Consider the following 114,540-nt stretch of genomic DNA (forward strand, 5'->3'; position numbering starts at 1 on the left):
GCCCTCGGAGTCGGCGGCCTTGCACGCGGCCGAGTAATTGAAATTTACGGTCCTGAGTCTTCAGGAAAAACCACCTTGACATTGCATGCGATTGCCGAAATGCAAAAGATTGGCGGCACCTGTGCATTTATCGACGCGGAGCATGCGCTGGATGTGCAATATGCCTCACGCCTCGGTGTAGATGTGAACAACTTATTAATTTCTCAGCCAGATACCGGCGAGCAGGCACTTGAAATTGCAGACGCCTTAGTGCGTTCGGGCTCGATCGACTTAATCGTCATTGACTCCGTAGCAGCCTTAGTTCCGCGCGCTGAAATTGAAGGCGATATGGGTGATTCCTTGCCTGGCTTGCAAGCACGTTTGATGAGCCAAGCCTTGCGTAAATTAACCGGCACCATCAAGCGCACCAATTCCATGGTGATCTTTATTAACCAGATTCGTATGAAGATTGGTGTGATGTTTGGTTCCCCAGAAACAACCACAGGTGGTAATGCATTGAAGTTCTATGCCACCATGCGTTTAGATATTCGCCGTATTGGCAGCATCAAAAAGGGCGATGAAGTGGTCGGCAATGAAACCCGTGTCAAGGTTGTTAAGAACAAGGTTTCACCGCCATTCCGCGAAGCCATTTTTGACATCATGTACGGCGCAGGAATTTCACGTGAGGGTGAAATAATCGATATGGGTGTTGAAGCCGATATCGTAGAGAAGTCCGGTTCTTGGTATAGCTATAACGGCGACCGCATTGGTCAAGGCAAAGATAACGTACGCGAATTTCTGAAAGAAAATCCTGAAATTGCGAAAGACATCGAAGCCAAGATTCGTGCCAAGCTGGGTGTGAAAGCAGGTCTTGCAATCACAGATGCAGTAGACGATACGGAGATTGAATCGGCTGATGCCTGACTCAGTAAGTCCTAAAAAACAAAGCCCGAGTCTCAAAGCTCGGGCTTTGCGCCTTTTATCGCAGCGCGAGCACAGCCGTGCCGAATTGGCAAAAAAGCTAAGCGATTACCTCAGCCTTCAAGCCAAGGTGGACCGCGCTCGGAATGCGCAGGATCGCGATCAAGAGCTGAGTCAAGCTGATACGCCAGCGCTATCGCATGAAGTGCAAATTACTGCGGTATTGGATGACTTTGAGAAGCGAGGTTGGTTATCCGATGCACGCTATGCAGAAGCCTTGGTGCGACGGCGTAGCGAGCGCTATGGGATGCGCAGAATCAAGGACGAATTGCAGCGGGCCGGGGTTGCAAGCGATTCGTCAGCGGCGCTGCTGGATGGACTCAAAAATACGGAATTTGAGCGAGCAAAAGAGCTGTTTGAGCGCAAATTTGGCGGGATTGCCGAAGATCAGAAAATCCGCGCCAGGCAGTACCGTTTTTTGGTCTCAAAAGGCTTTAACCCCGAAATCGTCGCTAAGGTCATTGGCGGGCGTCAAAAAGGGGCTGAATAGCGCCAAAAATGGCAAATGACGCACTGCAAAATGATAGACTTACACTCGTTTGCCAATAACCTAATTTTTTTAAGTTGACTGCGGTCAAATCAGCGAAATTAGGGTGAAGGGCAAAATAGGTCCTAATTAACCATTGGCTGCACCCACAGACAGATTCCGGAGCAAAGATGAAAATTCACGAGTATCAGGGTAAGGCGCTGCTGCGCCAATTTAACGTGCCAGTTCCGAACGGCATTCCGGCGCATAGCGTGGAAGAAGCAATGGATGCGGCCGCAAAACTGGGTGGTCCAGTGTGGGTGGTCAAGGCGCAAATTCATGCAGGTGGTCGCGGCAAGGGCGGCGGCGTGAAATTAGCCAAGAGCATGGATGAGGTTAAAAAATACGCCAGCGAAATTATGGGCATGCAGCTCAAAACCCATCAAACTGGACCCGAAGGACAAAAAGTCCGCCGGCTCCTGATTGAAGATGGCGCTGACATTAAGAAAGAGTATTACTTCAGTATCGTTACTGATCGTGGATCACAGAAAAACGTCATCATGGCCTCCAGCGAGGGCGGCATGGACATCGAGGAAGTGGCAGAGCACTCCCCTGAAAAAATCATTAAGGTATTTGTGGATCCCTTGGTCGGCTTAACCGACGCACAGTGCGACACTATTTCCAAGGGCATCGGCGTGCCTGAGGGTTCAGTCGCGAAGGCGCGTGATGTGTTCAAGAACTTATACAAAACATATTGGGAAACCGATGCGTCTTTAGTCGAAATCAATCCACTGATTTTGGAAGGCAATGGCAACATCAAGGCTTTGGATGCTAAGTTCAACTTTGATCCCAATGCCCTGTTCCGTCATCCCGAGATCGTGGCGTATCGCGATGAGGATGAAGAAGATCCTGCTGAAATCGAAGCGTCGAAATTTGACTTGGCCTACATCTCACTCGACGGCAATATCGGCTGTCTCGTAAACGGTGCTGGACTTGCCATGGCCACCATGGATACGATTAAGTTGTTTGGCGGACAGCCAGCTAACTTCCTCGACGTCGGTGGCGGCGCTACCGCAGAAAAAGTAACGGAAGCATTTAAGATCATGCTCAAAAATAAGAGCGTGGAAGCCATCTTGGTCAACATCTTCGGCGGCATTATGCGCTGCGATGTGATCGCTACTGGTGTGGTGACTGCCTGTAAGGCAGTGAATTTATCTGTGCCGCTGGTGGTGCGCATGAAGGGTACGAACGAAGATTTAGGCAAAAAGATTTTGGCTGAATCCGGCTTACCGATCATCAGTGCCGACTCCATGGCAGAAGCAGCAACCAAAGTGGTTGCGGCGGCTAAAAAACAGAAATAATCAAGGAAATCACCATGTCAATTTTGATTAATAAAAATACAAAAGTAATTACGCAGGGCATTACCGGTAAGACCGGACAGTTTCATACTGAGAAATGCCAAGAGTACGCAAACGGAAAAAATTGTTTCGTAGCGGGCGTTAATCCTAAAAAAGCAGGCGAGTCCATTTTTAACATTCCTATTTATGGAACAGTAAAAGAAGCTGCCCAGCAAACTGGTGCAACCACATCGGTTATTTATGTGCCTCCTCCTGGTGCTGCAGCTGCAATTTGGGAAGCCGTTGAAGCCGACTTGGATTTTGTGATTTGTATTACCGAAGGCATTCCTGTGCGCGATATGCTGGAAGTGCGCAACAAGATGGCACAAAAAGAAGCCAAGGGCGGCAAGAAAACTTTACTGCTCGGCCCTAATTGCCCTGGCATCATCACTCCTGATGAAATCAAGATCGGCATCATGCCAGGTCACATTCATAAAAAAGGCCGCATTGGTGTGGTCAGCCGTTCCGGCACCTTGACCTACGAAGCTGTTGGTCAATTAACCGCGATTGGTTTGGGCCAGTCAACTGCAGTCGGTATTGGCGGCGATCCAATCAATGGTCTAAAGCACATCGACATCATGCGCATGTTCAACGACGATCCTGAAACCGATGCGGTGATCATGATTGGCGAGATCGGCGGACCAGACGAGGCAGAAGCAGCCCTCTGGTGCAAAGACAATATGAAAAAACCCATCGTCGGCTTTATTGCTGGCGTAACAGCCCCTCCTGGAAAACGCATGGGCCATGCGGGTGCGTTGATTTCCGGCGGTGCGGATACAGCAGATGCCAAATTGGCAGTAATGGAAGAGTGCGGCTTTAAGGTCACGCGCAATCCATCGGAGATGGCTAATCTGTTAAAGGCAATGATTTAGTTTTAGGCAGTTGTTTTACCCGTAGTAGTTGTTCAACACACAATAATTATTAGAGGATGACATGGAATTTCTTGCAATGTTAGATTGGTCTGTCGTATTGCAGATCATTTTGATTGATATTTTGCTGGGCGGCGACAATGCGGTGATCATTGCATTGGCCTGCCGTAACTTACACCCCAACCAACGTCGCGCTGGTATTTTATGGGGCACAGCCGGTGCGATTGGTTTGCGTATTGTCCTAACGATATTTGCAGTGACGCTCTTGCAAATTCCGTATCTGAAGGTGGTGGGCGCTTTACTGCTGCTGTGGATTGGTTACAAGTTATTGGCAGATGCCGGCGGTCACGACGAAAATGACTTAGAGGCACCAGATAAGTTATTTGCAGCGGTAAAAACCATCATCGTTGCTGACTTAGTCATGAGTCTTGATAACGTCTTGGCGATTGCAGGTGCCGCTGGGCAGGTAGACGACCAGGCGCATCAATTTGGCTACATCGTCTTTGGCTTAATCGTTTCGGTACCTATCATTATTGCTGGTAGCCGCCTCGTGTTATTCCTGATCGATCGTTTCCCTATCATTGTGACAGCGGGCGCTGGATTGCTCGGCTGGATTGCCGGTGGAATGCTGTTGACGGACCCAGGCATGATCAAGCACTTCGGCGAGGGTATTCAGGAATACGGCTTAATTTCCGGCATTATTGGCGCGCTGGGCGTCATGATTGTTGGCGAGCTTGCGAAGCGTAGAGGCAAAAAGGCCCATTAAGAAGCAGTAAAGTCGTACACTAAAATCAGAGCAATCTGATTTGGTCAGTCCCCTAGTCAGTGGGCTCTTTGTTAGATCATCGAGTTCCATTCACTAGGGGATTTTTATTGATATGACACTACACAACGAGAACACTATCAGCAATACAGAAAAAAATGGCTTCACCCTGATCGAGGTCATGGTCGTTGTTGCCATCATTGGGATTTTGGTTGCCGTCGCAGTTCCGCAGTACCAAGATTACATTGCGCGTAGTCGAGTGATTGAGGGCATGAATTTGTCTTCCAGCGCTAAGCTCGCCGTAACGGAAGCATTTGCTAGTCGGGGCGTAGCACCGATGAATGAGGCAACCCAAGGGGCTTTTAGTTTTGCGCCAACCCGCAGTGTCAAAGACATTGAGATTTTGCAGTCCGGCGCAATTGCGATTGATTTTCAGGGAACGGTTGCGCAAGAAGGTAGCAATAGCTTGGTTCTGATTCCAACCAATTATCCGGATGCTGTCATGCCGGCACCACTCGATCTATCGAAACCAGAAGGCGCAACGTGGTCAGGGGGTTGGTCATGCCGCTCGGCGATGAGTAATCTACCTCAGCCCTTATTGCCATCCGAATGCCGTACTTCGAAGTAATTTAGTTTGGACTGGCGGCTTATCCCCAAAAAGGATGGGTCGTCACTTACCAATACTCACCATATTCAGAATACTCACAATCCTTAATTACTTGCGGCGCTTCTTCCAGGAATAATCGATTCCGTCGGGGCACTTTCCATCTGTAACCCCAGTAGCTCCAAATACACCCACTACCTCTTTGCCATCAAACTGAATGGTGACAAACTCACCCAATTCTTTGGCAAATGCCATGGCTTCGTCTAATGACTGGAATTCGTGTGTATCGAGATTGTGTTTAACAACAACCAATGCAGACCTTTGTTGAAGTTAGCGACTTTATGAAAAGACTACTTCGCCGCTACCCAAGTGCCGCTCTTGCCGCCACTCTTCTCCAAGAGCTTCACATCACCCATCACCATGCCACGGTCAACTGCTTTGCACATGTCATAGATTGTGAGGAGGGCGACTTGGACAGCGGTGAGGGCTTCCATTTCAACGCCGGTAGGGCCAGTCGTTTCCGCCTGGACTTGGCAGCGAATACTATGACTTGCTCGGTCTAGCTCAAATTGCAGGCTGACGTGGCTGAGGGCCAGTGGATGGCACAAGGGAATCAAGTCGGAGGTCTTCTTGGACGCCTGAATCCCGGCGATCCGGGCGATGCCTAAAACATCCCCCTTTTTGTGGTTACCTGCCTCCACCAAGTCAAAGGTGGCTGGCAACATCGAAATGCTGCCTGTAGCAATGGCTATCCGGTGGGTATTGGGCTTATCGCCAACATTGACCATGTGGGCCTGGCCTGAGGAATCAAAATGAGTCAGTGGGTTCATGAAATAGGTTTTACCATAGAGGGATGGGGATCGTAAAACCAGCTTATATTAAGTGGATGCAAAAACCGGTGCTATTGGGCATTGGGCGGAAATGCTTGGCCCTGCAATTGATTTTTGCCATGGGCTTTGCGGGTGCCCAAACACCCCTACCCAAAGCGCCGGCCTCCGAGGTGGTGGTTGAAGGCAATTCCGCGGCACTGCAAAATCTGGGGCGTGCGGTTCAGTCGCAAGAGGCGCAGTCTCCATTTCTGCCGAATAAAAATGCACTACGTACGCAGCCTAATTTAGTCCTGCCCGATATGGGCGATCCGGGTGGTGATGCTTTAAGTCCGGTAGATGAGCGCCGGATTGGTGAACGCATCATGCGGGAAATTCGTGCTGATCCGGATTACTCCAATGATTTGCCAATCTATGATTTTCTAAATCAAATGGATCGCCGCTTACTGCAGGCAGCAAAGCGCTTGCAGTTGGGCGGGGCTAATGCCTTAGGTAGTGCCCAATATAACTTTGAAGTCTTTGCAGTCAAAGAGCCGAGCATTAATGCGTTTGCTTTGCCTGGTGGCTTTATTGGATTTCATACGGGGCTTTTGGTTGCTGCGGAAACGGAGTCCGAGGTTGCTTCAGTCATGGGCCATGAAATCGGCCACGTATTGCAGCGGCATATTGCACGTTCGATGGACAAGCAGGCCATGAATACCATGATTGCCATCGCGGGCATGGTGTTGGGCGCTTTAGCGGCCTCCAGTAACCCATCCGCAGCGGTGGGTTTAATGCGTGGTGGGCAGGCTCTATCGGTTCAGAATCAATTGGCCTACTCACGCGATGCGGAGCGGGAAGCGGATCGCATTGGCTTTTTGATTTTGGAGGGCAGTGGTTATGACGTCAACGGCATGCCTGCTTTCTTTCAGCGCTTACAAAAAGCCAGCAGCATCATGGATAGTGGCGTGCCGGCTTACGTTCGAACACACCCCCTCACCATTGATCGTATTGCTGACATGCAAGATCGGGTACGCATGGTTAATGCGAAGACCGTTCCCAGTTCATTGGAGTTTTATTTAATCAAAGCGCGTGCTCGCCTCGATCAACAAAAAGGCTCCAGTGGCTTGTTTGATGCCCGCAATATTTTTGAGAGTTTCAGTAAGCAAGCTTCTCCCATCAAACAGATGGAGGGATTCTATGGACTTGCTTTGGTTGCGCAGCGCCAAGGTAAGGTGGATATTGCTGAAGGCTATTTGCAAAAAACCCGGCAGCTGATGCAGGCCGCAGCAGCCCCAGGCTCACCTTTAATGCGCCAAAGTGTATCGCTGGATACCACCGCATCTGAATTGGCTTTAGCTAAAGGTAAGTCGCAAGAGGCACTTCAAATTGCACACGCGACATTGCGCGCCTACCCAGAATCATTTGCCGCAGCAGTAGCCATGATTCAGGCGGAGCTCAAGCTGGGCAAAACGGATGAGGCTATTACCTGGCTGAGAGGCCGGACCAAACAACAGCCCAACGAAACCATTTGGTGGACATTGTTAGCAGATGCATATAACCAGAGTAATAACGTAGCCTTACGGCATTACGCCATGGGGGAAAAATTTGCACTCACCGGTGCTTGGCCTTCTGCAATTGAGCAGCTGCGGATTGCACGGGCGGCTGGCGGCAACAACTATTACCAGGGCTCAACGATTGATGCGCGCCTTCGGGAGTTTCAGAAAATGTATCTAGAAGAGCAGCGCGAGGACGCTAAAAGCAGAGGCGGTTAAGTCCACATCAAGTGCTTATGGCTGAGGGCGAGCTTGAAACTGAAAGCGACTTTCCACTTCAGCAGTGGTAATGGGTTCCAGTGTTAAATCATGGCCATGCCATCGCCAGATTCCCTCCAGTGCGCATGCGGTGTTGCCAAGCGAGGTTAGTCCCGAGAACAGTTCGATGTCATGGTCATGCAACAACGCAATGCTGAGGCGTTCTATTTCATTGAATTTATTTGACACATTCCCAGTACAAATGGTTTGGGTGAGCCTTCCCTCAATCAAAATATGACCCGCCTCATCCAGGAAGGCCGCAGTGGGTGCGAGTAGGCTTTCACATTGCGTCTGAAATTGCCAAGGATGTTCTGTATTGCCGGTGGGCATCATGCGCACTATCCAGGGCGTTGCATCAAGATTAACGTAGACGCGCTGCGGCCCATTCTGAAAAAAATACCGCCCCTGGGCATCGCTGGCGTAATTGCGGGCAATAAAGGCATTGAGTGCTGCATGCTTAATCACGTCACCTGGCAGGCCATGGGCTTGAGCGTAGTCGTCGCGCATGCGCCAAGCGCCGCGCCGATCAAGCGCAAGCCAGCCAAAACAGTGCGGCACACTGGGCCATTTAATTAAAGACTGTGTGACGCCTTCATCCATTGTGTTTAATGCAGGCCGTGCTGGGTGATGGGCGCGCTTGAGCTGACATCGGCGGAATGGCTGGCATGCAAGTGGGCGATACGCCACCCTTGGCTGTCTTGCAACACAACCAAGGTGATATTTAAAAAGAAAGCTGACTCCACTTGATCTGCGCGTAAATGGACTGCTTCCGTCGTGTCATAGATTGCGGTGCCTAAGCTGGAATGCGAGATGCAGGCAATCGGCTCTAGAAATAGGGCTTGATTGGCGAGCAAGCGCTCTAGCCCACCCCGAATCTCTGCATGACCACTCAAGCGTTGGCCTTCAGGCAGTACGCAGGTAATCGAGTCATCGTCTAGCCACAATGCTAGGGCGGCGGTAACGTCGCGCCGCTTGAGCGCCTCTCGCCAGGCATCGACTACTTCATCGGCATTATGAAAGAGTCTGGCAAGGTTTGGCATGACTAAATTCCTTTGCGATTAAGAAGTAAAGCAGTGCGATCGGGCTTACTGAAGTGCAGCAAAGACGCGTTCAGGACTAATCTGATTGAGGCAGTTTAAATGACCAAGCGGGCACTTGCGTTGATGGCAAGGGCTACACGGCAAATGCAATGAGATGACAGTGGCTTTTGCAGAATTGGGTGGGGTATGGTTCGGATCGCTAGAGCCAAATATTGCTACCTGCAGAACATGCAGTGCTGCAGCAATGTGCATCAAACCGGAATCATTACTCACCACCTTACTGCACAGACCAATGATGGCGATGGCCTCATCCAGCGATGTGGTTCCGCACCAGTTGAACATGCGGCCCTGAGAAGCTGCCGAAGTAACAATGGCATCACCGATTGCACGGTCCGATGGGCTACCTAATAAAACGACCGAAGCGTTGGGGTTTGCTTTCAAGATGGATTGCGCCAGCGCTGCAAAATGGGCGGCAGGCCAGCGTTTACTGGGACCGTATTCTGCGCCGGGGCAGAGCACAACGAGTGAATCCGTTTGAATGCCGGCCGCCTGCAGTCGAGTACGCACTGACTCAAGTGCAGATGCCCTTGGCATTAAGTGCGGCACAGGAACGGTTGCATTGCGATTGCTTGATGATTCGCACAAGCTGGCGTAATGCTCCACCATGGGAATGCGCTGCGTTTTGGGCGAATTGGCTTTGGTCTCGGTTAGCAAGAAACGGCGCAGTTCACCTTGATAGCCAACGCGTTCAGGAATGTTAGCCAGCCAAGGAATGAGGGCGGACTTCAGGCTGTTTGGTAGAACATAGCATCTCGCGTAGTTACGCTTTTTAATCTGAGCGGCAAGTGCGCGCCGCATGCCCCACTGCAATTGGCCATGCCGAAGATCGGCTTCAATTAATTCACTGGCTTCGCTGCAGGCTCGGTAAACCGGCGCCACCCAAGGCGTTACTAAGACATCAATTGCTGCATGGGGATAGGAGTTTTTGATTGCCGCTAACAGGGGCTGTGACATTACGGCATCGCCAATCCAGTTTGGAGCGATGACAAGAATGCGATGCATTTGCAGATCCCCGCCTCGGTTGATGGATGCGGGGATGGGGTGATTAATGACCGTGGGGTTCCGTGCCAGGAATCAAGTGGTACTCGGTGCCGCAGTACGGACACTTTGCTTGGCCGGTGTGGGTGATGTCTAGAAAAACACGGGGGTGTAAATTCCAGCTGGGCGTATCGCTTGTTGGGCAATGCAAAGGCAAATCAGCGCCATTCACCATGACGGGTGCTTGCGCTGCAGTGTGTGCTTGACTCATGACGGATCCTTTCGTGCGCTGTCTTACTTGACTGGGGTGAGCCAATCACTGTAACGATCATTCTTACCGTAGACCGTATCAAAAAACACATCTTGAATTTGCTTGGTGATGGGACCTTTTTTGCCATCGCCAATCATGCGGTCATCGAGTTCGCGAATCGGCGTTACTTCCGCTGCAGTGCCCGTGAAGAAGGCTTCATCCGCGGTATAGACTTCGTCGCGGGTTAGGCGCTTTTCACGAACTTCAAATCCCAAGTCTTTGGCAATTTGAATAATCGAGTCACGGGTAATACCATCCAGGCACGATGCTAAATCTGGGGTGTAGACAATACCGTTGCGCACCATGAAGAGATTTTCACCAGAACCTTCGGATACATAGCCTTCGGTATCGAGGAGTAAGGCTTCGTCGTAGCCGTTGGCAGTGACTTCTTGGTTGGCCAGAATCGAATTAATGTAATAGCCTGATGCTTTTGCGCGCACCAAGGATGAGTTAACAAAGTGCCGCGTGAATGACGATGTCTTAACCCGAATGCCTTTGTTCAGGCCATCTTCACCCAAGTAGGCGCCCCAGAGCCAAGCCGCAATCACGGTATGAATCGAGTTGCCTTTGGGGGAGATGCCTAGCTTTTCTGAGCCAATGTAAATTAGGGGGCGGATGTAGCACGACTCCAATTGGTTGGCATTGACAACATCAATGATCGCTTGGCGGATTTGTGCTTCGGTATAGGGCAGCGTGATTTGGAAAATTTTGGTGCCATTGAATAAGCGCTTGACGTGCTCATTCAGACGAAAGATCCCAGTGCCTTTGGGTGTCTTGTACGCCCGAATGCCCTCAAATACACCCATGCCGTAATGCAAGCTATGCGTGAGCACATGGGTTGTTGCTTCGCGCCATGGAATGAGTTTTCCATCGGACCAAATAAAACCATCGCGGTCGGACATCGACATGTTTTCTACCTTTTGCGTTGAATTAATCGGAGCCCTTTGTCCTGCAATCGACTTGCAAAACCAAGCTGCCTAACATGGGCTTTATTGTAGAGCAGGCGGCAGTGCTTCCTATAATGGGGTTCCAATGCCTAAGCACCCGAAAGCCCTTCTTATTCTGAGCCATTTGCCCTATTTTGCTTGGTCGCAGGATGAGCGGCTGGGTTTTCAGGATGGGTTGCGCACCATGTCAAGGTCGATGGTGACCATTTTTACCTGGGCTTTAGTTACCGGTTTGGCCATGGGGAAATCCACTTTAACCCTCTGGCAGGCTGTCAGCATGAGCCTGTTAGTTTTTGCGGGCACGGCGCAATTGGCCGCATTGCCCTTGATTGCGCTGGGTTTGCCGGTATGGACCATCTTAATCACGGCATTTATCGTCAATTTGCGCTTCGTCATCTTTAGTATTGGAATGCAGGCCCATTTTTACTTCCTGCCGCTGTGGCGCCGAGCCACTGTAGGCTACTTCACCGCCGATTTTAGTTATTTGATGTACACCGCGAGATACCCAGAAGCGCATCCCCCCCAGGAAAGCCCGGCTGCTCGCCGATCGCGCACGGCCTTTATGTATGGACTAACCACCGGCAATTGGAGCATTTGGCAAATGGGCTCGCTGCTGGGCATTGTCTTGGCAGGGCAAATTCCGCAAAGCTGGGGGCTGGAGTTTGCCGGTACTTTAGCCTTGATTGCGGTGATTGTGCCTATGCTGGATCGTGCCGCAGCGCGCTGGGCTGCTGGCGCTGCAGCGCTCGTTGCTGTTCTGAGCATGAGCCTGCCCTTTAAGCTCAATATTGTTCTGGCGATTGTTGCGGCAATTGCGGTCGGCATTGTCAGCGATCGCCGCCCCAAAGACCCCCAAGCCAACCGAGTTAGCGCGGGAGATTAGCGTGCCTACCCTCACTTCCCTCGAAATCAGCGCACTTATTGTGGGTATGGGCCTAGTCACTTTAGGGACACGGGGCTTTTTTATGTACTTGGGGGATCGGGTGCGGATGCCCGAACTCATTTTGCGTTCTATTCGGTATGCCCCGCTCGCAGCGATTGTGGCCATTTTGGCCCCGGAAATCCTCATGCCCGAGGGCGCCACAGAAATTAGCCAGTTTAATTGGGCTATTCCGCAGATTTGGGCTGGTTTAGCTGCTTTTGTGGCGTTTACCTGGCTGCGCAGCATGTTGCCAACCCTGATTATTGGCATGCTGGTTTACAGCGCCCTGCGCTACTGGTTTTAGAATGGGGGATTGTTCTTTTACCGAATTTCATTTCCATGTCCGATACCCTTTTTAAAGTAAAACGCCTCCATGACTTAGCGCAGGCTGGACTGTTAAAAGGTAAGCGGGTGCTGATCCGCTCCGATCTGAATGTGCCTCAGGACGAGGCTGGCAATATTACCGAAGACACCCGCATCCGCGCATCCATTCCGGCCATTGAAATTTGCCTACAAGCTGGGGCTGCAGTGATGGTGACCTCCCACTTGGGTAGACCAACCGAAGGTGAATTTAAGCCCGAAGATAGCTTGGCTCCAGTAGCGCATCGCATCGCAGAAATCCTCAATCGCAAAGTGCCTCTGATTAGCAAGTGGGTTGATGGCGGTTTTGATCTTCAGCCCGGCGATCTCGTGCTGCTGGAGAACTGCCGCGTCAATGTGGGCGAAAAGAAAAATAGCGAAGCACTTGCCAAAAAAATTGCCGCGCTCTGCGACGTCTATGTCAATGATGCGTTTGGTACAGCACATCGCGCTGAGGCCACGACGCATGGCGTCGCTCGGTTTGCACCGATTGCCTGTGCGGGACCACTCATGGCTGCTGAGCTCGACGCCTTGAGCCGAGCCCTCGCCAATCCCAAGCGACCCTTGATCGCCATTGTGGCCGGATCCAAAGTATCGAGCAAGCTGACGATTCTGAAAGCCTTGGCTGAAAAAGTCGATGAGCTGATTGTGGGCGGCGGCATTGCTAATACCTTCATGCTGGCTAAGGGTCTGCCCATCGGCAAGTCCTTAGCCGAGCCTGACCTCGTGAATGAGGCTAGAGAAATCATGGATCTGATGGAAAAGCGCGGCGCCCATGTGCCGATTCCAGAAGACGTAGTGGTGGCCAACGAACTCTCGCCATTGGCGCGCGCCAATCGGGTGCCGTCCAATGAGGTTGCCGAGGACGACATGATTTTGGATGTGGGTCCGAAGACCGCCGCACGACTATCTACTATGCTGGCCCATGCGGGCACGATAGTATGGAATGGGCCTTTAGGGGTTTTTGAGATTGATCAATTTGGTGGCGGTACCAAAATGATTGCAGCAGCCATTGCCCATTCCCCAGCGTTTTCGATTGCGGGTGGTGGCGATACCTTGGCAGCAATTGCCAAGTACGGCATCGAAAATCAAGTTGATTACATATCTACCGGTGGCGGCGCTTTCCTCGAGTTTTTGGAAGGCAAAACATTACCGGCGTTTGCAGTATTGGTTGAGCGAGGAAGCGAATAAAAAAGGAGCTTTTCATGTTACGAGCCACAAAGATTATTGCAACACTAGGACCAGCTTCAGAAAAGCCAGCAGTTTTGCGAGACATGATCCACGCCGGATTGGATGTGGTTCGACTGAACTTTTCGCATGGTACTGTTGAAGATCACCGCGCACGCCATGATTTGGTCCGATCGATTTGCGCTGAAGTGGGTCGTGAGCTTGGCATTATGGCGGACCTGCAAGGACCGAAGATTCGGGTGGGCAAGTTCGCAGACGGTAAAGCCATCCTCAAGGAAGGTGCCGCATTTATTCTGGATGTTGCCTGCGATCTAGGCAATGAAGAACGTGTCGGTCTTGACTACAAAAATTTACCGAATGATGTCCGTGCCGGCGATCGTCTACTCCTCAATGACGGCTTGATCGTATTGCGCGTGGAGTCGGTTAAGGGGGGTGAGATTCATACGCGCGTTGAGCTTGGTGGTGTACTTTCGAATAACAAGGGTATCAATCGCGCTGGTGGCGGTTTAACTGCTCCGGCATTGACCGAGAAGGACATTCTTGATTTGGATGCTGCGATTGCAATGGGCGTCGACTTTGTTGCCATCAGCTTTCCAAAAGATGGTGCGGATATGGCCTACGCCCGCAAATTAGCCGATGCAGCGAGTGCCAAGCATGGCGTACCTAAGGTCAAGTTAATTGCCAAAGTCGAGCGTGCCGAGGCGATTGAGCCCGATGCACTTAACAGCATCATTGCAGAGAGCGACGGCATTATGGTTGCACGCGGTGACCTCGCAATCGAGGTGGGCAACCCTGCTGTGCCAGCCCTACAAAAGCGCATGATCAAGTTGGCTCGTGAAGCTGATAAATTTACGATTACGGCCACGCAAATGATGGAGTCGATGATTAGTGCGCCTGTGCCAACGCGTGCCGAGGTCAGTGACGTTGCGAATGCGGTTTTGGATGGGACCGATGCAGTGATGTTGTCAGCAGAATCGGCCACGGGAATGTACCCCGTCAAGACGATTGAACAGATGGCAGAGATTTGCATCGAAGCAGAAAAATCAGAACAGGTTCGGCTTGATACCGACTTTTTAGATCAAACCTTCACTCGCATCGATCAGACGATTGCCTTGGGTGCTTTGTTTACAGCGCACCATTTACATGCCACCGCGATTGCTGCACTGACGCAGTCGGGATCCACCCCCATCTGGATGAGTCGCCATAATATTCATGTGCCTATTTTTGCCTTGACGCCCAATATCTCAACCCAACGTGTATTAAGTACCTATCGTAACGTCACTCCCTTGGGTTTGGCGCTGAGCAGCGATCGTGATACGGCATTGGCGCAGGTCGAGCAGCGCTTGAAGGAGCTCGGCGCTGTGAAAACAGGCGATACGATTGTGTTAACCATTGGCGCGCCGATGGGCTCTCCTGGCGGCACCAATACTTTAAAGATTGTCAACGTAAAATAAGAATCTGATTTTTTATCCTTTTATATAGAAGAGAGTGTTATGCCCCTTGTATCCATGCGCCAACTGTTAGACCATGCTGCTGAACACAGCTACGGATTGCCTGCTTTCAATGTGAATAACTTGGAGCAGGTACAAGCCATCATGATGGCGGCGGATGAGGTTGGTGCGCCTGTCATCATGCAAGCATCGGCAGGGGCACGAAAGTATGCGGGGGAAGCATTTTTGCGCCACTTGATTTCCGCGGCGGTTGAAGAGTATCCCCACATTCCAGTGGTAATGCACCAAGACCACGGTCAAAGTCCAGCAGTATGTATGGCGGCAATTAAAAGTGGCTTTACCAGTGTGATGATGGACGGCTCACTCGAGGCCGATGGTAAGTCGGTTGCGAGCTATGACTACAACGTTGCTGTATCGCAAGAAGTGGTGAAGTTCTCACACTCGATTGGTGTTACGGTAGAGGCAGAGCTCGGTGTTTTGGGCTCTCTCGAAACCATGATGGGCGATAAAGAAGATGGTCATGGCGCCGACGGCACGATGACGCGTGAGCAGTTGTTAACCGACGTCGAGCAAGCGGCTGACTTTGTACGTGCGACGCAATGCGATGCACTGGCGATTGCGATTGGCACCAGCCATGGCGCATATAAATTTACAAAGAAGCCAACCGGCGACATTTTGGCCATCACCCGCATTAAAGAAATTAATCAGCGCATTCCCAATACTCATTTAGTGATGCACGGCTCCTCCAGTGTTCCACAAGAGTTGCTTGCTGAGATTCGGGCTTTTGGTGGCGATATGAAAGAAACCTACGGCGTGCCCGTAGAGGAAATACAAGAAGGCATCAAGCACGGCGTGCGTAAGATTAATATCGACACCGATATTCGCTTGGCGATGACGGCTGCGATCCGCCGCTATCTGTTTGAGAACCCCGGTAAATTTGATCCACGCGACTACCTCAAGCCAGCGCGCGAAGCGGCAAAAGCCATCTGCGTTGCACGTTACACCTCGTTTGGTTGTGCTGGTCAGGCAGCGAAAATTAAACCCGTGTCCCTCGAAAAAATGGCTGAGCGCTATCGCGCCGGTCAGCTTGCCCAGATCGTGAAGTAATGCAATGAAAAAAGCATTGCACGCAACCTCGATTACCTCTTTACCTTTGTTATCCAAAGGCAAGGTGCGCGACGTATATGAGTTAGGCAAGGACCGTTTGCTGATGATCACAACCGATCGCTTATCAGCATTTGATGTGATTTTGCCGCAGCCTATTCCTGAAAAAGGAATCATCCTCAATCAAATGGCGAATTTTTGGTTTGACAAATTAGCCCATGTGATTCCAAACCACCTTACTGGTATTGATCCTGCCAGCGTAGTGACGGCAGACGAGGTGGAGCAGGTGCAAGGGCGTGCGGTGGTAGCGAAGCGGCTTAAGCCCATTTTGGTTGAGGCGGTGGTGCGCGGTTATTTGGCTGGTAGTGGCTGGAAAGACTATCAAGCAACCGGCAGCGTGTGCGGCGTTCCTTTGCCGCCTGGCTTGCAAAATGCCCAAAAGTTAGCCCAACCCATTTTTACGCCTGCTGCTAAATCAGCCATGGGCGAGCACGATGAAAATATCTCATTTGAAGAAGTGGTGCAGCGCATTGGTGCACCCTTAGCCAATCAAATTCGAGATGTCAGCATTCGCCTGTATGAGGAAGCGTCGCGCTATGCCGCTACCCGCGGCATCATCATCGCTGACACCAAGTTTGAGTTTGGTTTAGATGAAGCCAATCAGCTGGTTCTGATGGATGAGATTCTGACCGCAGATTCTTCCCGCTTTTGGCCTGCTGAGACCTACCAGCCTGGTACGAATCCCCCATCGTATGACAAGCAATTTATACGCGACTGGTTGGAGCAAGTTCGGATCGATGGCAAGCCGTGGCCTAAAACCCCTCCGGCCCCGGATCTGCCCAATGATGTGATCGAAAAGACCGCGGAAAAGTACCGCGAGGCCCTCACGCGCCTAAGTCAGGCAGTCTAATTGGCAGTCATTCCGCTGGAGTCCCTGCCAAAAGGCTGGGATAATAGATCCTCTTTTCGTATCCGGCATAAGTGGAGCAGGTCATGAGCACAGGTTCAAACACAACAGCAGTCGTTGGCATTGTGATGGGTTCCAATTCCGATTGGGACGTCATGCAGCATGCCGCCCAAATGCTAGACCAGTTTGGTGTGCCTTATGAGGCCCAGGTTTTATCTGCGCACCGCATGCCTGATGATATGTTTGCGTATGCAGAAGCAGCGCGTGGTCGGGGTCTGCGGGCAATTATTGCCGGCGCAGGTGGTGCCGCCCATTTACCAGGCATGCTTGCCTCTAAAACTCTCGTGCCGGTTTTTGGTGTGCCCGTTCCCAGCAAGTACTTGCGCGGTGAAGACTCCTTGTATTCGATTGTGCAAATGCCCAAGGGTATTCCAGTGGCTACCTTTGCGATTGGTGAGGCGGGTGCTGCCAATGCTGCATTGCACGTCATTGCTATTTTGGCTGCGCACGATGCTGATTTGATGACAGCCCTCGAAAGTTTTCGCAGTAAACAGACCGCGCAAGCCCAAGCCATGGAATTAGCAGCTAAGTAATTGATGAGTATGAACGCAGCTTCTTCTTCGGGCATTTGTAAATCACCGGCGTGGCTCGGTATTTTGGGTGGCGGCCAGCTTGGGCGCATGTTCATCCATGAAGCCCAGTCTTTGGGATTTAAAGTCTGCGTACTCGATCCTGATCCACTCAGTCCAGGGGGGTCAGTTGCTGAAAAACATTTATGTGCCGATTACCTTGATACGGCCGCCCTTTCTGAAATGGCCAGTTTGTGTTCCGCCATTAGTACCGAGTTTGAAAACGTTCCTGCACAAGCGCTCGACTTTTTTAAGGCACGCGGGCTATTTGTTGCTCCGGATAGCAGCTGCGTCTCGATTGCACAAGACCGCATAAAAGAAAAAGCATTTTTAGCGCAGTGCGCCCCCATCTCTGGAGTGTGTCCGGTGCCGTATGGCGTGATTCATAGCGAAGCCGATTTGGCCTTGCTTGCAGATGATCTCTTCCCCGGTATTTTGAAAACAGTGCGCCTCGGTTATGACGGCAAAGGCCAAGTGACGGTTCAGTCGCGCGATCAATTGGCAGCGGCTTGGGCTGATTTAGGTCGGGTTGCGTGTGTATTGGAAAAGCGCATGGCATTGGCTTTTGAGGTATCGGCGATTGTGGCGCGCGGGCATGACGGCGATATCCGGTCTTTTCCTCCGGCAGAAAACATCCATCGCCAAGGCATCTTGCATACCAGTACTGTGCCTTCACCATCCTTGCAGCAGCATCCCGCTTTACTCGAGCGGATTCAAAAAGCAACCAGTGCCATTGCGCAGGAGATGAAGTATGTCGGCGTACTTTGCGTTGAATACTTTGTGCTTACCGACGGCAGCATCGTTGCCAATGAAGTAGCGCCGCGTCCTCATAATTCGGGGCACTACACCATGGATGCCTGTGTTACGAGTCAGTTTCAGCAGCAGGTCAGGGCAATGGCTCGCCTGCCGCTCGGCGATACCCGCTTACTCAGCCCCGTTGCCATGCTCAATATTTTGGGTGATGTGTGGTTTATCAAGGAAGACAAACAGCAAACGACTGCAAGCGAGCCAGCATGGGAGCGCGTCCTCAGTCACCCTGACGCAAAACTGCATTTGTACGGTAAGGCATCCCCTTTGCCCGGTCGCAAAATGGGCCATGTCAATTGCCTTGGCCAATCCCTGGATGAGGCGCGGCAGAATTGCTCTGCTGTTGCCGGCGATTTAGGTATCGCTCCTTAAGTGATGCTGTAGTAGTGAAAGCCGACCCGCAGCCCACCATCAGCACAGCTGAATTGCAGCAAGCAGTAGAGCAAGCAGTACGGCGCTTACAGCAGGGCGGTTTGGTTGCGATTCCGACGGAGACGGTTTATGGACTGGCAGCCGATGCAAGCAATGAACAGGCGGTGCGACGCATCTTCTCTGCCAAAGGTAGGCCGGCAGACCATCCCCTGATTGTGCATCTGGCAGCGCCATCAATAGCAGAGGCATCAGAAATCAATCGATCGGATGCCTGGTTTAAGTTGATTGCGCCTTGGGTACGCGATCTTCCAGAAGAGGCAATGCGTTTGGTAGAGGCCTTCTGGCCAGGCCCCTTAACACTAGTGCTAAAAAAAGATAAACACGTGCTGAGCGCGGTGACTGGTGGTCAAGACACCATTGCATTGCGCTCACCTGATCACCCCGTCGCGCAAGCCCTCTTGCAGGAATTTGGTGGTGGTTTGGCCGCGCCATCGGCGAACCGTTTTGGTAAGGTATCGCCCACCCGGGCTGCGGATGTCAGCGCTGAATTCAGTGACCAAGCAGATTTGCTAATCCTGGATGGTGGCGATTGCACTGTTGGTATTGAGTCGACGATTGTGGATCTGTCATCGGGTGCCCCAGTCTTGCTGCGTCCTGGTGCGATTACGCCAGAGCAGATTGAGCAGAAAACAGGAGTACGTGTATTAGCAGCCGGAGCACGTGCTGATGCGGACACAAGCACGCCACGTGTATCAGGCAGCCTTAAAGCCCATTACGCACCCAACACACCATTGCGTTTGTACGCCGCTGGTGCAGCGCTCGATTGCATTTCGCAATACCCAGATACCAAATCCCATGTAGCCCTGGTAGTGTGGGAGTCGGAGCAAATGCGCGACCCACATGTCTTGGGCGCATCGCACATTCAGCAGGTACCGATTCCGGAGCAGAGTGACTTATTTGCTAGCCGGCTATACCGATTATTGCGTGACTTAGATGACCATACGTGGGATTTAATCGTGATGCCCGAACCACCCATGGGGCAAGAGTGGGACGGGGTGCGAGACCGACTTCAGCGCGCTTGCTTTGGTTCGGGGCCGCCCGTTAGTAACCACGTCAGCAGTTGATCGTGGGCATCTAGGCCACGAAAGGCATTGGGGTGATTGATGAATGAGCTAACGGCATAGGTTTTGCCGGATTGGCTCATGACATAGCCCGAGATTGCCCGTACTTCCGCAAGTGATCCGGTCTTAATGCGTGCCTCCGGTTTGGTCTTGAGGTGTAAGAACTGACGCAATTGCCGTATCAGGCGGTTTTTCATGGTGCCATCGGATCCCGCTAAGGGTAAGGATTGCACAAAAAGATCTCCGGATGGAAGTTGGCGTGCAGTAATCAAGAGATCATTGAGGTGACGTGCGCTAATGGCTTCGTTGCGGGATAAGCCCGAACCATTTTCTAAAACCAATTCCGGAAAGTGCAGGCCACGTTGTTTGAGCCAGGCTTGCATGACCCGATCACTAGCGCCGATAGAGGCTGGCTTTCCTAAACGTTCTAAGCCAAGGGTTAAAAAGACTTGCCGCGCCATGACATTGTTGGAAAACTTATTGATATCGTTCACCGCATGGATTAATTGCCCGCCCTGAAATTCCAGTAATGGCCTTGCAAATAGCGGAACCTCACCGCTTTTCCCTTGCGGCTGCTTAGCCCAGGTGCCGCCGGCCAATTCCCATGCTGCAGAAAATCCCAGAGTTAAAAAAGTATTAGGATCTAGCGCCACTACGTTGTAGGCGATGTTTTTGCATGCGCTTGGAAACTCGCCATTAAAGAGAGCCTCCCACTGATCACTTTTACTTGGGTTTGATCCCAGCTGCTTCACGAGCTCAAACTGGATTTGTTTGCGCCAAGCATCGCACGTTTGATTGCTGGGGCGCAATTGATTGACAACCTTAAATTGCGTCAATGCTGGCGTATAGCTAATTGCAATGCGATCATTTTCGCGCGCTTGACTGACCTGGAAGGACAAGGTTCTGAACGCGTAGAGGAGTGGGTCCGGAGGCACGTTATAGGACCGCATTGACTCGCCATCGATGGTGGCGTGTTCCATCACTTCGGGGCTGTAGGCGCTGCGGTCAAAAATCAAATTCCCATCAATACGCTGAACGCCCAAATCGCGCAGACTTTTCATCATCTGCGCCAGCTCTTCAGGCACCAACTTGGGGTCGCCACTACCGCGCAGGTAAAGATTGCCTTTGAGAAGGCCATTGTTGATTTGGCCGTCCGTATACAGATTGGTATTCCAGCGGAACTGCGGACCTAGCAAATCGAGTGCGGCTAAAGTTGTTAGTAACTTGATTGCGGAGGCGGGATTCATCGATTGGTTTGCGCGCCAATCCAGAACCTCGCGCACGCTAGCTCCAGGAGCGCTGGGCAACTCCAAAACCGAAATACTCACCGCATCGCGCGGAATTTGATTCTTCGCGAGCGACTGCCATACGGCGGTCGGAACTTCGATTGGACCGCTAAGGGCGGATGCCCACAGAGACTGACTGCTCAGTCCGTAGAGCAGTAGCGCTAGCCATTGGAATGCAGGAAGGACTGCGCGATGTGAGGTAGAAAATAGTAGCACCGGCTTATGGTAAGCCAAAACAGCAAAAATACTAAAAAACGAATGACTTGCTCAGTTAAGGCCTGGGATCAATTTAGGTATGCTGAGCGCATTTATTCAAATGAAGCCCGGTTTAGAAAGGCATCAATCACGCCATTTTGTTTTAGGAGTAATTCTTTTAGTAGGGCAGCCCGCTTTGGGGTAGAGTCGGTGCGATTGGCCGCAAGGCTATCGAGGCGATTGGCAAAACGCAGGGCATTCATTAATAAGGCCCCACCCTTTATTTTATGAATCAGGCTACCCAATTCAGATTGGGATAGGGTCCCAGTCGATAGCTCTGCAATTGCCTGGTGGTGAACCTCCATGATTTCATGCAAGATCAGTCTGCCGATTTGATTTTGATCCGAACTGCCTTTACCGAGTTGTGGAAAAGCAATGGTATCCTCTTCTGCATCAAACTCCACTTCTACCATGGTGAAGTAGCGTGCTAATTCATTTTCAAGGGTTGCCAAATTGAGTGGCTTGATCAGAACGGCATTCATACCCGAAGCAAGCAGGCGATGCCGAATGTCTAGAGCATAAATATCGGCGGTAACGCCAATAATAATCAACTCCGTAAATCCATCGTCGCGGATCGATTGCGATAAATCTGCGCCATGCATGCCGGGCATGGAGTGGTCGGTGAGCATGACATGAAACTGATGCTGCTTAAGTAGGCTTAATGCCTGCCCAGCATTTTCACAGACAACCACCTTGGCTCCCAGTGCCTCTAATTGCAGGGATAGGACTTGACGGCTAGCGGGGTGATCCTCAACCACTAAGGCGCAGACTTGCTTGCCTTGGTGCTGCATGCGCTGGGCACTGTGCAAGGTTGCCTCGGTGATTAATCGATTGGAGGCTACTTGGGTTGTTCTGGGGAAGGCGGCAGAAAAATAGACATTGCTCCCCATTCCAGGTTCACTATCAAAATACAGCTGACTGTCCATCGATCGAATCAAATGGCTGCTAATAGTTAAGCCCAGGCCAGTGCCTTGCAGGGCATTGCCCGTCTGCGGTTGATGTTGGGCCCGGACTTGTTCAAATGGCTGAAGGGCAATGGCAATATCTGCGGGATTCATGCCAATACCGGTATCAATCACGCGAAACTCAATCAACTGCCCAGCGTGGTCATCAGCCAAGATGCGTACCGAAAAATGAATCGATCCTGCATTCGTAAACTTAATGGCGTTACTCAAGATGTTATTTAAAACTTGCCGCAGGCGTAAGGAGTCAACCATCAGCACTTCTGCAACGCGCAGGTCGAGATGGGTATGCATACTCAATTGGCGATTCGATGCAAAGATCGAAAAAGCCGCATCGATTTCCTCGACCAGGGTTTTAAGGCAACAGGGCTCTGGCGTTAAGGTGAGCTTGCCTGCCTCTATCTTCGAAAGATCAAGGACCTGATTGAGCATGCCCAAAAGCGACTCTGCTGAGGCATGAGCGCTCTGCAACAAGGGTTTCTCGCTATCTGGTAGGCGTGGGCTTTTGAGTAATAACTCTTGGACTCCCAAAATGGCATTCATCGGTGTTCGGATTTCATGGCTCATTTCAGCCAAAAAGTTGGATTTGGCATTGTTGGCGCGCTCCGCATGCTCCTTTTGTATTAGCAGAGCGGCATTCTGCAGTGCATGCTCTTTGCGATGGCGCTGCAACTGAATAATCCAAGCGAATCCGCCCAAGAGCATGGTACATAAAAAGCCAAACAAAATATGGCGCTTCCATGGCGCGTGATGCTGATGCATAAAGTCCAGATCAGCCCCGCCAGAATTGTCTCTTGGCTCAATACCAAAGCCAGGAATAGAAAAGATGGCACGTGATGCTACTGGATCAAGGGCATGCAGGGTCTTTTCCACAATGCCTTTGAAGGGTTTGGCATGATGGCTAATCAGCCAGCGGTATGCCAGTGGCTCGCGACCATATAGCCCATTCAGTTTTAAATGCCCCTCGTGTTCTGCGCGCATGGCATACCGCGCAAGCCGAATCGGCATCACGACAGCGTCGTACTCGCGCTTGATGAGTGCGGCAAATAGATGGGCCACGGATCGATGCTCCCCGCGTACAGAGTCCGTTCCAAAAAAAGCCGTTTTAGGGGCGATCACGGGATTGCCTACCAAAGTCTCTGTACGCGTGACCACCACCGCATGACCCCAAAATAAGGCGTCTGACCAGATGCCCGTATTTTCTTTTGAGAGGCGAGAGGGTGGATCAATTACAAAATCAATCGATTGCTTACTAAGTAGGTTGGCTAAGTCTGCATCGTTGCTGCGCCAAATCGGTAGGTACTGCTGCTGCGTTTGCTCGCTCAGTGCATCAATGAGGGATTGATAAACCCCAACTTGCCCATTTCCATCCAGAGGCGCAAGGTAGGGCGCATGTTGCTCATGAATACTGAAATACACCACTGGCTTTGCTTTGATCCACGCCTTCTCTGCCAGAGTGAGTTCAATGTGGTGTGCAAAAGCCGTACCGCAGTAAAGCAGTACGGCAGTGCAGGCAAATTGACCGAATGCAGTGACGCGCATCATCCCTCAATAATGTGGTTATTGCGGCAAAACATAATGAGGTCGGCAATATTGTTGATGCCCAACTTTTCAAAGATACGCGTTTTATAGGTTGCTACGGTTTTATTGCTGATGTGCAATAAGTCTGAAATGTGTTGATTGCTATTGCCTTTGCCCAAGTACTTCATGACTTGCAGTTCACGATCGGAGATGAGGGCTAGTTTCTCCTGGTCACTGAGTGAGCTATGGCCATTGCGTGTATGGGAAAAGCAAGCATAGCCTTGGGAGATCGCCACACAGGCCGCCAAGATAACATCAGCCCCGGCAGTTTTATTGATAAAACCATGCGCACCTAAGGAACGTACGCGTCCTCCATATACCTGCTCATCTAGGCTAGATAGAACGAGTAAGCGGATGTCGGGGTAAGTCAAACTAATACGGCGAATCACATCAAACCCGTCCGTCTTGGGCATATCGAGATCGAGAATCACAATATCGGGATTGATTTGCTTCACGCTTTGTAAGCACTCCTCTCCATTGCGGCACTGTCCTACTACTTCAAACAGCAATTGGTCCTGCAACATACTTTTGAGGGCCATCAACATGGCGGGATGATCGTCTACCAACATGACACTTTTCTTCATTGCCTATCTCCGTTCTGGTTTGTACTTCCATGGGGTTTCACTGCAAAAATGGCTTTCGCAATTCGACTGTCGCTGATATGAAGAATTTGGTGCCTACTGACGGGTGACATCATGAGTCCACCGTAGCAAAAATCTACCGGCAAAAGCCTGGCGTTTTCGAGGTCTTTAATTAAAGTAATGCCGTTGGCGTAGAGCATTGCGCCCAGCTCCCTTGCCATCGCGAGGGCATCGAGTAATTGGGCTTGTTGGTTCGCTACTGCAATATCGTCACTGCGCAGCTCCTGAATGGAAAAATGGATGCCGTCGAATTTAATTTCCTCTAGCCACTGCGGCTGAATTGACTGCGGGTTGGCATTCATCAGATGGAGCAGTACGCCGATGCGACGCAGGCGCAATAAACCTTCTTTGCAATTGATGCGCAGTGCATCGGGCGGCATTGTAGTTAGGCCGATGTGAACTAAGCCCACGGGGAGTCTGGAGTTCAAAATGAGATCGCATAGGGCATCAATACGCTGTGGGTTGGCAAGTACGCCAGGCGATAAGGGCAAGAGAATCTGAATGGGCCGGTTGCAGCAATGCCAGTAGCTGGCTGCATCCAATCCTTCCATGGAAAAGCGCAGTACCTGGGAGTCGCTTGCGCCTAAGAGGGGCCTGAACAAGGCGGCGGACATGGTATTGCCTGCCGCATTAAAAATGGGCTCGTAGCTGACGGTTTGGCGCTTAGACCAGTTGGCATTACTACCAGCGTCCTGGATTTCGTGGGCCAGATTGGGCACATGAGTGCCTTGGGCGTCCCGTAGCTCATGAAAAGGCTTGTTCTTCCATGCGTGAACAAGCGTATACAGCCGAGATTTGGGACTCATATGGTGTTCTCCAGTCGATGACTGTCCAGTCTAGGCAGGACAGGTCCGGGAAGTAAGCAGGCAGATCTGATTTGTGTGTAGGAAAAGACCTACAACAGGCTTTTATTGGGCCGCCCCTTGAAATCAGCGGGAATAGACCTATATAATCAGCACTCACTGCAATCGAGTGCTAAAGCGACCTTGACGGAGTCAAAATCGTTTTAACTTGAGGTGTAGAGATTATAACCCGACGATTTATATCGATTTTTATGTAGTTAACACTTACTAACTTAGGAGAAGGAATGAATTTACGTCCTTTACATGATCGCGTGATCATCAAGCGTATGGATCAAGAAACCAAGACTGCCTCAGGAATTGTTATTCCCGATGCAGCAGCCGAGAAACCAGACCAAGGCGAAGTTTTAGCCGTAGGTCCTGGCAAGCGCGATGACAGTGGGAAATTAAATGCCCCTGACGTCAAAGTAGGCGACCGGGTGTTGTTCGGCAAATATGCCGGCCAAACCGTCAAAGTAGGTGCAGATGAGCTTCTCGTAATGCGCGAAGAAGACATCATGGCCGTTGTTCAGAAGTAATTGAGAACATAAGAGAGGAATTCAATCATGGCAGCAAAAGACGTAGTATTTGGCGATAACGCCCGTACCAAGATGGTGGAGGGTGTCAACATCCTCGCCAACGCAGTAAAAGTTACCCTCGGACCAAAAGGCCGTAATGTTGTTATGGAGCGTTCGTTCGGCGGCCCCACCATCACCAAAGACGGTGTGAGCGTTGCAAAAGAAATTGAACTCAAAGACAAGCTTCAAAACATGGGCGCGCAGATGGTGAAGGAAGTTGCTTCCAAAACTGCTGATATCGCTGGTGATGGCACAACCACTGCAACCGTACTCGCACAAGCGATCGTGCGCGAAGTCATGAAGTACGTTGTTGCTGGCCACAACCCAATGGATTTGAAGCGCGGTATTGATAAGGCAGTAACAGCAGCCTTAGAAGAACTCAAAAAAATCAGCAAGCCTTGCACCACCACCAAAGAAATCGCCCAAGTCGGTTCGATCTCTGCAAACAGCGATGTGAGCATTGGTCAGCGTATTGCTGAGGCGATGGAAAAAGTCGGTAAAGAAGGCGTGATTACCGTTGAAGATGGTAAGTCACTTGAAGACGAACTCGAAGTCGTTGAAGGTATGCAGTTTGATCGTGGCTACCTCTCGCCTTACTTCATCAATCAGCCAGAGAAGCAAGTGGCTGTATTGGAAAGCCCATACATCCTCTTGTTTGACAAGAAGATCAGCAACATTCGTGATCTCTTGCCAGTACTTGAGCAAGTTGCCAAATCGGGTCGTCCATTGATGATCGTTGCGGAAGACGTCGAAGGCGAAGCCTTGGCTACTTTGGTTGTGAACAACATCCGCGGCATTATTAAGACCTGTGCTGTGAAGGCGCCTGGTTTCGGTGATCGCCGTAAAGCCATGCTCGAAGACATCGCTATTCTGACTGGCGGTCAAGTGATTGCCGAAGAAATTGGCTTAACCCTTGAGAAAACCACCCTCGAGCATTTGGGTCAAGCCAAGCGCGTTGAGATTGGTAAAGAAAACACCATCATCATCGACGGTGCTGGCGATGCTAAAGCCATTGAAGCGCGTGTGAAGAACATTCGCGTTCAAATCGACGAGGCAACCAGCGATTACGATCGTGAAAAATTGCAAGAGCGCGTTGCCAAGTTGGCAGGCGGTGTTGCAGTGATTCGTGTTGGCGCTGCTACTGAAGTCGAAATGAAAGAGAAAAAAGCGCGCGTTGACGACGCTCTGCACGCAACCCGTGCAGCAGTGGAAGAAGGCATTGTTCCTGGCGGCGGCGTAGCACTCATTCGTGCTAAGCAAGGCATCATGGGCCTCAAAGGCGACAATCCAGACCAAGATGCTGGTATCAGCATTGTTCTGCGCGCCATGGAAGAGCCACTGCGCATCATCGTTTCCAACGCAGGTGACGAGGCTAGCGTGGTTGTGAATGCGGTAATGGCCAGCAAGGGTAACAACGGCTATAACGCAGCCACCAGCGAGTACGGCGATTTGGTAGCTCAGGGTGTTATCGATCCTACCAAGGTAACTAAAACTGCATTGGTGAATGCGGCTTCGGTTGCAGCGCTGCTCCTGACAACCGACTGTGCAATCTGCGAGTCTCCAAAAGAAGACGGCGCAGGCGGCATGCCCGATATGAGCGGTATGGGCGGCGGCATGGGTGGTATGGGCGGTATGATGTAATGATCTAGCCTAGCTAGAACAGAAAGGGCAGCCTAGCTGCCCTTTTTCTTTGGTGATTATTGCTAGAAACAAATTAATCAGATCGCGGTAACTGTACTGCGACTTTGAGACCGCCTAGTGATGATTGATTCATCTGCATTTTCCCTCCGTAGATGGAAATGAGCTCATCGACGATGGCTAAGCCAAGCCCAGTACCAGGAGTAAATTCATCGAGCCGCACGCCACGACGCACAACATTGGCATAGTCATCAGGAGCGATCCCCGGGCCGTCATCCTCAATAGCGATCGTGACCCAGCCCTTTTCTTTGGAGATCGAAATAAACACCTGTGTACTTGCCCATTTGCAGGCGTTATCAATCACATTACCTAGGATTTCATGTAAATCGTGCTCATCCCCGTTAAATTGAACGGCGGACTCAGATGCATGAATAGTCATCGTCAACGATTTATCTGCATAGATCTTTTCCATCACCCGTACCATCGATTGAATTGCTCCAACAACCGGAGTTTTTAGTGTGATGTTACGGCTGCGCGTGATGGTTTTTGCCCGTGCAAGGCTCCAGTCAACCTGTTCTTTAGCAAGTCTAGTTTGCTCAAGAACGAGCTGACGAAAATCGGCATCATGAATTGTTTTGCTCGCGATGGCATTGGTAATGACAGCTAAAGGAGTTTTGATTGCATGTGCGAGATTGCCCGCCTGAATTTGTGCTTTGCTAACCAACTGCTTGTTTTGCTCCAGAACTGAATTAAAGTCATCTACCAAGGGACTAAATTCATTGGGATATTGGCCTTCGATGCAGGCGGCATCCCCATTGCGTAAACGAAGCATGGCTTTTTTTAGTTTGCTCAGTGGCGATAGCCCAATCGTAATTTGCAATACCACCATACTTAGTAACGCAGCAGCCAAGATCGTGAGATACCACTGTATTTGCGATTGGAATTGGCGTATTGATTGATCTAGCGCTGCTGTATCTTCCGCAACGGTGAGTAAAAAATGGATTGGAATGAGGCCATCTAGTTCAATTGCTTGTGATCGGGCCATTAGATGTTGGCCTTGACTGGTATTGATGTCATAAAAAGAGGCTTTATCGGGCGAATGAACTTGCAGTGTTGTATCCCATAGCGAACGAGACCGAATGATTTTTCCATCGGGTAAATTGGCCTGCCAATACAGTCCCGAAAGGGGGCTGGACCAGCGAGGCTCATTTGCTGGAGCCTTAAAAATAAGTTCGCCGGTCTTGGGGTCTTGCCCAGCAAGACTGGCAACCTGGAGAAAGCGGGATTGCAGTGCAGATTGAAATTGCCGAGTAGCATGCTCTTCAAAAAGGGTGCCAATGAGAGAGCTAGCGAATGCTAGGGCGATTGCAATGCCTACTAAGGAGGCAATTGCAATCCGAAAGCGAATCGAATTAAAGATCATCATTTAGGCGATAACCTAAGCCTCTAATGGTTTCAATCAGCCCCTCGGGTATTTTCTTGCGCAGGCGGGCAATGAAAACCTCAATGGTGTTGGAATCAGGGTCCTCGTTGTATGCATAAATATGCCCACCTAGCGTTGCACGATCAATCACTTCGTTCGGATGATGCATTAGATATTCAAGCAACTTAAATTCATGGGCAGTTAAGGTAATCGGATTGCCATCCAAAGACACCTTGCTACTACGGGTATCTAAACGCAGCCCTTTAATCGACAGGACAGGGGATGAGTGCCCCGCCGTTCGCCGAATCACACTCCGAATACGGGCTAAGAGCTCTTCCATGTGAAATGGTTTAGTCAGATAATCATCTGCGCCCGCATCGATGCCAGATACCTTTTCGCTCCAGTTGTCCCGTGCGGTCAGAATAATAACGGGTAGTTTTTTTCTGGCAAGGCGCCAGCCCTTTAAAACGGATATTCCGTCAAGTTTAGGAAGGCCCAGATCTAAGATGGCAACATCAAAGGCCTCCTCTTTGCCCATATGGAGGCCGTCCTCGCCGTTGTTGGCGATATCCACCGCATAGCCCTGCTCTTCTAAGGCTATACGCAATTGTGCGCAGAGGGTGGGCTCATCTTCGACGATTAATATGCGCATTTGAATTATTGACTGGTATTTTTTGATTTTTGCTTAATGACGATGCCGGTCTTGGCATCCACCTCAAGCTTGGTCAGAACGCCGCTGGCGGAAAGTTGTTTGATCTCATAAACCCAAGTGTTTTTCTTACGCTCTAGCTCAACTTCAAGGACTTGACCTGGGTAGTCTTTAGCCATTTTTTGAAGAATATGTTGCAGCGGCATCACTTCGCCTTGCTCCACTGCTTTACGGGCGCGGTCTTGATCGCTATCTGCATAAGCCAAATGGGGTTGGGTGATGAGGAATGCAAGCAGTACGAATCGAAAAATGAAGGTCATTCCTTATTGTAGGTGGTGAATTCTGAACGGCAGATGAATGGAGCCTTCAGATTCCGTAAACCCCTTTTATTTAATACTGATTGTATGAACTCAAATACATACAGCATTCATACTAAGTCGGCTCTATTCATGCTCTTTGTCTTTGCGGCAATAGCACCAGCAATTGCCGCAGAAACAACGCCCAGCAAACAACTGCAGTATTGGGCCGATAAGGCCGGTAGTCAAGCCAATAGCGATAGAGGGAAGATATTTTTTAATTCCACCCACGGCAAAGAGTGGTCCTGTTCATCGTGCCATGGTAACCCACCCACATCCCCAGGAAAGCATGCTAGTACCAGTAAGGTAATTGATCCTCTCGCACCATCTGCAAATCCAGATTCGCTTACCGACTCTGCCAGAACGGATAAATGGTTTCGCCGTAATTGCAACGACGTCCTTGGGCGGGAATGCCTACCCCAAGAAAAGGCGGATGTCTTGTCTTACCTCATCAGCATTAAAAAGTAGGAGTGATTATGAAAGATTTTATTTCGATGCTGGTGCTAACTGCGTTGACGTACGTAGCAGTAGGGGCCGCCTCTCAATTGGCAATGGCGGATAGTGCAAATAGGATGCCCGTTGATCGTTTGCCGAGCTATCAAGCCGAGTGTGCGAGTTGCCATCTGGCGTATCCGCCGGGATTTTTACCGGCACAATCCTGGTCCTCGATTATGGGCGGCCTTAGCAAGCATTACGGAACCGATGCGTCTGTTGAGCCTAAGGATGCGGCGGAGATTTCAGCTTGGCTTAAGCGCTATGCAGGAAGTTATAAGCGCGTTAAAGAGGTGCCTCCAGAAAATCGAATCACCCAGTCCTATTGGTTTCAAAAGAAGCACCGCAAGATTGGGGTGGAAGATTTTGCTAAGCCCCCTGTGAAGAGTGCAGCAAATTGCAATGCATGCCATCGTCATGCCGAGCAAGGTAATTTTGACGATGACGATGTGCGGATCCCATGGTAAAAATAATGGGTATTTCAATTGCGTTCAGTAAGTCGGTGAAAAATACACTGCATTTGATTGGAGCCGCATCATTCATTACGGCCTACATCACTGCAGACAGTGAGTCATTTCGTCTGGTGCATGTGTATTGTGGATATGGCTTCGGGATCATTTTTCTGTTGCGTTTGTGCTGGGGCGCAATTGCCGGTGGAGCTAGTTCGCTCGGCGCCCTATGGCGAAGGGCAAGTATGGTCAAGGGAATTCAGGCGGACATAAAGGCACTCCAGATACAACGCCTCTGGAACTGGAATCGGTGGTACGGCGCTTTCATGGGTGTATTTATTTTGGTGATGTATGTGTTAACGCCTTTGTTAGTGCTTACTGGGATTGGGGGCTATGAAGAATGGGGCGGCAAGTGGCTAAGAGCAATCTTTGAGGGCTCTCATGAGACTCTGGGTGAAATGTACCTTTTTATTATCTTTGTACATTTAGCACTCGTAGGAGTGCGATACGTTCGAACGCGGCTACTGGAATCTCGCGCTGCAGTCAGTGACCCTGCTGTTAATTGAATCGGCGTGCATCAGCCCATTCGCCCGGGCCAACAAAAAAGCCACCCGAAGGTGGCTTTTTATTCAACAGTAAGACCGCTTATTCAACAGCCTTGACCATGTCTTCAATGACCTTCTTCGCATCACCGAAGACCATCATGGTTTTATCCATGTAGAAGAGTTCGTTATCTAAGCCAGCGTAACCAGCAGCCATCGAGCGCTTGTTGACAATGATGGTTTTGGCTTTAAACGCTTCCAGAATCGGCATGCCAAAGATTGGGCTGCCAGGTGTGCGCGCTGCTGGGTTCACCACATCGTTCGCACCCAGAACCAGAACCACGTCAGCCTGACCGAAGTCGCTGTTGATGTCTTCCATCTCAAATACTTGGTCGTAGGGCACTTCGGCTTCCGCCAGCAAGACGTTCATGTGGCCAGGCATCCGTCCGGCAACTGGGTGGATTGCATACTTCACCGTTACGCCGTGGTGAGTCAACTTCTCGGTTAACTCTTTGAGTGCATGCTGCGCGCGCGCAACTGCCAAACCGTAGCCTGGAACAATGATCACGGTATCAGCATTGGTCATCAAGAATGCCGCATCCTCAGCTGAGCCCGATTTATAGTTCTTGGGAGCGCCATCATCGTCACCACCAGCGGCTGCTTCAGCGCCAAAGCCGCCGAGCAACACTGCGACGATTGAACGGTTCATTGCCTTACACATGATGTAAGACAGAATTGCACCCGAAGAGCCAACGCAGGCGCCAGCAATAATCAATACTGGGTTATTGAGCGTAAAGCCAATACCTGCCGCCGCCCAGCCAGAATAGCTATTGAGCATCGATACCACCACTGGCATATCGGCACCACCAATGGGGATGATCAAGGTCACGCCGAGTACCAAGGCAACTGCGCACATGGCCAGGAAGGCTGCATGGCTGTCGGTTAAGAAATACACCACTCCAGCGGCAACCATCAATATGGCAAGAATCAGGTTCAGCATGTGCTGGCCAGAGAACGTTACTGGCTTACCGCTGACTTTACCGGACAACTTACCGAAAGCAATGATCGAGGCAGTAAAGGTAATCGCACCAATGAAGGCGCCAATAAAGAGCTCGATCTTCTGCGCGCCCGAGTGATCTTGTGCCGGATTGATTACTGCCGCAATGGCGATCAGTACCGCGGATAGACCAACGAAGGAGTGCATTAAGGCAACCAGCTCAGGCATCTTGGTCATTTGCACGCGTTTAGCGGCAATCGAACCGATGATTGCGCCAGCAACAATGGCAATGCCAATTAGCCAGTAGACGGGCTTAAATGTGGGAATCAAGAATGTGGTGATGACGGCGAGCAGCATGCCGATCATTCCATATACGTTACCTTGACGGGAGGTGGTCGGTGACGATAAACCCCGCAAGGCGAGGATAAAAAGTACCGAAGAAATCAGATAAGAAATCGCTGTGATATTAGACATGGTGTGGTTCTCTTACTTTGTGCCAGCGGCTTCGTTTTTAGGAGCCTTCTTTTTAAACATTTCAAGCATGCGGCGGGTGACCATAAAGCCACCAAAAATGTTTATTGAGGCGAGGAAGACGGCCAGTGCGCCAATCAAGCTGGTGAGGGTAATTTCATCGCCATTGATGACTTCGGTTTGCAGTAAAGCACCGACGATGATAATTCCAGAAATTGCATTGGTCACCGCCATTAAGGGCGTATGCAATGCGGGGGTGACGTTCCAAACCACGTGGTAGCCCACAAAAATGGCCAGCACAAACACCGTGATGTTTTGGACCGTAAGAATACTTTGAATTGCAGCTGCATCCATGATCATTCCTTCAATAATTAATTGGTACGGACAGCTTGGCCATCACGACACATGAGGCAGGCTGCAACAATGTCATCATCGGCAGCAGCGGGGATAGCCAGCTGCGCTTCTTTATTGATGATGAGTTTCATAAAGTCCAGGACGTTGCGCGCGTAGAGTGCTGATGCGTCAGCTGCAACCATGCTGGGTAGATTCGTGTGGCCAACAATCTTCACGCCATTCGCATCGACGATTTGGTCTGCGCGAGTGAGGGGGCAATTGCCAGAACCGTTTTCACCACGGCCTGCAGCCAAATCGATGACGACTGAACCAGGCTTCATCTTGGCTACGGTCTCGCTGTGCAATAAGACGGGTGGCTTGCGCCCTGGAATTAAGGCGGTCGCAATCACAATGTCGGCTTGCATGGCGCGCTCAGCAACCAAAGCAGCTTGGCGTTTCATCCACGACTCGGGCATGGGGCGTGCATAGCCACCAACACCTTTGGCGATCTCGCGCTCTTCATCGGTCTCGTAAGGCACATCTACAAACTTAGCACCAAGCGATTCGATTTGTTCTTTTGCGGCAGGGCGCACATCGGATGCTTCAATCACAGCGCCTAAGCGCTTAGCTGTCGCAATCGCTTGCAGGCCTGCAACGCCGGCACCCAAAATGAGTATGCGCGCGGCCTTAACGGTACCTGCAGCGGTCATCAGCATCGGCATAAAGCGCTGATATTCGTTAGCGGCGAGCATGACGGCTTTGTAGCCTGCAATATTGGCCTGTGACGACAGCACATCCATGCTTTGGGCGCGGGTAGTGCGCGGCGCTGCCTCAAGAGCAAAGGCGGTAATGCCTTGGCTAGCCATGGCTGCAATCGCCTCGTTATCAAATGGATCGAGCATGCCAATCAGCACGGCACCCGATTTAATTTGTTTGAGTTCAGCGGCTTGTGGGGCGCGAACCTTCAGCACCATCTCCGCCGCAAAAGCATCGGCAGCGCTACCAATGGTGGCACCCACGGCTTCATAGGCTGAATCTGGAACGCTGGCACCGATACCGGCACCGGATTGAATAATGAATTGATGACCTTGGCTGATCAGCTTTTTGACCGTCTCCGGTGTGGCTGCAACCCGAGTTTCCCCTGGTCTGGTTTCTAGTGGCACTCCAATGCGCATGGCATGTCTCCGAAAGCAAATAATTTAGAAAAGCGGTATTAGTTAAAGTAGCTTGGCCTTGTGAGCGCTCTTACCCATTGCGTTCGTAATTTCTTTTAATTGGTGTGTATCCAACGTAAGACTTTTACAATGGGGAACCGGTAACTTAATTGTAATTCTCTCATTTTTCGATGCTCGACCTTCAATCTTCCGCAATTCCGCTGTCTCAGCCCTCAAAAGTCGTGGTCGGGATGTCTGGGGGCGTGGATTCGTCCGTAACGGCCTGGCTTTTAAAACAGCAAGGCTTTGAAGTTGTTGGACTTTTTATGAAAAACTGGGAAGACGACGATGACAGCGAGTATTGCTCTAGCCGCCAAGATTGGCTTGATGTGGTCTCGGTTGCCGACTTGATTGGGATTGACGTAGAGGCGGTGAACTTTGCTGCAGAGTACCGAGAGCGCGTTTTTGCTGAATTTTTACGCGAATACGCCGCCGGTCGCACTCCCAATCCCGATGTGTTGTGCAATGCTGAAATCAAATTTAAAGCGTTTTTAGACCATGCCATGGCCTTGGGCGCGGATGCCATCGCCACCGGGCACTACGCCCGCGCAAAGCATGCTGTGGAAGGCGTACAGCTACTAAAGGGACTTGATGCCAGCAAGGATCAAAGCTACTTTTTGCACCGCCTGAGTCAGCAGCAACTGGCAAAGGTGATGTTCCCACTGGGTGAAATGGCCAAGACTGAGGTCCGTCAGTTAGCTGACCAAATTGGTTTACCAAACGCACGTAAAAAAGATTCGACTGGCATTTGTTTTATTGGCGAGCGGCCGTTTCGGGAATTTTTAAATCGTTACCTGCCCACTGCCCCAGGCCCAATTAAAACCCCGGATGGCAAGACGGTCGGTGAGCACATGGGCTTGGCATTTTTTACCCTCGGTCAGCGCAAAGGCATTGGGATTGGCGGCAGCCAAGATGGCAATGGCGATGCCTGGTATGTGGCGCGCAAAGACATGACGAGCAATACCCTCTATGTTGCGCAAGGCCATGAACATCCGTGGCTGTGCAGTCAGCATTTAAATGCAATCGATTCCAGCTGGATTAGTGGCTCAGCTCCATTGGCAGGAGCCTATGCAGCCAAAACACGCTATCGCCAAACGGATGCCAATTGCACTCTCGAAATTGCATCTACTGGATTCGCTCTGCAATTTGAGGATTCCCAGTGGGCGGTTACTCCCGGTCAGTCTGCTGTGGTGTACGACGGTGATATTTGCTTGGGCGGCGGGATTATTGCCGCCAACCCAGAATAAGCACCCGAGCCCTTAAACCTTAGGCTGCTGGTGGGGCCGTGTCTTGAAAGGACTGACGCTGCATTAGCCCTTGGTAGAGGCGCTCTAAGTTCGGGAAGGGCGTGCGCCAATCCAGCGATGGAAAGCGAAAGTCTAGGTAACCCAAGGCGCAACCCACCGCAATATCAGCTAGGCTAAATTGATTGTGGTGGCAGTAATTCGATTCACCTAGGCCCATCGACATGCTGTTTAGGGCCGCATTGATTTTGCTCATTTGGCGCTCAATCCAAGCAGGGCTTTGCTGCTCTGCTGGCCGCCAGGTTGCTTCTAGTCTTGCCAAAATACCCGCATCCAAAAGTCCATCGGCTAACGCTTCCCAGGTCTTCACTGCGGCACGCTCACGCCCATTGGCCGGAATTAACTTCCCAACCGGGCTCAAGGTATCGACGTATTCCACGATTACCCGTGAATCAAAGACAGTGCTGCCGTCATCCATCACTAGGCAGGGAATCTTCCCCAGGGGGTTATGTTGCCCAATGGTGGTTTCTGGGACCCAGACGTTTTCAGGCACAAAATCGGCCTCGATCTTCTTTTCGGCTAGGACAATCCGTACTTTACGGGCGTAAGGGCTGGTAAGTGATCCAATTATTTTCATAGCGGTGGAGTATAGCTCCGTGGCGGGGATGACTCAATAACGCTTTAAAATAGGACTTTATTGATTACCTCCATCAAAGGCAGGACCGTGAGCCAACCGATTAGCACTTTAAACGCCTTATCCCCACTCGATGGGCGCTACGCCAGCAAGCTCGATGCATTGCGACCCTGGTTGTCCGAGTCTGCATTCATGAAGCAGCGCGTCTTTGTGGAGATTCATTGGCTCTTGGCTCTGGGATCTGCTGGTCTTGCTGATGTGCCAGCCATCTCTAAAGCCGATGCGGAATTTTTGCTGTCCTTAGCCAATGCCTTTACCGATGCCGATGCGCAGCGCATTAAAGAAATCGAAGCGATAACTAATCACGATGTGAAGGCCGTCGAATATTTCTTAAAAGAAAAAGTATCGGGCCGTCCTGACCTGCTGAAGGCCAGCGAGTTCATTCACTTTGCCTGCACTTCAGAAGATATCAACAATACGGCGCATGGCCTGATGCTGCGCGGTGCGCGCGATACCGTATTGCTACCCCAGTTGCGCAAAATCCACGATGCCTTAACAGAATTGGCTCTCGCCAATGCCGCTGTACCCATGCTCTCGCGCACGCACGGCCAGCCCGCATCACCTACTACTCTAGGCAAAGAGATTGCCAATATAGCCAAACGATTGGAGCGTGCGATTGCTGCGATCGCAGCGGTACCTTTGCTGGGCAAAATGAATGGTGCGGTTGGCAACTACAACGCTCACCTATCTGCTTACCCCGATTTTGATTGGGAGAAGTTTGCGCGTGAAGTCGTGGAGCAGCGCCTTGGCCTGCAGTTCAATCCGTATACGATTCAGATTGAGCCACACGACGGTATGGCGGAGTTGTTTGATGCGATTGCACGCGCCAACACCATCTTGCTGGATATGGACCGCGACTTTTGGGCCTACATTTCTTTGGGTTACTTCAAGCAGCGTACGAAGGCCGGGGAAATTGGTTCGTCCACTATGCCGCATAAAGTCAATCCAATTGATTTTGAAAACTCTGAAGGTAATCTGGGCGTTGCTAATGCCCTGCTGCGCCACCTCGCTGAAAAGTTACCGCTCTCACGCTGGCAGCGTGACTTAACCGACTCCACCGTCTTGCGTAATTTAGGCCCTGCATTTGGGCACAGTGTCTTAGCCTACGACAGCGCCATGCGCGGCATTGGCAAACTAGAAGTGAATACTGCGGCGATTGCGGCTGATCTGGATGCCTGCTGGGAAGTCTTGGCGGAGCCTGTACAAACCGTGATGCGTCGTTACGGCATCGAAAATCCCTACGAGCAATTAAAAGAATTGACCCGTGGCAAAGGCATTAATCAAGTCGATCTGCAGGTCTTCATTCGGGGCTTGGCGATTCCGGAAGATGCAAAAGCCCGCTTACTGGAAATGACGCCATCCAGTTATCTGGGGAAAGCAGTCGAGTTGACGCAGCGCCTCAAAAAGTGACGCCAGCTAGTCCAGAGCCTGCATTGCCACAAGTGACAGTGGATCGTCCTTGGCTCTGGTTTGCCTGCTACCAGCTCGGGTGGCATCTTCTATTGCCGGTCGTGTTGTTACGGCTGTGGTGGCGGGGCCATAAGGACCCGGGCTACCGTCAAGCGATTGCAGAGCGTTTTGGTTTTAGCCAAGGCATTCGGCCTGGAGCTATTTGGATACATGCTGTATCCGTGGGTGAAACCAGAGCAGCCCAGCCTCTCATCGAAGCCTATTTGCAAGAAGGCAAAACCATTTTGCTCACGTGCATGACGCCTAATGGGCGGCGCACTGGCGCTGCCATTTTTGCCGATGCCATAGCGCAGGGTCGTTTGCAGCAAGTGTATTTGCCGTATGACCTCTGCTGGTCGGTGGAGCGGTTTTTAAAAGCAGCCAAACCCACGCTAGGCTTGTTTATGGAAACCGAAGCATGGCCAACGATTGTGTTTCGTGCTGCCGAAATCAAATTACCGGTCTATTTAATCAATGCCCGCTTATCGGAGCGCAGTGCGCGCCGCGTCGCTCGTTTTGGCAATGCAGGCCGTTCTTTGTTTCAGGCATTCGCCGGCATCTTGGCGCAGACCGAACTCGATGCAGGGCGTTATCGGGCGCTGGGCGTGAAGCATTGTGAGGTCGTCGGTAATCTAAAGTTTGATGTGGTGCTAAACCCTGCCTTAGTCGAGCAGGGCCTCGCATTGCACGTGCATTTAGAAAAGAATAATCGCCTCATGGTTTGCGCTGCCAGCACCCGTGAAGGTGAAGAAGCGATCATCCTGGAGGCATGGCAAGCAGTACTGCAAATGCATGCTGAAGAATCAGCATCAGCATCAGTATCAGGATCAGGACCGGCATCTACGGCACAGCCCTTGCTGTGCATCGTGCCACGTCACCCTGAGCGTTTTACTGAAGTGGCTGAGCTCATTCGCGCTTCAGAACTGACTTTGTTACGCCGTTCTGAAATCCATTTGGACGCTGCTGGTTTTCAGAAGTTGGTTGACCCTACAGCGGCAGTGGTGCTGGGTGATTCGATGGGTGAGATGCCCTTCTATTACAGCGCCTCTGATCTCGTAGTGATGGGCGGAAGTTTGCTGCCACTCGGTGGCCAAAACTTGATTGAAGCCTGTGCTGCCGGTTGTCCTGTGCTCTTGGGGGAGCACACCTTTAACTTTCAACAGGCAAGCCAAGATGCAATCGACTGCGGCGCTGCAATGCGAGTAGGTGGCAGTGGATCACTTTCGAGTGCACTGGCAGCTGCGATGAGTCGCATGCTGCAAGATCAGCAGCAGCGCCAAGCGATGGGAGAAGCAGCTTTATGGTACGCCGCACATTATCAGGGCGCGACCATCAGAATCATGGCCGCACTCAAAGGACGAACTGCTTAAACCGTAGCGCCGTAGTTGGGATCGTCTTTGCGCGTGGGATCGTCTGGCTTTTTATCGTTCTTGATTAAGTCTTCACGCTTAATTCCAAGCCACATCGCAATCGCAGCCGCCACGAATACCGACGAGTAAATACCAAACAAAATACCGATGGTTAATGCCAGTGCAAAGTAAAAGAGGGTAGGGCCACCAAACAGCAGCATCGCGAGCACCATCATCTGGGTACTGCCGTGGGTGATGACGGTACGGCTGATGGTGCTGGTAATCGCGTTATCAATTACCTCAGGGGTAGTCATCTTGCGGTACTTACGGAAGTTCTCACGGATCCGGTCAAAAATAACCACCGACTCGTTGACTGAGTAACCCAGAACCGCCAAGACCGCAGCCAATACCGAGAGCGAGAATTCCCATTGGAAAAAGGCAAAAAAGCCGAGGATGATGACCACATCGTGCAAGTTGGCAATAATGCCGGCAATCGCAAACTTCCACTCAAAGCGGAACGACAGGTAAATCATGATGCCAATCACCACAAAGACAAGCGCCTTAAGGCCATCGATTGCCAGCTCTTTACCGACCTGAGGCCCCACAAATTCAACCCGTTGCAACTTAGCTTGTGTGCCATCCTCGACTAAAGCCTTCATCACAACCGAGCTTTGATCTGCAGAGGAAATGTTTTTCCCCTCGGCATCCTTCTGCAGCGGTAGGCGAATAATGATGTCTCGCGAGCTGCCAAAGTTCTGGATCTGGGTATCGGTGTAACCAAGCTTTTCTACCTTTTTACGAATCGACTCGAGCGGCGCAGTTTGTTGGTAGCTCACCTCCATGACCGTACCGCCGGTGAATTCGATCGAGAGATGTAAGCCGTTTTGCCAGAGGAAAAAGACTGCAGCTAAGAAAGAGATAAATGAGAATGCATTGAGAATCAATGCATGGCGCATGAAGGGAATGTCTTTGCGGATACGGAAAAATTCCATGGCTTATTTCTCCTTAGCGACCCAAACCTGGCCAATTGAAATTTTCTGTAACTTCTTTTTTCTACCGTACCAAAGATTGACAATACCGCGCGAGAAAAAGACTGCCGAGAACATCGAGGTCAAAATACCCAAGCAATGGACCACCGCAAACCCCTTGATGGGCCCAGAGCCAAAGGCCAATAATGCCAAGCCTGCAATCAAGGTGGTGATATTGGAGTCCAAAATAGTTGCCCAGGCCTTATCAAAGCCAATTGCAATTGCAGTGCTGGGGGCAACGCCTTGGCGTAGCTCTTCTCGAATGCGTTCGTTAATCAGTACGTTTGAGTCAATTGCCATACCCAGTGCCAAGGCCATCGCCGCAATACCAGGTAGGCTTAAGGTCGCCTGCAACATCGACAGAAGCGAAATCAGCAGCACAATGTTGACTGCCAGGGCGGTGACCGAGAAAAATCCAAACAGCATGTAGTACACGATCATGAAAATCGCGATTGCAATAAAGCCAAAGATCAGCGAGGTAAAGCCTTTCTCAATGTTTTCGGCGCCTAGGCTTGGGCCAATAGTGCGCTCTTCAATGATTTCCATTGGGGCTGCAAGCGAGCCTGCGCGCAATAGCAGGGCAAGGTCGTTCGCACTCTCGGTGGTGGGCTGGCCCGTAATCTGAAACTTAGAACCAAACTCACTTTGAATGGTGGCAATGGTCAGTACTTCGCCTTTGCCTTTTTCAAACAAAATCATGCCCATGGGTTTGCCAATGTTTTCACGGGTGACTTCCTGCATCACGCGGCCACCGGCCGCATCCAGTGAGATATTGACCGAGGGGCGTTGATTTTGATCAAAGCCGGCGCTCGCATCGGTAATGCGATCACCGCTAAAAATAACCGACTTCTTGAATACACCAAGACGGCCTTCGCCAAAGCGGAAGACATCCATGCCAGGGGGAACTGGATCGCCAACTGCAATGGTAGTCACCAGCGGATCAGCGAGGCGGGATTCGAGGGTGGCAGTGCGGCCAATAATGTCTTTGGCACGCGCTGTGTCTTGTACGCCCGGCAATTGCACGATGATGCGATCAGCACCTTGTTGCTGAATTACTGGCTCTTTTACGGCCAGTTCATTCACACGCTTATTGAGGGTGGTGATGTTTTGCTTAACTGCACTGTCTTGCACTTCTTTGAGCGAGGCTGGCTTGAACTGACCAATAAGTCGGGCGCCACTAGCTTGCGCACTCAGTTGCCAAATCAGGTCGGTTTGTGAGGTGGTGAGCAGCGCCTTGGCTTTTTCTGCTTCCTCGGCGCTACCAAATTGAATGGTGATGGATTCATTACCGCGTTCAATCCCTTGATGGCGAATATTCTTTTCACGCAGTTGACTACGGATGTCGCCTGCAATCGAAAGTACTTTTTTCTGTACCGCACCTTGCATATCGACTTGCAGTAAGAAATACACTCCACCGCGCAGATCAAGGCCAAGTGGCATTGGCATCGCATTGATGGAGCTGAGCCAATGGGGTGTGTTGGAGAGTAAATTTAAAGCAACGGTAAAGCTGGGATCATTTGGATCGGAATTCAGTTTTTGTTGCAATAAATCCTTGGCGCGCAGCTGAATGTCCGTGCTATCAAAACGAACCTTTACCGACCCCACATTACCGGTGCGCTCATAAAACATTCCGGTGCTTGGAATCGAGGCATCGGCTAATATTTTTTCAACACGCGCTTGCGTTGCCAGCTCAACCTTGACGGTTGGTTTGGCGGCTGAGACTTGAACCGCTGGAGCCTCTCCAAAAATATTCGGTAAGGAGTAGAGCGCGCCAATCAGGAGCGCAACACCAATTACAAGGTACTTCCAGAGCGGGTAACGGTTCATAGTGTCTCGATGACGCGAATACTAAAAATGAGATTAAGCAGCTTTGAGGGTGCCTTTAGGCAAGACCATGGTGACCGCACCTTTTTGCATGATCACTTCGGTGCCCGCTGCAATTTCAACGATCACGTTTTGATCTCGTATTGCATTGACTTTGCCAAGAATTCCGCCGATGGTAATGACTTCATCGCCAACTGCCAATGCTTCGAGCATGAGGCGCGTTTCTTTTTGACGCTTCATTTGTGGGCGAATCATGATGAAGTACAGCACCACAAACATCAAAAGAATGGGCAAGAAACCCATTAGGCCGCCGCTATCCGAGCCTGTGCCAGTTTGAGCAAATGCATTACTAATCCACATATTCAACGCCTCCATATAGAACCCTAATTAAAAAGCCAGAAAGATCGGCTAAGGTGCAATTCTAAACCGCTTGGGGGATTTGAAGCCTAATCCTGGCCTGGTTCGACGCCACGTTGCCGATCGGTATAAAACTGCTCGCGGTAGGCGCTAAAGCGGTCCTTTGCCAGAGCTTCCCGGATTTCAGTCATTAGCCCTATGTAGTAGGACAAATTGTGGATGGTATTGAGCTGCGCCCCCAGAATTTCATTGGCTTTTTGCAGGTGATTGAGATAGGACCGGGTAAAGCGCTGGCAGGTATAGCAGGTGCAAGTCGGGTCTACTGGGCGGTCATCGTCTTTATAGCCACTATTGCGCAGCTTCAAATCGCCAAAGCGGGTAAAGAGCCAGCCATTGCGGGCATTGCGAGTGGGCATTACGCAGTCGAACATATCGATGCCGTTACTCACCCCGAGCATCAGATCTTCAGGAGTGCCAACACCCATTAAATAATGCGGGGCTTTTTCGGGAAGCTTGGGGGCGGTAAAGGCCAAAATTCGCTCAAACTCGGGTTTAGGTTCTCCTACCGAGAGGCCGCCAATCGCAATGCCATCAAATCCCTGCTGACTTACTTCGGCCAATGAGGCTTCACGCAAGGACTCAAACATCCCGCCTTGCACAATGCCAAAGAGTCCATTGCCCGTTTCAAGCTCCCGAAAGCGCTTAAGTGAACGGGCGCCCCAGCGCAGCGATAGCTCAAGGGATTGCCGCGCTGCTTTTTCGGTGGTGGCCTGACCGTGCGTCTCGTAGGGAGTGCATTCATCGAATTGCATGGCAATGTCACTATTGAGCACCGCCTGAATCTCCATCGAGACTTCGGGAGACATGAACAATTTATCGCCATTAATGGGCGAAGCAAAGGTCACACCCTCTTCTGAAATCTTACGCAGCGCGCCCAGGCTAAATACCTGAAAGCCACCCGAATCAGTCAAGATGGGCTTATCCCACGCCATAAAGCGATGCAGTCCGCCATGTTTTGCAATGACATCGAGTCCAGGTCGCAGCCACAAATGAAAGGTATTGCCCAAAATAATTTGCGCTTTTGCTTCTTCAAGGTCGCGCGGGGTCATGGCCTTCACGGTGCCGTAGGTGCCCACCGGCATAAAGATAGGTGTTTGCACGCTACCGTGGGGCAAATCAAGTCTGCCGAGTCGTGCCAAGCTTTGCGAATCGCGCTTGATTAATTCAAATTGAATGGGTGACGTCATTAGCTTAGTTTAAGCGGATCGATTCAGGAACATGGCATCACCATAACTGAAAAAGCGGTAGCGCTCCGCAATCGCATGCCGATAGGCCTCACGAATGGTATCCATACCGGCAAAGGCGCTAACTAACATCAGCAAAGTGGACTTGGGTAAGTGAAAGTTCGTTACCAAGGCGTCCACCACCTTAAATTCAAAACCAGGGGTAATAAATAAATTGGTATCCCCAGTGAGCTCTTGATTTAGGGCATAGCTCTCCAGTGTGCGCAAGCTGGTAGTGCCGACGGCAATCACGCGTCCACCCCTTTGCTTAGTCTGCGCAATCGCCTCGATGGTTTTTGCGGGGATGCTGTACCACTCGTAATGCATTTGGTGCTGGCTTAAATCTTCGGAGTGAACGGGAGTGAAGGTGCCGGCACCCACATGCAAGGTAATGGCCGCTCGTCCTACCCCATTGCTAGCCAATCGCCCTAAAACCAAATCATCAAAGTGCAGCCCTGCAGTAGGCGCTGCTACGGCACCGGGATTGCTTGCCAAAACAGTTTGGTAGCGCTCGGCATCGTCGCGATCCGCTTGGTGTTCAATGTAATGCGGCAGGGGCAACTCACCAAAGCGATCGAGTAATTCCAATACGTTTTGCTCAAAAGCAATTTCATAAAAGCGATCCTTACGCTCCAGGATCTCGACATCAATCTCTTCGCCACGCTTATTCTGAATAGTGATTCGACTGCCGACTTTGGGTGTCTTTGAGGCTCTTATTTGCACCCAGGCTCGATTTTCACCAGTGATCCGCTCAATTAAGAGCTCAACTTGTCCCCCGGTTTCTTTCTGACCATATAGCCTTGCCGGGATTACCTTCGTATCATTGAAGATAAATAAATCACCTGGCTTAGCAATTTGGCTGATATCGATAAATGCACGATCATGTAAGCCATTGGCAGCCACCTCCAGCAAGCGGCTGTCGGAGCGATTGGCGAGGGGGTGCTGAGCAATTAGCTCGGGCGGAAGGTCGTAATTGAAGTCGGAGAGTTGCATAGCGTTACCATCGAAGTTGGAATTCTAACCATGACGAAACCCCGGCCACCAAATGCACTCGAAAAAATGGGCTTAAATAGCCCCATTGCGCTCGCATTGCACCTGCCGAGCCGCTACGAGGATGAAACTGCGCTATACAGCATCGAAGACGCATTAATTAAAGGGTCATTTAGCGCAGTACAAACCCAAGGGAAGGTGATACGCAGTCAGGTGCTCTTTCGGCCGCGGCGTCAGTTGGTGGTCACCATTGAGGATGAGACAGATGTATTGCAGTTGCGCTTCCTCAACTTTTACCCGAGCCAGCAAAAGCAAATGGCTGTGGGTGCTCATGTGCGCGTACGTGGAGAGGTGCGCGATGGGTATGCAGGACCTGAGATGGTTCACCCCACCGTCAAAGCAGTTGCGCCCGATACCCCACTACCAGCGAGCCTGACTCCGGTCTATCCCGCCAGTGAGGGTGTGACTCAAACGGTGATTCGCAAGGCGGTGCAGCAGGCATTGCGATCAACTGACATTAAGCAATTTCTCGCCGAATTGATTCCCACAGCTGTGACGGCTGATCTCTTGCCGAGGGGCGAGTGGATGCCTTTGCACGATGCGATTCATTACCTACACAACCCACCGGCCGATGCGGATACCGCCGCCTTAATGGAGCGAACCCACCCAGCATGGCGACGCGTACAGTTTGAAGAGTTGTTGGCGCAGCAGCTCTCGCTAAAGCAGGCCCATGCCCTGCGCCGTCAGCGCAATGCACCGCGTCTGCACGGAGAGCCATCAACTCCAGGTCAGCAATCGATTGAGCAAGGGCTGTTGGCAGCTCTGCCATTTGAATTAACGGGAGCGCAAAAGCGGGTATGGGCACAAATTGAGTCGGACCTCAGCCGCGCATTTCCGATGAACCGCTTATTGCAAGGGGATGTGGGTAGCGGCAAGACCGTGGTTGCGGCGCTAGCTGCAGCCAGAGCAATCGACCATGGCTATCAGGCTGCGGTGATGGCCCCCACTGAAATCCTGGCAGAACAGCATTACATCAAAATGCAAGAATGGTTTGGGCCGCTTGGGGTGGAGATCGTCTGGCTATCGGGCAGTTTAAAAGCCAAAGAAAAAAAAGCTACACATGCAGCGATCGAGAGTGGAGCTGCGCAACTGATTATTGGTACCCACGCCTTGATTCAGGAAAGTGTTTCGTTTGCGAAGTTGGGCCTCGCGGTGATTGATGAGCAGCACCGCTTTGGAGTTCGCCAACGCTTAGAGATATCGCAGCGCATCGGCTCTGAATTGTTCTACTGCCATCAACTGATGATGTCGGCAACCCCAATCCCCCGCACCTTGGCAATGACCTACTATGCCGATCTGGATGTGGCTGTAGTGGATGAGCTACCGCCCGGTCGCAAGCCTATTGTGACCAAGGTGGTGAAGCATAGCCGGCGGGATGAAGTGATCAGCGGACTACAGGACTGGCTGAGTAAAGGCTTGCAAGCCTATTGGGTGTGCCCCCTAATTGAAGAGTCAGATGCCTTGCAACTGCAAACTGCAGTGGAGAGTTATGCGCAGTTAGAAGAGCGCTTGCCCCAATTTAAAGTAGGCCTGGTGCATGGGCGATTAAAGGCGGAGGAGAAGGCTGCTGTGATGGCAGCATTCAAAGCCAATCAAATTCAATTGCTGGTGGCGACTACCGTGATTGAAGTGGGGGTAGATGTACCCAATGCGGCCCTCATGGTAATTGAGCATGCGGAGCGATTTGGTTACGCCCAAATTCATCAATTGCGCGGCCGAGTAGGGCGCGGCACAGCCGACTCGGTCTGTATATTGATGTATGCGGAACCCCTTTCAGCGGCGGCCAAGGAGCGTTTGCAAACCCTGCGTGAAGTATCCGATGGTTTTGTAATTGCTGAGCGCGACTTATCGCTGCGGGGTCCAGGTGAGCTCTTAGGTGCAAAGCAGTCGGGCGATACCATGCTCCGTTTTGTAGACCTGCAGCGCGATGCCTGGCTGATTGATTTAGCGCAGCAGGCGGCGGAGCGCCTTTTGGCAAATCATCCGACGGTGGTAGAGCAGCAACTGGAGCGGTGGCTCGGATCGCGCGCCGATTTTCTAAAAGCCTGATAATTGAGCCATGACATTAACTGAACTTCGCTACATTGTTGCCGTTGCCCGGGAGCGCCATTTTGGGCGTGCCGCCGAGGCTTGCCATGTTTCGCAGCCCACCTTATCGGTTGCCATTAAAAAACTCGAAGAGGAATTGGGCGCGCAGATTTTTGAGCGAACTAGTGCTGAGGTTGCAATGACGGCCTTGGGGATTTTAATTGTGGAGCAAGCGCAGCGGGTTTTAGAGGAGTCCAATGCACTCAGGCATCTGGCAAAGCATGGTCAAGATCCGTTATCTGGCCCCTTGCGCCTGGGCGCAATTTATACGGTTGCACCTTATTTGTTACCCAGCCTTGTGCGGGTAGCGCGTGAGTCTATGCCCAACGCCCCTCTATTTTTGGAAGAAAACTTTACGGTTCGTTTGTTAGAGATGCTGCGGCAAGGCGCCCTCGATTGCGCTATTTTGGCTGACCCATTTCCGATGGCGGGCCTTGAGGTTGCCGAGTTGTATGACGAGCCATTTTATGTGGCCGTTCCGCAGGACCATCCTTGGACTGAGCGCCAATCAATTGGCCATGACGAATTAAAAGAACAAAATACCTTGCTCTTGGGCGCGGGCCATTGCTTTCGGGATCATGTGATTGGTGTATGCCCAGAACTCAATCGCTTCGGGCCCGGTCCGACGATTGGTGAGCAACGCAGCTTTGAGGGCTCCTCACTGGAAACCATTCGGCAAATGGTTGCAGGCGGCATTGGCATTACTGTTTTGCCGCGCACCTCGATTCCGGACCCCAAAACCCGTGAGGGATTAATTCGTTATATTCCATTTGAAGAGCCTATGCCAACCCGGCGCGTGAGTTTGGTCTGGCGCAAAAGTTATCCGCGTGCAGCGGCGATGGTCGAGCTCGCCAAGATTATCCGGCGCTGTGATTTACCTGGAGTGAGGTTGGTCTGATTTTGCAGCGGCTCTTTGCTTACGCCCGCTTAATTCGGCTCGATAAGCCGATTGGTACGCTGCTATTGCTGTGGCCAACCTATTGGGCTTTATGGCTCTCGAATCAGGGTATGCCGCCCTTGGATTTGTTGGTTATTTTTACGCTGGGTACTTTTTTGATGCGCAGTGCCGGTTGTGCTATTAATGACTATGCAGATCGCGATTTTGATCGCCATGTCGAGCGCACTAAAAATCGCCCCATCACCAGCGGTCAAATCAGCGGCAAAGAAGCGGTCTTGATTGCTGCCATCCTTGCCCTATTGTCCTTTGGGCTCATTTGGCCACTCAATTTACTCACGAAACAGTTATCGGTTTTGGCGATTCTTATCGCAGTTATGTATCCATTCACCAAGCGCTTCTTTGCGATGCCGCAAGCCGTATTGGGCGTAGCTTTTGGATTTGGTATTCCGATGGCCTATGCCGCAAGCCAAAATCAGGTGCCGCTTGAGGCGTGGATTTTATTTGGAGGCAATCTTTTTTGGACGATTGCCTATGATACGGCGTATGCCATGGTGGATCGTGACGATGATCTGCGCTTAGGTTTGCGTACCTCTGCGATTACCTTTAGACGTTTTGATGTGATTGCAATTGCAGCCTGTTACGCCTTGCTGCTCATTAGCCTCTTATGGGTTGCTTACTTGGTTCGACTCAATGACTTATTCTGGTTTGGCTGGGTTGGGGCACTCATCTGTGCTATTTACCATGTCTCTCTGGTGCGCACTCGGCAACGGGACGCTTGCTTTAAGGCGTTTCGCCAAAACAATTGGCTAGGCGCTTTTTTATTTCTGGGGATCGTACTGGGATTATTGGGCTAACTCATCGCCCATGGCTTTGCCGCGCTTGGCTGCGGCAGCAAGAGCCGCCTCTAAAATGCCTTGCCAATCCGCTTCCTTGAGAACAGCTAAAGCGGCGGCAGTTGTGCCCCCCTTGGAGGTCACTTTTTCACGCAAGCTGCCGGCAGATTCAGCTGAATTAACTGCAAGCTGCGCAGCGCCTTGCAAGGTAGCGTAAGCGAGGGCTCTAGCGCTTGCTGGATCTAGACCTAACTTTTCTCCGCCGCTTTGCAGTGCCTCTAAAAATGCAAATACATAGGCGGGGCCACTGCCTGATAACGCAGTAACGGCATCAATCAAATTCTCGTCGCCTACCCAAATACTTTGCCCGACTGCATTGCACAGTGCTGCTGCCCTAGAGCGAGCTTGCGCATCAACGCTGGCATCTGCACATAAGCCCGTAATGCCCATGCCAATGAGGGCAGGAGTATTGGGCATTGCGCGTACACAGCGCGAATGACCTAACCAGCTTGTCATACTGCTGAGCCGAATACCGGCTGCAATGCTGATGATGAGTAAGCGTTCTGCAGCGATGGCTTTTAAGTGAGGGGCTAGGGATAGGGCCACTTGCTTGAAGTCTTGGGGTTTCACAGCCATCACCACAACCTGCTCAAGCGTGGAATCGAATTGCAATTGGTCGATCGAATGCACGACGGCTAGTGAAAAATCAGATTTGAGCTTTTCGGCAGTAGCAGCAAATGGCTCTACTACGGTCATTTGTTTGGCTTGTAGACCACTGGCCAGTAAGCCTCCAATCAGGGCTCGACCCATATTGCCACCGCCAATAAAGGTGATGTGCGTATGGGCCAAAGGGGAGAGAGTGGAATCAGTCATAAAGAGAATAGTACTAGGCCTTAGCGGGAGGGCGCTGACCAAAGATGGCGGTGCCGATTCGGACCAAGGTGCTGCCTTCGGCAATGGCCGCCTCAAGGTCATCCGACATGCCCATCGATAGGGTATCAAAATAAGCGTAACCTCGATCATCGAGGCGGGATTGCTGAATTTCTACAAACAGCGCTTTCATTTTGGCGCATGCGGCGCGCTGCTCTACGGGGTCGGTGCTGGGAGCGGGAATGGCCATCAGTCCACGTAAGGTCAGCCCTGGTAGTTGTGCAACGGCATCGCATAGTGCTACCGCCTCCTCAATGAGGACACCACTTTTACTTTCTTCATTGCTGACATTGACTTGCACACAGACTTGCAGGGGTAGTACCTCGGGCAGCTCTAGGCGCTGCGCCGACAAACGCTCTGCAATTTTTAAGCGATCAATGCTTTCAACCCAGTCAAAATGGTGGGCGACCTCCTTGGTTTTATTGCTTTGCAGTGGCCCAATAAAATGCCATTCAAGCCAAGGACGTAATTTGGCGAGTTGCTGTATTTTCTCAACGCCTTCTTGTACGTAGTTTTCGCCAAAACACGTTTGGCCGGCATGCATTGCCTCTTCTACCGCGCTTGCAGGAAAAAGCTTGCTAACTGCCATCAATTGAATTTCTTCAGGCTCGCGTTTCGCGGCGAGGGCAGCTAATTCAATGCGGTCTCTGACCTGGATTAAATTGACAGCGATTTCCCTCATGCGGCCTCGGACTCTGCAGCTTGCGCGGCGTCCACGAGAAGCTGATCCACAATCTCAACCCAATGCAGGACCGGCATTTTTTCTTGTTGCAAATGCGAGATACAACCAATGTTGGCAGAAACAATGGCGGTAGCCTTACTGTCTTCATAGGCCCGCTGCAAATGATCTAATTTTTGCTGACGCAGTTGACCCGAAAGAGCCGGCTGTAAAACCGAATAGGTGCCAGCAGAGCCACAGCACAAATGGCTATCAGCACACAAGCGAGCAGGTACCCCAATACTCTCCAATAAGCCTTCGACTTTGCCGCGAATTTTCTGACCATGCTGTAAGGTGCAAGGTGGGTGGTAGACCACACCTGATTTTGGATTGCTGCCTAGCAATGCAACCAAGTCTTCTGTATAGCTCGGCAATATTTCTGCTAAATCTTTTGTCAGCTCAGAGATGCGCTTGGCCTTCGCTGCATAGTGCGGATCCTGCGCAAGCAAATGACCATAATCTTTCACCATGACGCCGCAACCCGAGGCTGTCATCACAATGGCGCTGACTGGATTGCTGCCATCAACATAAGGCCACCATGCATCAATATTGCGCCGCGCCGCATCTAAACCACCATCCTGGTCGTTCAGGTGATAGCGGAGTGCGCCGCAACAGCCTGCCTTAGGGGCGCTAACTAGGTCCACGCCGAGACGCGCTAAAACACGCTGGGTCGCATGATTGATATTGGGCAACATGCCGGGTTGTACGCAGCCCTCTAAGATGAGCATCGTGGCACGTGCTGCCTGCTTTACAGGCGCTAAGGCTACTGTGTTGTTGGTCTTGATTTGATTGGTGTAAACCCCATTGATAGGCACCTTGCGCTTGAGTTCACTTGGTAACAGTGGTCGCACCAATCTACCCAAAGCCATCGCAGAGTTAAAGAGCGCTGGACGGGTTAAACCTTCTTTTAAAAGCCAGCGTGTGAGGCGCTCACCGGATTTGCGTGGGGCTGTACTTTGTTCGGCCCATTTGCGCCCAATATCAATCAACTGACCGTATTGAACGCCGCTGGGGCAGGTGGTTTCGCAATTGCGGCAGGTTAGGCAGCGATCCAGATGTAAGCGGGTTTTTTCAGTAACCGCTTGACCCTCTGCCATTTGTTTGATGAGGTAGATTCGACCGCGTGGACCATCTAGCTCGTCACCTAATATCTGATAGGTTGGACAAGTGGCGGTGCAGAAACCGCAATGCACGCACTTTCCTAAAATACGCGCAGCCTCGTTACCGTCGTGGGTATTAATAAACTGGGGGGCTAATTGGGTTTGCATATCAGTGGGTAGATTAAGGAAGGCGACCGGTTGCAAAAACCCCGGATGGATCAAATGCCTTACGCAATTGGGCTTGGACAGAAGTGAGTGCCGCACTATGGGCTTGATCGCTCAGCAAAGTGAAGCGCTGCGCTACACCATTGCTACCAACGCGAAAGCAGCTGGCGTGACCGCCGTGTTCAATTGCCTTTGCTTTCACTTTCGCTTGGGTATTTGCATCTGCTGGGCCATGCCACCAGCGTTGTTGGCCGTGCCATTCGAGAACGCGCTGCTGAGTGCCACTTGAGGCGAGCGTAGAAAAATCGATAGGTGGACATGCTGCAGGCAGGGCGAGGCGATACAGGGCATCATCAGCACCCAACCCATGAAAGCAATCCAATTTGTGTTCGCGTAGATCCCGCCAAAATGCAGCAGCAATGGCAGGGTCAAGTTCGGTTGCGCCTAGAGTGGATTTCATGAGGACGGTAGCGGACTGGACTGCGGCAACTGCGCCTGCAAGGCGAATGGTGAGCTCCCCATCGGCATTGGCATCACCTGAGCCGATCCAACTACTCGCCGACAAGGGCAGGGGTTGGCCTGCCCACTCATTCAATACCTTTAGTGCGCGCGCCTCAGAAATAAAGCAGCGCAAGGATGCGCTGCCAGCAGGCTTTGGTAAGACCTTGACGGAGGCCTCGAGTATGAGGGCGAAGGTGCCTAAAGAGCCTGGCAACAAACGCGAGACGTCATAGCCGGCCACGTTTTTCATGACCTTACCGCCGAACGATAAATCGTGTCCTTGCCCATCCATGAGGCGCGTACCCAATACATAGTCGCGCAAATTACCGGCGCTGATGCGTCCTGGGCCAGCAAGACCAGCGCCAATCGCACCACCAAATGTCGCTTGCGCTCCAAAGTGGGGAGGCTCAAATGCCAGCATCTGATTTTTTTCGGCGAGTGCTGCCTCAATGGTGGCCAATGCCGTTCCGGCACGCGCTGTAATGACGAGCTCTTCGGGTTGGTAGTCTACGATCCCATGAAACCCAGTAGTCAGTAAAGGGGTATAGGCATTGGGGTTGCCGTACCAGCTCTTTGAGCCACCCCCTTGAATTGATAGCGCCGTCTTTGATGCGGCTGCGGCTTTAATTTGATCTCGGAACTGCTGAATCTGCACATCGCTCATTAAAAACGCTCCAACTCAGGATGCGGTAACTTGCCACCGCTGATGCGCATGCGACCGTACTCGGCACAGCGGCTAAGACTGGGAATGGCTTTATCGGGGTTCAACAATTGGGCTGGATCAAAAGCGCGTTTCACGCCCCAGAATAATTCCCGCTCATGCTCGCCAAATTGCACGCACATCGAATTGATCTTTTCGATACCAACACCGTGCTCGCCGGTAATGGTCCCGCCGAGTTCAACGCACGCCTCTAATATGTCGGTGCCAAACTCTTCCGCACGGTGCCACTCGTCCATGTCGGCGCCATTAAATAAGATCAGCGGATGCATATTGCCATCGCCCGCATGAAATACATTTAAGCAGCCGAGCCGATATTTTTTTTCCATTTCTTGAATGCGGCGCAAGAGCGTAGCAATGTGACGCCGAGGAATCGTTCCATCCATGCAGTAGTAGTCGGCTGCAATGCGGCCCGCTGCTGGAAAGGCATTTTTACGACCGCTCCAGAACGTCAGGCGCTCACTTTCATTTTTTGAGATACGAATGCCGCTGGCGCCCGCTTTTTCTAAAACAGCAGTCATACGCCCAATTTCTTCTGCTACTTCTTCTGGCGTGCCGTCGGACTCACACAGCAAAATGGCAGCGGCGTCTAAGTCGTAGCCGGCGTGCACAAACTCTTCGACCGCCCGCGTTGTTGCCTTATCCATCATCTCAAGGCCGGCCGGAATAATGCCAGCGGCAATAATGGCGGCAACCGCATTGCCGCCTTTTTCGATGTCATCAAAGCTAGCCATAATGACTTGGGCTAATTTGGGTTTTGGTACGAGCTTGACAGTCACTTCTGTGACCGCCGCCAGCATGCCTTCGCTACCCATCACAATGGCGAGTAAATCAAGTCCCGGTGCATCAGGCGCTAGGCTACCAAATTCGACAATCTCGCCGCTCATTAAAACGCCACGAACACGCAACACATTGTGCAGCGTTAATCCGTACTTAAGGCAGTGAACGCCGCCGGAGTTTTCGTTGACGTTGCCGCCAATCGAGCAGGCAATTTGCGATGATGGATCGGGAGCGTAGTACAAGCCCAAATGGGCAACTGCCTCAGAAATCGCCAGATTGCGCACGCCCGGCTGCACAACCGCAGTGCGGGTAAATAGATTGATGTCCAGAATCTTTTTGAGTTTGGCAAGGGAAAGAACTAGGCCTTGGGCGATGGGCATCGCGCCGCCCGATAAGCCGGTACCAGCACCGCGGGGCACAACAGGCACATTCATGGCATGGCAGACCTGCAAAATACGCGACACTTGTGCTTCGTTTTCAGGCAGGGCAACTGCCAAAGGCATGCGCCGATAGGCCGCTAAACCATCACATTCATAGGGGATTGTGTCCTCTGGTTCCCACAAAAGGCCGTCTTCCGCCAAGATGGGCCGGAGCGCCGAGACTAATTTAGCCTGCAGAGCCTGAATTTCTAGGAGATCGGGTGGTGGGGCGACAGTATTCATCGCTCCATTTTAGCCATTTACCTATAATCAGTTGATGGGAAATCGACTTTCAAAAATTGCAACACGAACCGGCGATGCCGGCATGACCGGATTGGGCGATGGCAGCCGAGTTGAAAAGGACCATTTGCGCATTTGCGCGATGGGGGACGTAGACGAACTCAACTCCGAAATCGGTGTTTTGATGACCGAAGCCATCCCGGAGGCCATTGCCACTGAGATGCAGGCACTCTTTTTGCGGGTGCAGCATGATTTGTTTGATTTGGGTGGGGAGTTGTGTATTCCGAATTACACCCTACTCAAAGAGGAGCAAGTGGCGCAGTTGGATGCGTGGCTCAAGCACTACAACGATACGCTGCCCCCGTTAACTGAATTTATTCTGCCTGGCGGTACACGTGCGGCTGCGCAAGCCCATGTCTGTAGAACGGTTTGTCGTCGCGCTGAGCGGTCTATCGTGAAGCTCGGTTGGCACGATACCTTGCATGACTCTCCGCGTCAGTACGTCAATCGCTTATCGGATTTGCTGTTTGTTTTGGCGCGGGTATTAAATCGCGCCGCCGGTGGTCAAGATATTCTCTGGAAGAATCAGAATAAATCCGATTGATCCAGAGTTTTCCCTTTTTTATCCGCGCCGACGTTTCTTAACGGCTTGCGCCAAACGCTCTAAGACCTTCACTGAGTCGTCCCAATTAATGCAGGCATCGGTAATGCTCTTGCCGTATTCGAGGGCGCTGGCATCATCTTTGCCTGGGGTGAATTTTTGGGCGCCACCGTTGAGGTGACTTTCAATCATCACGCCAAAGATGTGGCGTGAGCCAGATTCAATTTGTTTTGCGATGTCATCGGCCACCGTAATTTGACGCTCATGTTGTTTGCTCGAGTTAGCGTGCGATAAATCAACCATGAGGCTGGCCGGTAACTTAGCTGCCTCGAGCTCCTGACATGCTGCGGTGACAAATTTTTCTTCGTAGTTTGGCTCTTTGCCGCCGCGCAGAATGACGTGGCAGTCTTTATTGCCATTGGTTTCAACAATAGCAACTTGACCATTTTTGTGTACCGATAAGAAGTGATGCTCTCTACGCGCTGCCTGGATAGCGTCGGTAGCGATGCGGATATTGCCATCCGTGCCATTTTTAAATCCAATCGGAGCCGACAAGCCAGAGGCAAGTTCGCGGTGCACTTGGCTCTCGGTGGTACGGGCGCCAATGGCTCCCCAAGAAATTAAATCAGCAATGTATTGCGGGGAAATCACATCTAAGAATTCGCTACCGGCAGGCATACCCATGCGATTGATTTCCATGAGTACTTGACGCGCAATTCGCAGACCTTCTTCGATGCGGAAACTCTCATCCAGATAGGGGTCATTGATTAAACCCTTCCAGCCAACCGTAGTGCGGGGTTTTTCAAAATAGACCCGCATAACAATTTCCAGTTCACCCGAAAAACGCTTACGTTCAGCTAAGAGACGCTGGCAATACTCAAGTGCTGCTCGTGGATCATGAATGGAGCAGGGGCCGATGATGACTAAAAGTCGGTCATCTTTGCCGTGAATCAAATTACGAATCTTGCTGCGCGTTTGGCTGATTAATTTTTCAATCGCTGTTCCAGCAATCGGAAAAAAACGAATCAGATGCTCTGGCGGTGGCAGTACCGTAATGTTGTGAATACGCTGGTCGTCGGTATCCGAGGTTTTATCCACGCTGGCATACCAGTTTTCGGGGGTGATGTTGGTTCGAGTGCTCATATCCGTATTTTAAGCTGATTAGGCTGTGCCCCCTACCGTCATGCCATCGATCCGGAGGGTTGGCTGGCCAACGCCTACTGGCACGCTCTGGCCTTCCTTGCCGCAAACCCCAACCCCGCTGTCTAGCTTCAGGTCATTGCCGATCATCGAGACCTGTTTTAAGGACTCTGGACCGTTGCCAATAATGGTGGCGCCTTTCACGGGATATTGAATTTTGCCGTTTTCGACCCAGTAGGCTTCCGATGCAGAAAAGACAAATTTCCCGCTGGTAATGTCGACTTGCCCGCCGCCAAAGTTGACTGCATACAGACCGCGTTTGATGCTGGCGACGATTTCTTGGGGATCTTCTTTGCCAGCCAGCATGTAGGTATTAGTCATGCGTGGCATGGGTAAGGAAGCAAAACTCTCGCGCCGACCATTGCCGGTCTGGGGCATTTTCATCAGCCGAGCATTCAAGGTATCTTGAATGTAGCCTTTCAGAATGCCATCCTCAATCAAGGTGGTGCATTGGGTTGGCGTGCCTTCGTCGTCGATATTCAAGGAGCCGCGTCGCCCGCTGAGGGTGCCATCGTCGACCACCGTCACTCCCTTGGCGGCGACCCGTTGGCCGATGCGGCCTGCAAAAGCGGAGGATCCCTTGCGATTAAAGTCACCCTCCAGGCCATGACCGATGGCTTCGTGGAGCAATACACCCGGCCATCCTGGGCCCATAACAACAGTCATCGGGCCGGCAGGAGCAGGGCGCGACTCTAAATTGAGGAGTGCGCTATCCACCGCCTCATCTACCCAATGATTCACTAGGTCAGACGTGAAATAGCCGTAGTCATGGCGAGCGCCGCCACCAGCCGAACCAGATTCGCGACGCCCATTTTGTTCGGCAATCACATGAACCGAAACACGAACGAGTGGCCTGATGTCGGCCGCCAGTAAGCCATTGGCACGCATCACGAGCACCACGTCAAATTCCCCAGCTAAGCTAGCCATCACTTGAATGATTCGGGGATCCCGCGCTTTGGCGCGCCGCTCAATTGCTTCCAGCAAAGCGATCTTCTCCGTTGGACCTAAAGAGTCCAGTGGATTTAAGCCGGAATACAGGGTATTGGCGACTGGCGTCGATGTAGTTCTCGCAAGAGCCTGCTTGCCGCCCGATGGACCAATGACGCGAGTTGCTTTAGCGGACTTGAGTAGGGCGGGTAGATTGATTTCATCCGAATACGCAAACGCAGTTTTGTCACCATAAATTGCGCGCACGCCAACGCCCTGGTCAATGCTAAAGCTTCCCGACTTAACGATGCCTTCTTCTAGGCTCCAGCTTTCATTGCGTGTGTGTTGAAAATACACATCAGCATCATCTAGGCGATGAGCGTACATGACCCCAAAGGTATCGTGCAAATCCGATTCGGTGAGACCGCTGGGCTCAAGCAATATTGACTTGGCGATTTGCAGTAAGTCGCCCTGTTGTTTGGGTTTGGTCCAATCAGTCGGCATGTGAACATCATTCATAAATGCAGTGTCTTTCAAAAAATCACATTGTGCGGTGGTGTAGTGCAGGTAATTTAGAGCGTACCGCGTTTAACCGTTCTTTGCTCAGAAGACCGTGTACTAGGCCCTCACCTTGATCCAGAACGCTAACAACCTGGCCCCATGGGTCAATCAGCATCGTATTGCCCCAGGTGCGGCGCTGATTCTGATGAAGTCCCCCTTGGGCTGATGCCAAGACATAGCATTGGTTTTCAATTGCTCTAGCGCGCAATAAGATGTCCCAATGGTCTTTACCAGTGGTGTAAGTAAAGGCAGCTGGAATCAGGTGGCAATCCACCAATCCAATCGCACGATAGAGTTCAGGAAAGCGCAAGTCGTAACAGACGCTTAAGCCAAAGCGCCAATCCACTCCTGCAACCGAAATCGACACACTCCCGGGTTGATCTCCAGGCGCAATCGTTTCTGATTCTTGATAGCGCTCTTCGCTTGTCTGAAATCCGAACAAATGGATTTTGTCGTATCGTGCAATTTGCGCGCCATCTGGATTAAATACTAAGCTGGTGTTGAGCACCTTGTTTGGGTCGCTGCACTCCAGCGGAATAGTGCCGGCAACTAAAAAAACACCATATTGTTTTGCAAGACTGGACAAACGCTCTTGAATGGGGCCATAGCCCAGTTTTTCTCTGGCTCTAACCTTATCGGTATCGGCCAAACCCATCAAGCAAAAGTATTCTGGTAGCAGAACAAGCTTGGCACCAGTTGCAGCAGCCTCAGCCACCCAATGTGCTGCCCGATCGAGGTTTTCTGTAAGCAGTGGCGTAGACACCATCTGAATCGAGCAAACGCGCAGTTCGGACATAGGTGAGATCAGTTAAAAGTGGGAATACGTCAATCGTACTGCTTTACTTTAATTGGGGGTTGCGATTACGCCAGAACCAGAGAAAGACTCAATGGCACTTTGGCCGGTAGTAGGTGCAGGAGTGCTTGAGTTGGGCGCGCTTGGCTTGGCCTGTTCTTTGAGTAAGCCCTTCGTACGAATACCGTCGAGCACCTTGGGATCTAAGGGCTGCCCCTGCTGGTTGAGGGGGATGATTTCGGGATCTGTCCAGGAACCTTGCACTAAATAATCCGACTGCATTGCCTTATTGATTCGATTCGTTACCAGATATTGGCCAATTAAAGCGCCCAGTCCAGCAATCGGATTGATCGCAAACACCGCCAAAGCGCCGGAAGTTGCGTCAATACTGGGGAAAACCGTAATGCGTAAATCCTGGGTTTCTTTCGGGGCATCAATTAAACCCGCCATGGCAACGCGGGCCTGATCAAGTTGCATTAAAAAGTTATCAGTTTTGGCAATGCCGCTGTTGACTGCAAAATCACCGGTAATCGTTTTAAAGGCAGTGCCTTGCGATACCACCGTTCCAAGGCTACCTTGCAAATCCAGCGTAGCAAAGCGTAAGAGACTTTGCAGGCTAAGTACACTAAATAATTTAGCGGCAGTGGTATCTACCTTTAGGAGGCGACCTTTTTCAAGCGCAACATTGATCTTGCCATCTAGCGTTTCAAGTTGAGGCTGGAATGCTGAGCCATGCCATGCTAGTTTTCCGCTAATCTTGCCATCCCCGCCTTCAATTGAGTTGGGGTTGCCCCAGCGGGCAGCAATGGGGCCTAGATCCGCAATCGCCATCGTGACATCAATCTCAGTCCGCTCTTTTTGGGCGCCATCGCTGCCGCACCAAACCCCACTAATGACAGTAGTGTCTTGCGGATTACTCACTTGCAGATTGTTAATCATCAATGCGGTGGGCGAGCGAGTCGCTTTTAGGCTTACCTTTCCAAGGGACTTGTCACCGTATTGAAAGTCATCGACGGCAAGATTGATGTTGGGCAACTCTCCTACCGATACTTGGGCTGGCGCTTGTTGCTTGGTCGCTGAATTAGTGGTGGCGACAGACCCGATGGTATCCGGAATATGCAGGGCGCTTAGCTTGCCGCTAAGTTGCCCCGCAATATCCATTTTTTTCTTGGCTTGCCACTGAATTTGCCCTGCTACCTGTGGGGATGTAATTTGCAATTGCAGTTGCGCGTCTTTTTGATTTGCGCTGAGTTGAAGATCAGACCAGTGGCGATTGAGTAGCGTCAGTTTTTTTACTTGAGCAGTGATTTCTACTGGCACATTCGCTTCGGCGTACTTTGCTGAGCTGGACTCGCCCTCTTTTTTTCTTGCCGTATCAATTGCTACTGTTGGTTTTAGAAATGCATACCAGGCATCGAGATCAAGCTCATTGGTATTGATCCCAAAAGTGATGCCATTTTGAGGCAAGGTGGCTGGCTGACCAATGCCGTAGGCTTGCCTTACTGGGCTTCCAGTAGCAGAGCTGCCTTGCATAAAAATACGCTCACCAATTTGGCCGGACCAACTCAGTATGTTGCCCCCACTTTTTTGATCTGGGTTGCTTTTTAAATTCAGGCGAGCAGAGAGTGGGGTATTGATTGCCTTGTTGAAAGGCTCTGGGGCATTTAAGCCAAATGCATTGAGATTAAAGCGGATATTGCTATCGATAGTGGATTTGTCTATACGGACTTGACCGTCATAATTAATCTTGCCCGCCATTGCGTTTAAGACAGGAGCAAAGGTCAAATCGCTTTTATCTGCCAGGTGCTTTTTGAGTTCATTCGTATTAATACCACCAGCGACTGTCAGCACTTTTTCCGATCCCCCAGATGACTGGCTAGTCACCTGGAGACTACCGCCCAAAACGTCGGCGCGAATTGTTTCTGGCATCGGAAAGTCATCGCGTATTCGTAAGCTACCTTTGGTATTGAGCAGTGGCGGAAAGTCAGACCACTGTATTTGATTGCCCAATAATGTTAAGCGAATATCGATATCAGGATCTTTTGATCCCGATAGTGGGATTGCTAAATCGACGCTTAAATCCGCAGGGCCGCTGACATTTAGCAATTGTGCAACCGAGGGGCGCTTCTGCAACATGGGCGTAGGTTTGATGTAGTCCAGTAACTCCTTCAAATCACCGCTAGCAGAGCCCTTTACTCTAACCTCTGAATTGTTGGCCGTGACATCATTGATTGTGGCTTGAACCGATTGCAAAAGAGCGTTTTGGTAGTTCGCCGTATCGACTTGCACTTTCAGCGCTGCCTCTTTCATTATTACTGCACCGCTGAGATTAGTAAAAGCGGGCCAGATACCCTGGCTGGCAGGAAGGGTTGGTACTGGACTGAAGGTGGTGTTTTTGATCGGTAGATTGAGCGTGAATTCCCCGGGGTATTGCGCGGAGTAGGGAATTTGATTGGGGTCTCCTTTAATAAAGAGACTGCCTTTTTGTACTTCACCGCCAGCAAATGCCTTGCTCAGGTAGGTTCGCGCATCGCGATCCATTTCGACTGGAAGATAGCGATGCACTTGCGTCAACGTGGCGCGCTCAAATTGCATATTCAGGGTCAGTGAATCCGTTTGTTTGGGGTCGCCAAAGAGGTAGTTGGCGGATAGCGATGCACTGACATCCGGGTTGCTAAATGCAACATCCTTTCCGCTGATTTGCCATTGCCCCTTTATCTTTTGCCATTCAATCCGACCTTTTGCGGTCTCGAGTTTGAGTTTTGGATCCGCTAAAAATCCGCTGATATCAAGCTCAAGATTAGGGGAGTTCAATATCAGGCTACCTTGCTTTTCGTTGGTCTCCAGTCGGCCCGTTAAGTTGCTTACGCTCGGTAACACATTGCGGGGCCCTAGGAAGCGAAATTGACTTAAATCCGCTTTGATCGACAAGGCCAAATTGGCATTGGGTAACCAGGTTTTGGGTAGAGGTAGGACTGAAGTTTTTTCTGACCACTGGATATCGACGTTCTCCAGAAGTCCGCTTGCCTTGGAGCCTGCAATGATGCGGTGCAGTTTATTAGGTAGGGGTAGATTGAGCGCAAACAAGGTGGCATCATCAACGCTAATGCGAGGGGATGCAAAGCCAAACTCCCGGATTTCTTCACCGGCTTTGGGCGGAGTCCAATAAAACGACATCGGACTTAATTCTTTCAGAGGGAAATTTTTAGGACTCCCAAAATCCCGCCACGCTAATTTTTTACTGGTTACGGAAACCACTTTTCCTTTGGAGCTTTCCTGAATTTCTGCCTCGAGTCGACCAAACTCCAACAGATCGCGCTCCTGTTTAAATTGAACGCGTAAGTCATCTGCAAGGAGCAGGGCATCGCCGCCATTTAGCCTGCCCTTACTTAGACTTATAAAGCCACGTGACTCCAGAATGCCTTCGAGCATGGGCAGGGGTAGCTTAAAGTCGAGCGCTAAGCGATTGAGGTTGAGCCCTTTAAAGTCCCAGGTAAATTGCCCGCTCCAGTTACGCCAATTGCCGGGCTCGCCGCCGATGCCGTGTTTAAAGTCTGCACTCAAGCGCACTGGGCTTCGATCGCTGGGTAAATAAGCTACTAAGTCAATCAGGTGATCTCGTAGGCCGTTGGAGATCAAGAGGGATTCGATTCGAATATCGGTATCTAATTTTTTCTTCTCGTGATCCCGCCAGTGAATCACTGCATTGCTTAGCTGAATAGCGTTTTGCGCCATGAGCCAATCACTACCTGCATGACCACTTTCGTTTGGATCAAGTGCAATACCGGCAATCGAAATGATCCCAGTTTGACTTCGCTCGGCAGTGAGCTCGGCATTCCTGATGACCAACTTTTCAAAATACGGGGCAAGATGATAAAAGGACAGCAGGCTGAGTTCACCCGATATGGATTGGATTGCCAGCGCAGGCAAATTTTTTGTTGGACCGCTGACCTTGCCTGCGTTCTGGGCATAAAACCGCAATCCATTGATTTCAAATTCAGGCCGCAGGCCATCCCAGCTGACGCGCACATCATCCATCGTGACCGTAACGCCCAGTCGGGACCCCATCAGCTTTTCTAGGGTTGGCTTGGATTTTTCAATCTGCGGCCAAATAAGGTAGCGGACCCCAAAATGCAAGGCCACTGCAAGTGCGGCAAGGATAGCCATTACCTTAAGAAAGCGGACCAGCCAACGCGACCAATGGAGCTGAGCAATGCCGTTTTTCATGCTGCGCAGCAAGGGTCCGAGGGAAATGTTTCCAAACATAAACCCTATTATCCGTCACCCCACTCAAGAATAGCTATGATTCGGTATGGCCTCGTTTGATCATCAAATCGACTTTTTGAAGCGGCATTCTGTATTTGCTAGCCGCTGGCTACAGGCTCGTCCTGATTGGGCTCCGTGGCTTGCGGAGCATCAAGGCCAGCCGGTTAACTTGGCGGCGATTAAGGCTCTGCTTGAGCCAGCGCAAGGCATCGCTGCTGAGCCGGAATTAGACGAATTAAAGCTAATGGCGGAGTTACGCCTAGCCCGTCAGAAATTAATGCTGTACTTGGGTTTGCGTGACCTCAGCGGGCAGGCCCCATTGGCTGAAGTGACGGAGGCGCTGAGTATATTTGCTGAGCAAACCGTCGCAATAGCCTTGGAGGCAATCCGCACCGACTTAAAGGCACGTTTTGGTATTCCATGGTCTTCCGAGGCCAATTGTGAGGTCCCGCTGATGGTGGTTGGCATGGGTAAGCTCGGTGGTTATGAGCTCAATCTATCGTCCGACATCGACTTAATTTTTCTCTATGAGTATGAGGGCGAGACCCAAGGCGGTGAAAAAAGCCTGTCGAATCACGAGTGGTTTACGCGGATGGGCAAACGCTTAATTAAGATCATCTCTGAGCACGATGCCAATGGTTTTGTCTTCCGGGTGGATATGCGTTTACGGCCCAATGGTGACTCTGGTCCTCTGGTATGCAGCTTGGATATGCTTGAGGTGTACTTGACAGTACAAGGCCGCGAGTGGGAGCGTTATGCCTGGATCAAAGGGCGATTGATTTATCCGCTAGCAGGCTCGGCTGACCATGGGCGCTGCGAAAAAGCATTAGATCAACTCATACGTCCGTTTGTTTATCGGCGCCACTTGGATTACGGCGTGATTGCAGCGATTCGGGATTTGCACTCGCAAATACAGCGTGAGGCAGAAAAACGGAGCGCCAATCGCCATGGCAGATCCCACGATATCAAGCTGGGACGAGGTGGTATCCGTGAAATTGAATTTTTAGCGCAAATGTTTCAACTGATGCGCGGTGGTACAGATCCACGCTTTCGCATTAGACCGACCTTGCAAGTGTTGCAGTTGTTAGCTCAGCAGAATCTGTTGCCAGAGAATGAGGTGCATGATTTAAGCGAGGCCTATGTTTTTCTGCGCCGCCTTGAGCACCGTATTCAGTTATGGGAAGACCAGCAAACCCACTATTTTCCTGAGGAGACGGAATCTCGAGCGCGCTTAGCGGAGGCGATGGCTGGGCCAGATGAAAAGTCTGAGGCGACTTTATCGGCATTCCTAGACGAGCTCACGCGCCAGCAAGATCGGGTTGCACGTTTATTTGAAAAAGCCTTTGTGCTGGACGATAAAACGCGCCTCGATACCGAATCGATTGCATCTGATTGGCAACCCAATGGTGACCGCTATCCAGAAGCCTGCCAGCGTTGGCAGACTTGGCTGGAGAGTTCAAAACAGCGCAGCTTGCCAGAAAAAAGCCGACACATCTTTAATAATCTGATTTGTAAGGCGACAGAGCAGTTAGAGCATGACACCATTGATCCCGCGGTAGCAGACCAAACCTTATTGCGCTTCTTTGATCTATTGGAGGCGATTGCGCGTCGTAGCGCCTATCTTTCCATATTGGCTGAATACCCCAGCGCCTTGCATAATATTTTGGCTTTATTGCAGGCCTCGCAATGGGGTGCAAGCTACTTAAGTCGCCATCCCCATTTACTGGATTACCTGCTCGCTACGCGTTCTGAATCCGAACTTGTCAATCACCCCGAGGCCTATTGGAAGGGCATTAAGGCTGATTTAGATATGCGCCTCGATGATGCCCTAGCGGATGGCGATGGCGCAGCCGAGCACGCCATGGATATTTTGCGGGTCACTCACCATACTGAAACCTTCATTACGTTGTTGGCCGATTTGGGAATAGGCATTGCTAAGCCTTTAAGCGTTGAAGCAGTCAGTGATCGCCTATCCGCCTTGGCCGATTTAATTCTGCAGGCAAGCTTTGAGCGGATTTGGCCGGGCGTGGCCAAGAAATTTGATTTAGATCCGACCCTTCCATCCTTTGCTGTGATTGCGTACGGTAAGTTGGGCGGTAAAGAATTAGGCTACGCATCGGACTTGGATTTGGTTTTTCTATACGATGAAAAAGAAGCCCAAACGGATGCAGCGCATTTTCCGGCACAAGAAGTTTTCTCATTGCTAGCCAAGCGCATGATTAATTGGTTGACGACACACACTGCTGCAGGCACCCTGTTTGAAATCGATACCCGTTTACGGCCCAATGGCTCCGCAGGATTTTTGGTTACGAGCCTGGATTCATTTCGTAAGTATCAATTACGGGAGGGCGACAATGCCGCTTGGGTTTGGGAGCATCAGGCCTTAACGCGCGCACGCTTTGCTGCCGGTAATCTCCAGGTGGCACCGCAGTTTGATGCCATTCGATCTGATGTTTTAAGCCAGGTGCGCGACGTCGCTGCTTTGCGCTCAGAGATTTTGAGTATGCGTCGCAAAGTGCATGCTGGACACCCTAACCCCAGTACTCAGTTTGACCTGAAACATGATGCCGGCGGTATGGTCGATATTGAGTTCATCGTGCAATTTTTGATATTGGCTTATGCGCACCAGCATCCTGCACTGATTGGTAATTTGGGGAACATTGCATTGTTAGGTATTGCTGCAAACGCAGGATTGATTCCTAAGGAATCTGCCGTTTCAGTAGCCGATGCCTACCGCTTGCTGCGCGAACAGCAGCACCGATTGCGCTTAGATGGGGCTGAGAAAACCCGAGTTGATTTGAGTCTGCATCCCGACCTTTTGCAGGCGCGCACTGCAGTCAGTGCCTTGTGGGAATCCATTTTTCAAGATACATCGAACGACTGATGTCGTTACTCTAGCAAAATAAGGCTGTTTAATTTTGCTCTAGTAGCTCGCGGGCATGGCGCCGGGTTGTATCGGTAATGGTTGCGCCGCCCAGCATACGGGCAATTTCTTCTACGCGCTCATTTCGACCCAGTGTGCTGACCTGCGAGAGGGTGGTATTGCCCGCTTGGGATTTGCTGACCTTGAGGTGATGATTGCCTTGGGCTGCAACTTGGGGAAGATGGGTCACGCAGATAATTTGATGCGATTCACCCAGTTGACGCAGGAGTTTTCCGACTGTTTCAGCAACGGCGCCGCCAATACCGGCATCGACTTCATCAAAAATTAAGGTGGGTGTAAAGGAAGCCTTGCTGGTGATGACGCTGATCGCTAGGCTAATGCGGGCAAGCTCGCCGCCGGAAGCAACTTTAGCAAGGGAGCGCGGAGTGCTGCCCGCATGACCCGCCACCTGAAATTCGATTTGCTCAAGACCGCTAGCTCCACCTTCCGCAAGCGGGAGAAGGGCAATGTCGAGTTGACCGCCGGCCATGGATAAATCTTGCATCGCCAAGGTCACTTCCTTGCTGAGTTGGGTTGCCGCTTTACTGCGCTTTTGGGTCAGTTGCTTTGCCGCTTTGAGATAGACCTCTTCCGCTTGATTTACTTTATTGCGTAGCGCCTCAATGTCTTGCGCCGCAGTTAAGGCGCGTAAGTGGTCTGCGGTATCGGTCAGTAATTGCGGCAGGGCATCCGCATCCACTTTATATTTGCGCGCAGCACTATGTAAATTCTGCATGCGAACTTCGAGTTGAGCTAAGCGCTCTGGATCGAGGTCAACCTTTTGCAAATACCGGTTTAGGCCATGCACGGCCTCGTCCACTTGAATTTGTGCCGACTCGAGTGCGTCTGCAATATCTTTTAGATTGGGGTCGTGTTCGAGCAGGTCCTGCATCACTGCATTCATTTTAGACAGAGAGGAATCAACCGAATGATCGGATTCACTCAAGATCGTGATTGACTCTTGGCAGCCGCTAATGATTTTTGCTGCATTGGCCAATCGGCTATGGTCGCTCTGGATCGTGAGCCACTCCCCAGCAATGGGTGCTAGCTCCGTTAACTCTTCCAGTTGCCACTCGAGGCGCTCACGCTCTCTAGCAAGGTCTTGACCGGCATTTTCAGCTTGGGCCAGTTGCTTACGTAAGTCATGCGCTGTCCGAAAAGCCTTACTGACATCGCTCACCAGTGCGCTCAGGCCCGCATGCCGATCGAGTAGGTCGCGCTGCGCACCCCCTTTGAGTAAGAGTTGATGCGCATGTTGGCCATGAATGTCTACCAATTGATCGCCTGCCTCGCGCAGTTGCGTAAGCGTGGCAACGCTGCCATTAATAAAGGCGCGACTTCGTCCACTGCTTTCGACGATGCGTTTTAGAAAAAGACTTTCGCCCTTGTCTTCACTGGGAAAGCCATTCTCATCAAGCCAGGTGGCAATCGCTGATTGCGCATCAGCATCAATCTGGAAGAGGGCGCTAATCTCAGCGCGATTGCAACCTTCGCGGATTTGACTGCTATCGGCGCGTTCGCCTAAGACCAGGCCAAGCGCATCGAGCAAGATGGACTTACCAGCACCGGTTTCCCCGGTCAGTACCGTAAACCCCGATGTGAAATCAAGCTCAAGTGCGTCGACGATGACGAAGTCACGAAGGGCTATGGTTTGCAGCATGGATCTAGAGTACTAAATAAAGGGGATTCAGAATGTCGATGGATACTCATTCCAATGTAGCTTCTCACGCAAAGTTCTGTAGTCGCTGTGACCGCGGGGATGCAATAAAGAAATGGTTTTATCGGACTGGCGCACCTCAACCCGATCACCAACCTGCAGATGAGTCAGGGATTGCATATCAAAGTTGACGATGACCTCGCGGCCGCTGATCACCTCAATACTGGTTTTTGCATCTTGTGGCAAGACGATGGGACGATTCGAGAGGGCGTGGGGCGCAATCGGTACGAGTAAGATGCCTGCAACCCGGGGATGCAAGATGGGGCCTCCAGCGGATAATGCATAGGCAGTAGATCCCGTTGGTGTAGACACAATCAAACCATCGGAGCGCTGGTTGTACATAAACGAGTCATTGACTTTGACTGCTAACTCCACCATGCCCGATATTCCGGAGCGGTTGACAACCACATCATTTAAGGCGAGTGCTCGATTTATCACCTTGCCGTCGCGCAGAACAACGGCATCGAGCAGGGTGCGCTCATCGGCCTCATAGTGGCCTGCCATGATTTCGGTAAGTACGGGTTTGACATCCTGAATCGGAATATCGGTCATGTAACCAAGACGACCCAAGTTCACCCCGACTAAAGGCACCTTGCTGCCCGCAAGCTGACGCCCAATGCCCAGCATGGTGCCATCGCCTCCGAGCACAATGGCCAAATCGATCGAGCCGGCAAAGTCCTCCACTTTTTTATGGGGATAGTCATTTATCTGGGTATTTTTTGCGGTTTCAGCCTCGAGAAAGACTTCGCATCCACGTCCCAGCGCCAGCTTGGCTAGTTCGTGCAAATGATCCGCAATGCCATCCGCCTGGTATTTGCCAACAAGCGCAATCCGGCCGAAGCCTTTTGGGTGATTTGGGGAAGAAGGGCTTACCATATCAAGATTAAACCATAGGCATAAAATAAAGCCCACCATGGATGACCGCTCCCGCGCCCTCTTAAAAACCCTCATTGAGCGATACATTGAGGAGGGTCAGCCTATTGGCTCAAGGACCCTATCGCGCTTTTCAGGGCTAGATCTCTCCGCGGCAACCATTCGGAACGTGATGGCCGATCTCGAGGACATGGGTTTTGTTACCAGTCCCCACACCTCTGCTGGTCGTGTTCCAACCCCACGGGGGTATCGCTTGTTTGTGGATACGATGTTGACTATGCAACCCCTTGAGGCGGTAGCTGCCCGTGATTTGGAACAGCATTTGTTGCCCGATTCGCCGCAGCGCATGATTAATTCCGCTGCAGAAATTCTATCGAACCTGACTCACTTTGCTGGGGTGGTGATGACCCCAAAGCGCGCTCACGTGTTTAAGCATATTGAATTCTTACGCCTGGGTGAAGGCAAAATTTTGCTGATTGTGGTGACCCCTGAGGGCGATGTACAAAACCGCATTTTGCCAACCAACCAAGATTACAGCCCAAGCCAATTGATCGAGGCTGGCAATTACATTAATTCCCAATTCTCGGGCAGAAGTTTTGATGAGGTGCGTTTGCGCCTCAAGTCCGATTTGGATAATTTGCGCGCCGATATCTCTGGCTTGATGACCTTAGCACTCGATAGCAGCTCTACTATTGGCGATATGGGCTACGGCGGCATGGTGCTCTCGGGCGAGCGCCGCTTGCTCAATGTAGGGGACCTCAGTTCCAATTTGGATAAATTGCGGAAGATGTTCGATATGCTCGAGCAAAAATCCGTCCTCATGCAATTGCTTGATGTATCGAGTCATGCCGACGGCATTCAGATATTTATTGGCGGTGAAAGCGATTTATTGCCCTACGAAGATTTAGCCGTGATCAGTGCGCCGTACAGTGTCGACGGCACCATCGTTGGAACCTTAGGAGTAATTGGCCCAACGCGCATGGCTTATGATCGTGTTATCCCGATTGTGGATATCACCTCGAAATTGCTTTCTGGCGCCCTCAGCCACTCCTAAGGATTTGTTTTGAATCAAAACCCCCATCTGCGCCCAAGCAAGACAGCCATTTTGCTGCTGAACTTAGGCACGCCAGCGGCGCCCACCCGTAGCGCAGTCAAAGTCTATTTAAAAGAATTCCTTTCCGATCCGCGAGTGGTGGAAATTCCGCGCATCATTTGGTGGTTTATTTTGAACGGCATTATTTTGCCGATTCGCAGTGGCGCCTCTGCCAAAAAATACGCCACGATTTGGTTGCCTGAGCTGGGATCACCACTATTGCATTACTCGCGTTTGCAAGCCAAGTCATTGGCAGCAAACTACGCCAATCAAGGCCAAACCGTGTTGGTAGATTTAGCGATGCGCTATGGCAAACCGACCACCCAAGAAGCCTTAGACGCACTGCAGTCCGAAGGAATGGAGCGCTTACTATTGCTTCCCCTCTATCCTCAGTACTCGGCAACAACAACGGCATCGAGTTTTGATGAAGTGTTTCGTGTGCTGCGTTCATGGCGCAATCAGCCAGAGGTGCGCACGGTCAAGCACTACCATGACCACCCTGCCTACATTGAGGCATTGCGCCAACAAGTAACCGAGTTTTGGGACAAAGAAGGTCGTCCTGACTTTGCAAAAGGCGAGCGTCTAGTGATGTCCTTTCATGGCCTGCCCAAGCGCAATTTGTTAAAGGGTGACCCCTATCACTGCGAGTGCCTCAAAAGCGGCCGCTTGCTGGGGGAGGCTTTAGGACTGGTTCCGGGGCAATACATCGTGACCTTTCAATCGCGCTTTGGTAAGGCGGAATGGTTAAAGCCCTATACCGCACCCACCCTCGAGCAGCTCGGAAAAGAGCAATGTCCACGGGTCGATATTTTTTGCCCTGGATTTCCGGCGGACTGTTTGGAGACGCTCGAAGAAATTGCCATGGAAGGCAAAGAAATTTTTATTGAGCATGGTGGCAATGATTACCGCTATATCCCTTGCCTGAACAATAGTCCGGCATGGATCAATGCGCTGCATGCCATCGCTGCGGATCACATGGCCGCTTGGCCACTAACCGATGAGCCCGCTGCGGTCTTAGCCAAGCGCAATGCGCTGGTTGCGGTTGCTGAGGCGCATATCGCTAACCCCACCGCCCCAGCTGCCCCTTGAAATGGCATGATTTGCGCCCATATACAGATCAAATAAGTAGCAGTAAGTGTGCTCAAAGCCACTTCCTTTCTGAAATTACTAAAGCGATGTAGACCCATGACCCAAGAAAAACCCGATTCAACACCAGAAAATCAAGCTGAAGCAGCGGCAGATACAGCAGCCAATCCCGCAGAAGCAGTGGTAGAGCAGACGGCCGAGCAGCAGCTGGCCGAGTTGCAGCAAAAATTAAGCGAGATGCAAGACAACTTCTTGCGCGCCAAAGCCGAAGGGGAAAATATCCGCCGCCGCGCAGCAGAAGACATTGGTAAGGCGCATAAATTTGCCATTGAGGGTTTTGCCGAGCATTTAGTGCCGGTTGCCGATAGCCTGTATGCAGCCCTCAACGCCGAAGCAGTCGATGCAAAAGGCTTTAAGGAGGGATTGGAGATTACGCTTAAGCAATTAATGAGCGCCTTTGAAAAAGGCCGTCTCGTCGAAATAAACCCCGCTAGCGGCGATAAATTTGACCCCCACCACCACCAAGCCATCTCGATGGTGCCATCGGAGCAGGAGCCTGGAACCGTAGTGAGCGTGTTGCAGCGCGGCTATTCCTTGGCGGATCGGGTTTTAAGACCTGCTTTGGTCACCGTGAGTCAGGCGGCTTAACGGCCAATCCCAGTATTTCGGGCAAAAAAAGAGAATAAATCGATTTTTCTGGGTTTTTGCCCTTGAATTGCCCTTTTTTGACCCCAAATACCTTACATCAGATGTAATAACGCGACTTTAGCGCACACCTTATTTTTAAGCGGAGTAGATATGGGAAAGATTATTGGAATTGACTTAGGAACCACCAATTCGTGCGTTTCTGTAATTGAAAACGGCACCCCACGGGTGATTGAAAACGCCGAAGGCGGACGTACCACCCCGTCGATCATTGCCTATATGGAAGATGGCGAAGTACTGGTTGGCGCCCCTGCAAAACGGCAATCGGTTACCAATCCACGCAATACTGTCTATGCGGTAAAGCGCCTGATGGGCCGTAAATTTACCGACAAAGAAGTACAAAAAGACATCAGCCTCATGCCTTACAAAATTATTCAAGCGGATAACGGCGATGCATGGGTTGAGGCACGTGATAAAAAAATGGCGCCACAGCAGGTCTCTGCTGAAATTCTGCGCAAGATGAAAAAGACGGCAGAAGATTATTTGGGCGAAGAAGTGACCGAAGCGGTCATTACTGTGCCGGCTTACTTTAATGACAGTCAACGCCAGGCGACGAAAGACGCTGGCCGTATTGCTGGCCTGGAAGTCAAGCGCATCATCAATGAGCCTACTGCAGCTGCCTTGGCCTTTGGTCTGGATAAGCAAGAAAAGGCAGATCGCAAGATTGCTGTTTATGACCTGGGCGGCGGAACCTTTGACGTTTCCATTATTGAAATTGCGAACGTCGATGGTGAAAAGCAGTTTGAAGTACTTTCCACCAACGGCGATACCTTTTTGGGCGGCGAAGATTTTGACCAGCGCATCATCGACTGGATCATTGATGAGTTCAAAAAAGAGCAGGGCGTTGATCTCAGTAAAGACGTGTTGGCATTGCAGCGTTTAAAAGATGCAGCAGAAAAAGCCAAGATTGAATTGTCTTCATCGCAGCAAACCGAAATCAATTTGCCTTACGTTACGGCAGACGCCAGCGGTCCTAAGCACTTGAACCTGAAACTTACCCGTTCCAAGCTCGAGTCCTTGGTTGAGGAGTTGATTGAGCGCACCATGGGCCCATGCCAAATGGCACTCAAGGATGCGGGCGTATCGGCATCCGACATCGATGATGTGATTTTGGTGGGCGGTCAAACGCGCATGCCAAAAGTACAAGACAAAGTGAAAGATATCTTTGGTAAAGAGCCACGCAAAGACGTGAACCCAGATGAAGCCGTTGCTGTTGGCGCGGCGATTCAGGGATCGGTTTTATCGGGCGACCGCAAAGATGTTCTGTTGCTGGACGTAACGCCACTCTCCTTGGGTATTGAGACCTTGGGCGGCGTGATGACCAAAATGATTCCAAAAAACACGACCATCCCAACCAAGCATGCGCAGGTCTATTCCACAGCGGAAGATAACCAGCCCGCGGTCACGATTAAGTGCTATCAAGGCGAGCGTGAGATGGCCAGTGCCAATAAGCTATTGGGCGAATTTAATTTGGAAGGTATTCCACCAGCTGCGCGTGGCACCCCACAAATTGAAGTTACCTTCGATATTGATGCTAATGGTATTTTGCATGTCACCGCCAAAGACAAAGCCTCTGGTAAAGAAAACAAAATTACCATTAAGGCAAACTCCGGCTTAACCGAAGAAGAAATTCAGCGGATGGTGAAAGATGCTGAAGCCAATGCAGCCGAAGACAAAAAAGTATTGGAGCTCGTTACTGCTCGCAACACAGCAGATGCTTTGGCCCACTCAACCAAGAAAGCATTGGAAGAGCATGGTGCTAGCTTAGAAGCAGCTGAAAAAGAAGCGATTGAGGCTGCTTTAAAAGAACTGGATGAGGCCATTAAAGGCAGCGACAAAGCAGCGATTGAGGCAAAAACCGAGGCGCTTGGTAAGGCGAGCCAAAAGCTGGGCGAGAAAGCCTTTGCTGCTGAGCAAGCCAAAGCTGGCGGCGGCGCTGCCCCTGGCGCTGCTGGTGCGAGTGCATCCCAAGGCGGCCCAGCCGATGCGGATGTGGTCGATGCCGACTTTAAAGAGGTTAATGAGGATAAGAAATAATCCGCTTTTTACATAGGCAGTAAACACAAGTCGGCCCAGCGCCGACTTGTGTCGTTTTAATGATGCTGAGAGGAATAGGCTGTGGCTACGAGTAAACGCGATTTTTATGAGGTACTGGGCGTTGGAAAAAATGCCAGCGACGAGGATTTAAAAAAGGCGTATCGCAAATTAGCGATGAAGCACCACCCCGATCGCAATCCGGATAATCCGGGCGCGGAAGCCAAATTCAAAGAGGCGAAAGAAGCCTATGAGATGCTCAGCGATCCTCAAAAGCGAGCTGCCTATGATCAGTATGGCCATGCGGGCGTTGATCCCAATATGGGCGGCGGTGGATTTGCAGGCGGCGGCTTTGCAGATGCCTTTGGCGATATTTTCGGGGATATTTTTGGACAAGGCGGTGGCCGTAGCGCTGGACCCCAAGTCTATAAAGGCGCCGATCTGCGCTACAACATGGACATTACCTTAGAGCAAGCAGCTGAAGGGTATTCCACCCAAATTCGAGTGCCCAGTTGGAGTAACTGCAAGCACTGCAGCGGCAGTGGCGCCGAGCCTGGCAGTAAAGTCGAAACTTGCCCAACGTGTAACGGTCAGGGGCAAGTGCGGGTTGCGCAGGGATTTTTTTCAATGCAGCAAACCTGCCCCAAGTGCCGCGGTACCGGTCAATACATTCCGAAGCCGTGCAAACAATGCCATGGCAGCGGTAAGTTAAAAGAACAGAAAACCTTAGAGATCAAAATTCCGGCAGGCATCGATGATGGCATGCGCGTACGCTCGGTGGGCAATGGCGAGCCCGGTGTGAATGGTGGCCCGAATGGCGATTTGTATGTCGAGGTACGCGTCAAGCCGCATCCGGTGTTCGAGCGTGATGGCACTGATCTGCATGTGCAAATGCCGATCTCGTTTGCGACTGCAACCATCGGCGGTGAGATTGAGGTACCAACACTAACTGGCCGGGTTGAGTTTCCGATTCCAGAGGGAACGCAGACAGGCAAAACATTCCGCTTGCGCAATAAAGGTATTAAAGGATTGCGCTCAGCTGTCGTGGGTGATCTGTTTGTGCATGTGATGGTAGAGACACCGGTCAAGCTGTCTGATGAACAAAAGGATCTGCTCAAGCAGTTTGATGAGAGCCTAAAATCAGGCGGCGCTAAACACAATCCCCATCAAAAGGGATGGTTCGATAGCGTGAAAAGCTTTTTTAGTTAAGCGCTGAATCGACTAGGAGGCGAAGCCGTGTTCCGGACCTGGAAAACGGCCGGCCTTCACATCGCGAACAAAAGCTTTGACTGCTGCCTCGATGGAAGGTTTGCCTTCCATAAAATTCTTAACGAACTTGGGCGGCTTGCCGGGACTAATTCCGAGCATATCCGGCAATACCAATACTTGGCCTGAGCAGTCGGGTCCAGCCCCAATGCCAATCGTCGGAATGGGCAGCGCCTCTGTAATTTTTTTCCCTAAGGCCGATGGTATGGCCTCGAGCACCAGCATTTGAGCGCCGGCCGCTGCGCACGCCTGGGCTTGTTCCAGCATCAGCGCTGCAGCATCTTTATTTTTACCCTGTACTTTGTAGCCGCCAAGCAAATGTACGGATTGTGGCAACAAGCCAAGGTGAGCGCATACGGGTACGCTACGCTCAACTAAGTGGGCAATGATGTCCAGTTGCCAATCGCCTCCCCCCTCCAGCTTCACCATGTCGGCACCGACACGCATCAGTTCTGCAGCAGACTCTAAAGCAAGGTAGGGATCGCCATAACTGGCAAAGGGTAAATCAGCCATCAAAAAAGCTTTGGCATTCGCCCTGGCAACACACTGGGTGTGATACGCCATCTCATCAACGGTAACCGGTGTCGTGCTGTTGTGGCCTTGCACAACATTACCAAGCGAGTCACCCACCAAAATCACATCAATGTCGCAGCGATTCAGGAGTGCAGCCATGGTTGAATCGTAGGCCGTCAGGACAGCAATTTTTTCCTGCTCTGCATGCATGGAGAGCAGTTTAGAAATCGTAATGGGCTTTTCGCCTTGCAAATAACTCATACCGCCAGTGTAATGAATTAATGGGCCGAGGGGCGATATTCGGCTTTTTCGTCGCTGGCACAGTTGCGGCAGGTCAGTTTTTCAATACGCTGATGCGCTACCTGGGGTAGGTAACTTTTGAGTGCGCCAAACTCTGGCAAAAAGAAATCCGGGGCGATTTCTAAGAGGGGGAGCAAGACAAACGAGCGCTCGGTAATGCGGGGGTGAGGCAAGGTCAGTTCGGTATCACCCTGTGCAACCCCTTCAAAATACAAAATATCCAGATCTAAGGTACGCGGCGCATTTTCATAAGGACGCTCGCGACCAAACTGCTGCTCGATGGTTTGGCAAACATGCAGAAGACCATAGGGCGTTAAATCGGTTTCAATTTGGACTACGGAATTTATGTAGTCGCCACCCGTCGCCTCGACGGGTGCGCTTTGGTAAAGACAGCTTTTATGGATGATGCGCAATTGACTACACAAAGCCAAACAAACCATGGCATCGGTAATGATTTGGCGCGTATCGCCGACATTGCCGCCAAATCCAATAAATGCTTTTGCCATAGTGAATCCCAACTGAAGATCTGAGTACTTTACTGAAGATTGCCAAAACGTGCTTGGCAGCCCTTATTTAGTCGGCAGCGGCCTGATCAGGGCCCGCTGTGGCTGCTTTGGGCTTACGCCGCCTACGCCGCTTAGTCGCTGGGCCGCCGGCGCCCGAGAGGGAAACCTCCTCTTTGACGGCGGCCAAGAGTACTTCTTGCTGCAGCGGGTCGGCATCAATAAAGCGGGTCCACCATTGACCTAAGCTTTCTGGGCGCTCACCGGTGGCGCAGCGGAGCAACATGAAGTCATAACCCGCCCGAAAGCGCGGCAACTCCAGCATGCGTTGTGGGAAGCGGCCAATCCGTTTATCGAACCGAGGCTGCAGGGCCCAGATCTCGCGCATGTCGGCTTCGAAGCGGCGTTGAATCATCATGCCCTTGCTTTGGGTTGCGATCACATCGTCCATGGCAGCATGCAAAGCGGCAATATTCGCCATGCCGGCAGCCAGATTTTTTTGCCATGTGCTCAGTAACTCTGGCCACAGCAAGGTAGCAAACAGAAAGCCGGCAGAAACCCCTTTGCCATTCTGAATGCGTTCATCGGTATTGTTGAGTGCCAAGCGAATAAATGCTTCACTACCGGGAACGCCTGCTTTGGGGTCGAGCGCGGTATCCAGCAAGGGTAATACTCCGTGATGCAAACCTGCTTCCCGTAAGCCCTGAATGGCTTGCCAGGAGTAGCCCGACATCAGCAGTTTGAGGATTTCATCAAAGAGCCGAGCGGCGGGTACGTCGTGAATCAACTTGGCCAATTTGGCAATCGGCGCGCGCGTTTCAGGGGATAGGGTAAAGCCCGTTTTGGCCGCAAACCGAATCGCCCGCAACATGCGCACCGGGTCTTCACGGTAGCGTTTGGAGGGATCACCAATCATGCGCAGGGTGCGCTGCTGCATATCTGCCATGCCGCCGTGGTAGTCGAGGACGGTCTCAGTAGCGGGATCGTAATACATGGCATTAATGGTGAAGTCACGCCGCGTAGCGTCTTCTACTTGAGTACCCCAAACGTTGTCGCGCAGAATGCGGCCGCTGTCAGCGACGTGATCACCTGCATTTTCGAGTAGTGCACGAAAGGTCGATACTTCAATGATTTCAGGGCGCTCTTTGCCAAAAAAAGTGACGTGCACAATCTGAAAGCGGCGACCGATTAAGCGGGATTTCCGAAATAGCTTTTGCACCTGTTCCGGAGTGGCATTGGTTGCTACATCAAAGTCTTTTGGGCCAATGCCGAGCGCAAGATCGCGTACTGCGCCGCCAACGATGTAAGCCTGATAGCCTGCCTGCTGCAGGGTATGGGTTACTTTGACTGCATTTTTTGAAAGGAGCTGGGGGTCAATCCGATGGGCTTTTTTGCTAATGCGCTTGGGAGCGCCGGCAGCAGCGGATTGCGTCAGCTTGGCTCGGGGACTGCGGCGGAAAATACGCTGGATTAACTTGGTAATCATGCGAACAGCTCCAAAATAGGCCACTGCCGTTTTTCCGCTTCTGCGCGCAAGCGGGGGTCTGGATTGGTTGCAATCGGATGACTCACCACTTCCAATAAAGGCAGGTCATTGGGTGAGTCTGAATAAAAATAACTTTTCTCCATTTGCTCCATAGACTGACCCAAGGAAGCTAACCAATCGTGCACCCGCTGAATTTTGCCTTCCCGAAAACTAGGAATGCCATGCACTGCACCGGTAAACATTTGGCTCGCTTCATTGTTGACGGTGGCAGGTTCAGTGGCCACTAAGTGCGAAATCCCGAATGCATTGACAATCGGACGGGTAACAAAGCTATTGGTCGCAGTAACAACACAGCAGAGATCCCCAGCATCTTGGTGGCGTTTAACTAAAGCAATGGCGGCTGGATGCAATTTGCCGATAATCACTTCTGCCATAAATGCATCATGCCATTGCTGCAGCTTTGCGCGGGGATGCTCGGAAAGCGGTTTTAAAGCAAAGCGCAGAAATGCATCAATGTCTAACTTACCGAGTTTGTAGTCCGCATAAAACTGGTCATTTTTCTGCGCATAATCAATCGGATCGACAACCCCTTGGCGAACCAAAAATTGACCCCACTCGTAATCGCTATCGAAGGGCAGCAGGGTATGGTCTAGGTCAAATAAAGCAAGTTGTGTCATCGGTTCATCAATTCATTATTCGGACTGCTGGAAAGCTGCAGTAATTCGCGTACTAGGGGCAAGGTAACGGCCCGTTTTGTTTCCAAAGAGTAGGCGTCCAGAGCATCGAGTAGCGCCATCAGGTTAGGCATATCTCGGTAAAACCGACTCAAAAGCCAGGGCAGCACATCAGGCGAAAGCACCAGTCCGCGATCGCTCGCCGCCTGCTCTAAAGCCTGTATCTTCTCATGGTCACTGAGGAGATGGGTCTGAAACACCAGGCCCCAAGCCAGGCGCGTGCGTAAATCCTCCCGCAGCTTGAGGTTAGCAGGCGCATCGCTGCCCGCTATAAACACGTACAGTTGCTGATTGTCCCGTACCGCATTGAGAACGCGAAAGAGTGCACTACTCAAGCGCTCATCCAGTAGTTCCACATCATCGACTGCTATAGCAATTGGAGTGCCCGCCTTTAATTGCTGGGGTAGTTCTGCTTCCAGTTTGACCCAGGTGCTTGGCTCATTACTCCTTAAATAGTAATAAGGAAGTGAAGCATTTTGCGCTGCATGCATTAGAGCGTGCAATAAATGGCTACGCCCCGAGCCTGGCGCTCCCCACCAATAAATCCAGCGGTGGTTTAGTGAGCTTGCATCGGCTGTCGCTGGAAGCGCCGTGGATGCAGCCCACTGCTCGGCCACTTTTTCGAGCGCAGCAATCAGAGCGCGATCGCCGCCGGGCAAAAAATTAGCTAAGCTTGCCTGGTGCGCACGACCGAGGTCTAAGGCAAATTGCCGTGGCAGGGCATTGGAACTCATTGACCTTGGTACCAGCTACTCTTGATATAAAGAGACCAGCCAAATTGAATGAGTACCAAGCTGACGGCGCTAGCGGGTAGCGCAAGCAAGACACCAAAAAACCCAAAGAGCTTGCCAAAAATAATTAAAGCAAACAAAACAGCAACGGGATGCAAGCCAATGCGCTCACCCACCAGTCGCGGCGTCAAAAAAAAGCCTTCCAAAAACTGGCCGACGCCAAAGATAGCGAGCACCCAGAGCAGCTCGGGGCCAAAGCCAAATTGCAGGATTGCCGACAAAATACCAATACTCAGTCCCAGGGTGATACCAATGTAGGGAATGATGATCATCAGACCAGTGAATACACCCAAGGCAATCGCACCGTCCATCCCAACGAGGCTGAGGCCAATGCTATAAAAGGTCGCCATCACCAAAATGACCATAATCTGTCCACGCAGGTATTGCGATAACAGCCCATCGGTGTGCATGCAGAGATGACGTGCAGTATGCGCAAAGCGGGGAGGAATGAAGCCCTCCAGTAGTTTGAAAAAGTGATCCCAGTCAATCAAGAGATAAAACAAGACAAACAAAATCAAAATGAGATTAACAAAGCCATGCACGACTGAGCTACCCGATAACAGAATGGTATCGAGCGTAGAACTGACTAAGGCGTCGGCATTCGTGCTGAGGTGGGCTGTTACTTTTTGCGTCACGGTTTCGCGCAGCGCAGCCCAATCAAACTGAATGTGGTATTCGGCGAGGGTGGGTTCTAACCACGCCTGCGTGTTTTGCACCCAAATCGGCAACTTCGTTTTAATCAGGGGAATTTCATGGCCAAGGAGATTCACTAGCAGCATGAAAAGCCCAGTAACCAGGCTTAGGCCAAAAATAATCGTCAAGGTCGCTGCCAAGGCGCGGGGGATGTGCAGGCCCTCCAGCCGGCTTGCTATAGGGCGTAGGGCATAGGCAAGAATAAAAGCAGCCAAAAAAGGGGTAAAAATTTCTGCCATGGGGCATTGATCCTCTAGAATTCAATGATTCTACCGATCAACGCACGCTTTCACCTTATTTCCAAACGGCCCCCCATGAGTTCATCCCCTAATTCCCAAGCCCAAAGCCTCTCCTACCGCGATGCTGGCGTTGATATTGACGCTGGCGATGCCTTGGTCGACCGTATCAAGCCGCTGGCCAAGAAAACCATGCGCGAAGGTGTTCTGGCAGGCATTGGCGGCTTTGGCGCCTTGTTTGAGGTGCCCAAGCGCTACCAAGAGCCGGTGTTGGTATCGGGTACCGATGGCGTAGGTACCAAACTCAAATTGGCATTCGAATGGAATCGCCATGACACCATTGGTCAAGATTTGGTCGCGATGAGCGTGAATGACATTTTGGTCCAGGGTGCAGAGCCCCTCTTTTTTCTGGATTACTTTGCCTGCGGCAAGCTGACTGTGGATACCGCCGCAACGGTGGTGGGCGGTATTGCAACCGGCTGTGAATTGGCTGGCTGCGCCCTGATTGGTGGCGAGACCGCTGAAATGCCGGGCATGTACCCCGATGGTGAATACGATTTAGCCGGTTTTGCTGTTGGCGCAGTTGAAAAATCCAAGATCATTAATGGCAGCCGGATTGTGCCGGGCGATGTCATTTTGGCTTTAGGCTCCAGTGGTGCTCACTCCAATGGCTATTCCTTGGTACGAAAGATCATCGAGCGAGCTGGCGCTAAGCCAAGCGACGACCTCGGTGGACGCCCCTTGATTGATGTGGTGATGGCACCTACTGAAATCTACGTCAAGCCATTATTGAAGTTAATTAGCGAAGTTGATGTGAAGGGTATGGCTCACATTACGGGCGGTGGACTGGTGGATAACGTGCCGCGGGTTTTGCCAGAACATACTCAGGCTGTTTTGCATCGCGACAGTTGGGTTATGCCCGACTTATTCCGTTGGCTGCAAATGAAGGGCGGCGTGGTTGATGCAGAGATGGTTCGCGTCTTCAATTGCGGTATTGGTATGGTGGTTGTTCTGGCCAAAGGCGAAGCGGATAAAGCCCTCGCTTCACTTCAGGCGCAAGGCCTAAAGGCTTGGGTCGTGGGTGAGGTAGTTGAGCGCGCGCCCAATGCAGCGCAAACAATTGTTATTTGATCGTACTAATTTGATCTAAGCAGTATTGCAGCGCTGCCGGCAAGCCATTTGCATCAAACGGATTAAATACAGTTCGGCCCTCAATTGCCCTGAGCCAGGTCAGTTGACGTTTGCCCAGTTGCCGCGTTGCTGCTAATGCCTTGTAACGCATTTGTTCTGCGTTGATCTGCCCTTCTAAAAACTCCCAGACTTGGCGGTAACCGACTGCGCGCATGGCAGGTAGGTCGGCATGGATACCTGGATGCGCGCGAAGCGAACGTACCTCATCAATCAATCCGGCTTTGAGCATGCCATCAAAGCGACTCTCTAAATTGTGATGCAGCTCTGCCCGCTCACTGGGTTCTAGAGAAACCAGGCGAAGCCAGCTCGGAATCAATGAACCTGCACGGCCATCTTCGCTGGGCGATTCCGCAAGCCATGCTGACATCGGTTTGCCGGTCGACTGCACGACTTCTAAGGCGCGCTGAATGCGCTGCGAATCATTGGGCTCTAAGCGCGCTGCTGTAATCGGATCGCGTTCCATTAATTCAGCGTGCATGGCTGGCCAGCCAAGCACCTTACCTTGGGCATCGAGGCGCGCCCGAATGACTGGATCTGCAGGCGGAAGGCTGGATAAGCCATACGCAAACGCGCGCCAATAGAGCATGGTGCCGCCGACGATGACAGGCACATTGCCCCGTTCCCGAATTTCCCTGACGAGCCGTGTGGCATCGCTTGCAAAGCGCGCTGCAGAGTAGGCTTCGCTTGGGTCGAGTATGTCGATGAGGTGATGCGTTACTGCTGCGCGCTCAGCTGGGGTGGGTTTGGCGCTTCCAATGTCCATGCCCCGATAGACAAGGGCAGAGTCCATACTGATGAGTTCAACGGTGATGTTGCGCGCCTGTGCTGCTTCTGCAAGTAGCATGGCGAGGTGGGTCTTTCCGGATCCAGTAGGACCGGCTATCGACAATAGGGGCTGTGGATGCGATTCAGTCGGCATGGCGAGTTGATCGCAATGGTTTTAATGTGAGCGAGCTTGGCTTTCGAGGGTAGCAATGTGATTACGAATCTCTTCCGCATCACTCGCCTCGGGCGCTTCACTGATGTACTGTTGCATATCCTTGAGTGCGGGACGGAGGTATTCCAGCTGGGCAAAGATAAGACCGCGATCACGCACCTCCTCAATGGAGTCGGGCAACAAGATCACCAAGCGCTCTTGAATGCCAAGCAAACGTTCCCAGCGCTCATGTTCGGTATAAATTAATTTGAGGTTACGCAAAAAGCGCGAGAGGATTTCTCGGCTACTGGATGCGCGCAAGAAAATACTCAAAGGCAGTGCAGTCTCGCCCCGATAGCCTTTGGCATCGAGGTAGGGATCAAGCATGGCTTGTAACTCGTCTTTAGAGTAGGTCGCGCCATTAAGTGGGTCCATGATGATTTCACCTTGAGGCAAGGAGACGCGCATCATGAAGTGGTTCGGAAACGAGACCCCACGAATCTTCAGGCCAATTTGCTGGCCCAGCTCCATCATCAGAATCGCAAGCGAGATTGGAATGCCGCGACGACTTTCCATTACGTGGTGCAGATAGGAATTCTCGGGCGCATAAAAGTCATTTGCGTTTGGACCAAATCCCAGCTCGGTATAAAAGAAATGCTTGAGCAGTTGCAGGCGCTGTACTTGCGAGGTGTCGGGAGTGATGCGTTTTTTTAGCTTGCTACCTAAGGCATCAATTTCATCGAGCGTGTGCTGCACATCCAAATCTGGAAAGGCATGCTGCGCAACCGCAATCGCCGATTCAGTCAGGGGAAAATGGTCGTCCTCGGCAACGAGGGAGGTGAAGTAATCAAGTTGGCGTGTAGGCATACAGTCTATTTTGCATGACGCCGAAAATGCTGCCAGCGAATGCCCACAATCCAAAGGGCTATGAAGTACACCACAGCAGCGCCCAGAATCCAGGCAGCTAATAAGCCAACCCGTGTCCATGGCTCACTCTGCATAGCGATCCACTGGTGCAAATTAGCGCCGTAGTAGAGCAGTAGCGATAAAGGGATCAATGCGATGCCAAGTTGTATGAGGTATTTGGTCCAGCCAAAACCGGCTGCAATGGCGCCGCGCCGGTGCAAACCAATCCACAGTAGGGCCGCATTTAAGCAGGCACCAAGACCAACGGAAAGCGCTAGGCCGGTATGGCCCAATAAAGGCACCAACACAATATTGGCGAGCTGGGTTGAGATCAGCACCAGCAACGCAATCCGTACGGGCGTACGAATGTCTTGGCGAGCATAAAACCCCGGCGCCAAAATTTTGATCAGAATCAGTCCAATCAGTCCAACACCATAGGCGGCAAGTGCCTGCTGCGTCATCACGACATCCAGTGCAGTAAAGCGGCCATAGTGATACAGCACTGCAGCGATGGGCTCGCCAAATAACAAAAGGGCGATTGCGCAGGGCGCTGCCAGCAAGAAGGTGAGTTGCAATCCCCAGACTAAAAGTTCACTCGCCTGTTTTGTGTCTTGCTGCGCATTGGCGCGACTGAGGCTGGGCAGCAAGACAGTGCCTAGGGCCACACCCAGTAAGGCAGTCGGAAATTCCATCAGGCGGTCGGCATACGATAACCAAGAGACGCTGCCGGTTTGCAAGCGAGAGGCAATATTCGTATTGATGACTAAGGAGATTTGCGCAACCGATACGGCAAAGACAGCCGGCCCCATTAGCTTGAGTACTCTGCGCGCATCGGGGTTGATCCAAGCGCTCCGAATGGCGCCCGGCAATAGGCCGATGCGGGGCAGTAAGCCCAATCGGCGCAGCGCAGGAATTTGAATCGCTAATTGCAACACGCCGCCGACCAGCACGCCGAATGCCAGGGCATAAATCGGTTGCTCGAGTTGAGGGGCGAGCCAAACCGCGCTACCAATTAATGCCAAGTTCAGCAAAACGGGGGTGAAGGCTGGAATCGCAAAGCGCTGGAATGTATTGAGAATGCCTGCCGATAGCGACACCATCGAAATCAGCCCAATGTAGGGAAACATAATCTGGGTCATTACTACGCTGGCTTCATAAGCGGGGCTGCCGCTAAAGCCGGTAGCAATGGCCAGAATGAGGAATGGGGCGCCAATAATGCCCAAGGCCACGGTAAGCAAGAGGGCCCAAAAGAGCAGGGTGGCTACGGCATTAATCAGGGTTTTAGACTGGGCAGGGTCATCCTTGCTGGAAACTTCCCCCAAAATCGGCACAAATGCCTGGGAAAATGCCCCTTCGGCAAAGAGCCTACGGAGCAGATTGGGTAGCCGAAAGGCCACATTAAAGGCGTCTGTCCACTCGGAGGCGCCAAAACTACGGGCAATCAGGGTTTCGCGTAAAAGCCCTGTAATGCGCGATAGCATGGTGAAGGAGCTAACCTTGGCGGCAGCGGAAAGCAGGTTCATGGGTCAATTTTCACCTATTTATCAGGCAACTGGGCTTTTTAACTGCTTTCAGGTAAAATCTTGGGTTTTGGTGATCTGACTAAAGTAATCCACAAGAAAACCCTCAAAAAGAGGATTTACCTTGTAAAGGCAATTTAATCAGCTTGCTATCGAACGATTTAACCCATTGAAATTACAGAGGTAGGTTTAAACATGGCCAATACCGCACAGGCACGCAAGCGCGCCAGGCAAGCAGTAAAACAAAACGAGCACAACTCCAGTTTGCGTTCGAAGCTTCGCACATCCATTAAGGCTGTGCGCAAAGCAATCGATACTGGCGATAAAGCAGCTGCTGCGAAAGTATTTGTCGCTGCTCAAGCAACCATCGACAAAATTGCAGATAAGAAAATTGCACACAAAAATACCGCGGCTCGTCAAAAGTCCCGTTTGTCTGCAGCAATTAAGGCGATGGCAGCCTAGACGTTTTTGTTGGTTTAGTAGTACCCAGCCATAGCCCGCTCCTTATTAGGGCGGGTTTTGCTTTTTAAGTATGGCTTTGTGATTTAGGTTCGAATTCGCACGCTTCCTCAATGGCCAAGTCATTGTCTTTGGCAAAGTTGAGAACAAAGTCGAGGGCGCGTGGGTCGAGTTCATGCAGTCGGGTATCGATGACGACGCACTTGATCTGCGCTATTTGAACCGGCCTTGCATAGGGTGAATAGGTGAAGCGTGGATCCGCATGATCCCCTGGCGGCCGGAATGAGGCCATCACCCCGCAGAGCCGCTCGGCCCAATCACTCGGCCGAAATGCCTTGCCGGATGATGTAACGCCTTGGATAAACAGTTTTTTGTGTTTCAAATGGATGGGTATTTTAGTTGGGGCATTCGTACCACGTTACCCTATAGCTTAACAGTGTGGATTGCATGTAATCGAGCCATTGATAAAGGCATCGTGTTTTGAAAATGAGATCAGTACAAACTCCTCGGAGAGCCTCATGAATACCTCCTTAGCAAAGCCCCAAGTGCCGGGCCAACTGAAGCATTATTTGCAATTCACTGATCTCACGCGCAGCGAATACGATTACCTCTTCGCGCGCTCTGCGTGGCTCAAGACCAAATTCAAGAGCTATGAAACCTGGCATCCCTTGCACGATCGCACTTTAGCGATGATTTTTGAAAAACAGTCGACCCGCACTCGCCTGTCATTTGAGGCGGGAATTCATCAGCTGGGTGGTCATGCGGTTTACCTGAATACGCGCGATACCCAATTGGGCCGGGGCGAGCCAGTCGAAGATGCTGCTCAAGTCATTTCTAGAATGACGGACATCATCATGATTCGTACCTTTGGGCAGGACATTATTGAGCGCTTTGCCGCAAAATCGCGGGTCCCAGTCATCAATGGCTTAACCAATGAATTTCATCCATGCCAAGTGTTAACCGATGTGTTTACCTTTGTCGAGGCACGTGGACCGATCCAAGGTAAAACCGTAGCCTGGGTTGGTGATGCCAACAATATGGCCTATACCTGGATTCAGGCGGCTGAAGTATTGGACTTTCAGGTTCGCTTTTCCGCACCCAATGGATATGCTCTGGATCCCGCGCGCTTAAGTGCTGCGGCAGCCAAGCATCTAACGGTTTGCAATAGTCCTGAAGACGCATGCAAGGATGCTGACATCGTGAGCACCGATGTTTGGACGAGTATGGGCTTTGAGGATGAAAATACCTCCAGAATGGCAGCATTTAAAAACTGGATGGTCTCCGATCAGTTGATGGCCTTGGCCAAGCCCGATGCACTCTTTATGCACTGCCTGCCTGCCCATCGCGGCGAGGAAGTGACTGCTTCGGTGATCGATGGTCCGCAAAGCGTGGTCTGGGAAGAAGCAGAAAATCGCTTGCATGTCCAAAAAGCATTAATGGAGTATCTCTTGTGCGGCCGCTTGGATTAATGCATTGCCGTCTTGGCATTCCTTTTTTAAAATAGCATTTGAATCAAAAATTTACGTAAAGCGAACACCTACATCATGTCGGAAATTAAAAAAGCAGTTTTAGCCTACTCGGGCGGTTTAGATACCAGTGTGATCTTGAAGTGGTTACAAGATACCTACCAGTGTGAAATCGTGACCTTTACTGCTGATCTGGGGCAGGGCGAAGAGCTTGAGCCAGCGCGCACCAAGGCCCTGCAATTTGGCATTAAGCCAGAAAACATCTTCATCGATGACTTGCGTGAAGAGTTTGTGCGTGATTTCGTGTTTCCGATGTTCCGCGCGAATACCGTATACGAAGGTGAGTATTTATTGGGTACATCGATTGCTCGCCCCTTGATTGCGAAACGGCAAATTGAGATTGCGCGCCAAGTCAAAGCCGATTCGGTTTCGCACGGCGCGACGGGTAAAGGGAATGACCAGGTTCGGTTTGAGCTGGGCTATTACGCACTCGAGCCAGGAATCAAAGTCATTGCCCCATGGCGCGAATGGGATTTGTTGTCCCGCGAGAAGCTCCTCGCCTATGCTGAGAAACACGGCATTCCGGTTGAGATGAAGCACAAGCAAGGCGGTGCTCCTTACTCTATGGATGCCAACTTGCTCCACATTAGTTTTGAGGGTCGCCACCTCGAGAATCCCAATGCTGAGGCCGAAGAATCAATGTGGCGCTGGACGGTTTCCCCCGAGAGCGCGCCCGATGCAGCAGAGATCATTGAAATTGAATTCCGCGCAGGTGACCCAGTAGCCATTAATGGTAAAGCCTACAAACCCCATGAGCTCTTGGCTGAGCTCAATCGCCTGGGTGGTAAACACGGTATTGGTCGCCTGGATTTGGTTGAGAATCGCTTTGTTGGCATGAAGAGCCGTGGCTGCTATGAAACCCCCGGCGGCACGATTTTGCTCAAAGCCCACCGCGGCATCGAGAGCATTACGCTTGATCGCGAAGTGGCCCACCTCAAAGACGATTTAATGCCACGCTACGCCAGCCTGATTTATAACGGCTACTGGTGGTCACCAGAGCGCTTGGCGCTGCAGACTTTAATTGACCATACCCAAACCAGCGTTAACGGTGTAGTACGTTTGAAGCTCTACAAAGGATCTGTCTCGGTGATTTCACGGGACTCTGCCAACACCCTGTTTGATCAAAACATTGCTACGTTTGATGACGATGGTGGCGCTTACAACCAAGCTGATGCGGGCGGATTTATTAAGCTCAACGCCTTACGCATGCGCATTGCTGAAATTGCAAAACGCAAACGTGCGTCCAAGTAGTGCTTTAACCCTTTCCTTAAATACTTATTTAAATTCAGATAAAGAACATCGCCATGCAATTTGATCACGTCTCCGTAGGAAAAAAAGCCAACGTTTACTTTGACGGAAAGTGCGTTTCGCATACCGTTACGCTAGCCGACGGTACACGTAAGTCGGTGGGCGTCGTATTGCCGAGCACCCTTCGTTTTGACTTGAGCACCCGCGAGGTCATGGAAGTGGTTGATGGTACGGCTTATGTGAGTATCAACGGAGCGCCTGAGCAAACCTTCGCCGCAGGCCAAAGTTGGGAGGTTGCAGCAGGGGGTTATTTTGTGATCCGTGCAGAATCACCCGTGCATTACGTTTGCCACTTCGATTAATTTATTGGCGCGGTAAGCCCTGGATCACGCTACCAGGGCCAATTGCCCGCTGACTAAACCATTGCCGGTTCATCTCTAAGGCATAGCGAACGGGCGCCTTAGGGCAGTGATTATTCAAGGTCTCTGCCTGCATCTCTTCAATGTTGACGATCTTGCCATCATCGGCAATAAAGGCAATCGCCAAGGGTATCTTGGTGTTGCTCATCCAAAAGCAATGCGTCGCTTTTTGATCAAAGATAAACAGCATGCCTGAGTCAGTTGGCATGGAGGTGCGATTCATGAGTCCAATCTGCCGCGCTTGCTGCGTGCTAGCGACCTCAGCCTGTATGCGATAGATGCTCGTCTTTAGCTCAATAATGGGAAGACTGGTATTAATACTTTGCGCCAGGCTCAAGCTCGCTGTCAGTGCGAGTAACCCGGCAAAAAAAGTATGGCGAATGAAAGTCAGCATGACTGCATTCTAAATAAAGAAGTGAGCAAACAAAAAATCAGGACGAAAAAAAACCCAGAGATCACCCTGGGTTTTTAATTTGATCAAGGACAGTGATCAAGCGCCTTGAATATTGGTCGCTTGTTTGCCTTTAGGACCTTGGGTAATGTCAAACGTTACCTTTTGGCCTTCTTTGAGGGTTTTGAAACCGCCCATAGTAATCGCGCTGAAATGCGCGAACAGCTCTTCTTCACCATCATCAGGTTTAATAAACCCGAAACCTTTTGCATCATTAAACCACTTAACAACTCCGGTCGCCATGCGAACTCCATTACATAAACTTGAAACAACCGTGAAAATGGGGGGAATACCTTTTAATCAGTCTCGCTCCAAAACACGCCTAATAGAACCTCAACTAGAAGCACTACCCTGATTGTTTGCCCTTTTAGCGGGGGTGTCAAGGAGTTCTGGTGTTATTCGTACTAGGAGAAACCCCTTTATATCTCCAAAATCGCCCCAATATGATCATTACCCCCAGTTTTTGCCGTTTTTTTGCAACATAACGTGGTTTGAGTCAAGGTTTCTGCCTTGTGTTTAGAATGGTTCATATGAGTCGCGCAATCAAAATTCCAGGTAATACCAACCCACTTATTCCGGGTATTGGCGACACCGCATTACTCGAAAAGCAGGCAGAGAAGCTCAAAGCCCCTGCCATGTTCAAAGTGATGCTCCTTAATGATGATTACACCCCCATGGAGTTCGTGGTGATGGTGATTCAGGAATACTTTAATAAGGATCATGAGACGGCCACCCGGATCATGCTTCAGGTTCATTTGGCTGGCAAAGGCGTTTGCGGAATCTTTACCCGTGATGTTGCTGCCACCAAAGTGCACCAGGTTGTTGAGCTATCCCGTGAAGCGGGTCACCCACTACAGTGCACTATGGAGGAAGCATGATTGCCCAAGAATTAGAAGTGAGCTTGCATATGGCGTTTGTTGATGCTCGGGCCGCGCGGCACGAGTTCATCACCGTCGAACATCTTCTGGCTGCGCTTCTGGATAACGCGACCGCAGTCGAGGTCCTGAAGGCGTGTTCAGTCAACATTGCCGAGCTACGTGCCCAGCTTAAAAACTTTATTAATGACAACACCCCAGTTGTACCCGGCACCGAGGAGGTTGATACACAACCGACGCTGGGATTTCAGCGGGTGATTCAGCGCTCAATCATGCACGTGCAATCGACTTCCAACGGTAAGAAGGAAGTGACTGGCGCCAATGTGCTCGTCGCCATTTTTGGTGAGAAGGATTCGCACGCGGTGTATTTCTTGCAGCAGCAAGGCGTTACCCGTTTAGACGTAGTCAACTTTATTAGCCACGGTATTCGTAAAGATCAGGTCGAGCCAGCAAAGGCCGCGGATCCGAGCCAAGAAACTGAAGAGTCAGCGGCTAGCGGCAAGGAAAGCCCGCTTGACCAGTTCACGCAAAACCTCAATGCCATGGCCCGCCAAGGCAAGATTGATCCCCTAATTGGGCGCGACAGTGAAGTCGAGCGCGTGGTGCAAGTGCTTTGCCGTCGTCGTAAAAATAATCCGCTGTTAGTGGGTGAGGCCGGTGTGGGCAAAACGGCGATTGCAGAAGGCTTGGCATGGCGTATTACCAAAGGCGAGGTGCCTGATATTTTGGCTAATGCCACGGTCTACTCGCTGGACATGGGCGCACTCCTTGCTGGTACTAAATACCGCGGTGATTTTGAGCAGCGCTTAAAGGGCGTGCTTAAAGCCCTGAAAGATAATTCCAACGGCATTTTATTTATCGATGAGATTCATACTTTGATCGGTGCCGGCGCAGCTTCGGGCGGCACTTTGGATGCGAGTAATTTACTCAAGCCCGCTTTATCGAACGGCCAGCTGAAATGCATTGGCGCCACCACCTTTACGGAATACCGCAGCATTTTTGAAAAGGATGCCGCACTGGCGCGTCGTTTCCAAAAAGTGGATGTGGTTGAGCCTACGGTTGATCAGACGGTGCAAATCTTGCGTGGCCTCAAGTCACGCTTTGAAGAGCACCATAGCGTGAAATACGCTTCTGCCGCCTTGGTCGCTGCCGCTGAATTGTCCTCGCGCTACATCAATGATCGCCATTTGCCGGATAAAGCAATTGATGTGATTGACGAAGCAGGCGCTGCCCAGCGTATCTTGCCTAAATCAAAGCAGAAGAAAACCATTGGCCGTCCTGAGATTGAGGAGATTGTGGCCAAGATTGCTCGCATACCACCGCAATCGGTCACGGTTGATGACCGCAGTAAATTGCAAACCCTGGACCGTGACATTAAGAGCGTCGTCTTTGGTCAAGATCCAGCGATCGAAGCATTGGCTAGCGCGATCAAGATGACGCGTGCAGGCCTAGGCAAGATCGACCGTCCGATTGGCTCCTTCTTGTTCTCGGGCCCAACCGGCGTCGGTAAGACGGAGGTTGCAAAACAACTGGCTTATATCCTTGGCATTGAGTTACTGCGCTTTGATATGTCGGAGTACATGGAGCGCCATGCAGTAAGCCGTTTAATTGGCGCGCCTCCAGGCTATGTTGGTTTTGATCAGGGCGGTTTGTTAACCGAGGCCGTCAATAAAAAGCCCCATTGCGTACTGCTACTCGACGAGGTTGAAAAAGCCCATCCGGATATTTTCAACATCCTCTTGCAGGTGATGGATCACGGTACGCTTACTGACAACAATGGCCGCAAGACGGATTTCCGCAACGTCATCATCATCATGACCACCAATGCTGGTGCTGAAGCCATGCAGAAGTCGGTTATTGGCTTTACCAATGCACGTGAGTCTGGCGATGAGATGGCCGATATCAAGAAGTTCTTCACGCCGGAATTCCGTAACCGCTTAGATGCGATTGTGTCCTTTAAGGCGCTCGATGAGACCATCATCATGCGGGTAGTAGATAAGTTCTTAATGCAGCTTGAAGAGCAGTTGCATGAGAAGAAAGTCGATGCTACCTTCAGTCCTGAATTACGAGCACATTTAGCGAAACACGGTTTTGATCCTCTCATGGGGGCAAGGCCAATGCAGCGGATTATTCAGGACACCGTCCGTAAAGCCCTTGCCGATGAATTGCTCTTTGGGCGCTTGGCACAGGGCGGTACGGTTGCGGTTGGGATTGATGCGGATGGCAAGGTGCTGCTGGATATTCATCAGGCTACCCCGCCAACAAAGGCTAGCAAGACGGATGTAGCGCCTGCTGAGGAAATCTAACTTCTAAGTTAACTAGCTTGTAATGAAAAATACCAACCGAAGGGTTGGTATTTTTTTACCTGCCATAACAAGTTGAGTAACTGCTCAATCACGTATTACTGCATGCTTAGGCGCGACCCGTACTTCCAAAGCCACCTGCCCCACGACTGCTCTCAGCAAACTCATCGACGATTTTGAGTTCCACTTGCTGTATTGGCACGATCACGAGCTGCGCTAAGCGCTCCATGGGTTCAAGGGTGAAGGGCGTGCTGCTGCGATTCCAGGTACTCACCATGAGTTGTCCTTGGTAATCGGAATCAATCAAACCAACGAGGTTTCCTAAAACAATCCCATGCTTATGGCCCAGGCCCGAACGTGGCAAGATTAAGGCTGCGTAGCGTGGATCTTCCACGTAGATGGATAAGCCAGTCGGCACCAATACCGTTTGTCCGGGAGCAATCTCGATTGCGGCATCAATACAGGCGCGCAGATCGAGACCGGCACTGCCTGGTGTGCCATAGCTGGGCATTTGATTGCGCATGCGTTCATCGAGAATTTTGACTTGCAGTGTTTGCATGGTGTTTTTAGAGTTGGGTTGCAACAAATTGAATGAGTTGACGGGCTAACTGCAGTTTTGGAGCTTTTGCTAATTTCTTGCTGCCCCGCTCATGAATGAGGAGCAGTTGATTTAGGTCGCTACCAAAAGTATCGGGACCAATGTTGCCAACAATTAAGGGGATGCCTTTGCGCTTGCGCTTGTCATCCGCGTGCTCTTCGAGTTTGGTCGACTCAGCTGCAAAACCAACACAGTAGGGATGTGGCTTGCCCTTCGTCTTTTTGGCAGACTGCGCCATAGTCAGCAAAATATCGGGATTAGGAGCGAACTCGATGTTTGGTGTCGATTTACCACCACCTTGGCGCTTGATCTTTTCTTTGGATGGGTTGGCGATGGCCCAGTCCGCTACTGCGGCAACCCCAAAAAAGAGATCGCAATTGGGCGAGGCCATTACTGCCTCGTACATGTCTTTTGCAGAAACTACATCAGTCCGCTGGATTTTTCCTGTGGCAAGAAGAGGGGTATCTAACTCACATGGGCCGGCAATCAGATGCACTTCTGCACCAGCTTCCAGGGCGGCTCTGGCTATGGCAAAGCCCATCTTGCCGGAGCTACGATTGGTGATGCCCCGTACTGGATCAATTGCTTCAAAGGTAGGCCCTGCAGTGATTAACACACGCTTACCTGCTAGTACTTTTTTCTGAAAGAAAGCAATTAACTGTTCGGTGATTTCAGCGGGCTCGAGCATTCTGCCCATCCCTACTTCGCCACAAGCTTGAGCGCCGCTTGCAGGACCGAGTAATTCAACGCGATCACTGCGCAAGCGCTCCGCACTGCGCACGGTTGCGGGGTGTTGCCACATCTGCAAGTTCATCGCGGCCGCCAAGAGCAAAGGGCAGTCCCGCGCGAGGCACAGGGTAGTGAGGAGATCGTCCGCCAGGCCGAGGGATAGCTTGGCCATCAAATCGGCGCTAGCAGGCGCAATCAAAATCGCATCCGCAGCGCGCGATAACTCAATGTGGGCCATGTTGTTATTGATGCGCGCATCCCATTGATTCGTGAAGACGGGATTGCCAGTTAAAGCCTGCATCGTTACCGGAGTAATGAACTGGGTTGCAGCCTCGGTCATGACGACCTGAACGCTTGCTCCCTCTTGCAATAGGAGGCGCGCGAGTTCAGCGGATTTATAGGCTGCGATTCCGCCAGAGATGCCCAGAACAATTTTTTTATGGAGAAGTGACTGCATAGTCGAAGATTAAACGGGTTTGAGCGGAATGGCTAGATTAGGTGGGGGTTGATGCTCTTTTGGGGCGGATTTCACCCCAAATAATCAGGACTGCGCCGAGCACAATGGCGCTATCGGCCAGATTGAATGCAGGCCAATGCCATTGCGCATAGTGCAGATCAATGAAGTCCACAACGGCGCCATAGACAAGGCGATCAATCACGTTGCCAACTGCACCACCCAAAATAAAGCTGATCGCAAACGCGAGCAAGGTCTCGTGTTGATGGCGTCGTAAATACCAAATCATAAAAATAGCCGCGGCCGTACCCAGTATGGTGAAAAACCAGCGTTGCCAGCCACCACTGCTGGCTAAAAAAGAAAATGCAGCGCCCGGGTTATAAATTAAGAACCAGTTTAAAAAACTCGTAACCGGTACGGGCACAGCAAACTGCAGTGTCGTTTGTGCCCATAACTTTGTTGCTTGATCTAAAACGAGGACGAGGCAGGCCAAACTGAGCCAGCCATAAAAATGGCGCTTATTGTTGGAGTCAGGCTTGGCGCTCACAGCAATCTAATTTGATTATGCAAACGCGCGCTCTTCACCAGCGCCGAATAAATTACTGACGCAGCGACCGCAGAGCTCAGGGTGCGCAGGATCTGCACCCACATCTGCGGTATGGTGCCAACAGCGACCGCATTTTTTGTACTGGCTTGCGCGGACTAGAACCTCGAGCCCCGCTTTGCTGAGTTCAATATTGGCACTGGACGTGATAGTGACAAAGCGTAGATCGTCTTCCAGGGAATGCAGGATGGCAAAGTCGACATCATCGACTTTGATGCTCAGCTCTGCTTGCAATGAGGAGCCGACGTGACCTGCTTCGCGCTCGATTTCAATGGCCTTGGTCACTTCGGAACGAATCTCCCGAATGCGATTCCATTTGGCGAGTAACTCGGCAGCATTGGCAATCTCGGGAAATACGCCAAACTCTTCGATGAAGATGGATTGCTTCCCTTGATTCTCAGATCCATGGGGAAAGGATGCCCACGCCTCTTCTGCAGTAAAGGAGAGGAAGGGGGCCAGCCATTTCAGTAGATTGCGGGTAATGTGGAATAGGGCGTTTTGCGCCGCACGTCGTTCTTTAGAATTAGGCGCGCTGGTGTAGAGGCGATCTTTAAGAATATCCAAGTAAAAGCCGCCGAGGTCTTCTGAGCAGAAGGTCAGCATGCGCACCACTGCGGGTTGGAATTCATAGGCCTGGTAGTGCGCCTGAATTTCTTCCTGTAACTGCTTCGCTAGTGCAACCGCATAGCGGTCGATCTCCAGCCACTCTGCGCTCGGCATACTGTGCTGGGTTGGATCAAAGTCAGCCAAGTTCGCCAGTAAGAAGCGCAAGGTATTGCGCATGCGGCGATAGCTCTCAACCACCCGCTTCAGAATTTCATCGGAGATGGTCATCTCGCCTGAGTAGTCAGTAGAGGCAACCCAGAGACGAATGATTTCGGCCCCTAACTTATCGGCCACCTGTTGGGGTGCGATGACGTTACCGACGGATTTACTCATTTTGCGACCTTGGCCATCGACTGTGAAGCCATGGGTCAGTAATGCCTTGTAGGGCGGCTTGCCATCGAGCATGGCACCAGTGAGTAACGATGAGTGGAACCAGCCGCGGTGTTGGTCTGAGCCCTCTAAATACAAATCAGCCAAACGACCATCGGCGTTCTCCGCTTCGGGACGATAGAGCTCATTACGATGTGAGCCGCGGATCACGTGCCAGTGGGTTGTCCCTGAATCAAACCACACGTCTAAGGTGTCGCGGTTCTTTTCATAGAGAGCGGCTTCTTCGCCGAGCAACTCAGCCACATCGAGTTTTTGCCAAGCCTCAATGCCGCCTTGCTCAACGCGCTTGGCAACTTCTTCCAATAGCTCGGCTGTGCGGGGATGTGGCTCACCGGTTTCTTTATGCACTAAGAAGGCCATCGGGACACCCCATTGGCGTTGACGCGACAAGGTCCAGTCTGGGCGGTTGGCAATCATGCTGTGCAGGCGTTGCTTACCCCAGGCAGGATAGAACTGCGTATTGTTGATGCCTTCGAGTGCTGCCTCACGCAAACTCACTTTGCCGTCGGCCGGTTTTTTATCCATGCTGGCGAACCACTGTGAAGTGGCGCGATAAATGATCGGCGTTTTATGGCGCCAGCAATGCATGTAGGAGTGGCTATAGGACTTGTCTTTTAAAAGACTGCCGGCACTGCGCAGCGCTTCCACGATTTTTGGGTTGGCTTTCCAGACAAACTCATTGGCAAACAGGGGTAGCCAGGATGCATACACGCCATTACCCATCACTGGATTCAGAATATCCTTGTCAACCAATCCATTGGCTTTGCACGACTTAAAGTCTTCCTCGCCGTAGGCAGGTGAGCAGTGAACTAGACCTGTGCCGGTATCGAGTGTGACGTACTCTGCTGGATAGATCGGCGAGAGGCGACGGTAGCCTTCATCGAGCGATGCGAGCGGATGCCAAAAGGAGATACCCGCTAATTTTTGGCCGGCGCAGGTCGCAATGATCTTGCCTTCGAGGCCATACTCCTGCAGGCAAATTTCGACACGATCTTTGGCTAGAATAAGTAGCGCTTGATCAGTCTCGACCAAAGCGTATTCGAGTTCTGGGTGAACATTGAGTGCTTGGTTGGCAGGAAGCGTCCACGGCGTCGTGGTCCAGATCACGACCATGCCTTTTTTCTCTGGCAGTTGAGGGATACCAAACGCCTTGGCTAAATTACCTCGCTGGGCATCGTCAAAGGCAAAGCCAACGTCGACCGCAGGATCAGTTTTGTCTTGGTATTCCACTTCGGCTTCGGCAAGTGCAGAGCCACAATCAAAACACCAATTAACTGGTTTCAGGCCACGGAAGACATACCCCTTTTTCCAAATCGAGCCCAGCGCACGAATCTCATCCGCCTCATTGCGGTAGTTCATGGTGAGGTAGGGGTTGTTCCAGTCGCCCAGAACGCCCAAGCGCTCAAAGTCGGTTTTCTGTTTCGTAATTTGCTCGCTAGCGTATTCGCGTGCTTTGGCCTGTACTTCAGCCGTCGGTAAATTTTTACCAAACTGTTTTTCAATTTGGATTTCAATTGGCATACCGTGGCAGTCCCAGCCAGGAACATAGGCGGCATCAAAGCCCATCAGCCAACGGGATTTAACGATCATATCTTTGAGAATCTTATTGACCGCATGACCAATGTGAATATCGCCATTGGCATATGGGGGGCCATCGTGCAGGATGAATTTAGGTTGCCCTGCGTGCGCTGCCCGAATGGCTTCGTAGAGTTTATTTTTTTGCCACTGCGCTACCCATTGCGGCTCGCGCTTGGGTAAGTCGCCGCGCATTGGAAAGGTGGTTTCCAGAAGATTAACGGGATAAGAATTGGATTTATCAGACATAGACTTTTTTCTGGAAATAATCACGCGCACATTGCGCATCGTTTTGGATAGCGGACTGCAGTGTTTCGAGGTCAGGGTATTTTGCCTCGTCCCGAATTTTTTCTAAGAGTTCAACACGAATAATGCGGCCATACACGTGGGCATTGAAATCAAATAAATGCACCTCGAGTAAAACACGACCCGCATCTTCCACCGTCGGCCTTACTCCCAGGCTGGCAACGCCCGGCAATGGTGTATCTCCAAGACCATGAACGAGGACGGTAAAAATACCAGTCATAGCCGGCTTACGCTCGTTCAGGTGATTTGTCACAGCCAAGTTCAGGGTAGGAAAGCCCAGTGTTCTGCCGAGTTGACGGCCATAAATCACGTGCCCAGAAATCATGTAAGGCCTGCCCAGTAGCAGGGTCGCCTTGGCCATATCACCTTCTGCTAATGCACTGCGCAGTGCTGAGCTAGAGATCCGCTCTTGATTCTCTAAAACCGTATTGATGTTGGAAACCTCAAAACCAAATTGTTCACCAGCGCGCTTTAGGCTAGCGAAGTCCCCTGCGCGTTTTGCGCCGTAACAGAAGTCATCGCCAATCAAAATCCATTTGGTGTTCAGGCGCCGCAGCAGAATTTCAGCAACAAATTGCTCGGGGGTTAATTTGGCATAAGCAGCATTGAAGCGCTCAATGATGACGCGATCAATGCCGATGTCGGCAAAGGCGGCTAACTTATCCCGCAAGTTTAAGATGCGGGGTGGCGCCTCGCCCGGTGAAAAAAATTCCTTGGGGTGCGGCTCAAACGTCATCACGCAGGAGGCAAGACCTCTGGCGCGTGCACCTGCAGTCAAGGCCTGGAGCAAGGCGTGATGACCCCGATGCACGCCATCAAAATTACCGATGGTCAGGGCACAAGGGGGTGCGGCACGAAGGTGGGCAGAGCCTCGGAATACGTTCACTGGTCGCTTTCAGGGTAGCCTTGAATTATATTGTGGGCATGCACTCCATCGTTACCTTAATCTCTGGGCGCGGATCGAATTTCGAAGCCATCGTCAAAACAGCCCAAAAAGAGAATTGGGCAGTCCAATTTAGTGGGGTGATAGCCAATCGCCCTGAGGCCAAGGGCCTTGATTTTGCTCGCTCGGAGGGTATTCCTGCGCTGGCCCTGGATCACAAGGCCTACCCAGACCGGGCTACATTTGATCAGGCATTAATGCAGCAAATCGACCTCCTCAAGCCGGATTTAGTGGTTTTAGCCGGCTTTATGCGGATCTTGACGCCCGAGTTTATTCGGCATTACGCCGGAAAGTTGATCAATATTCACCCATCCCTGCTGCCCAGCTTCCCTGGTTTGCATACCCATGAACGGGCTTTGGAGGCAGGAGTAGAGACGCATGGTGCCAGCGTGCACTTTGTCAGCGAGGGTGTCGATGAGGGCCCCATCATCTGCCAAGCCACTGTTCCTGTGCTTCCGGGCGATTCGGCAGCGCAATTGGCTGCACGGGTTTTGCAAATGGAGCATCAAATCTATCCGCGGGCCGTAAAATGGTTCCTTGACGGTCGATTGCGAATAGAAGGAAATCAAGTGAAGGTGTACCCCCCAGAGTCGCAGTTGTTTGCCCATGAGTAAAGCCAGACCCGAGCGCGGCGCCAAGTCGACCCGCAGTAGAGCATCCGATCGATCTCCATCCTCTGGCGCTAGGACGCAAAGCCGTCCCCAGCGACGCGGTCCTGAGGCTGCTCCCGTGAGTGGGCAGAAGAATTTCTCCCATGCCAAAGCCTTGCCCCAGCATGCTGCCCACTTAGAGCGTCTGCTTCCGGAGCTCTTGAGTTTTGATCAGCCTTCAGATCGCGTGGTCAGTCGCTACTTTCGTGCGGAGCCCCAGCTCGGTAACCGCGATCGCGCCTTAATTGCCGAGAGTGCTTTTGCTATTTTGCGCCGTAAAAATGAGATGTCGCAGTTTGCTTCGAGTGGGAGTGGAACCCAAGCCAGGCGCCTTGCTCTGCTTGGCATGATGTCCGCATTGTCGGAGGGTGGTCTTGGCTCAGCCAATCGCCCAGAGAGCGCGCTCGCCGACTTGGCTCACGTTATTCAGCCGAGTGAATATGACTGGCTCAAACGCTACTCTGAACTTGATCGCGATACCTTAGCGCCGATGGTGCGCAACAACTTGCCTGAATGGCTTTGGAATGCATTTGAATCATCGCCCGGCGAGGCCCAGCGTCAAGAACTCGCGATGGCTTTGATGCGCCCAGCGCTGCTGGATTTGCGCGTCAACACCATTAAGGCCAATCGCGATACGCTGCTCGAAGAAATGAATGCTTTGGGTGGCCGTTATCAAGCGGTGCCAACGCCTTTTTCTCCGGATGGTATTCGGATTATGGGGAAACCTGCATTACAGAATTCCAGCTGGTTTAAGGAAGGTCTTTTTGAAGTACAGGACGAAGGCAGCCAATTGCTTTGCCATTTATTGGGCCCCAAGCGCGGCGAGATGGTAGTTGATTTTTGTGCGGGTGCTGGTGGCAAGACCTTGGCCTTGGGCGCCTTAATGCGCTCGACTGGGCGCCTCTATGCCTTTGATACTTCAGAGCGTCGACTGGCCAATTTGAAGCCACGCCAAGCTCGTAGTGGACTATCCAATGTGCACCCAGTATGGATTGATAGTGAGAATGATTCGAAGGTGAAGCGCTTGGCCGGCAAGATCGATCGAGTACTAGTAGATGCCCCTTGCAGTGGTATTGGTACCTTGCGCCGCAATCCCGATTTGAAGTGGCGGCAAACGCCTGCTGCAGTTGCCGAACTGAATGCAAAGCAGGCCAGTATTTTGGCTTCAGCCAGCCGCTTACTGAAACCCGGTGGCCGTTTGGTTTATGCAACCTGCAGCCTATTGCCCCAAGAAAATCAGGCTATTGCTTTGCAGTTCTTAGAAAAGCACCCTGAATTTGAGTTAATTCCTGCAGCTGAAGTGCTGAAAGACCACTTTTTAGATGGGGTACAGCCGATTGGGACGAGCCCAGATAACCCCTGGTGGCAACTATGGCCGCATTTACACGGTACCGACGGCTTCTTCGGGGCAATTTTTAGGCGAAAAGCTTAAAATATAAGGTTACTGATTCCGCTTAGGGGATACCTTGAATTCCAGCTTTGACATAACTGCCTTGCACGATGGTTTGATTCAGTGGTTAGCCCATGGCTACCTTGATTGGGCCTGGTGGCAAATTGTGCTGTTTACCTTAGCGATGACCCACATCACCATCGCTGGCGTCACTATTTTTCTGCACCGCTGCCAAGCGCACCGTGCGCTGGACTTACATCCGATTGCATCTCATTTTTTCCGCTTCTGGCTCTGGCTTACCACCGGCATGGTCACCAAAGAGTGGGCCGCTGTGCACCGCAAGCACCACGCCAAATGCGAAACCGTGGATGATCCCCATAGCCCACAGGTTTTAGGCATCAACACCGTGTTGTCGCGCGGCGCTGAACTATACAAATCCGAGGCAAGCAACCCAGAGACTTTGCAAAAGTTCGGCCATGGCACTCCCGACGACTGGATTGAGCGCAATATTTATTCCAAGTTTTCTTGGCAGGGCGTTGCGATCATGATGATCATCGACCTATTCTTGTTTGGTGCGATTGGAGCAACGGTATGGGCAGTACAAATGCTCTGGATACCAATCACTGCTGCTGGTGTGATTAATGGTATTGGCCACTTTTGGGGCTACCGTAACTTTAATAATGAAGACGCGTCGCGCAATATCGTGCCCTGGGGTATTTTGATTGGCGGCGAAGAGTTACACAACAACCACCACACCTATGCCACTAGCGCAAAGCTGTCGAATAAGTGGTACGAGTTTGATATCGGCTGGCTCTACATTCAGATGATGAGTGCAGTAGGTTTGGCTACCGTAAAAAAGGTACCGCCTAAGCCAGTGTTGCTAGATGTGCGCCCTGCAGATCAAAGCACCTTGGAGGCCATCATCGCCAATCGCTATGAAGTGATGGCGCGCTACAGTAAATCCTTAAAGAAGTTCTTCACAAGCGAAGTGCAGCATATGCAAGAGTTAGCTACTCATCTGAATGATGCGCGCACCTGGCTCTGCAAAGATGAAGCTCAGCTGACTCCCATCGAGAAACGCAAGCTGGAAGAGCTCACACAGCAAAATGCACAACTGCGAAAGATGATTGAGATGCGCCGAGATTTGCAGGCCCTGTGGAGCCGCTCCAATGCCACTGGCGAGCAACTCTTAAACCAGCTGCGTACTTGGTGCCAGCAGGCCGAGGAGAGCGGTGTATCGAGCCTGCGCGACTTCTCGATTCGCTTGCGTCGCTACAGTTAGTCATCCGCATAAATAAGGTAATAAAAAAACCCGCATGTAGCGGGTTTTTTTATTGAGATAAAACTGAATTTACTTCAGCTTGGTCTCTTTATACGCAACGTGCTTGCGAACGGTAGGATCGAACTTCATGATCTCTAACTTCTCAGGCTTGGTACGCTTGTTTTTGGTGGTTGTGTAGAAGTGACCAGTACCTGCTGATGACTCTAACTTAATCTTTTCTCTGCCGCCCTTAGCCATTTCAATATTCCTTTAGATTTGGCCGCGTGCGCGCAAGTCGACTAAAACGGCATCGATGCCATTCTTGTCGATTACACGCAAACCTGCGTTGGTTAAGCGAAGGCTGATCCAGCGATTTTCTGATTCAACCCAGAAACGGCGATTTTGCAGATTAGGCAAAAAGCGACGCTTCGTTTTATTGTTTGCATGGGAAACATTATTGCCAACCATCGGCTTTTTCCCAGTGACTTGGCAAACTTTTGCCATGACACGACTCCTTAATTGCGAAAAAAGAAGATTGTAGCAGGCGAATGGCTAAATGAGCCAGCCCTTTTGTAGATTGCCAAATACAACTGGATTATTCCTTGTAATTTAATCAATAAGTTAGTGTTTACTACTAATTTGGATCAATATCCATAATGCCAGCCTCCACAAAAGAGAAGAAACTGCTCTGACTAACGATGCAATGGTCTAAAAGGCCAATCGCAACCCATTGCAGTGCTTGCTGGAGGGTGCGGGTTAATTCAATGTCCTTTTTGCTGGGATAGGGGTCGCCGCTGGGATGGTTATGGGCCACGATCAGGGCGCTGGAGTTGCGGATCAAGGCCTCTTTGACGATTTCGCGGGGGTAGATGGCAGTCTGTGCCACGGAACCCCGAAACAGCTCCTGGCACTCAATTAAGCGATTTTTAGAGTCTAAGTGAAGGCAGAGAAAGACCTCATGGGGCAGGTGCCCGATTTTGGCCTGAATCAGCTCCCGCATTTGAGCTGGTGAACCTAAAACAGAGTCGTGCATCAGCTCATGCTCTAGGCTGCGCTTGACTAGCTCATAGGCAGCCTGAATTTGTGCCCATTTGGATATTCCCATGCCATAGCAGCGGGTAATTTCCTCGGCGCTTGAGTTAAGTAACCGAGGAAGGCTGCCAAAAGTACCCAAAAGGTCTTGAGCAAGGGTTACAGCGGTTTTCCCCTTCACGCCAACCCGAAGGAAGATCGCCAGCAATTCAGCGTCTGAGAGCGCCTCAGGGCCAGCGAGGCGCAGTTTCTCGCGCGGTTGCTGACCCTTAGGCCATTCGGAAATCGGAGAATGTACTCCGCCCGTTGTCCTAGCTACAATATTCCGATGACTATGCCGACCGTTCAATCCGACTCCTACTTGACCCTCAACTACCGCTTGGTTTTGCCTGGCGGGGAGGACTACATCAACACCTTTGAGGACAACCCGGCGACGGTGATGTTTGGTACTGGTCAATTTGCCCCCTGTTTTGAAAAGGCGCTATTGGGCATGACGACCGGAGAGCGCAGAACGGTGGTGATTCCTCCTGAGGAGGGCTTTGGATTACACAAGCCAGAATTGGTGCAGTGGGTCACGATGGAGACCTTAAAAGAAAATACCGATGAAACCCCAAGCTTTTCTCCGGGTGATGTCATTGAGTTCAATGCGCCCAGCGGCGCTCAATATGCTGGCGTCTTGCAATCGATGACCGATGAAGGGGCGTGGTTTGATTTCAACCATCCTTTGGCGGGCAAACCCATTACCTTTGAAGCAGAAATCGTCGCTATTCTCTAGACCACTATGAGCCAAACTGATCAACCTGAAATTTTGCTCGCCCAGCCCAGGGGATTTTGCGCTGGCGTTGATCGTGCGATCAACATTGTGAACGAGGCCTTGAACCGATTTGGTAAGCCCATTTATGTGCGCCATGAGATTGTGCACAACAAGTACGTGGTGGATGAGTTGCGTACCAAGGGCGCGGTATTTGTGGAAGAATTGGAAGAAGTACCGCGCGGCGGGATTGTGGTGTTTAGTGCCCATGGCGTTTCGCAAGAAGTCAGGCGCGATGCAGAAGCCCGTGGCTTGCAGGTGTATGACGCCACATGCCCACTCGTAACTAAGGTGCATTTGGAAGTAGTCAAGATGTGCAAAGAAGGTTTTACCGTCTTGATGATTGGTCATGCTGGCCACCCCGAGGTAGAGGGCACGATGGGGCAAGTAGGCGAAGGAATTATCTTGATAGAGAACTTGGAAGACGTAGCCAAGCTCAATTTGCCAGCCGATGAAAAGGTAGCCTTTGTTACCCAAACCACCTTATCGGTTGATGAAACAAAAGAAATCGTTGATGCCTTAACCACTAAGTTTCCCCACATTACAAAGCCACGCAAACAAGATATTTGTTATGCGACGCAAAATCGCCAAGACGCTGTTAAATTCATGGCGCCGCAAGTTGATCTTGTTATTGTGGTGGGAAGCAAAGCGAGCTCGAACTCCAATCGCTTGCGGGAACTATCTGAAAAGTTAGGCGTACCTTCCTATATGGTCGATGCGCCCGAGCAGCTGGAAGAAAAATGGTTCGAAGGCAAAAAACGGATTGGCTTAACTGCAGGCGCATCCGCGCCAGAGAGCCTAGCGCAGTCGATTGTTGCGCGCATTCAGGAATTTGGTCCGCGGCAAATCCGTTCATTGCCAGGGGTAGTGGAAGACGTTACATTCTCCCTGCCAAAAAACTTAACGAACTGAGTTTTTTAATGGACCTGCTGTAAGAGTCCGCGCAGCATTCCGCACATCTGCGCAATCTCAGCATCCGTTACCGCCAGCGATGGCATAAAGCGCAGTAAATTGGGTCTTGGGGAATTGATCAGCAAGCCTTCAGGACCCTGATCGCGGGCCATCTCAACCAGCTTAGGCCCAACATCCTTGCCCAGCATCAAGGCCCGCAATAAGCCTTTACCGCGCTCACCTTCGAGATTAAATTCGGTTGCTAGGGTTTGCAGCTCACGACTCAGTAACTCACCCTTACGAACCACCTCATCTAAAAAGCCTGGGGCCAATAGCTGCTCGATCACGCTGATACCAACCGCAGTCATGAGTGCATTGCCGTTGTAGGTGCCGCCTTGATCGCCCGGAACAAAACACGAGACTTCCTCAGTCGCCAGCAAGGCGGCCAACGGAACGCCACCACCAATGCCTTTGCCTAAGGTCATGATGTCGGGTTTGATGTTGTAGTGCTGGTAGGCAAATAGTTTGCCGGTGCGACCACAGCCTGCTTGGACTTCATCGACGATGAGTAGCACCTTGTGCTCTTGTGTCAATGCGCGTAAGCCTTCCATGAACTCAGTCGTGGTGGGTATCACGCCACCTTCACCTTGCACTGGCTCGACCATCACTGCTACGGTTTTAGGGCCAATTAATTTTTTGACGGACTCAAGGTTATTCAATTCTGCTTTTAAAAAGCCCGGGACCTGCGGCGCAAACATCGTGTCCCAGCCTGGCTTACCTGAGGCGCTCATGGTGGCTAAGGTTCTGCCATGAAAGGAATGCTCAAAGGTAATGATTTCATGCGCGCCAGACTTGTGGAGTTGCCCCCATTTACGCGCTAACTTGATTGCGCCCTCATTGGCCTCGGCACCACTGTTGGCGAAGAAGACACGATTAAAGCAGCTCTGTTCCGTGAGTAGATTCGATAAGCGAATCATCGGCTCGTTGTAAAAGGCAGGACTTGGATTAATTAATTTACGCGCTTGCGCATTCATCGCGGCGATCATTCCAGGATTGGAATGGCCTAAGCAATTGACAGCCCAGCCTTGCAAAAAGTCGAGATAGCGTTTGCCATTGTGATCTACCAACCAAGAGCCGAGGCCTTCGGTCATCACGAGCTCAGGGCGCTGGGTGATGAACATCACGGAGTGACTGTCAACTGCAGTTGAGCTCAGTGGAGTAGAGGGGATGTCGTGCGGCTTATTCATGGCTCCATCATACAAAAAGGCAGGGAATGCTGCAGGGGTTTTTCGGATTAGGCGCTAGCAGGGAGTAAATCGGCAGCAGTAGTAAACGAATCGGCAAAGAAGGCATCGCTGGGCAATTGGCATGCCGCGACAAAATCAGCACGTGCTGCGTTGACCACCACGGGCGCGCCGCACGCATAGACTTCTACGCTGCGCATGTCAGGAAAATCGGCCATAGCCGCTTGATGAACAAAGCCATCCCGGCCAGTCCACCGGTCTTCTGGCAGCGCATGGGAAACAACCGGCACGTAGGTAAAGTGGGGCAAGCTATCGGCCCAGCTGCGACAAAGGGCATCTAAATAAAGGTCGCTCGGTCGGCGACCACCCCAATACAGGGTTATCGGACGCTCTATTTTTTTGGCTTGCATGTGTTCGATGATCGATTTGATGGGAGCAAAACCGGTTCCCGCAGCGACAAAAATAATCGGACTGCTGTTGTCCTCGCGCAAAAAGAAGCTACCCATCGGCCCCTCAAAGCGCAAGATGTCTTTTAATTTGAGTGCAGGTTTATCAGGCACCCCAAAAACAAAATCGGTAAAGAGACCGCCAGGGGTATGGCGAATATGTAACTCGAGCGGGCCTTCAGCCTCAGGCGCAGAGGCAATCGAGTAGGCGCGCCGCTGCCCGTCCTTGAGTAAAAATTCCAGGTATTGGCCAGCCAAAAACTGAAAGCGCTCGGCGGCGGGTAGTTGTAACTTCAGAATGGCAACATCAGGACTGGGGCGTTCCATTTCATTAACGCGGCAGGGTATTTTCCGAATCGATAGATCGCCAGCACCCTGCACCTCACGCACCGCAATCACCAGATCGCTTTGCGCGTGGGCACAGCAAAACAGGGCATTGCCCGCCGTTTTTTCAGCAGGAGTGAGAGCGCCTTCATTGTGGTTGCCATGACTTACAGAACCCTCAGTCACCTGACCTTTGCAGGAGCCACAGGCGCCATTTTTGCAACCATAGGGCAGGGTGATGCCTTGCCGCAGGGCGGCTTGCAAAATGGTTTCATCCGGGCTGGCATCAAACTGTTTGCCGCTGGATTTGAGGGTCACTTGGTAAGGCAATCTCATTCCTTTAAATAAATCGGTACGATAGTAGGTATGCCATCGTCATATCATGCTCTAGCAGCCCCATTTCAGCGCCCCCGCGTTTTAATCGTGGGTTGCGGCGATATCGGCATACGGGTACTGCAACAGCTCACTCGCTTTCAGGCATACCGCGTATTTGCATTGACCTCGCAAAGCAGCCGTTTTCCAGAAATCAGGGCAATGGGCGCTACTCCGATGCTGGGCAACTTAGACCAGATAGATACACTGTGGCGTCTGCGTGGTTTAGCCAGCACGGTGGTGCATTTAGCACCGCCACAACAAACCGGCGCAAGCGACCTGCGCACCCAAAATCTCTTACGGATTTTATCGCAAGGCGGAGTCACTGTCAGGCGCCTCGTCTATGTCAGTACCACCGGGGTATATGGTGACTGTGGCGGTGGCGATGCGATTGAAACAAGCACAGTAAAGCCGCAAAGTGAGCGGGCTAAACGGCGCTGGGATGCTGAATGGCAATTGCGCCAATGGGCCCTGCTGCACCACGTGCGACTCACGATATTGAGGGTGCCTGGGATTTACGATGCCAATCGATTGCCGACGGAGCGGATAAAAGCCAGAACACCCGCTTTATTACCCGAGGTAGACGCCTATTCGAATCACATTCAAGCCGATGATTTGGCACGGATTATTTGCGCTGCCATTTATCACGGCAAACCACAGCGTGTAGTGAATGCCTGCGATGGTGCGCAAACCAAAATGGGGGATTACTTTGACCAAGTTGCCGATGCATTCGGCTTAGAACGCCCACCGCGTTTGCCAGCAGACCAAGTACAAGCGTTAGTAAGTCCGATGCTGTGGTCTTTTATGCGCGAATCCCGGCGCGTGGGGAATGACCGCTTGAAGGAATTGAAAGTACAACTGCGCTACGCCAGTACGCAAGCTTTTCTGAGCGAACTTACTTCCAAGAATCCTTCAGACCAACCGCGCGATTGAAGATGGGTTTGCCAGGCTTCGAGTCCACTGCATCCACTACAAAGTAGCCGTGGCGCTCAAACTGAAAGCGGGACTCTGCCAGCGCATCCACCATCGAAGGCTCTAAGTAGGCAGTGATCACTTCTTTGGAGTGGGGATTGAGGTAATCTAAGAAATTCTTTTCGCCACTATCGGGATGGGGATCGGTGAAGAGGTGCTCATACAAGCGCACTTCCGCTGCCAGCGCATGCTGCGCACTCACCCAATGAATATTGCCTTTGACTTTGTAGTTATCTGAGCCGGGCGTACCACTCTTGCTGTCCGGAAAATAACGCGCATGCACTTGTTTCACTTCGCCGTTTGCATCCAATTCAAAGCCAGTGCATTCAATCACAAATCCATAACGCAAGCGCACACGACTACCCGGCTGATCACCAATCGGTGGATACAGTCGGAAAAAGCCTTTGACCGGCTCGATCATGAAATCATCTGCTTCAATCCAGAGTTCGCGCGTAAATGGAAATTCACGGCGCCCCCAGTCGGGGTGATGGGGGTGGCGCGGCGCTGAGCAGATTTCACTGGCGCCCGGATCCATGTTTTCAATGATCAACTTGAGGGGCCTTAAGACTGCAATCGCACGCGGTGCTTTTGCGTCCAAGTCATCCCGCAGCGCACCTTCAAGCGTGCTCATATCAATCCAGCTATCCGCTTTGGCTACGCCAATGCGCTCGCAAAACAAACGAATGCTTTCAGGGGTATAGCCCCGGCGACGAATGCCCACAATGGTTGGCATGCGCGGATCATCCCAGCCATCCACTTTCTTTTCTTCGACTAATTGCAGCAGCTTGCGTTTGCTTGTTAGGGTGTGCGTTAGATTAAGGCGGGCAAATTCATGCTGGTGAGGTAGGGGCTCTGTGAAGACACCAAGCTCTTTAAGTGCATTCAGAATCCAGTCATAGAGGGGACGGTTGTTTTCAAACTCCAGCGTACAAATCGAGTGCGACACATTTTCAAGTGCATCCGAGATACAGTGCGTGAAATCGTAAAGAGGGTAGATGCACCAGGTATTGCCGGTACGGTGGTGCTCCACATGCCGAATTCGGTAAATCACCGGATCACGCATCACGATATTGGGGTGAGCCATATCAATCTTCAGGCGCAAGACATGAGTGCCATCGGCAAACTTCCCATCCCGCATCTCGCGGAAGAGTTGCAGGTTTTCTGCGGGACTGCGATCACGAAATGGGCTGGGTGTGCCAGCTTGATTGAAGTTGCCGCGATTGGCGTGAATGGCATCCGCACTTTGGCTGTCAACATACGCTTTGCCGTTCTCAATTAAGAGTTCGGCAAATTCATAGAGGCGATCAAAATAATCGCTGGCGTGATACAGGTGCTCCTCACCCTGCGCATTCCAGTTAAAGCCAAGCCATTGCACCGCATCCAAAATGCTATCGGCATATTCCACATCTTCTTTGGTGGGATTGGTGTCATCAAGGCGCATATTGCAGCGTGCACCACCTGGCAGGATGCTGTAATCAGCGGCTAAACCAAAATTAAGGCAGATGCTTTTCGCATGGCCGATGTGCAGGTAACCATTAGGCTCGGGCGGAAAGCGTGTAATGATGGCAGGAACGCTTGCGCCAGACCGATTGGTTCGGCCTTGATAACGACCGCTTGCCAAATCAGAATCAATGATTTGACGCAGAAAATTAGACGGCTCTGCAGGTGGAGTAGTCGCTTTAGGGGGTTTGCTATCAATAGCCATGCCTCTATTGTAGAGAAGAAAATGTGCTTCCCCAGAAAGACAAAGCCCGCAGGGTGAGTGCGGGCCTTGTCAAGGGATGCGGTAGCGATGTTTACTCTTCGACGAAAACCTCTTCGCGGCTCTTCTTCACGGCGGGCAGCATAACCACAATCACCAGTAATGCCGCTGCAATCAGCAAACCAAGCGACAGTGGACGAGTAACAAACGTACTGAAATCACCGCGTGAGAGCAGCAGTGCGCGGCGGAAATTCTCTTCCATCATTGGTCCCAGCACGAAGCCGAGTAGCAGGGGGGCGGGCTCGCACCCCAGCTTAAAGAACAGATAGCCAATGATGCCAAAGCCAGCAGTGATATAGACGTCAAAGATAGAGTTGTTAACGGTATAAACACCGATACAGCAGAACACCAAAATTGCAGGATACAAATAGCGATACGGAATTTGTAATAGCTTCACCCAAATACCGATCAGGGGCAAGTTCAGCAAAATGAGCATCACATTACCAATCCACATCGATGCAATCAAGCCCCAGAATAAGGTTGGATTGCTGGTCATCACCTGAGGACCGGGCTGAATGTTATGAATAGTCATTGCACCCACCATCAGCGCCATCACGGCATTGGGTGGAATGCCTAGGGTCAAGAGGGGAATGAAGGAGGTTTGCGCAGCTGCATTATTGGCGGCCTCTGGACCGGCAACGCCTTCAATTGCGCCTTTACCGAATTCTTCGCTGTACTTGGACGATTTCTTTTCAACCGAATAGGCACCAAAGGCTGCAAGAGCAGCGCCACCGCCTGGCAAAATACCCAGAATGGAACCAATCGTTGTGCCGCGCAGAATTGACGGGGTCATGCGCTTGACGTCAGTCCACGTTGGAATCAGGGTGGTGACTTTATTTAAGAATGACTCACCGGTGCCTTTCTTCTCGAGATTAGTCATGATTTCAGCAAAGCCGAATACACCCATGGCTACGGAGACAAAGCCAATGCCATCGCTGAGTTGGGGTATGTCAAAGGAGTAACGCGCCACACCGGAATTAACGTCGGTACCAATCAGTCCCATTAAGAGGCCCAAAATGATCATACCGATCGCTTTCAAGAGCGAGCCTGATGCCAACACAACCGCACCAATCAAACCAAGAACCATTAAGGAAAAATATTCTGCGGGACCGAATTTGAAAGCCACTTCCGCTAAGGGCGCAGCAAAGCCGGCCAAAATCAGTGTAGCTACGCAGCCTGCAAAAAAGGAACCCATACCTGCAGTAAAGAGCGCAACACCGCCGCGACCGCGGCGTGCCATCTGGTAGCCATCAATGGCGGTAACCACCGAAGCAGTTTCACCAGGGATGTTGAGCAGAATAGCCGTGGTTGAGCCGCCGTACTGTGAGCCGTAATAAATACCGGCTAGCATGATCAAGGCGGCAATCGGAGGCAATGCATAGGTTGCAGGCAGCAGCATCGCAATCGTGGCTACTGGACCTAGGCCTGGCAATACGCCAATCAAAGTGCCGAGCACGCAACCGATAAAGCAATACATCAAATTCTGCAGAGTAAATGCAGTGTCAAAACCAAGTGACAGGTTAGCTAATAATTCCATTTTTATTGTCTCGTCAACTTAGTTCATGAAGAAAGGCAAAAGCGGGAAAGAAAGTCCCAGTCCTTTAACAAATGCCAAATAGGTAAATACAACTAAAAAGGCCGCATTGAGTGATGTGCCCTTCCAGCCAAACTCGTGACTGGCTGAAGCGGAGACGAATACCAGTGCAAAAATCGCAAAGATGAAACCCATGGTGGGCAACAAAATGCCATAGAGCACAACCGATCCAGTGATCCAAAGCATGATTTTAAAATCCCACTTGGGCATTTTTTCTTCAATGGATTTTTTAGATATCGAGGTGTATAAAACAATCAGCCCGATTACAGCCATTAAGACGCCAAGCCAAAATGGAAAATAGCCTGGGCCCATCTTGGCGGCGGTGCCCATGCGATATTGCGTTGCGATGACTGCGAAAAAGATGCCAACCAAGATAAACATGATGCCGGCACCAAAATCTCTTTGGTTACGAATTTTCAAAACTGCGCTCCTTTTGGCTATTAGATAGCCACTTTAATTTTTTTAATGTTGTGCGATTGTAAGGCACAGATTCAGTCATATATAAAGGGTTTACCCTAATATTCGGTCAATGCCATAATTGAGGGTATGAAAGTTAACGAAATTCGCCAAGCCTACCTCGATTTTTTTGCCGCCAAAGGGCATCAAATTGTGCCTTCGAGCCCTGTTGTGCCGGGGGATGATCCTACATTGCTATTTACCAATGCAGGGATGAACCAATTTAAAGATGTTTTCTTGGGTTTTGATAAGCGCCCCTATCAACGCGCTACCTCGGCACAAAAGTGCATCCGTGCTGGCGGTAAGCACAATGACCTCGATAACGTGGGGTATACCGCCAGGCACCATACTTTTTTTGAGATGCTGGGTAATTTTTCATTTGGCGATTACTTTAAAAAAGATGCCATTGCATTTGCATGGGAATTACTCACCGAAGTATTGAAGTTGCCTAAAGAAAAGTTGCTGGTCACGGTATATGCCGAAGATGACGAAGCCTACGATATTTGGAACAAAGTGATTGGTGTTCCAGCGGACCGCATTATCCGGATTGGTGATAACAAAGGTGCTCGTTACGCCTCGGATAACTTTTGGATGATGGGCGATACCGGACCCTGCGGACCATGCACTGAGATTTTCTATGATCACGGCCCGGAAATAGCAGGCGGCCCTCCTGGCAGTCCTGATGAAGACGGTGACCGTTACATTGAAATTTGGAATAACGTGTTCATGCAATACAACCGTGATGAAGCGGGCGTAATGCATCCACTGCCCAAGCCCAGCGTGGATACCGGAATGGGTCTTGAGCGCATTGCTGCAGTACTGCAGCATGTGCATTCCAATTATGAGATTGATTTGTTTGTGCATTTATTGGCGGCTGCTAAAGCGGCCGTAGATAATGCTGGCGGCGGTAATTGCGATGCGACTAGCCCATCCTTAAAGGTGATTGCAGACCATATTCGTGCTTGTAGCTTTGTGATTGTGGATGGCGTGATTCCAGGTAATGCGGGTCGTGGTTATGTGCTGCGCCGCATTGCACGCAGAGCGATTCGCCATGGCTACAAATTGGGCGCGCGCAAACCATTTTTCTATCAATTAGTGCCAGCCTTGGTGGCGCAGATGGGCGATGCCTACCCTGAATTACGCCAAGCTCAAGAAAAAGTCGCTGCAGTACTCAAGCAAGAAGAGGAGCGCTTTTTCCAGACGATTGCGAATGGCATGGAAATTCTAGAAAGTGCTTTAGCTAATGGCAATAAAACGCTCGATGGCGAAACGGCATTTCGGCTACATGACACCTTTGGCTTTCCACTCGATTTAACGGCAGATGTATGCCGCGAACGGAATGTCACTGTCGATGCAGCTGGTTTTGAAGCAGCCATGCAACAACAGCGCGATCAAGCGCGCGCGGCAGGCAAATTCAAAGTAGCGCAAGGATTGGAATACAAGGGCGCGCCAACGCAATTTCATGGCTATGAGGGATTGCGTCATGAGAAAGCTACGGTGCTTGCCTTGTACCTTGATGGCGCTGCCGTGCAATCGATTCAGGCGGGTGATGCTGCGGTGGTTGTTTTGGATAACACGCCGTTTTATGCCGAGTCGGGCGGTCAAGTCGGCGATCAAGGCGAGTTACGTAATGATGCAGTCCGCTTTGAGGTTGCCGATACATTTAAGATTCAGGCCGATGTGTTTGGTCATCAAGGCGAATTACTCGAGGGCAAGTTAAGCATTGGCGACCACTTGGATGCCATCGTGGATACGCAGCAACGCTTTGACACCATGCGTAATCACAGCGCTACCCACATCATGCACAAAGCCTTGCGCGAAGTATTGGGGGATCATGTGCAGCAAAAAGGGTCGTTGGTTGATGCCAACAAAACCCGATTTGACTTTACCCATAACGCTCCTGTGACCCAAGAGCAGATTCGCCGAATTGAAGCCATTGTCAATGACGAGATTTTGCATAACCAGGCGACATCCGCCCAGGTAATGGCTTTAGAAGACGCACAAAAAACCGGCGCCATGATGCTCTTTGGCGAGAAGTACGGCGATTCCGTACGCGTCTTAGAAATTGGCACATCCAAAGAATTGTGTGGCGGCACCCATGTGTCACGCACGGGCGACATTGGTAGCTTAAAGATTGTGTCGGAGAGTGGTGTCGCAGCCGGCATTAGGCGTGTTGAGGCGGTAACTGGTCGCCATGCACTTCAATTTTTGCAAGCCTTAGAAGATCGCCTTCATGCTACTGCAGCAGTTCTAAAAACCAATCCCCATGAGTTAACTCAGCGGGTAACGCAGTTGCAAGACAGTTTGCGCCAAGCTGAGCGTGAGCTGGAAAAACTCAATTCCAAATTGGCTGCTAGTCAGGGAGATGAGTTGGCAGCGCAAGCAATCGATGTGGGTGGCTTGATGGTCTTAGCTGCTCGAATGGATGGCGCTGACGCGCAGGTTCTCCGCGAGACCATGGATGCCCTCAAAGGCAAACTGAAAACGGCGGCGATTGTGCTTGGCTCAGTACAGGGCGATAAAGTCAGCTTGATTGCGGGCGTTACTGCGGATGCAATTGGGCGTGTGAAAGCGGGTGATCTCGTGAATTTTGTTGCGCAGCAAGTCGGCGGCAAGGGTGGTGGCAAGCCAGAGATGGCAATGGCCGGGGGTACCAATCCATCGGCTTTGCCTGCAGCATTGGCGGGCGTAAAAGACTGGGTTATTCAGTCAAGTAAGGCCTAATAAAGAGGAGCAGGACATGAGTGAAGTCATCATCCCCGAAGTCAATCGTGAAATCGATGCGATTGGCATGAATTGCCCCTTACCGATTTTGCGCACTAAAAAAGCCTTAGCGGATATGGAGTCAGGCCAGATTTTGATGGTGAAGGCAACCGATGCCGGTGCTGCGCATGATTTCCCGGTCTTTGCCAAACAGACCGGAAACGAACTCATTGCTACCGCAAGTGAGGGCGATACCTTGATTTTTTATCTCAAGCGCCGCTAAGCGCTTAGGTTAACGATCTGTTTTTAAGATAGGCAGCGAACTCAGCGCCCAGCTCGGTGTGGCGTAAGGCAAATTCAACTGAGGCTTTCATATAGCCGAGCTTGCTACCGCAGTCATAACGCACGCCGTCATATTCATAAGCGAACACGGGCTCTTCCTTCAGGAGTGAGGCAATTGCATCGGTCAACTGAATTTCGCCGCCCGCGCCAGGTTTTAGGTTCCGAATGTGCGCAAAGATCGAGGACGATAAAACGTAGCGTCCAACCACTGCTAAATTCGATGGTGCATCTTTGGGGTGTGGCTTTTCCACAATCCCATTTAAGCGATAAATGCCTTTAGATACTTCGGTGCCAGCAACAATGCCGTAAGAACTGCTTTTGGCAGGATCAATTTTTTCAACCGCAATCACAGAGCCTTGTTGTGCCTCATGTACCTTGAGCATTTGCTCCAATACTGGGGGTTGGCCATCCAATAAGTCGTCGGCCAAAATGATGGCAAAGGGCTCATCGCGTACTAGCTTTTCAGCGCAGAGCACTGCATGACCTAGGCCCAAGGCTTCGGGTTGGCGTACATAGACGCAATCCACGTGACTGGGTTTAATACTGCGGACAATTTCTAGTAAAGCATGCTTATTTTTTGCCTCAAGCTCGGCTTCCAGCTCATACGCTTTATCAAAGTGATCTTCAATTGCACGCTTGCTACGACCGGTTACAAAAATCATTTCAGTAATGCCAGCCGCAATTGCTTCTTCTACGGCGTACTGAATCAATGGCTTATCCA

At 51.3% G+C, this 114,540-nt stretch carries 109 protein-coding genes (2 of these 109 running past the window's edge); 49 read left to right on the top strand and 60 right to left on the bottom strand.

Annotation, left to right across the window (positions count from 1 at the left end; genetic code table 11):
* The 6 genes from recA to Q8M75_RS04235 form a co-directional block, all read left to right on the top strand.
* Positions 1-903, top strand: partial view of a recombinase RecA gene (gene recA / locus Q8M75_RS04210; RefSeq protein ID WP_305488161.1) — the 3' portion only. Its footprint begins 189 nt before the window's first position; 903 of the gene's 1,092 nt are visible here — the last part of the coding sequence; its start codon lies off the left edge, out of view; it ends in the stop codon at positions 901-903.
* Complete coding sequence (locus Q8M75_RS04215) at positions 896-1,450, top strand: regulatory protein RecX (protein ID WP_305486516.1); 555 nt, start codon at positions 896-898, stop codon at positions 1,448-1,450. The genes recA and Q8M75_RS04215 overlap by 8 nt, the downstream gene beginning before the upstream one ends.
* 167 nt (positions 1,451-1,617) lie before the next feature.
* Positions 1,618-2,787 (top strand): ADP-forming succinate--CoA ligase subunit beta, encoded by a 1,170-nt coding sequence (sucC, locus tag Q8M75_RS04220; RefSeq protein WP_305486518.1) that lies wholly within the window; start codon positions 1,618-1,620, stop codon positions 2,785-2,787.
* 14 nt (positions 2,788-2,801) lie between these two features.
* Positions 2,802-3,695 carry a succinate--CoA ligase subunit alpha gene (gene sucD, locus Q8M75_RS04225; protein ID WP_305486520.1) on the top strand — a complete coding sequence of 298 codons (894 nt, stop codon included), beginning with the start codon at positions 2,802-2,804 and terminating at the stop codon, positions 3,693-3,695.
* 76 nt (positions 3,696-3,771) lie between these two features.
* Positions 3,772-4,458 carry a TerC family protein gene (locus tag Q8M75_RS04230; protein WP_305486522.1) on the top strand — a complete coding sequence of 229 codons (687 nt, stop codon included), beginning with the start codon at positions 3,772-3,774 and terminating at the stop codon, positions 4,456-4,458.
* Between the two features lie 112 nt (positions 4,459-4,570).
* On the top strand, positions 4,571-5,083 hold the full coding sequence (locus Q8M75_RS04235; RefSeq protein WP_305486524.1) for a pilin: 513 nt from the start codon (positions 4,571-4,573) through the stop codon (positions 5,081-5,083).
* Between the two features lie 87 nt (positions 5,084-5,170).
* On the opposite strand, the gene Q8M75_RS04240 is transcribed toward Q8M75_RS04235, so the two are convergent.
* Together Q8M75_RS04240 and moaC are read right to left on the bottom strand one after the other, a co-directional pair.
* A complete protein-coding gene (locus Q8M75_RS04240; RefSeq protein ID WP_305486526.1) occupies positions 5,171-5,314 on the bottom strand; it encodes a hypothetical protein in 144 nt (47 codons plus the stop codon).
* 95 nt (positions 5,315-5,409) lie between these two features.
* The gene (moaC, locus tag Q8M75_RS04245) at positions 5,410-5,889 is read right to left on the bottom strand and encodes a cyclic pyranopterin monophosphate synthase MoaC (RefSeq protein WP_305486528.1); all 480 of its coding nucleotides are present in this window, start codon (positions 5,887-5,889) and stop codon (positions 5,410-5,412) included.
* 56 nt (positions 5,890-5,945) lie between these two features.
* Between moaC and Q8M75_RS04250 the strand changes: the two genes are divergently transcribed.
* Entirely contained in the window at positions 5,946-7,640 is a 1,695-nt protein-coding gene (locus Q8M75_RS04250) for a M48 family metalloprotease (RefSeq protein ID WP_305486530.1), read from the top strand.
* A 15-nt stretch (positions 7,641-7,655) separates the two neighbouring features.
* Here Q8M75_RS04250 and Q8M75_RS04255 read toward each other — a convergent pair whose 3' ends face one another.
* The 5 genes from Q8M75_RS04255 to Q8M75_RS04275 are packed head-to-tail and all read right to left on the bottom strand — an operon-like array spanning position 7,656 to position 10,975.
* Entirely contained in the window at positions 7,656-8,279 is a 624-nt protein-coding gene (locus Q8M75_RS04255; protein WP_305486532.1) for a DUF2946 family protein, read from the bottom strand.
* Between the two features lie 5 nt (positions 8,280-8,284).
* Positions 8,285-8,719 (bottom strand): nuclear transport factor 2 family protein, encoded by a 435-nt coding sequence (locus tag Q8M75_RS04260; RefSeq protein ID WP_305486534.1) that lies wholly within the window; start codon positions 8,717-8,719, stop codon positions 8,285-8,287.
* 45 nt (positions 8,720-8,764) lie between these two features.
* On the bottom strand, positions 8,765-9,781 hold the full coding sequence (gene waaF / locus Q8M75_RS04265) for a lipopolysaccharide heptosyltransferase II (protein ID WP_305486536.1): 1,017 nt from the start codon (positions 9,779-9,781) through the stop codon (positions 8,765-8,767).
* 43 nt (positions 9,782-9,824) lie between these two features.
* Positions 9,825-10,028, bottom strand: a complete 204-nt coding sequence (locus tag Q8M75_RS04270; RefSeq protein ID WP_305486538.1) for a zinc-finger domain-containing protein — start codon at positions 10,026-10,028, stop codon at positions 9,825-9,827.
* A gap of 23 nt (positions 10,029-10,051) precedes the next feature.
* Positions 10,052-10,975: a branched-chain amino acid transaminase gene (locus Q8M75_RS04275; protein WP_305486540.1), complete on the bottom strand. Its 924-nt coding sequence runs from the start codon at positions 10,973-10,975 to the stop codon at positions 10,052-10,054.
* 124 nt (positions 10,976-11,099) lie between these two features.
* On the opposite strand from Q8M75_RS04275, the gene Q8M75_RS04280 reads away from it, so the two are divergent.
* From Q8M75_RS04280 to Q8M75_RS04320, 9 genes are all read left to right on the top strand, one after another.
* Positions 11,100-11,897 carry an AzlC family ABC transporter permease gene (locus Q8M75_RS04280; protein WP_305486542.1) on the top strand — a complete coding sequence of 266 codons (798 nt, stop codon included), beginning with the start codon at positions 11,100-11,102 and terminating at the stop codon, positions 11,895-11,897.
* Position 11,898: 1 nt separating this feature from the next.
* Positions 11,899-12,240 carry an AzlD domain-containing protein gene (locus Q8M75_RS04285; protein WP_305486544.1) on the top strand — a complete coding sequence of 114 codons (342 nt, stop codon included), beginning with the start codon at positions 11,899-11,901 and terminating at the stop codon, positions 12,238-12,240.
* A gap of 35 nt (positions 12,241-12,275) precedes the next feature.
* On the top strand, positions 12,276-13,487 hold the full coding sequence (locus Q8M75_RS04290; RefSeq protein ID WP_305486546.1) for a phosphoglycerate kinase: 1,212 nt from the start codon (positions 12,276-12,278) through the stop codon (positions 13,485-13,487).
* A 14-nt stretch (positions 13,488-13,501) separates the two neighbouring features.
* The gene (pyk, locus tag Q8M75_RS04295; RefSeq protein WP_305486548.1) at positions 13,502-14,938 is read left to right on the top strand and encodes a pyruvate kinase; all 1,437 of its coding nucleotides are present in this window, start codon (positions 13,502-13,504) and stop codon (positions 14,936-14,938) included.
* Positions 14,939-14,977: 39 nt separating this feature from the next.
* Complete coding sequence (fba, locus tag Q8M75_RS04300; RefSeq protein WP_305486550.1) at positions 14,978-16,042, top strand: class II fructose-bisphosphate aldolase; 1,065 nt, start codon at positions 14,978-14,980, stop codon at positions 16,040-16,042.
* A gap of 4 nt (positions 16,043-16,046) precedes the next feature.
* A complete protein-coding gene (locus Q8M75_RS04305) occupies positions 16,047-16,949 on the top strand; it encodes a phosphoribosylaminoimidazolesuccinocarboxamide synthase (RefSeq protein ID WP_305486552.1) in 903 nt (300 codons plus the stop codon).
* Positions 16,950-17,032: 83 nt separating this feature from the next.
* Positions 17,033-17,539, top strand: coding sequence for a 5-(carboxyamino)imidazole ribonucleotide mutase (purE, locus tag Q8M75_RS04310; RefSeq protein WP_305486555.1), 507 nt, complete (start codon positions 17,033-17,035; stop codon positions 17,537-17,539).
* Between the two features lie 3 nt (positions 17,540-17,542).
* Positions 17,543-18,754: a 5-(carboxyamino)imidazole ribonucleotide synthase gene (locus tag Q8M75_RS04315; RefSeq protein ID WP_305486557.1), complete on the top strand. Its 1,212-nt coding sequence runs from the start codon at positions 17,543-17,545 to the stop codon at positions 18,752-18,754.
* A 14-nt stretch (positions 18,755-18,768) separates the two neighbouring features.
* Positions 18,769-19,878: an L-threonylcarbamoyladenylate synthase gene (locus Q8M75_RS04320; RefSeq protein ID WP_305486559.1), complete on the top strand. Its 1,110-nt coding sequence runs from the start codon at positions 18,769-18,771 to the stop codon at positions 19,876-19,878.
* Here Q8M75_RS04320 and dacB read toward each other — a convergent pair.
* From dacB to Q8M75_RS04340, 4 genes are all read right to left on the bottom strand, one after another.
* Positions 19,824-21,377: a D-alanyl-D-alanine carboxypeptidase/D-alanyl-D-alanine-endopeptidase gene (dacB, locus tag Q8M75_RS04325; RefSeq protein WP_305486561.1), complete on the bottom strand. Its 1,554-nt coding sequence runs from the start codon at positions 21,375-21,377 to the stop codon at positions 19,824-19,826. The two genes, Q8M75_RS04320 and dacB, sit on opposite strands and share 55 nt — an antisense overlap.
* 92 nt (positions 21,378-21,469) lie before the next feature.
* Complete coding sequence (locus Q8M75_RS04330; RefSeq protein ID WP_305486564.1) at positions 21,470-23,923, bottom strand: ATP-binding protein; 2,454 nt, start codon at positions 23,921-23,923, stop codon at positions 21,470-21,472.
* Positions 23,920-24,543, bottom strand: coding sequence for a response regulator transcription factor (locus Q8M75_RS04335; RefSeq protein WP_305486566.1), 624 nt, complete (start codon positions 24,541-24,543; stop codon positions 23,920-23,922). The genes Q8M75_RS04330 and Q8M75_RS04335 overlap by 4 nt, the downstream gene beginning before the upstream one ends.
* The gene (locus Q8M75_RS04340) at positions 24,540-25,406 is read right to left on the bottom strand and encodes a diguanylate phosphodiesterase (RefSeq protein WP_305486569.1); all 867 of its coding nucleotides are present in this window, start codon (positions 25,404-25,406) and stop codon (positions 24,540-24,542) included. The genes Q8M75_RS04335 and Q8M75_RS04340 overlap by 4 nt, the downstream gene beginning before the upstream one ends.
* 281 nt (positions 25,407-25,687) lie before the next feature.
* On the opposite strand from Q8M75_RS04340, the gene Q8M75_RS04345 reads away from it, so the two are divergent.
* Together Q8M75_RS04345 and groL are read left to right on the top strand one after the other, a co-directional pair.
* Positions 25,688-25,978, top strand: a complete 291-nt coding sequence (locus Q8M75_RS04345; RefSeq protein ID WP_108469691.1) for a co-chaperone GroES — start codon at positions 25,688-25,690, stop codon at positions 25,976-25,978.
* A 27-nt stretch (positions 25,979-26,005) separates the two neighbouring features.
* A complete protein-coding gene (groL, locus tag Q8M75_RS04350; protein WP_305486573.1) occupies positions 26,006-27,658 on the top strand; it encodes a chaperonin GroEL in 1,653 nt (550 codons plus the stop codon).
* 73 nt (positions 27,659-27,731) lie between these two features.
* Here groL and Q8M75_RS04355 read toward each other — a convergent pair whose 3' ends face one another.
* From Q8M75_RS04355 to Q8M75_RS04365, 3 genes are read right to left on the bottom strand one after another with little or no spacing between them, the layout of a single operon-like run.
* On the bottom strand, positions 27,732-29,081 hold the full coding sequence (locus tag Q8M75_RS04355) for a sensor histidine kinase (RefSeq protein ID WP_305486575.1): 1,350 nt from the start codon (positions 29,079-29,081) through the stop codon (positions 27,732-27,734).
* Positions 29,068-29,730 (bottom strand): response regulator transcription factor, encoded by a 663-nt coding sequence (locus Q8M75_RS04360; RefSeq protein WP_305486577.1) that lies wholly within the window; start codon positions 29,728-29,730, stop codon positions 29,068-29,070. The genes Q8M75_RS04355 and Q8M75_RS04360 overlap by 14 nt, the downstream gene beginning before the upstream one ends.
* A 5-nt stretch (positions 29,731-29,735) precedes the next feature.
* A complete protein-coding gene (locus Q8M75_RS04365; protein WP_305486580.1) occupies positions 29,736-30,047 on the bottom strand; it encodes a PepSY domain-containing protein in 312 nt (103 codons plus the stop codon).
* A gap of 84 nt (positions 30,048-30,131) precedes the next feature.
* Between Q8M75_RS04365 and Q8M75_RS04370 the strand changes: the two genes are divergently transcribed.
* Genes Q8M75_RS04370 through Q8M75_RS04380 form a run of 3 tightly spaced genes read left to right on the top strand, consistent with a single transcriptional unit; the run spans position 30,132 to position 31,590 of the window.
* Positions 30,132-30,551: a DUF1924 domain-containing protein gene (locus tag Q8M75_RS04370; RefSeq protein WP_305486582.1), complete on the top strand. Its 420-nt coding sequence runs from the start codon at positions 30,132-30,134 to the stop codon at positions 30,549-30,551.
* Between the two features lie 8 nt (positions 30,552-30,559).
* The gene (locus Q8M75_RS04375; RefSeq protein WP_305486583.1) at positions 30,560-31,042 is read left to right on the top strand and encodes a diheme cytochrome c; all 483 of its coding nucleotides are present in this window, start codon (positions 30,560-30,562) and stop codon (positions 31,040-31,042) included.
* Positions 31,043-31,047: 5 nt separating this feature from the next.
* Positions 31,048-31,590: a cytochrome b/b6 domain-containing protein gene (locus Q8M75_RS04380; RefSeq protein ID WP_305486585.1), complete on the top strand. Its 543-nt coding sequence runs from the start codon at positions 31,048-31,050 to the stop codon at positions 31,588-31,590.
* A gap of 79 nt (positions 31,591-31,669) precedes the next feature.
* Here Q8M75_RS04380 and Q8M75_RS04385 read toward each other — a convergent pair whose 3' ends face one another.
* Genes Q8M75_RS04385 through Q8M75_RS04395 form a run of 3 tightly spaced genes read right to left on the bottom strand, consistent with a single transcriptional unit; the run spans position 31,670 to position 34,542 of the window.
* Positions 31,670-33,037, bottom strand: coding sequence for an NAD(P)(+) transhydrogenase (Re/Si-specific) subunit beta (locus tag Q8M75_RS04385; protein WP_305486587.1), 1,368 nt, complete (start codon positions 33,035-33,037; stop codon positions 31,670-31,672).
* 12 nt (positions 33,038-33,049) lie between these two features.
* Positions 33,050-33,388: a proton-translocating transhydrogenase family protein gene (locus Q8M75_RS04390; protein WP_108470139.1), complete on the bottom strand. Its 339-nt coding sequence runs from the start codon at positions 33,386-33,388 to the stop codon at positions 33,050-33,052.
* Positions 33,389-33,405: 17 nt separating this feature from the next.
* A complete protein-coding gene (locus Q8M75_RS04395; protein ID WP_305486591.1) occupies positions 33,406-34,542 on the bottom strand; it encodes a Re/Si-specific NAD(P)(+) transhydrogenase subunit alpha in 1,137 nt (378 codons plus the stop codon).
* 170 nt (positions 34,543-34,712) lie between these two features.
* Between Q8M75_RS04395 and mnmA the strand changes: the two genes are divergently transcribed.
* Positions 34,713-35,828 (top strand): tRNA 2-thiouridine(34) synthase MnmA, encoded by a 1,116-nt coding sequence (mnmA, locus tag Q8M75_RS04400; protein ID WP_305486594.1) that lies wholly within the window; start codon positions 34,713-34,715, stop codon positions 35,826-35,828.
* Between the two features lie 19 nt (positions 35,829-35,847).
* Here the strand turns inward: mnmA and Q8M75_RS04405 are convergent, their stop codons facing one another.
* Positions 35,848-36,462, bottom strand: coding sequence for a glutathione S-transferase N-terminal domain-containing protein (locus Q8M75_RS04405; RefSeq protein WP_305486598.1), 615 nt, complete (start codon positions 36,460-36,462; stop codon positions 35,848-35,850).
* 87 nt (positions 36,463-36,549) lie between these two features.
* Here Q8M75_RS04405 and purB point away from each other — a divergent pair, with 87 nt between their 5' ends.
* Both purB and Q8M75_RS04415 read left to right on the top strand, forming a co-directional pair.
* Complete coding sequence (gene purB / locus Q8M75_RS04410; RefSeq protein WP_305486600.1) at positions 36,550-37,929, top strand: adenylosuccinate lyase; 1,380 nt, start codon at positions 36,550-36,552, stop codon at positions 37,927-37,929.
* 38 nt (positions 37,930-37,967) lie between these two features.
* Positions 37,968-39,338: a 3-deoxy-D-manno-octulosonic acid transferase gene (locus tag Q8M75_RS04415; protein ID WP_305488164.1), complete on the top strand. Its 1,371-nt coding sequence runs from the start codon at positions 37,968-37,970 to the stop codon at positions 39,336-39,338.
* Here the strand turns inward: Q8M75_RS04415 and secF are convergent.
* The 5 genes from secF to queA form a co-directional block, all read right to left on the bottom strand.
* A complete protein-coding gene (secF, locus tag Q8M75_RS04420) occupies positions 39,335-40,309 on the bottom strand; it encodes a protein translocase subunit SecF (protein ID WP_305486603.1) in 975 nt (324 codons plus the stop codon). The two genes, Q8M75_RS04415 and secF, sit on opposite strands and share 4 nt — an antisense overlap.
* 3 nt (positions 40,310-40,312) lie before the next feature.
* Positions 40,313-42,172: a protein translocase subunit SecD gene (gene secD, locus Q8M75_RS04425; protein WP_305486607.1), complete on the bottom strand. Its 1,860-nt coding sequence runs from the start codon at positions 42,170-42,172 to the stop codon at positions 40,313-40,315.
* Positions 42,173-42,205: 33 nt separating this feature from the next.
* A complete protein-coding gene (gene yajC, locus Q8M75_RS04430; protein ID WP_305486608.1) occupies positions 42,206-42,529 on the bottom strand; it encodes a preprotein translocase subunit YajC in 324 nt (107 codons plus the stop codon).
* A gap of 86 nt (positions 42,530-42,615) precedes the next feature.
* Positions 42,616-43,773 carry a tRNA guanosine(34) transglycosylase Tgt gene (tgt, locus tag Q8M75_RS04435; protein WP_305486609.1) on the bottom strand — a complete coding sequence of 386 codons (1,158 nt, stop codon included), beginning with the start codon at positions 43,771-43,773 and terminating at the stop codon, positions 42,616-42,618.
* Positions 43,774-43,782: 9 nt separating this feature from the next.
* Complete coding sequence (gene queA / locus Q8M75_RS04440; protein WP_305486611.1) at positions 43,783-44,802, bottom strand: tRNA preQ1(34) S-adenosylmethionine ribosyltransferase-isomerase QueA; 1,020 nt, start codon at positions 44,800-44,802, stop codon at positions 43,783-43,785.
* Positions 44,803-44,832: 30 nt separating this feature from the next.
* Here queA and recG point away from each other — a divergent pair, with 30 nt between their 5' ends.
* From recG to ubiA, 3 genes are read left to right on the top strand one after another with little or no spacing between them, the layout of a single operon-like run.
* Complete coding sequence (gene recG, locus Q8M75_RS04445; protein WP_371131743.1) at positions 44,833-46,908, top strand: ATP-dependent DNA helicase RecG; 2,076 nt, start codon at positions 44,833-44,835, stop codon at positions 46,906-46,908.
* A gap of 10 nt (positions 46,909-46,918) precedes the next feature.
* A complete protein-coding gene (locus Q8M75_RS04450) occupies positions 46,919-47,845 on the top strand; it encodes a LysR substrate-binding domain-containing protein (RefSeq protein WP_305486613.1) in 927 nt (308 codons plus the stop codon).
* Entirely contained in the window at positions 47,845-48,699 is an 855-nt protein-coding gene (gene ubiA, locus Q8M75_RS04455; protein ID WP_305488168.1) for a 4-hydroxybenzoate octaprenyltransferase, read from the top strand. Before Q8M75_RS04450 ends, ubiA begins: the two co-directional genes overlap by 1 nt.
* On the opposite strand, the gene proC is transcribed toward ubiA, so the two are convergent.
* From proC to Q8M75_RS04480, 5 genes are read right to left on the bottom strand one after another with little or no spacing between them, the layout of a single operon-like run.
* Entirely contained in the window at positions 48,688-49,551 is an 864-nt protein-coding gene (gene proC / locus Q8M75_RS04460; protein ID WP_305486616.1) for a pyrroline-5-carboxylate reductase, read from the bottom strand. The two genes, ubiA and proC, sit on opposite strands and share 12 nt — an antisense overlap.
* Positions 49,552-49,564: 13 nt before the next feature.
* Positions 49,565-50,290: a YggS family pyridoxal phosphate-dependent enzyme gene (locus Q8M75_RS04465; RefSeq protein WP_305486618.1), complete on the bottom strand. Its 726-nt coding sequence runs from the start codon at positions 50,288-50,290 to the stop codon at positions 49,565-49,567.
* On the bottom strand, positions 50,287-51,594 hold the full coding sequence (gene glcF / locus Q8M75_RS04470) for a glycolate oxidase subunit GlcF (RefSeq protein WP_305486620.1): 1,308 nt from the start codon (positions 51,592-51,594) through the stop codon (positions 50,287-50,289). The genes Q8M75_RS04465 and glcF overlap by 4 nt, the downstream gene beginning before the upstream one ends.
* A 13-nt stretch (positions 51,595-51,607) precedes the next feature.
* Complete coding sequence (gene glcE, locus Q8M75_RS04475; protein WP_305486622.1) at positions 51,608-52,756, bottom strand: glycolate oxidase subunit GlcE; 1,149 nt, start codon at positions 52,754-52,756, stop codon at positions 51,608-51,610.
* On the bottom strand, positions 52,756-54,252 hold the full coding sequence (locus Q8M75_RS04480) for an FAD-linked oxidase C-terminal domain-containing protein (RefSeq protein WP_305486624.1): 1,497 nt from the start codon (positions 54,250-54,252) through the stop codon (positions 52,756-52,758). The genes glcE and Q8M75_RS04480 overlap by 1 nt, the downstream gene beginning before the upstream one ends.
* Before the next feature lie 34 nt (positions 54,253-54,286).
* Between Q8M75_RS04480 and Q8M75_RS04485 the strand changes: the two genes are divergently transcribed.
* Positions 54,287-54,853 (top strand): cob(I)yrinic acid a,c-diamide adenosyltransferase, encoded by a 567-nt coding sequence (locus Q8M75_RS04485; RefSeq protein WP_305486626.1) that lies wholly within the window; start codon positions 54,287-54,289, stop codon positions 54,851-54,853.
* An 18-nt stretch (positions 54,854-54,871) separates the two neighbouring features.
* Here Q8M75_RS04485 and Q8M75_RS04490 read toward each other — a convergent pair whose 3' ends face one another.
* The 4 genes from Q8M75_RS04490 to Q8M75_RS04505 are packed head-to-tail and all read right to left on the bottom strand — an operon-like array spanning position 54,872 to position 62,597.
* The gene (locus tag Q8M75_RS04490; protein ID WP_305486629.1) at positions 54,872-55,993 is read right to left on the bottom strand and encodes a 3-deoxy-7-phosphoheptulonate synthase; all 1,122 of its coding nucleotides are present in this window, start codon (positions 55,991-55,993) and stop codon (positions 54,872-54,874) included.
* A gap of 18 nt (positions 55,994-56,011) precedes the next feature.
* Positions 56,012-57,481 carry a metalloprotease TldD gene (gene tldD / locus Q8M75_RS04495; protein ID WP_371131769.1) on the bottom strand — a complete coding sequence of 490 codons (1,470 nt, stop codon included), beginning with the start codon at positions 57,479-57,481 and terminating at the stop codon, positions 56,012-56,014.
* A gap of 37 nt (positions 57,482-57,518) precedes the next feature.
* Positions 57,519-58,334: a carbon-nitrogen hydrolase family protein gene (locus Q8M75_RS04500; RefSeq protein ID WP_305486634.1), complete on the bottom strand. Its 816-nt coding sequence runs from the start codon at positions 58,332-58,334 to the stop codon at positions 57,519-57,521.
* A 48-nt stretch (positions 58,335-58,382) separates the two neighbouring features.
* On the bottom strand, positions 58,383-62,597 hold the full coding sequence (locus Q8M75_RS04505) for a YhdP family protein (protein ID WP_305486636.1): 4,215 nt from the start codon (positions 62,595-62,597) through the stop codon (positions 58,383-58,385).
* Between the two features lie 46 nt (positions 62,598-62,643).
* Between Q8M75_RS04505 and glnE the strand changes: the two genes are divergently transcribed.
* Positions 62,644-65,481, top strand: coding sequence for a bifunctional [glutamate--ammonia ligase]-adenylyl-L-tyrosine phosphorylase/[glutamate--ammonia-ligase] adenylyltransferase (glnE, locus tag Q8M75_RS04510; protein WP_305486639.1), 2,838 nt, complete (start codon positions 62,644-62,646; stop codon positions 65,479-65,481).
* A 28-nt stretch (positions 65,482-65,509) separates the two neighbouring features.
* On the opposite strand, the gene recN is transcribed toward glnE, so the two are convergent.
* Positions 65,510-67,180, bottom strand: coding sequence for a DNA repair protein RecN (gene recN, locus Q8M75_RS04515; protein WP_305486642.1), 1,671 nt, complete (start codon positions 67,178-67,180; stop codon positions 65,510-65,512).
* Positions 67,181-67,207: 27 nt separating this feature from the next.
* Entirely contained in the window at positions 67,208-68,113 is a 906-nt protein-coding gene (locus Q8M75_RS04520; protein ID WP_305486644.1) for an NAD kinase, read from the bottom strand.
* Between the two features lie 37 nt (positions 68,114-68,150).
* Between Q8M75_RS04520 and hrcA the strand changes: the two genes are divergently transcribed.
* The 5 genes from hrcA (at position 68,151) to dnaJ (ending at position 74,237) form a co-directional block, all read left to right on the top strand.
* On the top strand, positions 68,151-69,164 hold the full coding sequence (gene hrcA, locus Q8M75_RS04525) for a heat-inducible transcriptional repressor HrcA (RefSeq protein WP_305486646.1): 1,014 nt from the start codon (positions 68,151-68,153) through the stop codon (positions 69,162-69,164).
* A gap of 9 nt (positions 69,165-69,173) precedes the next feature.
* Positions 69,174-70,292, top strand: a complete 1,119-nt coding sequence (hemH, locus tag Q8M75_RS04530) for a ferrochelatase (RefSeq protein WP_305486648.1) — start codon at positions 69,174-69,176, stop codon at positions 70,290-70,292.
* Between the two features lie 96 nt (positions 70,293-70,388).
* Positions 70,389-70,937 carry a nucleotide exchange factor GrpE gene (grpE, locus tag Q8M75_RS04535; RefSeq protein WP_305486649.1) on the top strand — a complete coding sequence of 183 codons (549 nt, stop codon included), beginning with the start codon at positions 70,389-70,391 and terminating at the stop codon, positions 70,935-70,937.
* Positions 70,938-71,087: 150 nt separating this feature from the next.
* On the top strand, positions 71,088-73,031 hold the full coding sequence (dnaK, locus tag Q8M75_RS04540; RefSeq protein ID WP_305486651.1) for a molecular chaperone DnaK: 1,944 nt from the start codon (positions 71,088-71,090) through the stop codon (positions 73,029-73,031).
* 81 nt (positions 73,032-73,112) lie between these two features.
* Positions 73,113-74,237, top strand: coding sequence for a molecular chaperone DnaJ (gene dnaJ, locus Q8M75_RS04545; protein WP_305486653.1), 1,125 nt, complete (start codon positions 73,113-73,115; stop codon positions 74,235-74,237).
* A 12-nt stretch (positions 74,238-74,249) separates the two neighbouring features.
* Here dnaJ and panB read toward each other — a convergent pair whose 3' ends face one another.
* The 6 genes from panB to Q8M75_RS04575 form a co-directional block, all read right to left on the bottom strand.
* Entirely contained in the window at positions 74,250-75,068 is an 819-nt protein-coding gene (gene panB, locus Q8M75_RS04550; RefSeq protein ID WP_305486654.1) for a 3-methyl-2-oxobutanoate hydroxymethyltransferase, read from the bottom strand.
* Between the two features lie 17 nt (positions 75,069-75,085).
* Positions 75,086-75,613 (bottom strand): 2-amino-4-hydroxy-6-hydroxymethyldihydropteridine diphosphokinase, encoded by a 528-nt coding sequence (gene folK, locus Q8M75_RS04555; protein ID WP_305486656.1) that lies wholly within the window; start codon positions 75,611-75,613, stop codon positions 75,086-75,088.
* A 67-nt stretch (positions 75,614-75,680) separates the two neighbouring features.
* Entirely contained in the window at positions 75,681-77,096 is a 1,416-nt protein-coding gene (gene pcnB, locus Q8M75_RS04560) for a polynucleotide adenylyltransferase PcnB (RefSeq protein WP_305486658.1), read from the bottom strand.
* The gene (locus tag Q8M75_RS04565; protein WP_305486660.1) at positions 77,093-77,773 is read right to left on the bottom strand and encodes an HAD family phosphatase; all 681 of its coding nucleotides are present in this window, start codon (positions 77,771-77,773) and stop codon (positions 77,093-77,095) included. Before Q8M75_RS04565 ends, pcnB begins: the two co-directional genes overlap by 4 nt.
* A complete protein-coding gene (gene hda / locus Q8M75_RS04570; RefSeq protein WP_305486662.1) occupies positions 77,770-78,564 on the bottom strand; it encodes a DnaA regulatory inactivator Hda in 795 nt (264 codons plus the stop codon). The genes Q8M75_RS04565 and hda overlap by 4 nt, the downstream gene beginning before the upstream one ends.
* On the bottom strand, positions 78,561-79,553 hold the full coding sequence (locus Q8M75_RS04575; RefSeq protein ID WP_305486665.1) for an AI-2E family transporter: 993 nt from the start codon (positions 79,551-79,553) through the stop codon (positions 78,561-78,563). The genes hda and Q8M75_RS04575 overlap by 4 nt, the downstream gene beginning before the upstream one ends.
* 75 nt (positions 79,554-79,628) lie before the next feature.
* Between Q8M75_RS04575 and purM the strand changes: the two genes are divergently transcribed.
* Positions 79,629-80,681: a phosphoribosylformylglycinamidine cyclo-ligase gene (purM, locus tag Q8M75_RS04580; protein ID WP_305486666.1), complete on the top strand. Its 1,053-nt coding sequence runs from the start codon at positions 79,629-79,631 to the stop codon at positions 80,679-80,681.
* Here purM and miaA read toward each other — a convergent pair.
* From miaA to murJ, 3 genes are read right to left on the bottom strand one after another with little or no spacing between them, the layout of a single operon-like run.
* Entirely contained in the window at positions 80,674-81,660 is a 987-nt protein-coding gene (gene miaA / locus Q8M75_RS04585; protein WP_305486667.1) for a tRNA (adenosine(37)-N6)-dimethylallyltransferase MiaA, read from the bottom strand. The two genes, purM and miaA, sit on opposite strands and share 8 nt — an antisense overlap.
* 21 nt (positions 81,661-81,681) lie before the next feature.
* Entirely contained in the window at positions 81,682-82,524 is an 843-nt protein-coding gene (locus Q8M75_RS04590) for a SirB1 family protein (protein WP_305486668.1), read from the bottom strand.
* Between the two features lie 5 nt (positions 82,525-82,529).
* Complete coding sequence (gene murJ, locus Q8M75_RS04595) at positions 82,530-84,086, bottom strand: murein biosynthesis integral membrane protein MurJ (protein WP_305486670.1); 1,557 nt, start codon at positions 84,084-84,086, stop codon at positions 82,530-82,532.
* 192 nt (positions 84,087-84,278) lie between these two features.
* Here murJ and rpsT point away from each other — a divergent pair, with 192 nt between their 5' ends.
* Entirely contained in the window at positions 84,279-84,545 is a 267-nt protein-coding gene (rpsT, locus tag Q8M75_RS04600; RefSeq protein ID WP_108469646.1) for a 30S ribosomal protein S20, read from the top strand.
* 64 nt (positions 84,546-84,609) lie between these two features.
* On the opposite strand, the gene Q8M75_RS04605 is transcribed toward rpsT, so the two are convergent.
* On the bottom strand, positions 84,610-84,924 hold the full coding sequence (locus Q8M75_RS04605; RefSeq protein ID WP_371131744.1) for a DUF3579 domain-containing protein: 315 nt from the start codon (positions 84,922-84,924) through the stop codon (positions 84,610-84,612).
* A gap of 136 nt (positions 84,925-85,060) precedes the next feature.
* Here Q8M75_RS04605 and argF point away from each other — a divergent pair, with 136 nt between their 5' ends.
* The 3 genes from argF (at position 85,061) to Q8M75_RS04620 (ending at position 87,678) form a co-directional block, all read left to right on the top strand.
* Entirely contained in the window at positions 85,061-86,011 is a 951-nt protein-coding gene (gene argF, locus Q8M75_RS04610; protein WP_305486671.1) for an ornithine carbamoyltransferase, read from the top strand.
* A 75-nt stretch (positions 86,012-86,086) separates the two neighbouring features.
* Entirely contained in the window at positions 86,087-87,319 is a 1,233-nt protein-coding gene (locus tag Q8M75_RS04615) for an argininosuccinate synthase (protein ID WP_305486673.1), read from the top strand.
* A gap of 53 nt (positions 87,320-87,372) precedes the next feature.
* The gene (locus Q8M75_RS04620) at positions 87,373-87,678 is read left to right on the top strand and encodes a pyrimidine/purine nucleoside phosphorylase (RefSeq protein ID WP_305486675.1); all 306 of its coding nucleotides are present in this window, start codon (positions 87,373-87,375) and stop codon (positions 87,676-87,678) included.
* Between the two features lies 1 nt (position 87,679).
* On the opposite strand, the gene Q8M75_RS04625 is transcribed toward Q8M75_RS04620, so the two are convergent.
* Positions 87,680-88,129 carry a DUF192 domain-containing protein gene (locus Q8M75_RS04625; RefSeq protein WP_305486677.1) on the bottom strand — a complete coding sequence of 150 codons (450 nt, stop codon included), beginning with the start codon at positions 88,127-88,129 and terminating at the stop codon, positions 87,680-87,682.
* A gap of 96 nt (positions 88,130-88,225) precedes the next feature.
* On the bottom strand, positions 88,226-88,429 hold the full coding sequence (locus Q8M75_RS04630; RefSeq protein WP_108469641.1) for a cold-shock protein: 204 nt from the start codon (positions 88,427-88,429) through the stop codon (positions 88,226-88,228).
* 278 nt (positions 88,430-88,707) lie between these two features.
* On the opposite strand from Q8M75_RS04630, the gene clpS reads away from it, so the two are divergent.
* A complete protein-coding gene (gene clpS / locus Q8M75_RS04635) occupies positions 88,708-89,064 on the top strand; it encodes an ATP-dependent Clp protease adapter ClpS (protein WP_371131770.1) in 357 nt (118 codons plus the stop codon).
* Entirely contained in the window at positions 89,061-91,367 is a 2,307-nt protein-coding gene (gene clpA, locus Q8M75_RS04640) for an ATP-dependent Clp protease ATP-binding subunit ClpA (RefSeq protein WP_108469639.1), read from the top strand. The genes clpS and clpA overlap by 4 nt, the downstream gene beginning before the upstream one ends.
* Before the next feature lie 106 nt (positions 91,368-91,473).
* Here clpA and dut read toward each other — a convergent pair whose 3' ends face one another.
* Genes dut through Q8M75_RS04665 form a run of 5 tightly spaced genes read right to left on the bottom strand, consistent with a single transcriptional unit; the run spans position 91,474 to position 97,512 of the window.
* On the bottom strand, positions 91,474-91,923 hold the full coding sequence (gene dut, locus Q8M75_RS04645; RefSeq protein WP_305486683.1) for a dUTP diphosphatase: 450 nt from the start codon (positions 91,921-91,923) through the stop codon (positions 91,474-91,476).
* Positions 91,924-91,930: 7 nt separating this feature from the next.
* The gene (gene coaBC, locus Q8M75_RS04650; protein ID WP_305486685.1) at positions 91,931-93,148 is read right to left on the bottom strand and encodes a bifunctional phosphopantothenoylcysteine decarboxylase/phosphopantothenate--cysteine ligase CoaBC; all 1,218 of its coding nucleotides are present in this window, start codon (positions 93,146-93,148) and stop codon (positions 91,931-91,933) included.
* A gap of 37 nt (positions 93,149-93,185) precedes the next feature.
* Entirely contained in the window at positions 93,186-93,692 is a 507-nt protein-coding gene (lspA, locus tag Q8M75_RS04655; RefSeq protein WP_305486687.1) for a signal peptidase II, read from the bottom strand.
* 15 nt (positions 93,693-93,707) lie between these two features.
* On the bottom strand, positions 93,708-96,587 hold the full coding sequence (gene ileS, locus Q8M75_RS04660; protein ID WP_371131771.1) for an isoleucine--tRNA ligase: 2,880 nt from the start codon (positions 96,585-96,587) through the stop codon (positions 93,708-93,710).
* Positions 96,562-97,512, bottom strand: coding sequence for a bifunctional riboflavin kinase/FAD synthetase (locus tag Q8M75_RS04665; RefSeq protein ID WP_305486693.1), 951 nt, complete (start codon positions 97,510-97,512; stop codon positions 96,562-96,564). Before Q8M75_RS04665 ends, ileS begins: the two co-directional genes overlap by 26 nt.
* A 38-nt stretch (positions 97,513-97,550) precedes the next feature.
* Here Q8M75_RS04665 and purN point away from each other — a divergent pair, with 38 nt between their 5' ends.
* The 3 genes from purN (at position 97,551) to Q8M75_RS04680 (ending at position 100,891) form a co-directional block, all read left to right on the top strand.
* Complete coding sequence (gene purN / locus Q8M75_RS04670; RefSeq protein WP_305488173.1) at positions 97,551-98,183, top strand: phosphoribosylglycinamide formyltransferase; 633 nt, start codon at positions 97,551-97,553, stop codon at positions 98,181-98,183.
* Positions 98,176-99,651 (top strand): RsmB/NOP family class I SAM-dependent RNA methyltransferase, encoded by a 1,476-nt coding sequence (locus Q8M75_RS04675; RefSeq protein ID WP_305486695.1) that lies wholly within the window; start codon positions 98,176-98,178, stop codon positions 99,649-99,651. Before purN ends, Q8M75_RS04675 begins: the two co-directional genes overlap by 8 nt.
* A gap of 61 nt (positions 99,652-99,712) precedes the next feature.
* Positions 99,713-100,891 (top strand): acyl-CoA desaturase, encoded by a 1,179-nt coding sequence (locus Q8M75_RS04680; RefSeq protein ID WP_305488174.1) that lies wholly within the window; start codon positions 99,713-99,715, stop codon positions 100,889-100,891.
* A 69-nt stretch (positions 100,892-100,960) separates the two neighbouring features.
* Here Q8M75_RS04680 and rpmG read toward each other — a convergent pair whose 3' ends face one another.
* The 3 genes from rpmG to radC all read right to left on the bottom strand — a co-directional run bounded on the left by rpmG (position 100,961) and on the right by radC (position 102,251).
* Positions 100,961-101,128, bottom strand: coding sequence for a 50S ribosomal protein L33 (gene rpmG / locus Q8M75_RS04685; protein WP_108469631.1), 168 nt, complete (start codon positions 101,126-101,128; stop codon positions 100,961-100,963).
* Between the two features lie 12 nt (positions 101,129-101,140).
* Positions 101,141-101,374, bottom strand: coding sequence for a 50S ribosomal protein L28 (gene rpmB / locus Q8M75_RS04690; RefSeq protein ID WP_108469630.1), 234 nt, complete (start codon positions 101,372-101,374; stop codon positions 101,141-101,143).
* Between the two features lie 130 nt (positions 101,375-101,504).
* Positions 101,505-102,251 carry a DNA repair protein RadC gene (gene radC, locus Q8M75_RS04695; protein ID WP_305486700.1) on the bottom strand — a complete coding sequence of 249 codons (747 nt, stop codon included), beginning with the start codon at positions 102,249-102,251 and terminating at the stop codon, positions 101,505-101,507.
* On the opposite strand from radC, the gene Q8M75_RS04700 reads away from it, so the two are divergent.
* Complete coding sequence (locus Q8M75_RS04700; RefSeq protein ID WP_305486702.1) at positions 102,231-102,677, top strand: peptidylprolyl isomerase; 447 nt, start codon at positions 102,231-102,233, stop codon at positions 102,675-102,677. The genes radC and Q8M75_RS04700 overlap by 21 nt on opposite strands.
* 6 nt (positions 102,678-102,683) lie before the next feature.
* Positions 102,684-103,625, top strand: coding sequence for a 4-hydroxy-3-methylbut-2-enyl diphosphate reductase (gene ispH / locus Q8M75_RS04705; protein WP_305486704.1), 942 nt, complete (start codon positions 102,684-102,686; stop codon positions 103,623-103,625).
* A 5-nt stretch (positions 103,626-103,630) separates the two neighbouring features.
* Here ispH and Q8M75_RS04710 read toward each other — a convergent pair whose 3' ends face one another.
* Together Q8M75_RS04710 and Q8M75_RS04715 are read right to left on the bottom strand one after the other, a co-directional pair.
* On the bottom strand, positions 103,631-104,851 hold the full coding sequence (locus Q8M75_RS04710) for an acetylornithine transaminase (protein WP_305486707.1): 1,221 nt from the start codon (positions 104,849-104,851) through the stop codon (positions 103,631-103,633).
* Between the two features lie 47 nt (positions 104,852-104,898).
* A complete protein-coding gene (locus Q8M75_RS04715) occupies positions 104,899-105,954 on the bottom strand; it encodes a CDP-6-deoxy-delta-3,4-glucoseen reductase (RefSeq protein ID WP_371131745.1) in 1,056 nt (351 codons plus the stop codon).
* 30 nt (positions 105,955-105,984) lie between these two features.
* Here Q8M75_RS04715 and Q8M75_RS04720 point away from each other — a divergent pair, with 30 nt between their 5' ends.
* Positions 105,985-106,923, top strand: coding sequence for an SDR family oxidoreductase (locus tag Q8M75_RS04720; protein WP_305486709.1), 939 nt, complete (start codon positions 105,985-105,987; stop codon positions 106,921-106,923).
* On the opposite strand, the gene Q8M75_RS04725 is transcribed toward Q8M75_RS04720, so the two are convergent.
* The 3 genes from Q8M75_RS04725 to Q8M75_RS04735 form a co-directional block, all read right to left on the bottom strand.
* Positions 106,886-108,667 carry a glutamine--tRNA ligase/YqeY domain fusion protein gene (locus Q8M75_RS04725; protein WP_305486711.1) on the bottom strand — a complete coding sequence of 594 codons (1,782 nt, stop codon included), beginning with the start codon at positions 108,665-108,667 and terminating at the stop codon, positions 106,886-106,888. The two genes, Q8M75_RS04720 and Q8M75_RS04725, sit on opposite strands and share 38 nt — an antisense overlap.
* A 91-nt stretch (positions 108,668-108,758) precedes the next feature.
* A complete protein-coding gene (locus tag Q8M75_RS04730; RefSeq protein WP_305486714.1) occupies positions 108,759-110,261 on the bottom strand; it encodes a tripartite tricarboxylate transporter permease in 1,503 nt (500 codons plus the stop codon).
* An 18-nt stretch (positions 110,262-110,279) separates the two neighbouring features.
* The gene (locus Q8M75_RS04735) at positions 110,280-110,738 is read right to left on the bottom strand and encodes a tripartite tricarboxylate transporter TctB family protein (protein ID WP_305486716.1); all 459 of its coding nucleotides are present in this window, start codon (positions 110,736-110,738) and stop codon (positions 110,280-110,282) included.
* A 126-nt stretch (positions 110,739-110,864) separates the two neighbouring features.
* Here Q8M75_RS04735 and alaS point away from each other — a divergent pair, with 126 nt between their 5' ends.
* Both alaS and Q8M75_RS04745 read left to right on the top strand, forming a co-directional pair.
* Positions 110,865-113,498, top strand: coding sequence for an alanine--tRNA ligase (gene alaS, locus Q8M75_RS04740; protein ID WP_305486718.1), 2,634 nt, complete (start codon positions 110,865-110,867; stop codon positions 113,496-113,498).
* Positions 113,499-113,514: 16 nt separating this feature from the next.
* Positions 113,515-113,760: a sulfurtransferase TusA family protein gene (locus Q8M75_RS04745; protein WP_108469621.1), complete on the top strand. Its 246-nt coding sequence runs from the start codon at positions 113,515-113,517 to the stop codon at positions 113,758-113,760.
* A gap of 4 nt (positions 113,761-113,764) precedes the next feature.
* Here the strand turns inward: Q8M75_RS04745 and galU are convergent, their stop codons facing one another.
* Positions 113,765-114,540 carry the 3' portion of a UTP--glucose-1-phosphate uridylyltransferase GalU gene (gene galU, locus Q8M75_RS04750; RefSeq protein WP_305486721.1) on the bottom strand. 112 nt of this gene lie beyond the right edge of the window, so 776 of the gene's 888 nt are visible here — the last part of the coding sequence; its start codon lies beyond the right edge, outside the window; it ends in the stop codon at positions 113,765-113,767.

The sequence above is a fragment of the Polynucleobacter sp. genome, assembly GCF_030693775.1.
Taxonomy (GTDB): domain Bacteria; phylum Pseudomonadota; class Gammaproteobacteria; order Burkholderiales; family Burkholderiaceae; genus Polynucleobacter.

Bases quoted from the DNA above. Each gene is read 5' to 3' on its own strand.
- Q8M75_RS04215 (WP_305486516.1), top strand. From the start codon at position 896: ATGCCTGACTCAGTAAGTCCTAAAAAACAAAGCCCGAGTCTCAAAGCT.
- sucC (WP_305486518.1), top strand. From the start codon at position 1,618: ATGAAAATTCACGAGTATCAGGGTAAGGCGCTGCTGCGCCAATTTAAC.
- sucD (WP_305486520.1), top strand. From the start codon at position 2,802: ATGTCAATTTTGATTAATAAAAATACAAAAGTAATTACGCAGGGCATT.
- Q8M75_RS04230 (WP_305486522.1), top strand. From the start codon at position 3,772: ATGTTAGATTGGTCTGTCGTATTGCAGATCATTTTGATTGATATTTTG.
- Q8M75_RS04235 (WP_305486524.1), top strand. From the start codon at position 4,571: ATGACACTACACAACGAGAACACTATCAGCAATACAGAAAAAAATGGC.
- Q8M75_RS04240 (WP_305486526.1), bottom strand. From the start codon at position 5,314: ATGGCATTTGCCAAAGAATTGGGTGAGTTTGTCACCATTCAGTTTGAT.
- moaC (WP_305486528.1), bottom strand. From the start codon at position 5,889: ATGAACCCACTGACTCATTTTGATTCCTCAGGCCAGGCCCACATGGTC.
- Q8M75_RS04250 (WP_305486530.1), top strand. From the start codon at position 5,946: ATGCAAAAACCGGTGCTATTGGGCATTGGGCGGAAATGCTTGGCCCTG.
- Q8M75_RS04255 (WP_305486532.1), bottom strand. From the start codon at position 8,279: ATGGATGAAGGCGTCACACAGTCTTTAATTAAATGGCCCAGTGTGCCG.
- Q8M75_RS04260 (WP_305486534.1), bottom strand. From the start codon at position 8,719: ATGCCAAACCTTGCCAGACTCTTTCATAATGCCGATGAAGTAGTCGAT.
- waaF (WP_305486536.1), bottom strand. From the start codon at position 9,781: ATGCATCGCATTCTTGTCATCGCTCCAAACTGGATTGGCGATGCCGTA.
- Q8M75_RS04270 (WP_305486538.1), bottom strand. From the start codon at position 10,028: ATGAGTCAAGCACACACTGCAGCGCAAGCACCCGTCATGGTGAATGGC.
- Q8M75_RS04275 (WP_305486540.1), bottom strand. From the start codon at position 10,975: ATGTCGATGTCCGACCGCGATGGTTTTATTTGGTCCGATGGAAAACTC.
- Q8M75_RS04280 (WP_305486542.1), top strand. From the start codon at position 11,100: ATGCCTAAGCACCCGAAAGCCCTTCTTATTCTGAGCCATTTGCCCTAT.
- Q8M75_RS04290 (WP_305486546.1), top strand. From the start codon at position 12,276: ATGTCCGATACCCTTTTTAAAGTAAAACGCCTCCATGACTTAGCGCAG.
- pyk (WP_305486548.1), top strand. From the start codon at position 13,502: ATGTTACGAGCCACAAAGATTATTGCAACACTAGGACCAGCTTCAGAA.
- fba (WP_305486550.1), top strand. From the start codon at position 14,978: ATGCCCCTTGTATCCATGCGCCAACTGTTAGACCATGCTGCTGAACAC.
- Q8M75_RS04305 (WP_305486552.1), top strand. From the start codon at position 16,047: ATGAAAAAAGCATTGCACGCAACCTCGATTACCTCTTTACCTTTGTTA.
- purE (WP_305486555.1), top strand. From the start codon at position 17,033: ATGAGCACAGGTTCAAACACAACAGCAGTCGTTGGCATTGTGATGGGT.
- Q8M75_RS04315 (WP_305486557.1), top strand. From the start codon at position 17,543: ATGAGTATGAACGCAGCTTCTTCTTCGGGCATTTGTAAATCACCGGCG.
- Q8M75_RS04330 (WP_305486564.1), bottom strand. From the start codon at position 23,923: ATGATGCGCGTCACTGCATTCGGTCAATTTGCCTGCACTGCCGTACTG.
- Q8M75_RS04335 (WP_305486566.1), bottom strand. From the start codon at position 24,543: ATGAAGAAAAGTGTCATGTTGGTAGACGATCATCCCGCCATGTTGATG.
- Q8M75_RS04340 (WP_305486569.1), bottom strand. From the start codon at position 25,406: ATGAGTCCCAAATCTCGGCTGTATACGCTTGTTCACGCATGGAAGAAC.
- Q8M75_RS04345 (WP_108469691.1), top strand. From the start codon at position 25,688: ATGAATTTACGTCCTTTACATGATCGCGTGATCATCAAGCGTATGGAT.
- groL (WP_305486573.1), top strand. From the start codon at position 26,006: ATGGCAGCAAAAGACGTAGTATTTGGCGATAACGCCCGTACCAAGATG.
- Q8M75_RS04355 (WP_305486575.1), bottom strand. From the start codon at position 29,081: ATGATGATCTTTAATTCGATTCGCTTTCGGATTGCAATTGCCTCCTTA.
- Q8M75_RS04360 (WP_305486577.1), bottom strand. From the start codon at position 29,730: ATGCGCATATTAATCGTCGAAGATGAGCCCACCCTCTGCGCACAATTG.
- Q8M75_RS04365 (WP_305486580.1), bottom strand. From the start codon at position 30,047: ATGACCTTCATTTTTCGATTCGTACTGCTTGCATTCCTCATCACCCAA.
- Q8M75_RS04370 (WP_305486582.1), top strand. From the start codon at position 30,132: ATGAACTCAAATACATACAGCATTCATACTAAGTCGGCTCTATTCATG.
- Q8M75_RS04375 (WP_305486583.1), top strand. From the start codon at position 30,560: ATGAAAGATTTTATTTCGATGCTGGTGCTAACTGCGTTGACGTACGTA.
- Q8M75_RS04380 (WP_305486585.1), top strand. From the start codon at position 31,048: ATGGGTATTTCAATTGCGTTCAGTAAGTCGGTGAAAAATACACTGCAT.
- Q8M75_RS04385 (WP_305486587.1), bottom strand. From the start codon at position 33,037: ATGTCTAATATCACAGCGATTTCTTATCTGATTTCTTCGGTACTTTTT.
- Q8M75_RS04390 (WP_108470139.1), bottom strand. From the start codon at position 33,388: ATGGATGCAGCTGCAATTCAAAGTATTCTTACGGTCCAAAACATCACG.
- Q8M75_RS04395 (WP_305486591.1), bottom strand. From the start codon at position 34,542: ATGCGCATTGGAGTGCCACTAGAAACCAGACCAGGGGAAACTCGGGTT.
- mnmA (WP_305486594.1), top strand. From the start codon at position 34,713: ATGCTCGACCTTCAATCTTCCGCAATTCCGCTGTCTCAGCCCTCAAAA.
- Q8M75_RS04405 (WP_305486598.1), bottom strand. From the start codon at position 36,462: ATGAAAATAATTGGATCACTTACCAGCCCTTACGCCCGTAAAGTACGG.
- secF (WP_305486603.1), bottom strand. From the start codon at position 40,309: ATGGAATTTTTCCGTATCCGCAAAGACATTCCCTTCATGCGCCATGCA.
- secD (WP_305486607.1), bottom strand. From the start codon at position 42,172: ATGAACCGTTACCCGCTCTGGAAGTACCTTGTAATTGGTGTTGCGCTC.
- yajC (WP_305486608.1), bottom strand. From the start codon at position 42,529: ATGTGGATTAGTAATGCATTTGCTCAAACTGGCACAGGCTCGGATAGC.
- tgt (WP_305486609.1), bottom strand. From the start codon at position 43,773: ATGACGTCACCCATTCAATTTGAATTAATCAAGCGCGATTCGCAAAGC.
- queA (WP_305486611.1), bottom strand. From the start codon at position 44,802: ATGCAACTCTCCGACTTCAATTACGACCTTCCGCCCGAGCTAATTGCT.
- recG (WP_371131743.1), top strand. From the start codon at position 44,833: ATGACGAAACCCCGGCCACCAAATGCACTCGAAAAAATGGGCTTAAAT.
- Q8M75_RS04450 (WP_305486613.1), top strand. From the start codon at position 46,919: ATGACATTAACTGAACTTCGCTACATTGTTGCCGTTGCCCGGGAGCGC.
- proC (WP_305486616.1), bottom strand. From the start codon at position 49,551: ATGACTGATTCCACTCTCTCCCCTTTGGCCCATACGCACATCACCTTT.
- Q8M75_RS04465 (WP_305486618.1), bottom strand. From the start codon at position 50,290: ATGAGGGAAATCGCTGTCAATTTAATCCAGGTCAGAGACCGCATTGAA.
- glcF (WP_305486620.1), bottom strand. From the start codon at position 51,594: ATGCAAACCCAATTAGCCCCCCAGTTTATTAATACCCACGACGGTAAC.
- glcE (WP_305486622.1), bottom strand. From the start codon at position 52,756: ATGAGCGATGTGCAGATTCAGCAGTTCCGAGATCAAATTAAAGCCGCA.
- Q8M75_RS04480 (WP_305486624.1), bottom strand. From the start codon at position 54,252: ATGAATACTGTCGCCCCACCACCCGATCTCCTAGAAATTCAGGCTCTG.
- Q8M75_RS04485 (WP_305486626.1), top strand. From the start codon at position 54,287: ATGGGAAATCGACTTTCAAAAATTGCAACACGAACCGGCGATGCCGGC.
- Q8M75_RS04490 (WP_305486629.1), bottom strand. From the start codon at position 55,993: ATGAGCACTCGAACCAACATCACCCCCGAAAACTGGTATGCCAGCGTG.
- tldD (WP_371131769.1), bottom strand. From the start codon at position 57,481: ATGCCGACTGATTGGACCAAACCCAAACAACAGGGCGACTTACTGCAA.
- Q8M75_RS04500 (WP_305486634.1), bottom strand. From the start codon at position 58,334: ATGTCCGAACTGCGCGTTTGCTCGATTCAGATGGTGTCTACGCCACTG.
- Q8M75_RS04505 (WP_305486636.1), bottom strand. From the start codon at position 62,597: ATGTTTGGAAACATTTCCCTCGGACCCTTGCTGCGCAGCATGAAAAAC.
- glnE (WP_305486639.1), top strand. From the start codon at position 62,644: ATGGCCTCGTTTGATCATCAAATCGACTTTTTGAAGCGGCATTCTGTA.
- recN (WP_305486642.1), bottom strand. From the start codon at position 67,180: ATGCTGCAAACCATAGCCCTTCGTGACTTCGTCATCGTCGACGCACTT.
- Q8M75_RS04520 (WP_305486644.1), bottom strand. From the start codon at position 68,113: ATGGTAAGCCCTTCTTCCCCAAATCACCCAAAAGGCTTCGGCCGGATT.
- hrcA (WP_305486646.1), top strand. From the start codon at position 68,151: ATGGATGACCGCTCCCGCGCCCTCTTAAAAACCCTCATTGAGCGATAC.
- grpE (WP_305486649.1), top strand. From the start codon at position 70,389: ATGACCCAAGAAAAACCCGATTCAACACCAGAAAATCAAGCTGAAGCA.
- dnaK (WP_305486651.1), top strand. From the start codon at position 71,088: ATGGGAAAGATTATTGGAATTGACTTAGGAACCACCAATTCGTGCGTT.
- panB (WP_305486654.1), bottom strand. From the start codon at position 75,068: ATGAGTTATTTGCAAGGCGAAAAGCCCATTACGATTTCTAAACTGCTC.
- folK (WP_305486656.1), bottom strand. From the start codon at position 75,613: ATGGCAAAAGCATTTATTGGATTTGGCGGCAATGTCGGCGATACGCGC.
- pcnB (WP_305486658.1), bottom strand. From the start codon at position 77,096: ATGATTACCAAGTTAATCCAGCGTATTTTCCGCCGCAGTCCCCGAGCC.
- Q8M75_RS04565 (WP_305486660.1), bottom strand. From the start codon at position 77,773: ATGACACAACTTGCTTTATTTGACCTAGACCATACCCTGCTGCCCTTC.
- hda (WP_305486662.1), bottom strand. From the start codon at position 78,564: ATGAGTTCCAATGCCCTGCCACGGCAATTTGCCTTAGACCTCGGTCGT.
- Q8M75_RS04575 (WP_305486665.1), bottom strand. From the start codon at position 79,553: ATGGCAGAAATTTTTACCCCTTTTTTGGCTGCTTTTATTCTTGCCTAT.
- purM (WP_305486666.1), top strand. From the start codon at position 79,629: ATGAGTTCATCCCCTAATTCCCAAGCCCAAAGCCTCTCCTACCGCGAT.
- miaA (WP_305486667.1), bottom strand. From the start codon at position 81,660: ATGCCGACTGAATCGCATCCACAGCCCCTATTGTCGATAGCCGGTCCT.
- Q8M75_RS04590 (WP_305486668.1), bottom strand. From the start codon at position 82,524: ATGCCTACACGCCAACTTGATTACTTCACCTCCCTCGTTGCCGAGGAC.
- murJ (WP_305486670.1), bottom strand. From the start codon at position 84,086: ATGAACCTGCTTTCCGCTGCCGCCAAGGTTAGCTCCTTCACCATGCTA.
- rpsT (WP_108469646.1), top strand. From the start codon at position 84,279: ATGGCCAATACCGCACAGGCACGCAAGCGCGCCAGGCAAGCAGTAAAA.
- argF (WP_305486671.1), top strand. From the start codon at position 85,061: ATGAATACCTCCTTAGCAAAGCCCCAAGTGCCGGGCCAACTGAAGCAT.
- Q8M75_RS04615 (WP_305486673.1), top strand. From the start codon at position 86,087: ATGTCGGAAATTAAAAAAGCAGTTTTAGCCTACTCGGGCGGTTTAGAT.
- Q8M75_RS04620 (WP_305486675.1), top strand. From the start codon at position 87,373: ATGCAATTTGATCACGTCTCCGTAGGAAAAAAAGCCAACGTTTACTTT.
- Q8M75_RS04625 (WP_305486677.1), bottom strand. From the start codon at position 88,129: ATGCTGACTTTCATTCGCCATACTTTTTTTGCCGGGTTACTCGCACTG.
- Q8M75_RS04630 (WP_108469641.1), bottom strand. From the start codon at position 88,429: ATGGCGACCGGAGTTGTTAAGTGGTTTAATGATGCAAAAGGTTTCGGG.
- clpS (WP_371131770.1), top strand. From the start codon at position 88,708: ATGGTTCATATGAGTCGCGCAATCAAAATTCCAGGTAATACCAACCCA.
- clpA (WP_108469639.1), top strand. From the start codon at position 89,061: ATGATTGCCCAAGAATTAGAAGTGAGCTTGCATATGGCGTTTGTTGAT.
- dut (WP_305486683.1), bottom strand. From the start codon at position 91,923: ATGCAAACACTGCAAGTCAAAATTCTCGATGAACGCATGCGCAATCAA.
- coaBC (WP_305486685.1), bottom strand. From the start codon at position 93,148: ATGCAGTCACTTCTCCATAAAAAAATTGTTCTGGGCATCTCTGGCGGA.
- purN (WP_305488173.1), top strand. From the start codon at position 97,551: ATGCACTCCATCGTTACCTTAATCTCTGGGCGCGGATCGAATTTCGAA.
- Q8M75_RS04675 (WP_305486695.1), top strand. From the start codon at position 98,176: ATGAGTAAAGCCAGACCCGAGCGCGGCGCCAAGTCGACCCGCAGTAGA.
- rpmG (WP_108469631.1), bottom strand. From the start codon at position 101,128: ATGGCTAAGGGCGGCAGAGAAAAGATTAAGTTAGAGTCATCAGCAGGT.
- rpmB (WP_108469630.1), bottom strand. From the start codon at position 101,374: ATGGCAAAAGTTTGCCAAGTCACTGGGAAAAAGCCGATGGTTGGCAAT.
- Q8M75_RS04700 (WP_305486702.1), top strand. From the start codon at position 102,231: ATGACTATGCCGACCGTTCAATCCGACTCCTACTTGACCCTCAACTAC.
- ispH (WP_305486704.1), top strand. From the start codon at position 102,684: ATGAGCCAAACTGATCAACCTGAAATTTTGCTCGCCCAGCCCAGGGGA.
- Q8M75_RS04710 (WP_305486707.1), bottom strand. From the start codon at position 104,851: ATGAATAAGCCGCACGACATCCCCTCTACTCCACTGAGCTCAACTGCA.
- Q8M75_RS04715 (WP_371131745.1), bottom strand. From the start codon at position 105,954: ATGAGATTGCCTTACCAAGTGACCCTCAAATCCAGCGGCAAACAGTTT.
- Q8M75_RS04720 (WP_305486709.1), top strand. From the start codon at position 105,985: ATGCCATCGTCATATCATGCTCTAGCAGCCCCATTTCAGCGCCCCCGC.
- Q8M75_RS04725 (WP_305486711.1), bottom strand. From the start codon at position 108,667: ATGGCTATTGATAGCAAACCCCCTAAAGCGACTACTCCACCTGCAGAG.
- Q8M75_RS04730 (WP_305486714.1), bottom strand. From the start codon at position 110,261: ATGGAATTATTAGCTAACCTGTCACTTGGTTTTGACACTGCATTTACT.
- alaS (WP_305486718.1), top strand. From the start codon at position 110,865: ATGAAAGTTAACGAAATTCGCCAAGCCTACCTCGATTTTTTTGCCGCC.
- Q8M75_RS04745 (WP_108469621.1), top strand. From the start codon at position 113,515: ATGAGTGAAGTCATCATCCCCGAAGTCAATCGTGAAATCGATGCGATT.